This window comes from Microbacterium psychrotolerans (assembly GCF_031085295.1).
GTDB classification, from domain to species: Bacteria; Actinomycetota; Actinomycetes; order Actinomycetales; family Microbacteriaceae; genus Microbacterium; species Microbacterium psychrotolerans.
Genome location: NZ_JAVFWO010000007.1, coordinates 1 through 113,486 on the forward strand (window position 1 = coordinate 1; position 113,486 = coordinate 113,486).

The 113,486-nt window shown below is 70.8% G+C and carries 106 protein-coding genes and 1 pseudogene; 76 read left to right on the plus strand and 31 right to left on the minus strand.

Annotated features, from left to right (window positions below; translation table 11 throughout):
- Together infB and rbfA are read left to right on the plus strand one after the other, a co-directional pair.
- Window positions 1–2,432 (plus strand): translation initiation factor IF-2 (infB, locus tag Q9R08_RS18800; protein ID WP_308869716.1); only part of this gene is annotated, 2,432 nt, incomplete at its 5' end.
- 65 nt (window positions 2,433–2,497) lie between these two features.
- Window positions 2,498–2,932: a 30S ribosome-binding factor RbfA gene (gene rbfA, locus Q9R08_RS18805; protein ID WP_308869717.1), complete on the plus strand. Its 435-nt coding sequence runs from the start codon at window positions 2,498–2,500 to the stop codon at window positions 2,930–2,932.
- 67 nt (window positions 2,933–2,999) lie between these two features.
- Here the strand turns inward: rbfA and Q9R08_RS20860 are convergent.
- Window positions 3,000–3,089, minus strand: a pseudogene (locus tag Q9R08_RS20860) (A/G-specific adenine glycosylase); the annotation flags it as partial.
- Window positions 3,090–3,433: 344 nt separating this feature from the next.
- On the opposite strand from Q9R08_RS20860, the gene Q9R08_RS18810 reads away from it, so the two are divergent.
- The gene (locus Q9R08_RS18810; protein ID WP_308869718.1) at window positions 3,434–4,009 is read left to right on the plus strand and encodes a hypothetical protein; all 576 of its coding nucleotides are present in this window, start codon (window positions 3,434–3,436) and stop codon (window positions 4,007–4,009) included.
- A gap of 6 nt (window positions 4,010–4,015) precedes the next feature.
- On the opposite strand, the gene Q9R08_RS18815 is transcribed toward Q9R08_RS18810, so the two are convergent.
- The gene (locus tag Q9R08_RS18815) at window positions 4,016–4,936 is read right to left on the minus strand and encodes an HhH-GPD family protein (RefSeq protein WP_308869719.1); all 921 of its coding nucleotides are present in this window, start codon (window positions 4,934–4,936) and stop codon (window positions 4,016–4,018) included.
- A gap of 107 nt (window positions 4,937–5,043) precedes the next feature.
- On the opposite strand from Q9R08_RS18815, the gene Q9R08_RS18820 reads away from it, so the two are divergent.
- The 11 genes from Q9R08_RS18820 to Q9R08_RS18870 all read left to right on the plus strand — a co-directional run bounded on the left by Q9R08_RS18820 (window position 5,044) and on the right by Q9R08_RS18870 (window position 14,288).
- A complete protein-coding gene (locus tag Q9R08_RS18820) occupies window positions 5,044–5,724 on the plus strand; it encodes a nucleoside/nucleotide kinase family protein (protein WP_308869720.1) in 681 nt (226 codons plus the stop codon).
- Window positions 5,724–6,671: a tRNA pseudouridine(55) synthase TruB gene (gene truB / locus Q9R08_RS18825; protein WP_308869721.1), complete on the plus strand. Its 948-nt coding sequence runs from the start codon at window positions 5,724–5,726 to the stop codon at window positions 6,669–6,671. The genes Q9R08_RS18820 and truB overlap by 1 nt, the downstream gene beginning before the upstream one ends.
- Window positions 6,668–7,036, plus strand: a complete 369-nt coding sequence (locus Q9R08_RS18830) for a hypothetical protein (RefSeq protein ID WP_308869722.1) — start codon at window positions 6,668–6,670, stop codon at window positions 7,034–7,036. Before truB ends, Q9R08_RS18830 begins: the two co-directional genes overlap by 4 nt.
- Window positions 7,037–7,143: 107 nt before the next feature.
- Window positions 7,144–7,587, plus strand: coding sequence for a hypothetical protein (locus Q9R08_RS18835; RefSeq protein WP_308869723.1), 444 nt, complete (start codon window positions 7,144–7,146; stop codon window positions 7,585–7,587).
- Window positions 7,584–8,555: a bifunctional riboflavin kinase/FAD synthetase gene (locus Q9R08_RS18840; RefSeq protein WP_308869724.1), complete on the plus strand. Its 972-nt coding sequence runs from the start codon at window positions 7,584–7,586 to the stop codon at window positions 8,553–8,555. The genes Q9R08_RS18835 and Q9R08_RS18840 overlap by 4 nt, the downstream gene beginning before the upstream one ends.
- On the plus strand, window positions 8,552–9,382 hold the full coding sequence (locus tag Q9R08_RS18845; protein WP_308869725.1) for a hypothetical protein: 831 nt from the start codon (window positions 8,552–8,554) through the stop codon (window positions 9,380–9,382). The genes Q9R08_RS18840 and Q9R08_RS18845 overlap by 4 nt, the downstream gene beginning before the upstream one ends.
- A 32-nt stretch (window positions 9,383–9,414) precedes the next feature.
- Entirely contained in the window at window positions 9,415–9,795 is a 381-nt protein-coding gene (locus Q9R08_RS18850; RefSeq protein WP_308869726.1) for a hypothetical protein, read from the plus strand.
- Between the two features lie 119 nt (window positions 9,796–9,914).
- The gene (locus tag Q9R08_RS18855; protein WP_308869727.1) at window positions 9,915–10,856 is read left to right on the plus strand and encodes a sugar-binding transcriptional regulator; all 942 of its coding nucleotides are present in this window, start codon (window positions 9,915–9,917) and stop codon (window positions 10,854–10,856) included.
- A gap of 53 nt (window positions 10,857–10,909) precedes the next feature.
- Window positions 10,910–11,917, plus strand: coding sequence for a deoxyribose-phosphate aldolase (deoC, locus tag Q9R08_RS18860; protein WP_308869728.1), 1,008 nt, complete (start codon window positions 10,910–10,912; stop codon window positions 11,915–11,917).
- Between the two features lie 14 nt (window positions 11,918–11,931).
- Window positions 11,932–13,428 (plus strand): aldehyde dehydrogenase family protein, encoded by a 1,497-nt coding sequence (locus Q9R08_RS18865; protein WP_308869729.1) that lies wholly within the window; start codon window positions 11,932–11,934, stop codon window positions 13,426–13,428.
- Window positions 13,425–14,288, plus strand: coding sequence for an aldehyde dehydrogenase family protein (locus Q9R08_RS18870; protein ID WP_308869730.1), 864 nt, complete (start codon window positions 13,425–13,427; stop codon window positions 14,286–14,288). Before Q9R08_RS18865 ends, Q9R08_RS18870 begins: the two co-directional genes overlap by 4 nt.
- Before the next feature lie 77 nt (window positions 14,289–14,365).
- On the opposite strand, the gene Q9R08_RS18875 is transcribed toward Q9R08_RS18870, so the two are convergent.
- A complete protein-coding gene (locus Q9R08_RS18875) occupies window positions 14,366–15,082 on the minus strand; it encodes an NRDE family protein (protein ID WP_308869731.1) in 717 nt (238 codons plus the stop codon).
- 71 nt (window positions 15,083–15,153) lie between these two features.
- Here Q9R08_RS18875 and coaBC point away from each other — a divergent pair, with 71 nt between their 5' ends.
- From coaBC to Q9R08_RS18900, 5 genes are all read left to right on the plus strand, one after another.
- Window positions 15,154–16,389, plus strand: a complete 1,236-nt coding sequence (coaBC, locus tag Q9R08_RS18880) for a bifunctional phosphopantothenoylcysteine decarboxylase/phosphopantothenate--cysteine ligase CoaBC (RefSeq protein WP_308869732.1) — start codon at window positions 15,154–15,156, stop codon at window positions 16,387–16,389.
- Window positions 16,390–16,469: 80 nt separating this feature from the next.
- Window positions 16,470–17,366 (plus strand): glycerophosphodiester phosphodiesterase, encoded by an 897-nt coding sequence (locus Q9R08_RS18885; protein WP_308869733.1) that lies wholly within the window; start codon window positions 16,470–16,472, stop codon window positions 17,364–17,366.
- A gap of 107 nt (window positions 17,367–17,473) precedes the next feature.
- Window positions 17,474–18,118: a hypothetical protein gene (locus Q9R08_RS18890; RefSeq protein WP_308869734.1), complete on the plus strand. Its 645-nt coding sequence runs from the start codon at window positions 17,474–17,476 to the stop codon at window positions 18,116–18,118.
- A gap of 261 nt (window positions 18,119–18,379) precedes the next feature.
- Window positions 18,380–20,533, plus strand: a complete 2,154-nt coding sequence (locus Q9R08_RS18895) for a DEAD/DEAH box helicase (protein WP_308869735.1) — start codon at window positions 18,380–18,382, stop codon at window positions 20,531–20,533.
- Between the two features lie 154 nt (window positions 20,534–20,687).
- On the plus strand, window positions 20,688–21,716 hold the full coding sequence (locus Q9R08_RS18900; protein WP_308869736.1) for an ATP-dependent 6-phosphofructokinase: 1,029 nt from the start codon (window positions 20,688–20,690) through the stop codon (window positions 21,714–21,716).
- 176 nt (window positions 21,717–21,892) lie between these two features.
- On the opposite strand, the gene Q9R08_RS18905 is transcribed toward Q9R08_RS18900, so the two are convergent.
- Complete coding sequence (locus tag Q9R08_RS18905) at window positions 21,893–24,037, minus strand: S9 family peptidase (RefSeq protein ID WP_308869737.1); 2,145 nt, start codon at window positions 24,035–24,037, stop codon at window positions 21,893–21,895.
- Window positions 24,038–24,193: 156 nt separating this feature from the next.
- On the opposite strand from Q9R08_RS18905, the gene Q9R08_RS18910 reads away from it, so the two are divergent.
- The 5 genes from Q9R08_RS18910 to Q9R08_RS18930 all read left to right on the plus strand — a co-directional run bounded on the left by Q9R08_RS18910 (window position 24,194) and on the right by Q9R08_RS18930 (window position 29,148).
- Entirely contained in the window at window positions 24,194–25,510 is a 1,317-nt protein-coding gene (locus Q9R08_RS18910; protein ID WP_308869738.1) for an inorganic phosphate transporter, read from the plus strand.
- Entirely contained in the window at window positions 25,507–25,836 is a 330-nt protein-coding gene (locus tag Q9R08_RS18915) for a peptidase (RefSeq protein ID WP_308869739.1), read from the plus strand. The genes Q9R08_RS18910 and Q9R08_RS18915 overlap by 4 nt, the downstream gene beginning before the upstream one ends.
- Window positions 25,837–25,894: 58 nt before the next feature.
- Complete coding sequence (locus Q9R08_RS18920) at window positions 25,895–26,863, plus strand: phosphodiesterase (RefSeq protein ID WP_418001378.1); 969 nt, start codon at window positions 25,895–25,897, stop codon at window positions 26,861–26,863.
- A gap of 149 nt (window positions 26,864–27,012) precedes the next feature.
- Entirely contained in the window at window positions 27,013–28,494 is a 1,482-nt protein-coding gene (locus Q9R08_RS18925; RefSeq protein ID WP_308869740.1) for an aspartate ammonia-lyase, read from the plus strand.
- A 60-nt stretch (window positions 28,495–28,554) separates the two neighbouring features.
- On the plus strand, window positions 28,555–29,148 hold the full coding sequence (locus tag Q9R08_RS18930) for a DUF4190 domain-containing protein (RefSeq protein WP_308869741.1): 594 nt from the start codon (window positions 28,555–28,557) through the stop codon (window positions 29,146–29,148).
- A gap of 63 nt (window positions 29,149–29,211) precedes the next feature.
- Here the strand turns inward: Q9R08_RS18930 and Q9R08_RS18935 are convergent, their stop codons facing one another.
- Window positions 29,212–30,075 (minus strand): fumarylacetoacetate hydrolase family protein, encoded by an 864-nt coding sequence (locus tag Q9R08_RS18935; RefSeq protein WP_308869742.1) that lies wholly within the window; start codon window positions 30,073–30,075, stop codon window positions 29,212–29,214.
- A gap of 85 nt (window positions 30,076–30,160) precedes the next feature.
- Here Q9R08_RS18935 and Q9R08_RS18940 point away from each other — a divergent pair, with 85 nt between their 5' ends.
- The 3 genes from Q9R08_RS18940 (at window position 30,161) to Q9R08_RS18950 (ending at window position 32,780) form a co-directional block, all read left to right on the plus strand.
- Window positions 30,161–31,387: a PrsW family intramembrane metalloprotease gene (locus Q9R08_RS18940; protein WP_308869743.1), complete on the plus strand. Its 1,227-nt coding sequence runs from the start codon at window positions 30,161–30,163 to the stop codon at window positions 31,385–31,387.
- Between the two features lie 213 nt (window positions 31,388–31,600).
- A complete protein-coding gene (locus Q9R08_RS18945; RefSeq protein ID WP_308869744.1) occupies window positions 31,601–31,969 on the plus strand; it encodes an FKBP-type peptidyl-prolyl cis-trans isomerase in 369 nt (122 codons plus the stop codon).
- Between the two features lie 247 nt (window positions 31,970–32,216).
- Window positions 32,217–32,780, plus strand: a complete 564-nt coding sequence (locus tag Q9R08_RS18950) for a YceI family protein (protein ID WP_308869745.1) — start codon at window positions 32,217–32,219, stop codon at window positions 32,778–32,780.
- Between the two features lie 271 nt (window positions 32,781–33,051).
- On the opposite strand, the gene Q9R08_RS18955 is transcribed toward Q9R08_RS18950, so the two are convergent.
- Complete coding sequence (locus Q9R08_RS18955; protein ID WP_418001379.1) at window positions 33,052–33,993, minus strand: DMT family transporter; 942 nt, start codon at window positions 33,991–33,993, stop codon at window positions 33,052–33,054.
- A 100-nt stretch (window positions 33,994–34,093) separates the two neighbouring features.
- Entirely contained in the window at window positions 34,094–35,404 is a 1,311-nt protein-coding gene (locus tag Q9R08_RS18960) for an MFS transporter (RefSeq protein WP_308869746.1), read from the minus strand.
- Window positions 35,405–35,619: 215 nt separating this feature from the next.
- Between Q9R08_RS18960 and rpsO the strand changes: the two genes are divergently transcribed.
- A complete protein-coding gene (gene rpsO / locus Q9R08_RS18965; protein ID WP_005048780.1) occupies window positions 35,620–35,889 on the plus strand; it encodes a 30S ribosomal protein S15 in 270 nt (89 codons plus the stop codon).
- A 106-nt stretch (window positions 35,890–35,995) separates the two neighbouring features.
- Here rpsO and surE read toward each other — a convergent pair whose 3' ends face one another.
- The 4 genes from surE to Q9R08_RS18985 all read right to left on the minus strand — a co-directional run bounded on the left by surE (window position 35,996) and on the right by Q9R08_RS18985 (window position 40,273).
- Window positions 35,996–36,790 carry a 5'/3'-nucleotidase SurE gene (gene surE, locus Q9R08_RS18970; protein WP_308869747.1) on the minus strand — a complete coding sequence of 265 codons (795 nt, stop codon included), beginning with the start codon at window positions 36,788–36,790 and terminating at the stop codon, window positions 35,996–35,998.
- On the minus strand, window positions 36,787–37,893 hold the full coding sequence (locus Q9R08_RS18975; protein WP_308869748.1) for a 1-phosphofructokinase family hexose kinase: 1,107 nt from the start codon (window positions 37,891–37,893) through the stop codon (window positions 36,787–36,789). Before Q9R08_RS18975 ends, surE begins: the two co-directional genes overlap by 4 nt.
- Window positions 37,894–37,963: 70 nt before the next feature.
- The gene (locus Q9R08_RS18980; protein WP_308869749.1) at window positions 37,964–39,025 is read right to left on the minus strand and encodes an isopenicillin N synthase family dioxygenase; all 1,062 of its coding nucleotides are present in this window, start codon (window positions 39,023–39,025) and stop codon (window positions 37,964–37,966) included.
- A gap of 105 nt (window positions 39,026–39,130) precedes the next feature.
- On the minus strand, window positions 39,131–40,273 hold the full coding sequence (locus Q9R08_RS18985; protein WP_308869750.1) for an epoxide hydrolase family protein: 1,143 nt from the start codon (window positions 40,271–40,273) through the stop codon (window positions 39,131–39,133).
- A gap of 71 nt (window positions 40,274–40,344) precedes the next feature.
- Here Q9R08_RS18985 and Q9R08_RS18990 point away from each other — a divergent pair, with 71 nt between their 5' ends.
- From Q9R08_RS18990 to efeB, 4 genes are all read left to right on the plus strand, one after another.
- Window positions 40,345–41,295, plus strand: a complete 951-nt coding sequence (locus Q9R08_RS18990; protein ID WP_308869751.1) for a helix-turn-helix transcriptional regulator — start codon at window positions 40,345–40,347, stop codon at window positions 41,293–41,295.
- Between the two features lie 155 nt (window positions 41,296–41,450).
- Window positions 41,451–42,440: an iron uptake transporter permease EfeU gene (efeU, locus tag Q9R08_RS18995; RefSeq protein WP_308869752.1), complete on the plus strand. Its 990-nt coding sequence runs from the start codon at window positions 41,451–41,453 to the stop codon at window positions 42,438–42,440.
- Window positions 42,437–43,666 carry an iron uptake system protein EfeO gene (efeO, locus tag Q9R08_RS19000; protein WP_308869753.1) on the plus strand — a complete coding sequence of 410 codons (1,230 nt, stop codon included), beginning with the start codon at window positions 42,437–42,439 and terminating at the stop codon, window positions 43,664–43,666. Before efeU ends, efeO begins: the two co-directional genes overlap by 4 nt.
- Window position 43,667: 1 nt before the next feature.
- Window positions 43,668–44,993 (plus strand): iron uptake transporter deferrochelatase/peroxidase subunit, encoded by a 1,326-nt coding sequence (gene efeB / locus Q9R08_RS19005; protein ID WP_308869754.1) that lies wholly within the window; start codon window positions 43,668–43,670, stop codon window positions 44,991–44,993.
- Window positions 44,994–45,056: 63 nt separating this feature from the next.
- Here the strand turns inward: efeB and Q9R08_RS19010 are convergent, their stop codons facing one another.
- Window positions 45,057–46,232, minus strand: a complete 1,176-nt coding sequence (locus Q9R08_RS19010; RefSeq protein WP_308869755.1) for an acyltransferase family protein — start codon at window positions 46,230–46,232, stop codon at window positions 45,057–45,059.
- 131 nt (window positions 46,233–46,363) lie between these two features.
- On the opposite strand from Q9R08_RS19010, the gene Q9R08_RS19015 reads away from it, so the two are divergent.
- The 5 genes from Q9R08_RS19015 to Q9R08_RS19035 all read left to right on the plus strand — a co-directional run bounded on the left by Q9R08_RS19015 (window position 46,364) and on the right by Q9R08_RS19035 (window position 50,943).
- A complete protein-coding gene (locus tag Q9R08_RS19015) occupies window positions 46,364–46,909 on the plus strand; it encodes a carboxylesterase family protein (RefSeq protein ID WP_308869756.1) in 546 nt (181 codons plus the stop codon).
- Entirely contained in the window at window positions 46,857–47,945 is a 1,089-nt protein-coding gene (locus Q9R08_RS19020) for a carboxylesterase family protein (RefSeq protein ID WP_308869757.1), read from the plus strand. Before Q9R08_RS19015 ends, Q9R08_RS19020 begins: the two co-directional genes overlap by 53 nt.
- A gap of 13 nt (window positions 47,946–47,958) precedes the next feature.
- Window positions 47,959–48,843 carry an alpha/beta fold hydrolase gene (locus Q9R08_RS19025; protein ID WP_308869758.1) on the plus strand — a complete coding sequence of 295 codons (885 nt, stop codon included), beginning with the start codon at window positions 47,959–47,961 and terminating at the stop codon, window positions 48,841–48,843.
- Window positions 48,844–49,097: 254 nt separating this feature from the next.
- Window positions 49,098–50,297 (plus strand): LLM class flavin-dependent oxidoreductase, encoded by a 1,200-nt coding sequence (locus Q9R08_RS19030; RefSeq protein WP_308869839.1) that lies wholly within the window; start codon window positions 49,098–49,100, stop codon window positions 50,295–50,297.
- 1 nt (window position 50,298) lies between these two features.
- A complete protein-coding gene (locus Q9R08_RS19035) occupies window positions 50,299–50,943 on the plus strand; it encodes an FMN reductase (protein WP_308869759.1) in 645 nt (214 codons plus the stop codon).
- 12 nt (window positions 50,944–50,955) lie between these two features.
- On the opposite strand, the gene Q9R08_RS19040 is transcribed toward Q9R08_RS19035, so the two are convergent.
- Entirely contained in the window at window positions 50,956–51,795 is an 840-nt protein-coding gene (locus Q9R08_RS19040) for a DNA/RNA non-specific endonuclease (RefSeq protein WP_308869760.1), read from the minus strand.
- Window positions 51,776–52,441: a DedA family protein gene (locus Q9R08_RS19045; RefSeq protein ID WP_308869761.1), complete on the minus strand. Its 666-nt coding sequence runs from the start codon at window positions 52,439–52,441 to the stop codon at window positions 51,776–51,778. The genes Q9R08_RS19040 and Q9R08_RS19045 overlap by 20 nt, the downstream gene beginning before the upstream one ends.
- A gap of 139 nt (window positions 52,442–52,580) precedes the next feature.
- On the opposite strand from Q9R08_RS19045, the gene Q9R08_RS19050 reads away from it, so the two are divergent.
- A complete protein-coding gene (locus Q9R08_RS19050) occupies window positions 52,581–54,554 on the plus strand; it encodes a glycosyltransferase (protein WP_308869762.1) in 1,974 nt (657 codons plus the stop codon).
- Window positions 54,555–54,597: 43 nt separating this feature from the next.
- On the opposite strand, the gene Q9R08_RS19055 is transcribed toward Q9R08_RS19050, so the two are convergent.
- Window positions 54,598–55,281 (minus strand): response regulator, encoded by a 684-nt coding sequence (locus Q9R08_RS19055; RefSeq protein ID WP_308869763.1) that lies wholly within the window; start codon window positions 55,279–55,281, stop codon window positions 54,598–54,600.
- Complete coding sequence (locus tag Q9R08_RS19060) at window positions 55,278–56,537, minus strand: sensor histidine kinase (protein ID WP_308869764.1); 1,260 nt, start codon at window positions 56,535–56,537, stop codon at window positions 55,278–55,280. Before Q9R08_RS19060 ends, Q9R08_RS19055 begins: the two co-directional genes overlap by 4 nt.
- Before the next feature lie 184 nt (window positions 56,538–56,721).
- Here Q9R08_RS19060 and Q9R08_RS19065 point away from each other — a divergent pair, with 184 nt between their 5' ends.
- A complete protein-coding gene (locus Q9R08_RS19065) occupies window positions 56,722–58,173 on the plus strand; it encodes a cation:dicarboxylate symporter family transporter (RefSeq protein WP_308869765.1) in 1,452 nt (483 codons plus the stop codon).
- A gap of 90 nt (window positions 58,174–58,263) precedes the next feature.
- On the opposite strand, the gene Q9R08_RS19070 is transcribed toward Q9R08_RS19065, so the two are convergent.
- Genes Q9R08_RS19070 through Q9R08_RS19080 form a run of 3 tightly spaced genes read right to left on the minus strand, consistent with a single transcriptional unit; the run spans window position 58,264 to window position 59,372 of the window.
- Entirely contained in the window at window positions 58,264–58,992 is a 729-nt protein-coding gene (locus tag Q9R08_RS19070; RefSeq protein ID WP_308869766.1) for a YrhK family protein, read from the minus strand.
- Window positions 58,989–59,174: a hypothetical protein gene (locus Q9R08_RS19075; protein WP_308869767.1), complete on the minus strand. Its 186-nt coding sequence runs from the start codon at window positions 59,172–59,174 to the stop codon at window positions 58,989–58,991. Before Q9R08_RS19075 ends, Q9R08_RS19070 begins: the two co-directional genes overlap by 4 nt.
- Before the next feature lie 15 nt (window positions 59,175–59,189).
- Complete coding sequence (locus Q9R08_RS19080; RefSeq protein ID WP_308869768.1) at window positions 59,190–59,372, minus strand: DUF5302 domain-containing protein; 183 nt, start codon at window positions 59,370–59,372, stop codon at window positions 59,190–59,192.
- A gap of 335 nt (window positions 59,373–59,707) precedes the next feature.
- On the opposite strand from Q9R08_RS19080, the gene Q9R08_RS19085 reads away from it, so the two are divergent.
- From Q9R08_RS19085 to Q9R08_RS19095, 3 genes are all read left to right on the plus strand, one after another.
- The gene (locus Q9R08_RS19085) at window positions 59,708–61,999 is read left to right on the plus strand and encodes a polyribonucleotide nucleotidyltransferase (RefSeq protein ID WP_308869769.1); all 2,292 of its coding nucleotides are present in this window, start codon (window positions 59,708–59,710) and stop codon (window positions 61,997–61,999) included.
- 315 nt (window positions 62,000–62,314) lie between these two features.
- Entirely contained in the window at window positions 62,315–63,376 is a 1,062-nt protein-coding gene (locus Q9R08_RS19090) for an aldo/keto reductase (protein ID WP_308869770.1), read from the plus strand.
- A 126-nt stretch (window positions 63,377–63,502) separates the two neighbouring features.
- A complete protein-coding gene (locus Q9R08_RS19095) occupies window positions 63,503–64,105 on the plus strand; it encodes a histidine phosphatase family protein (protein WP_308869840.1) in 603 nt (200 codons plus the stop codon).
- Between the two features lie 13 nt (window positions 64,106–64,118).
- On the opposite strand, the gene Q9R08_RS19100 is transcribed toward Q9R08_RS19095, so the two are convergent.
- Window positions 64,119–64,592: a GNAT family N-acetyltransferase gene (locus tag Q9R08_RS19100; protein ID WP_308869771.1), complete on the minus strand. Its 474-nt coding sequence runs from the start codon at window positions 64,590–64,592 to the stop codon at window positions 64,119–64,121.
- A 72-nt stretch (window positions 64,593–64,664) separates the two neighbouring features.
- On the opposite strand from Q9R08_RS19100, the gene dapB reads away from it, so the two are divergent.
- Window positions 64,665–65,480, plus strand: a complete 816-nt coding sequence (gene dapB / locus Q9R08_RS19105) for a 4-hydroxy-tetrahydrodipicolinate reductase (protein ID WP_308869772.1) — start codon at window positions 64,665–64,667, stop codon at window positions 65,478–65,480.
- Window positions 65,477–65,926, plus strand: a complete 450-nt coding sequence (locus tag Q9R08_RS19110; RefSeq protein WP_308869773.1) for a tetratricopeptide repeat protein — start codon at window positions 65,477–65,479, stop codon at window positions 65,924–65,926. The genes dapB and Q9R08_RS19110 overlap by 4 nt, the downstream gene beginning before the upstream one ends.
- A gap of 36 nt (window positions 65,927–65,962) precedes the next feature.
- Here Q9R08_RS19110 and Q9R08_RS19115 read toward each other — a convergent pair whose 3' ends face one another.
- From Q9R08_RS19115 to Q9R08_RS19130, 4 genes are all read right to left on the minus strand, one after another.
- Window positions 65,963–66,892, minus strand: a complete 930-nt coding sequence (locus tag Q9R08_RS19115; RefSeq protein WP_308869774.1) for a TIGR01777 family oxidoreductase — start codon at window positions 66,890–66,892, stop codon at window positions 65,963–65,965.
- On the minus strand, window positions 66,885–67,310 hold the full coding sequence (locus Q9R08_RS19120) for an OsmC family protein (RefSeq protein WP_308869775.1): 426 nt from the start codon (window positions 67,308–67,310) through the stop codon (window positions 66,885–66,887). The genes Q9R08_RS19115 and Q9R08_RS19120 overlap by 8 nt, the downstream gene beginning before the upstream one ends.
- A 103-nt stretch (window positions 67,311–67,413) precedes the next feature.
- A complete protein-coding gene (locus Q9R08_RS19125) occupies window positions 67,414–68,025 on the minus strand; it encodes a DUF4395 domain-containing protein (protein WP_308869776.1) in 612 nt (203 codons plus the stop codon).
- The gene (locus tag Q9R08_RS19130; RefSeq protein WP_308869777.1) at window positions 68,018–68,455 is read right to left on the minus strand and encodes a TlpA family protein disulfide reductase; all 438 of its coding nucleotides are present in this window, start codon (window positions 68,453–68,455) and stop codon (window positions 68,018–68,020) included. The genes Q9R08_RS19125 and Q9R08_RS19130 overlap by 8 nt, the downstream gene beginning before the upstream one ends.
- A 139-nt stretch (window positions 68,456–68,594) precedes the next feature.
- Here Q9R08_RS19130 and Q9R08_RS19135 point away from each other — a divergent pair, with 139 nt between their 5' ends.
- Genes Q9R08_RS19135 through Q9R08_RS19145 form a run of 3 tightly spaced genes read left to right on the plus strand, consistent with a single transcriptional unit; the run spans window position 68,595 to window position 70,706 of the window.
- A complete protein-coding gene (locus tag Q9R08_RS19135) occupies window positions 68,595–69,404 on the plus strand; it encodes a thymidylate synthase (protein ID WP_308869778.1) in 810 nt (269 codons plus the stop codon).
- The gene (locus Q9R08_RS19140; RefSeq protein WP_308869779.1) at window positions 69,401–69,931 is read left to right on the plus strand and encodes a dihydrofolate reductase; all 531 of its coding nucleotides are present in this window, start codon (window positions 69,401–69,403) and stop codon (window positions 69,929–69,931) included. The genes Q9R08_RS19135 and Q9R08_RS19140 overlap by 4 nt, the downstream gene beginning before the upstream one ends.
- 10 nt (window positions 69,932–69,941) lie before the next feature.
- The gene (locus Q9R08_RS19145; protein WP_308869780.1) at window positions 69,942–70,706 is read left to right on the plus strand and encodes an SDR family NAD(P)-dependent oxidoreductase; all 765 of its coding nucleotides are present in this window, start codon (window positions 69,942–69,944) and stop codon (window positions 70,704–70,706) included.
- Window position 70,707: 1 nt separating this feature from the next.
- On the opposite strand, the gene Q9R08_RS19150 is transcribed toward Q9R08_RS19145, so the two are convergent.
- On the minus strand, window positions 70,708–71,334 hold the full coding sequence (locus Q9R08_RS19150; RefSeq protein WP_308869781.1) for a winged helix-turn-helix domain-containing protein: 627 nt from the start codon (window positions 71,332–71,334) through the stop codon (window positions 70,708–70,710).
- A 260-nt stretch (window positions 71,335–71,594) separates the two neighbouring features.
- Between Q9R08_RS19150 and Q9R08_RS19155 the strand changes: the two genes are divergently transcribed.
- The 17 genes from Q9R08_RS19155 (at window position 71,595) to Q9R08_RS19235 (ending at window position 92,853) form a co-directional block, all read left to right on the plus strand.
- Window positions 71,595–72,287, plus strand: coding sequence for a hypothetical protein (locus Q9R08_RS19155; RefSeq protein WP_308869782.1), 693 nt, complete (start codon window positions 71,595–71,597; stop codon window positions 72,285–72,287).
- Window positions 72,191–75,514 (plus strand): carboxypeptidase regulatory-like domain-containing protein, encoded by a 3,324-nt coding sequence (locus Q9R08_RS19160; RefSeq protein WP_308869783.1) that lies wholly within the window; start codon window positions 72,191–72,193, stop codon window positions 75,512–75,514. Before Q9R08_RS19155 ends, Q9R08_RS19160 begins: the two co-directional genes overlap by 97 nt.
- A gap of 47 nt (window positions 75,515–75,561) precedes the next feature.
- Window positions 75,562–78,324 (plus strand): M4 family metallopeptidase, encoded by a 2,763-nt coding sequence (locus Q9R08_RS19165; protein ID WP_308869784.1) that lies wholly within the window; start codon window positions 75,562–75,564, stop codon window positions 78,322–78,324.
- A 113-nt stretch (window positions 78,325–78,437) separates the two neighbouring features.
- Entirely contained in the window at window positions 78,438–79,415 is a 978-nt protein-coding gene (dapA, locus tag Q9R08_RS19170; protein ID WP_308869785.1) for a 4-hydroxy-tetrahydrodipicolinate synthase, read from the plus strand.
- A 72-nt stretch (window positions 79,416–79,487) separates the two neighbouring features.
- A complete protein-coding gene (locus tag Q9R08_RS19175) occupies window positions 79,488–81,164 on the plus strand; it encodes a ribonuclease J (protein WP_308869786.1) in 1,677 nt (558 codons plus the stop codon).
- Window positions 81,165–81,303: 139 nt separating this feature from the next.
- On the plus strand, window positions 81,304–81,798 hold the full coding sequence (locus Q9R08_RS19180) for a GNAT family N-acetyltransferase (protein ID WP_308869787.1): 495 nt from the start codon (window positions 81,304–81,306) through the stop codon (window positions 81,796–81,798).
- A gap of 109 nt (window positions 81,799–81,907) precedes the next feature.
- Entirely contained in the window at window positions 81,908–84,652 is a 2,745-nt protein-coding gene (locus tag Q9R08_RS19185) for an FtsK/SpoIIIE family DNA translocase (protein ID WP_308869788.1), read from the plus strand.
- 68 nt (window positions 84,653–84,720) lie between these two features.
- Window positions 84,721–85,293 (plus strand): CDP-diacylglycerol--glycerol-3-phosphate 3-phosphatidyltransferase, encoded by a 573-nt coding sequence (pgsA, locus tag Q9R08_RS19190; RefSeq protein ID WP_308869789.1) that lies wholly within the window; start codon window positions 84,721–84,723, stop codon window positions 85,291–85,293.
- Between the two features lie 23 nt (window positions 85,294–85,316).
- On the plus strand, window positions 85,317–85,817 hold the full coding sequence (locus tag Q9R08_RS19195; RefSeq protein ID WP_418001380.1) for a CinA family protein: 501 nt from the start codon (window positions 85,317–85,319) through the stop codon (window positions 85,815–85,817).
- A gap of 168 nt (window positions 85,818–85,985) precedes the next feature.
- Window positions 85,986–86,294, plus strand: coding sequence for a helix-turn-helix domain-containing protein (locus Q9R08_RS19200; RefSeq protein WP_308869790.1), 309 nt, complete (start codon window positions 85,986–85,988; stop codon window positions 86,292–86,294).
- A 45-nt stretch (window positions 86,295–86,339) separates the two neighbouring features.
- Window positions 86,340–86,564 carry a DUF3046 domain-containing protein gene (locus tag Q9R08_RS19205; protein WP_308869791.1) on the plus strand — a complete coding sequence of 75 codons (225 nt, stop codon included), beginning with the start codon at window positions 86,340–86,342 and terminating at the stop codon, window positions 86,562–86,564.
- Between the two features lie 329 nt (window positions 86,565–86,893).
- Window positions 86,894–87,949, plus strand: a complete 1,056-nt coding sequence (gene recA / locus Q9R08_RS19210) for a recombinase RecA (RefSeq protein ID WP_308869792.1) — start codon at window positions 86,894–86,896, stop codon at window positions 87,947–87,949.
- Window positions 87,949–88,800 carry a regulatory protein RecX gene (locus Q9R08_RS19215; protein ID WP_308869793.1) on the plus strand — a complete coding sequence of 284 codons (852 nt, stop codon included), beginning with the start codon at window positions 87,949–87,951 and terminating at the stop codon, window positions 88,798–88,800. The genes recA and Q9R08_RS19215 overlap by 1 nt, the downstream gene beginning before the upstream one ends.
- A 67-nt stretch (window positions 88,801–88,867) precedes the next feature.
- Window positions 88,868–89,860: a phosphotransferase family protein gene (locus Q9R08_RS19220; protein ID WP_308869794.1), complete on the plus strand. Its 993-nt coding sequence runs from the start codon at window positions 88,868–88,870 to the stop codon at window positions 89,858–89,860.
- A 65-nt stretch (window positions 89,861–89,925) separates the two neighbouring features.
- Window positions 89,926–91,476 (plus strand): tRNA (N6-isopentenyl adenosine(37)-C2)-methylthiotransferase MiaB, encoded by a 1,551-nt coding sequence (miaB, locus tag Q9R08_RS19225; RefSeq protein ID WP_308869795.1) that lies wholly within the window; start codon window positions 89,926–89,928, stop codon window positions 91,474–91,476.
- A 7-nt stretch (window positions 91,477–91,483) separates the two neighbouring features.
- Complete coding sequence (miaA, locus tag Q9R08_RS19230; RefSeq protein WP_308869796.1) at window positions 91,484–92,434, plus strand: tRNA (adenosine(37)-N6)-dimethylallyltransferase MiaA; 951 nt, start codon at window positions 91,484–91,486, stop codon at window positions 92,432–92,434.
- Window positions 92,431–92,853: a GNAT family acetyltransferase gene (locus tag Q9R08_RS19235; RefSeq protein WP_308869797.1), complete on the plus strand. Its 423-nt coding sequence runs from the start codon at window positions 92,431–92,433 to the stop codon at window positions 92,851–92,853. Before miaA ends, Q9R08_RS19235 begins: the two co-directional genes overlap by 4 nt.
- Here the strand turns inward: Q9R08_RS19235 and qcrB are convergent.
- Complete coding sequence (qcrB, locus tag Q9R08_RS19240; RefSeq protein WP_308869798.1) at window positions 92,840–94,396, minus strand: cytochrome bc1 complex cytochrome b subunit; 1,557 nt, start codon at window positions 94,394–94,396, stop codon at window positions 92,840–92,842. The two genes, Q9R08_RS19235 and qcrB, sit on opposite strands and share 14 nt — an antisense overlap.
- 213 nt (window positions 94,397–94,609) lie before the next feature.
- Here qcrB and dapF point away from each other — a divergent pair, with 213 nt between their 5' ends.
- Entirely contained in the window at window positions 94,610–95,482 is an 873-nt protein-coding gene (dapF, locus tag Q9R08_RS19245) for a diaminopimelate epimerase (protein WP_308869799.1), read from the plus strand.
- Between the two features lie 6 nt (window positions 95,483–95,488).
- Here the strand turns inward: dapF and Q9R08_RS19250 are convergent, their stop codons facing one another.
- Complete coding sequence (locus tag Q9R08_RS19250; RefSeq protein ID WP_308869800.1) at window positions 95,489–96,136, minus strand: class I SAM-dependent methyltransferase; 648 nt, start codon at window positions 96,134–96,136, stop codon at window positions 95,489–95,491.
- Window positions 96,137–96,240: 104 nt separating this feature from the next.
- Between Q9R08_RS19250 and hflX the strand changes: the two genes are divergently transcribed.
- Window positions 96,241–97,758, plus strand: a complete 1,518-nt coding sequence (hflX, locus tag Q9R08_RS19255; protein WP_308869801.1) for a GTPase HflX — start codon at window positions 96,241–96,243, stop codon at window positions 97,756–97,758.
- A gap of 51 nt (window positions 97,759–97,809) precedes the next feature.
- Here hflX and Q9R08_RS19260 read toward each other — a convergent pair whose 3' ends face one another.
- The gene (locus Q9R08_RS19260; RefSeq protein ID WP_308869802.1) at window positions 97,810–99,801 is read right to left on the minus strand and encodes a S9 family peptidase; all 1,992 of its coding nucleotides are present in this window, start codon (window positions 99,799–99,801) and stop codon (window positions 97,810–97,812) included.
- Between the two features lie 246 nt (window positions 99,802–100,047).
- On the opposite strand from Q9R08_RS19260, the gene Q9R08_RS19265 reads away from it, so the two are divergent.
- Both Q9R08_RS19265 and metE read left to right on the plus strand, forming a co-directional pair.
- On the plus strand, window positions 100,048–101,013 hold the full coding sequence (locus tag Q9R08_RS19265) for a methylenetetrahydrofolate reductase (protein WP_308869803.1): 966 nt from the start codon (window positions 100,048–100,050) through the stop codon (window positions 101,011–101,013).
- Complete coding sequence (metE, locus tag Q9R08_RS19270; protein ID WP_308869804.1) at window positions 101,010–103,340, plus strand: 5-methyltetrahydropteroyltriglutamate--homocysteine S-methyltransferase; 2,331 nt, start codon at window positions 101,010–101,012, stop codon at window positions 103,338–103,340. The genes Q9R08_RS19265 and metE overlap by 4 nt, the downstream gene beginning before the upstream one ends.
- Here the strand turns inward: metE and Q9R08_RS19275 are convergent.
- The gene (locus Q9R08_RS19275; protein ID WP_308869805.1) at window positions 103,337–104,857 is read right to left on the minus strand and encodes a hypothetical protein; all 1,521 of its coding nucleotides are present in this window, start codon (window positions 104,855–104,857) and stop codon (window positions 103,337–103,339) included. The two genes, metE and Q9R08_RS19275, sit on opposite strands and share 4 nt — an antisense overlap.
- Before the next feature lie 105 nt (window positions 104,858–104,962).
- Entirely contained in the window at window positions 104,963–105,643 is a 681-nt protein-coding gene (lexA, locus tag Q9R08_RS19280) for a transcriptional repressor LexA (protein WP_163620398.1), read from the minus strand.
- Between the two features lie 263 nt (window positions 105,644–105,906).
- Between lexA and Q9R08_RS19285 the strand changes: the two genes are divergently transcribed.
- From Q9R08_RS19285 to Q9R08_RS19315, 7 genes are all read left to right on the plus strand, one after another.
- The gene (locus tag Q9R08_RS19285; RefSeq protein WP_308869806.1) at window positions 105,907–106,371 is read left to right on the plus strand and encodes a LysM peptidoglycan-binding domain-containing protein; all 465 of its coding nucleotides are present in this window, start codon (window positions 105,907–105,909) and stop codon (window positions 106,369–106,371) included.
- A gap of 70 nt (window positions 106,372–106,441) precedes the next feature.
- The gene (locus tag Q9R08_RS19290; protein WP_308869807.1) at window positions 106,442–107,536 is read left to right on the plus strand and encodes a histidinol-phosphate transaminase; all 1,095 of its coding nucleotides are present in this window, start codon (window positions 106,442–106,444) and stop codon (window positions 107,534–107,536) included.
- Window positions 107,533–108,141, plus strand: coding sequence for an imidazoleglycerol-phosphate dehydratase HisB (gene hisB, locus Q9R08_RS19295; RefSeq protein ID WP_308869808.1), 609 nt, complete (start codon window positions 107,533–107,535; stop codon window positions 108,139–108,141). The genes Q9R08_RS19290 and hisB overlap by 4 nt, the downstream gene beginning before the upstream one ends.
- Window positions 108,138–108,809, plus strand: coding sequence for an imidazole glycerol phosphate synthase subunit HisH (gene hisH / locus Q9R08_RS19300; protein WP_308869809.1), 672 nt, complete (start codon window positions 108,138–108,140; stop codon window positions 108,807–108,809). The genes hisB and hisH overlap by 4 nt, the downstream gene beginning before the upstream one ends.
- Window positions 108,810–108,881: 72 nt before the next feature.
- Window positions 108,882–109,628 (plus strand): bifunctional 1-(5-phosphoribosyl)-5-((5-phosphoribosylamino)methylideneamino)imidazole-4-carboxamide isomerase/phosphoribosylanthranilate isomerase PriA, encoded by a 747-nt coding sequence (priA, locus tag Q9R08_RS19305; protein WP_308869810.1) that lies wholly within the window; start codon window positions 108,882–108,884, stop codon window positions 109,626–109,628.
- On the plus strand, window positions 109,612–110,403 hold the full coding sequence (locus Q9R08_RS19310; protein WP_308869811.1) for an SseB family protein: 792 nt from the start codon (window positions 109,612–109,614) through the stop codon (window positions 110,401–110,403). The genes priA and Q9R08_RS19310 overlap by 17 nt, the downstream gene beginning before the upstream one ends.
- A gap of 120 nt (window positions 110,404–110,523) precedes the next feature.
- Window positions 110,524–111,915: a pyridoxal phosphate-dependent decarboxylase family protein gene (locus Q9R08_RS19315; RefSeq protein WP_308869812.1), complete on the plus strand. Its 1,392-nt coding sequence runs from the start codon at window positions 110,524–110,526 to the stop codon at window positions 111,913–111,915.
- 141 nt (window positions 111,916–112,056) lie between these two features.
- On the opposite strand, the gene Q9R08_RS19320 is transcribed toward Q9R08_RS19315, so the two are convergent.
- Window positions 112,057–112,425, minus strand: coding sequence for a DUF1844 domain-containing protein (locus Q9R08_RS19320; protein WP_163620451.1), 369 nt, complete (start codon window positions 112,423–112,425; stop codon window positions 112,057–112,059).
- A 301-nt stretch (window positions 112,426–112,726) separates the two neighbouring features.
- Here Q9R08_RS19320 and infC point away from each other — a divergent pair, with 301 nt between their 5' ends.
- Window positions 112,727–113,446 (plus strand): translation initiation factor IF-3, encoded by a 720-nt coding sequence (gene infC / locus Q9R08_RS19325; RefSeq protein WP_308869813.1) that lies wholly within the window; start codon window positions 112,727–112,729, stop codon window positions 113,444–113,446.
- The last annotated feature ends 40 nt before the right edge of the window (window positions 113,447–113,486 follow it).

Below are 113,486 nucleotides of genomic sequence, written 5' to 3' on the forward strand. Positions count from 1 at the left end.
CGGCTGCGGACACCCCCGCGGCTCCGGCTGCGCCGGCTGCCCCGGGTGCCCCCAAGCCCGGCCCCGCTGCAGCGACGCCGCAGCCGCCCCGCCCGGGTGGCACGCCGCGTCCCGGCAACAACCCCTTCGCATCGTCGCAGGGTATGGGCCAGCGTCCCGCCGGCCCGCGTCCGGGCAACAACCCCTTCGCGTCGGCGCAGGGCATGGGCCAGCGCCCGAGCCCCGGCAACATCCCGCGTCCCCAGGCCCCGCGCCCGGGTGCTCCTCGCCCCGGCGCTCCGCGTCCGGGGGGCGCAGGTCGCCCCGGTGGCGGCGGTCGTCCCGGTGCGCCGTTCCAGCAGCGTCCCGGCGGCCCCGGTCGTCCCGGTGGCGCCGGTGGCGGTGGCTTCCAGCGTCCTGGCGGTGCTCCCGGTGGAGCGCCCGCGGGCGGCTTCGCGGGTCGTCCCGGCGGTGGTGGCGGTCGTGGCCGTGGCCCCGGCGGCGGCACCGCGGGCGCCTTCGGCAAGGGCGGCGGCAAGTCGAAGCAGCGCAAGTCGCGTCGGGCGAAGCGTCAAGAGTTCGAGATGCGGTCGGCGCCGGTCGTCGGCGGCGTCAACGTCTCGAAGGGCAACGGCGAGATCATCCGCCTGCGTCGCGGCGCATCGATCGCCGATTTCGCGGACAAGCTCGAGGCGCTGCGCGGCTACACCGTGCAGCCCGGCACGCTCGTCACCATCCTGTTCAACCTGGGTGAGATGGCGACCGCGACCGAATCGCTCGACGAGGCCACCTTCGAGGTGCTCGGCGCCGAGCTCGGCTACAAGATCCAGATGGTCTCGCCCGAGGACGAGGACAAGGAGCTCCTCGAGGGCTTCGGTCTCGACCTCGAGGCCGAGCTGGAGGCGGAGAACGAGGAAGACCTCGAGATCCGGCCTCCCGTCGTGACCGTCATGGGTCACGTCGACCACGGTAAGACGCGACTGCTCGACGCCATCCGCCAGACCAACGTGGTCGCGGGCGAGGCCGGCGGCATCACGCAGCACATCGGTGCATACCAGGTCTGGACCGAGCACGAGGGCATCGAGCGCGCGATCACCTTCATCGACACCCCGGGTCACGAGGCGTTCACCGCCATGCGTGCCCGCGGTGCGCAGGTGACCGACCTCGCGATCCTCGTGGTCGCCGCCGACGACGGCATCATGCCGCAGACGGTGGAGGCGCTCAACCACGCCCAGGCGGCCAACGTGCCGATCGTGGTCGCGGTGAACAAGGTCGACAAGCCCGACGCCAACCCGGCCAAGGTGCGCCAGCAGCTCACCGAGTACGGCCTGGTCGCCGAGGAGTACGGCGGCGACGTCATGTTCGTCGACGTCTCGGCTCGCCAGGGCACCGGCATCCAGCAGCTCCTCGACGCGGTGCTGCTCACCGCGGACGCGGGTCTGGACCTCACGGCAAACCCGAACAAGGACGCGCGCGGTGTCGCGATCGAAGCGAAGCTCGACAAGGGTCGCGGTTCGGTCGCCACGGTGCTCATCCAGTCCGGAACGCTGCGCGTCGGCGATGCGATCGTCGCCGGCACGGCGTACGGCCGCGTCCGCGCGATGGCCGACGAGAACGGCGACCCGGTCGAGGAGGCCTTCCCGTCGCGTCCCGTGCAGGTGCAGGGTCTGAACTCGGTGCCGCGCGCCGGCGACACGTTCATCGTGACCGAGGAGGACCGCACGGCCCGCCAGATCGCCGAGAAGCGTGAAGCGGCCGAGCGCAACGCCCAGCTGGCCAAGGCCCGCAAGCGCATCTCGCTCGAGGACTTCACCCGCGCTCTCGAAGAGGGCAAGGTCGAGTCGCTCAACCTCATCATCAAGGGTGACGTGTCGGGTGCCGTGGAGGCGCTCGAGGAATCGCTGCTCAAGATCGAGGTCGACGACTCCGTCCAGCTGCGGATCATCCACCGCGGTGTGGGTGCGATCACCGAGTCCGACATCAACCTCGCGACGATCGACAACGCGATCGTCATCGGCTTCAACGTCCGTCCCGACACGAAGGCGCGCGAGCGCGCCGCTCGTGAGGGTGTGGATGTCCGGTTCTACTCGGTCATCTACAACGCGATCGACGATGTCGAGCAGTCGCTCAAGGGCCTGCTCAAGCCGGAGTACGAAGAGGTCCAGTCGGGCGTCGCCGAGATCCGCGAGGTGTTCCGCTCCTCGAAGTTCGGCAACATCGCCGGTGTCATCGTCCGCTCGGGCACGATCACGCGCAACGCCAAGGCGCGCGTCATCCGCGACGGCGTGGTCCTGGCCGACGGCCTGGCCATCGAGTCGCTGCGCCGGTTCAAGGACGACGTCACCGAGGTCCGTACGGACTTCGAAGCCGGTATCGGCCTCGGCAAGTACAACGACATCCAGGTGGGCGACGAGATCGAGACCACCGAGATGGTCGAGAAGCCCCGCGCGTAAGTCGCGCGCGTGAGGGGCGTCCTGCATCGTCAGGGCGTCCCTCACGCTTCGAAAGGAGCAGCATCATGTCTTCGGAACGTCAGGCCCGGCTGGGCGACCGCATCCGCGTCATCCTGGCCGAGAGGCTCGAGAAGGGCCTGCGCGACCCGCGGCTCGGATTCGTGACCATCACCGATGTGAAGGTGACCGGCGACCTCCAGCACGCCTCCGTGTTCTACACGGTGCTGGGCTCGCCCGAGGAGCGCGAAGGATCCGCCGCGGCGCTGAAGTCCGCGACCGGGATGCTGCGCTCGGAGGTGGGCAAGCACCTCAACGTGCGCCTCACCCCCTCGCTCGAGTTCATCCCCGACGCGATCCCCGAGAACGCCGGCCACATCGCCGACCTCCTGCGCGAAGCACAGGAGCGCGACGCCGCGGTGGCAGGCCTGGCCTCGTCCGCGACGTACGCCGGCGACGCCGACCCGTACGTCAAGCCGCGCGAGCTCGACGGCGAGGACTGAGTCCTCGTCGCCATCGACACGCCGCGACCGGTCCTCCGGTCGCGGCGTCGTCGTTTCGGCGCTGTCTTCAGCGCGGCAGGCGCAGCAGCCCGTCGGATGCCTCGGCCAGCCCGTCCGCGATGAGCGAGTCGATGGCCCGGTCCCGCTGGAGCGGGTCGTGCATGGAGGAATGCCAGGGTGTGGAGTAGCGCCGCATCAAGCGCGCGGAACATGCTTACGGCATGCGAGCCGGAGCAGGTTCACGCCATTCGCGGCGCCATTCACGGAAACTTCGTCGTCTGCCGCGTTAGCCGCGCCGGGACGCGCGGTCGGGTGCATGCCGCGCGCGGTGTATCGACTCGATAACGTCGTCTGGGCAAGAATCAGCGCCGTGCAAGAATCGTCTCGCCCGTCATGCCGGACGGCCCCGAGTGAGGTTGTTCGATGGTGATTTTGCGCGCGCGTGGCCTGTGCGTTCCAGCTCTCGCGGTCGCGGTCGCGCTGACGGGATGCACCGCGCCGGTGAGCGACGTCGCAGCACCGGCGCCGGCGTCTACGTCGCCGTCACCGGTCATGAGTCCGCCGACGCCATCTCCCTCGTCGAAGTCCGACCCGGCGTTGATCAGCGCACGAGGGATCGGCCCTTACATCCTCGGCGGGTCGTTCGCCGAAGCCCTCGAACTGCTGGGCGTCGCCGAAGAGCGATCGTTGCCCGCGGAAGGCTTCGAGGACAGATGCCCCTGGTTCGCGTCCGCTACCGGCCTCGACTCGCTCATGACGTACGTGATCGCCGACGTCGTCCAAGAGAGTGGAGTGTCCGCGGCAACCGACGTCATCCACAGCGTCTCGGTACAGGACGGCGGAGCGGCGGGAATGCTGCTCCCGCTCACCGACGCCGGGGTCGGCCTGCGCTCGTCCGAGGAAGATGTGCGAGCCGTCTATCCGGACGCCGCCACTGAAGACGCCTTGAACGCGGACTCCGCTTTGAGAGTCACGGAGGGCCGGGGCGCCATCGTCTTTGAGTTTCGCGACGGGGTCGCCTACTTCATCACTGTGCTCCCCGCTAGCGAACCCCTACCTGCCGAGTACTGCGGCTGACCCTCGTCAGCGCGCAAGGTGCGCGAACCCGTCATCCAGCTCGACGAGGCCGTCGTCAGCGAGAGAGGTGATCGCACGATCGCGCTGGTGCGCGTCCGGCCAGTCCGGGAGCAACGCATCGATCCGGATCCCGGTCGCCGCGGCATCCCGCAGCCTCTTCAGCACCGCACCGCGCGCCTGGCGGTCGCTGCCCTCGTAGCGCGCCTGCTTGCGGCGGACGTCGCCGGTGTCGGGGTACCCCGCGGCCCGCCAGGCACAGCGGTCCCGCAGCGGGCATGCGTCGCAGCGCGGTGCCCGCGCGACGCAGACGGTGGCGCCGAGCTCCATGGCGGCTGCGTTCACGACGGCCGACATGTCGCGGTCGTGGGGGAGGATCGCCGCCATCGCCTCGAGGTCGCGCCGCGACGGCGGGCCGGGTTGAGACCTGCCGTCGATCGCGCGGGCCAGCACGCGCCGCGTGTTCGTGTCGACCACGGGATGCCGGTCGCCGTAGGCGAACACGGCCACCGCGCGTGCGGTGTAGTCGCCGATGCCGGTGAGGGCGAGGAGCGCGTCGACGTCACGGGGAACGACTCCGCCGTGGCGATCACGGATCTCCACCGCAGCGCGATGCAGCCACAGCGCGCGCCGCGGATAGCCCAGGTTCGCCCACTGCCGCACCGCGTCGGCGGGCGGAGCGGCAGCGAGGTCCGCCGGTGTGGGCCATCGCTCGAGCCATGCCTCCAGATGCGGGATGACCCGCGTGACGGGCGTCTGCTGCAGCATGAACTCGCTCACCAGCACGCCCCACGCCCCGAATCCCGGCCGTCGCCACGGCAGGTCGCGAGCGTGCGTCGAATACCACTCCACGAGTGCTCCGCCGAGATCTGGGGGGCTCGCCAGCACGGGCGGCTCCGCGAGATCGGAGGGCGTCGCAGGCTCGGGCATGCGCTCCAGCGTACGTGCGGAGATCCACCCTTTCGCGCTTCCGGGAAGCGCGAAAGGGTAGATGTCCGCCGCACGGGGCGGCCGTTCGCGGCCCGTAGGCTGGAACCATGCGTCTTCCCGTCACGCCGACCACGACGTTGTGGCGCGAACTGCGCGACCGCGTCCGGCGACACAACGCCGGCGGCCGCGTCATCGTGGCGGTCGACGGGCTGGACGGCGCCGGCAAGACGGTGTTCGCCGACGGGCTCGCCGAAGTGTTCGCCGAAACCGGCGATGCGGTGTTCCGAGCCAGCACCGACGGCTTTCACCGGCCCCGAAGCGAGCGTTATCTCCGCGGCCGCCACAGCCCTGAGGGCTTCTACCGCGACTCCTTCGACTATGCGACCTTCCGGCGCGTGCTGATCGATCCGTTCCGCGACGGCGCGCAGACCGCCGGCACCACCGGCTTCCAGCTGGCGGCCTTCGACGTCGTCCGCGACGCCCCCGTCGAGTCGCAGTGGGTCACCGCGCCGCTGGATGCCGTGCTCGTGGTGGACGGCGTCTTCCTGCACAGGCCCGAGCTGCGAGACCTGTGGGACTGGTCGATCTGGCTCGACGTGCCCTTCGAGGTCTCCTACGCGCGCATGGCGTTGCGAGACGGATCTGACCCCGACCCGGACGCGTACTCGAACGCCCGGTACCGGCAGGGGCAGGAGATCTACCTCCGCGAGGCGCGACCGCAGGAGGCGGCATCCGTCATCGTCGACAACGTCGATCTCGCGCACCCACGGATCGTCGGGCGCAGCTGATGGCGGCACCCGGGATCCTGCTCGTCGACAAGCCCGGCGGCATCACGTCGCACGACGTCGTCGCACGAGCGCGCCGCGCACTGGGCACGCGCAAGATCGGCCACGCCGGGACGCTCGACCCGATGGCCACCGGCCTGCTCGTCCTCGGCGTCGAAGGCGCGACGCGGCTGCTGACGTTCATCGTCGGGCTCGACAAGACATACGAGGCGACGATCAGGCTGGGCGTCGCCACCGACACCGACGACGCGGAGGGGCAGGTCGTCTCGGTGACGGATGCCGCATCGCTCGACTCCCCGGCGATCAAGGCGGGCATCGACGCTCTCACCGGCCCCATCTCGCAGGTCCCCAGCACGTATTCGGCGATCAAGGTCGACGGGCGTCGCGCCTACGACCTCGCCCGCGCGGGGGAGGACGTGCAGCTCAAGGCGCGCGAGGTCGTGGTGTCGCGGTTCGAGGTCCTCGCCGAGCGGCGCCTCTCGACCGGCTCGGGGATCTCAGGGGCGGACGCAGGCGCCGTGGGCGCGGGCGCGGCGGCGCCGGGCGTCATCGATGTCGATGTCGTCGTCGACTGTTCGAGCGGCACGTACATCCGCTCGCTCGCCCGTGACCTCGGCGCCGCGCTCGGCGTGGGCGGGCACCTCACGGCGCTGCGACGCACCCGCATCGGTCCTTTCGACGTGGCCGGGGCGCCCGGCATCGAGGACCTCGCCGACGCGACGATGGCCGACCCCGCCACGGCAGCGGGTGCGGTGCTCGGCCGGTTCGAGGTGACGGCCGACGAGGCGCGCGACCTCCGCCACGGCAAGCGGCTGTCCGGGGCCGCCGGCCGCCTTCCCGCAGAACCGGCCGCGGCGATCGATCCCGACGGCCGACTCGTCGGCGTCGTCGAGCGCCGAGGCGACGACGTCAAGAGCGCGATGAACATGCCCGAGGAGGCCGCCCGATGATCCTGTGGTTCACGATCGCCCAGGTCGTCGTCGCGGTCGCCGCAGGTCTCTTCTGCGTCATCGCCGGGCTCGCCGGCCGGCGGCCGAGCGACTGGACGGTCGGCGCTCTGGCCCTCGTCGAGCTCCTGCTGCTGGCGCAGGTCGTCATCGCGATCGTCGCTCCGTTCGCGGGCAATCCGCCGTCGGGGAGCCTCCTGGAGTTCTGGGTCTACCTCGTCTCCGCCGTGCTGCTGCCCGTCGCCGCCGTCGCGTGGGCGCTGCTCGAGCGCAGCCGCTGGAGCACGGTGATCATGGGCATCGCGGCGCTGTCCATCGCCGTCATGGTCTGGCGGATGCAGGTGATCTGGACAGTCCAGCTCGCCTGACGGTCGCCGCTTGGTGGCGGCGGCCGCCGGCACCGAAGCTCCGGAATGCCGTCGCGAGTCATGGTGGCGGAACCGGCGCCGGCGGCACGAACTAAACTCGTCTGGTTATGTCGTCTTCCGCCCGCCCCCGCATGACCGGCATCGGCCGCGTGCTCGTGATCGTCTACGCGATCATGGCCCTCGGTGCCACCGGTCGGTCCTTCGTGCAGATCGTCGAGCGTTTCGACGAGGCGCCGCTCGCCTACACTCTCTCGGCGCTCTCGGCGGTCGTGTACATCGTCGCCACGCTGGCACTGGTCTTCGCCGGCCGGCGCGGGTGGTACGTGGTCGCGTGGGTGGCGATCGTGTTCGAGCTCGTCGGCGTGCTGATCGTCGGCACGCTGAGCTTCGTGATGCCGGAGCTGTTCGCCCACCCGACGGTCTGGTCCTGGTACGGGATGGGCTACTTGTTCGTGCCCCTCGTGCTGCCGTTCCTCGGTCTCTGGTGGCTGGCGACGCATCGTCCCGTCGCGCAGCCCACCGGGGCGACGACTGCGGCGGTGGCATCGTGATCGTCTTCCGGGACCCCCGCGAGGTGCCCGCCGGCTTCGGGCCCTCCGTCGTCGCCATCGGCAAGTTCGACGGCGTGCACTCGGGGCACCGTGCCGTCATCGACCGGGCACGGGTGGATGCCGAAGCCTCCGGCGCGCGCGTCGTCGCCGTCACGTTCGACCGCAACCCGCTCGCGCTCCTGCGCCCGGAGCTGTGTCCTGACAGCCTGGTCGGGGTCGACCAGAAGCTGCGCCTCCTGGCCGACGCAGGCGTCGACGCGACGCTGATGCTCACCTTCGATCGGGAGCTCGCCGACCTGGGCGCCCGGGAGTTCGTCGAGCATGTGCTCGTCGGCGCGCTGGGCGTGCGGATCGTGATGGTCGGCGCCGACTTCCGCTTCGGCCGCGGCGGCGCGGGCAACCCCGAGCTGCTGCGCGAGCTGGGTGCCGAGTTCGGCTTCGACGTGGACGTCGTCGACGACGTGCGTGCGATCGACGCCGGGCGGCGCGTGTCGTCGACGTGGGTGCGAGAGCTCCTGGACGCCGGAGACGTCGCGGGCGCGACCCGCCTGCTCGGCCGCCCGCACGCCGTGCGGGGCGAGGTCGTGCACGGGCTCAAGCGCGGGCGCCAGCTCGGCTTCCCGACGGCGAACCTGGCGTCCGACCTCGAGGGGTTCGTCCCCGCCGAGGGCGTGTACGCCGGCTGGTTGGTCGACGAGGGGATGCCGCAGGACGGCGCATCCGCACCACGCAGCAGCGTGCGCTATCCGGCTGCGATCAGCATCGGCACGAACCCGACGTTCGACGACATCGACGTGCGTCAGGTCGAGGCATACGTGCTCGACGAGACGGACCTCGACCTCTACGGACACGTCGTCGAGATCGAGTTCGTATCGAGGATCCGCGGTATGGTCGCGTTCGAGGGGGTCGAGCTTCTCATCGAGACGATGACAGCCGACGTCGCAAAGGTGCGTGAGGAGCTGACATGACCGATCCGGCGGGCCGGACGCGCACTCCCGTGTCGCTCGCTCGCCGTGTCATCGTCGCCGTCATCGTCGTCTCTTTCAGCGCCGCCGCGATCAGCGGCATCGTGGTGCTGCTCGGCGCCGAGCTCGGGCCCACGGCGTGGCGGGTGCTCAGCACCACGTCCGTCGTGGGGGCCTTCAGCGTCGCCGTGCTGTGCTGCGTCTCCCTCGTGGGGCGGCGGCTGCAGACCTTCGGGTACATCGGCGCAGGCGTGTCGGTCGTCGCGGCGGGGCTGGTGCTCATCGCGCTCTGGGCCCAGCCCACCTGGGAGGCGGAGGGGTTCTGGGACTCCCTGTGGACCGCGGTGGCGGCATCCGTCGCGTTCTCCTTCGCCTCGCTGCTCCTGCTGCTGGCCGACCGGCGTCGGACGGCGGTCCGCGTCGGACTGATCGTGACGCTCGCGCTCTTCGCGATCGTCTTCGTGATGGTCATCTACCCCGTGTGGAGCGACGAGTACGGCGGCGAGCTCTATTCCCGTGTGCTCGGCATCGTCTCGATCCTCGCGGCGCTCGGCGCGATCGTGCTGCCTGTGATGTCGCTGCTGCTGCGCGAACGCCCAGGCCCCGGGGGTGGGGCGGCAGGCGACGCATCGCTGTCGCCGGCGTCGCTGGCGCTGCTGCGAGCGGCGGCCGCGGAGCGCGGCGTCACGCCGGATGAGCTGGTGGACTCACTGCTCGGACCAGGATCCGTCGACCGCCCTCCCGCGTATCAGCCGCCGCCCACGTACGTGGCCCCTCCGGCGTATGAGCCTCCGCCGGCGTACGAGCCGCCGCCCGCGCATCGCCCGTAGACCGGCGTACGTGGGCGCCCTACGATCGAGGCGTGCACGCGCTGGTCCTCATGGCCGCCGACGCAGCGGCCTCCGACTCCCCGAACCTGTGGGGCGCCCTCGGGTGCGCGGTCGCATTCTCGGCCTCGCTGCTGGCGACGCTCGACGCGTTCGCGGACCTGATCCTCGCGCGCGGCGGCTCACCTGCCGGCCGGCTCACCCCAGGTATCGGGATGAAGTTCGCCTCGAAGCTGATCGCCGCGGCGATCGCGGTCGTATCGGCGGCGATCGTCCTCGCGCTCGACAACAACTGGTTCGCGTTCACGACCCTCTCCATCGCCTTCGTGGTCGTCGTCGGCATCGGGGTGATCGTGCTGCTGCGCCAGGCGAAGGCGGCCACCCCGGCCGCGCCACCTGCCCAACGGGGTGGCTGAGGGCATCCGGTGCGCGAGCAGTGCCAGACCGGTTGCTGCTCATGTGAGCAAGATTCGTTCAGATGTTGGCGGCGCCCGCGTGCGTGTGTCAGCCTGGAGTGGACGACGAAGGGAGGATCGTGGACGCCGTCGACGAACTTCTCTCCATCCGGGCCGCGGAGCTCTACTACGAGGAGAACCTCACGCAGGAGGAGATCGGTCGGAGCCTCCAGATCACCCGGTGGAAGGTGGGGCGCCTCCTGACACAGGCAAAGGAGGAGGGCTTCGTCCGCATCGAGATCCTGCACTCGCGCGCGCGGCGTCCGCAGCTCGAGCGGCGACTCCTCGATGAGCGTGGCGTCGGGGCGATCGTCGTCTCCCGCGCCGGCGTGCGCAACGAGGACGAGCTCCAGCAGCGTGTGGCGCAGGCCGCGGCCGACTATCTGACGGCTCTGCGGCCCAGCCCCCGTGTGCTCGGCGTCAGCTGGGGGCGCACTCTGTCCGACATCGCGCACCACCTCCGCGACGGCTGGTCCTCCGGCACCGACGTCGTGCAGATCAACGGGGGCGTCAGCATGAGCCAGCGGCCGGGCACGGCGGCGGCCACCGCGGTCAGCATTGCACAGAAGGGCGGCGGTGCTGCCGCCCTGCTGCCCAGCCCCGCGATCCTCGAGCACCGCGCGACCAAGGAGGCCATCGAGGCGGACCGCATGGTGGCCCGGGTTCTCGAGACGGCGCGCGCCGCCTCCGCGTACCTCTTCAGCGCCGGTGCCGCCGATCACCGCTCCGTCCACGTCGACAGCGGGTATCTCACTCCGGCCGACATCGACCGCCTCGTCGCCGCCGGCGCCGTCGGTGATGTCGTCGGGCGCTACATCGGCGGGGACGGCCGCATCGTCGACCACGATCTGGACGCACGCACGGTGGGCATCTCCCTCGACGAACTCCGCGGCGCCGACGTCGCGATCGCCGTGATCGCCGGCGAAGCCAAACGAGAGGTCGCCGCTGCGGTCGTCGCCTCCGGCCTGTGCTCGGTGCTCGTCACCGACGAATCCACCGCACGTCACCTGCTCGACGGATGAGCAGTGCAACGACACCTCCACTCCCATCCCACAGACGAAAGCCAGGTCAGGACATGTCAGGCACCTCCATCGTGACGCTTCCCGAGCGGGCCGTCGAGCTGCTCGGCGGGCAGCCCGACGACACGACGCTGCGGCGATATCTGCACGGCCTTGCCGGTGTCGACGCCGTCGGTCTGGAGCAGCGAGCAGCCGGTCTGGGCACGCGGTCGATCAAGACCACGTCGAAGGCCTGGGCACTCGACAAGATCATCGAGCTGATCGACCTCACGACCCTCGAAGGCGCCGACACCCCCGGCAAGGTGCGCTCGCTCGTCGCGAAAGCGCTGAATCCGGATGCCTCCGACCCGTCGTGTCCGCGCGTGGCGGCGGTGTGCGTCTACGGCGACATGGTGCCCTCTGCGGTCGAGGCGCTCGGCTCTGCGCACGGCGACCCCGACGAGGGCGGAGTGAGCGTCGCCGCCGTCGCCACCGCGTTCCCCAGCGGCCGGGCCTCTCTCGACATCAAGCTCGCCGACACCGCCGAGGCGGTGGCGCACGGCGCCGACGAGATCGACATGGTGATCGACCGGGGTGCCTTCCTCGGCGGGCGCTACGGCCTCGTGTTCGACCAGATCGCGCGGGTGAAGCAGGCGTGCCGCCGTGAGGACGGCAGCTACGCGTCGCTCAAGGTGATCCTCGAGACGGGTGAGCTCAACACCTACGACAACATCAAGCGCGCCTCGTGGCTCGCGATCCTCGCGGGCGGCGACTTCATCAAGACGTCGACGGGCAAGGTGCAGCCCGCGGCGACGCTGCCGGTGACGCTGCTCATGCTGGAGGTCGTCCGCGACTGGCACCGGGCCACCGGTGAGAAGGTCGGCGTGAAGCCGGCCGGCGGCATCCGCACGTCGAAGGACGCGATCAAGTACCTCGTCACCGTCGCCGAGACCGTGGGGGAGGAGTGGCTGCAGCCGCATCTGTTCCGCTATGGGGCGTCCAGCCTCCTCAACGACGTGCTGCTGCAGCGCCAGAAGTTGAAGACCGGTCACTACTCCGGTGCCGACTACGTGACCATCGACTGAGCCGGGAAGAAGACATGAGTTTCCTCGAATACGCGCCTGCCCCCGAGTCGCGCGCCATCCTGTCCCTCAAGCCCGAATACGGGCTGTTCATCGACGGCGACTTCCGTCCCGGGTCCGGCGAGCCGTTCGCCACGATCTCACCCGCCGACGAGAAGCACATCGCCACGATCGCCTCGGCGAGCGACGCGGATGTCGACGCCGCCGTCGCGGCGGCGCGCCGCGCCTACGACCGGACATGGTCGAAGATGAGCGGGCGCGACCGCGGCAAGTACCTGTTCCGGATCGCGCGGCTCGTGCAGGAGCGCGCGCGGGAGCTCGCCGTCGCCGAGAGTCTCGACAACGGCAAGCCGATCAAGGAGAGCCGCGACGTCGACGTGCCGCTCGTCGCGGCGTGGTTCTTCTACTACGCCGGATGGGCCGACAAGCTCGACTACGCCGGCCTCGGCGCCGACCCGCGATCCCTCGGCGTCGCCGGTCAGATCATCCCGTGGAACTTCCCGCTGCTCATGCTGGCGTGGAAGATCGCCCCGGCGCTCGCCGCCGGCAACACCGTGGTCCTGAAGCCCGCCGAGACCACTCCACTGTCGGCGCTCATCTTCGCGGAGATCCTGCAGCAGGCCGACCTGCCTCCCGGCGTCGTGAACATCGTGACGGGTGCGGGGGCGACCGGCGCCGCGCTGGTGCGGCATCCCGATGTGAACAAGGTCGCCTTCACGGGTTCGACGGCCGTCGGACGCGAGATCGCCAAGGCGGTCGCCGGTACCGACAAGAAGCTCACCCTCGAGCTGGGCGGCAAGGCCGCGAACATCGTGTTCGAGGACGCCCCCATCGACCAGGCGATCGAGGGCATCGTCAACGGCATCTTCTTCAACCAGGGGCACGTCTGCTGCGCCGGCAGCCGCCTGCTGGTGCAGGAGTCGATCCATGACGAGGTCGTCGACCGCCTGAAGTCCCGCCTGTCGACGCTCCGCCTCGGCGATCCGCTCGACAAGAACACCGACATCGGCGCGATCAACTCCCGCGAGCAGCTCGACCGCATCCGCGAGCTGAGCCGCATCGGCGAGGACGAGGGCGCCGAGCGCTGGAGCGCCCCGTGCATCATCCCCGAGAACGGGTTCTGGTTCGCGCCGACGATCTTCACGAACGTGCAGGCCAGCCATCGCATCGCCCGCGACGAGATCTTCGGACCGGTGCTGTCGGTGCTGACGTTCCGCACGCCCGCCGAGGCGATCGAGAAGGCGAACAACACGCCGTACGGCCTCTCGGCGGGCATCTGGACCGACAAGGGCTCGCGCATCCTCGCCGTCGCCGACCGCCTGCGGGCCGGGGTGGTGTGGGCGAACACCTTCAACCGGTTCGACCCGTCGTCGCCGTTCGGCGGCTACAAGGAGTCGGGCTACGGTCGCGAGGGCGGTCGCCACGGCCTCGCCGCCTACCTGAAGAGCGCGGCGAGCGTCAGCAGCACCCCCCGCGTCGAACCCGCCCGCTCCAAGAAGGAGGTCTCCGCATGAGCAAGCGACTGACCGTGCCGAAGACGTACAAGCTCTACATCGGCGGTGCTTTCCCCCGCAGCGAGTCCGGCCGCACCTACGAGGTCGCGACGCCGAAGGGCGAGTTCCTGGCGAACGCCGCGCTCGCGTCGCGCAAGGACGCACGGGATGCCGTCGTCTCGGCGCGCGGCGCCATCAAGGGGTGGTCGGGGGCGACCGCGTACAACCGCGGACAGGTGCTCTACCGGGTCGCCGAGATCCTGGAAGGCCGGCGCGCGCAGTTCGTGGACGAGATCGTGCAGCAGACGGGGGCCTCGGCATCCGCAGCTGCCGCCGAGGTCGACGAGTCGATCGACCGCTGGGTCTGGTACGCCGGCTGGTGCGACAAGTTCGCGCAGGTCGCCGGCAACGGCAACCCCGTGGCCGGACCGTACTTCAACATCTCGGTGCCCGAGCCGACAGGCGTCGTGGGCGTCATCGCCCCGCAGGACACGGCGCTCGTGGGCCTCGTCTCGGCGATCGCGCCCGCGCTCGTGACGGGCAACGCGGTGGTCGTCGTCGCGTCGCAGCGGTATCCGCTGTCGGCGGTCTCGCTGGCCGAGGTGCTGGCCACGAGCGACGTGCCCGGGGGAGTGGTCAACGTCCTGACCGGCTCACCCGCCGAGATCGCACCGTGGCTGGCATCCCACCCCGACGTGCACGCGCTCGATCTCGTGGGCGCCGGCGGCCTGGACTGGGTCGACCTGCAGATCGCGGCCGCCGACACGCTCACCCGGGTGCTCCCTCCCGAGAACGGGACGGATGCCGCGGCACCGAGCCTCGCGCGCATCTCCGCGTTCACCGAGACGAAGACGGTGTGGCACACCAAGAGCCTGGTCTGAACCTCGCCCTCCGGGCGTGAAACCCCGAAGGCCCCTCCTCCCAGGCGGGAGGAGGGGCCTTCGGGGCATGTCCAGCCCTATTCGAGCTCGAGCCCGCCCCAGTGGCCGGGTTCGCGGAGCTCGCCGTAGTGGACGTCCACGTCGTCAGCCGAGACCGATGCGACGCAGGCCAGGAGCGACAGCGTGGGGTAGCCGTAGGGGCGGTTGTCGCGGATGATGGCGCCGTCGTCGGTGGGATCGAGCGCGGCGGACCGCTCCAGCACATCGACCCACGGCATCCACCATCGTCCTTCGCCCGAGGGCTCCGCCGACCGGAACTCGCCCAGCCATCGGGCGATGCGCGGCGTTGCGCTGTCGTCGACGTCGTCGTGGGCGACCATGTGCGTGCCGGGTGCGAGTTCGATTGTCCGCAGCGCCACGCCGTCCCATGTCAGTACCCGCGCGTGCGGACCCTCCACCTCGACGAGGTTGAAGCCGTGGGTCGGCGGTTCGCCCACCGGCGAGCGGCCCGCGACGGAGTCCAGCACGATGCCGCCGCGTGAGACGAGCTCGGATTCCGGACGCGAGGACTCGTCGGCGCGATTGAGGAGCACGGCGAGTCGGCCGGCGTCGGGGTCGGCCGCCAGCCATGCACCGCCGGCGCGGACGTCGCGCACCCCCACGACGCCGTCGTGCGGTTCGGGCCACCATCGGCCGAGCGGATTCCACGGCCGCTCCGGATCCTCGTCGCGGATGGCGAGCACGCGTGTGGGCTCATCGGCCGACGCCGGAACGCGGATCACAACGGTGCACATGCAGAGGGCTCCTCGGGGGTGTCGTCCGGCCGTGGGGCCGGGGAGTCGGGCGGGCGTGCCAAGATCGGAGGGTGTTCGTCGTAGTCGGGGTCACCGGTGGCATCGCCGCCTACAAGACCGTGCAGCTCGTGCGCCTGCTGGTCAAGGCGGGGCACGAGGTGCATGTCGTCCCCACGGACGACGCCCTCCGGTTCGTCGGGCTGCCGACGTGGGAGGCGATCAGCCGTCACCCCGTGACGACCTCCGTCCATGATGACGTCGCGCGAGTCCGTCACGTCTCGCTCGGCCAGGCGGCCGACCTCGTGATCGTGGCGCCCGCGACGGCGAACACCCTGGCGAAGATGACCGCGGGACTCGCGGACGACCTCCTGGGGACGACCCTACTCGCCACCACCGCACCGGTCGTCGTGGCGCCGGCGATGCACACCGAGATGTGGCGTCACCCGTCGACCGTCCACAACATGGCGACGCTGCGCGAGCGCGGGGTCATCGTGGTCGGCCCCGAGAGCGGCGAGCTGACGGGCGGCGACAGCGGACCCGGCCGGATGTCGGAACCCGAGGCGATCCTCGACACCGCGCTCGCCGCGGTCGGGGGGCGGGCCGCCGACCTCGACGGGCTCCGCGTCGTCGTGAGCGCCGGCGGCACACGCGAGCCCATCGATCCGGTGCGCTACATCGGCAATCGCTCGAGCGGCCGTCAGGGTGTGGCGGTCGCGCTGGCCGCCGCCGACCGCGGCGCCGACGTGGTGCTCGTCGCCGCGCATGTCGACGACGGTGTGCTGGCCACGGCATCCGCTCTCCCTCGCGTGCGCGTGGTGCGCGCCGGGACCGCGGCAGAGCTCGGTGCCGCCGTCGAGGCCGAGGCCGGTGCTGCGGACGTCATCGTGATGGCGGCCGCCGTCGCCGACTACCGTGTCGCCGAGGTGTCGCCGCTCAAGCGATCCAAGGACGCCGCGCCGGCGGGCGGGATCACGCTCGACCTGATCGAGAACGACGACATCCTCGCGGGGCTGGTCCGTCGCCGTCGCGGCGGCCAGACGATCGTCGGGTTCGCCGCTGAGACGCCGGGCGATGGCGAGACCCTGCTCGACCGCGGCCGCCGCAAGGCCGCTCGCAAGGGCACGGACCTGCTGGCCGTGAACGAAGTCGGCTGGGCGAAGGGATTCGAAGCCGCCGACAACGCGGTCACCGTGATCGACGCCGAGGGCGAGGTCGTCGCAGCGCGCCGGGGGAGCAAGGGCGACGTCGCCGAGGCGCTCTGGGACGCCGTCATCGCCGTGAGGCGAACCAGCGCGAATCCTAAGTAACGAAACAGTAACGGCGCATGTAGAGTGTTCCGCACCACGTCGACGGTGACGTGGTGCACGAACCTCGGAGGACATGCCCGATGCCCGACCCCGCGGCGTCCGAACGCGCACGCGACCGGATCCACGCCCTGTCCGTCATGTGCGTGCTCGCCATCGCGAGCGTCGTCATCGCCGTCCTGGGCGCCACGCCCGCGCGCGTCAGCTCGCGTGAGCTGATGGGTGACGAGAGGACGCCCGGCGAGGCCGCGTTCATCGCCAGCCATCGCGGCGGCGCCGCCACCGCGCCCGAGAACACGCTGCCCGCCATCACCGCCGCGCTCGCTGCCGGATTCGACTACGTCGAGGTCGACGTCGCGCTCACCGCCGACCGCCAGCCGGTTCTCATGCACGACAAGACCGTCGACCGCACGACGGACGGCCACGGCCGGCTGTCGTCGCTCGCACTGGCCGACGTGCGCGAGCTCGATGCCGGCTCGTGGTTCGATCCCGCCTACGCCGGAACGCCGGTGCCGACCCTCGCCGAGTTCCTCGACGCGCTCGTCGCCGCCGACGGCCGCGCGATCCTCGAGCTGAAGGGCGGATGGGATGCCGCAGCGGTCGACGCGGCCGTGGCCGAAGTCGCCGCGCGCGCCCTCGAACGGCGCGTGGTCTTCGCCAGCTTCGACGCCCGCACCCTGGCGCTCGCCGCAACGGAGTCGGAGGTGCTGTCGCGGCTGCTGATCCTCAAGCATCTGCCGTCCGACGTCGTGAGCGCCGTGGCCGAGTCCGGTGCTCGCGGCGTGGTCGTCAGCCGCAAGGCGGTGCTGGCGCGTCCCGGCATCGTCGACGAGCTGCACGCAGCGGGCGCGCGCGTCGTCGTGTACACACTGAACAACGACACGCAGTGGGATGCCGTCACCGCGCTCGGGGTCGACGGCATCGTGACCGACGATCCCCACACGCTCTCGGAATGGCAGAGCGCATACGCCGGACCCTGAGTCCGAAGGTCGTCAGGCCCCAGGCGGCGTGGCCGGCGGCATCCGCCTCTCCTCGTCGTTAGGGTCGATATCGCGGCGCCCTCCGGTGGCGCGAGAGGACGGGTTGCGTGGGAACGGTCGAGCAGAGCCGGTGGAAGCAGGTCGCGGTCGGGTGCGTGGCGCTCGGCGCGCTCGCCGTGATGGTCGCAGGCTGCCGCCCCGAGCCGGCTGCCACGCCGTCGAGCAGCCCCTCGATCACCGTGAAGCAGCCGACGCCGGCGCCGTCGGTCTCTCCGATCGAGACCGAGAAGCCGCAGGCGGGCTTCGAGCTTCCGGCCTCGTGCGAGCAGATCTACTCCGCCGCCATGCTCGCCGCCCTGCAGTCGGCCAACCCGCCGCTCAACGACCCCGGCGTCACGATGCTGTCGACCGAGAACGCCGATCTGCTCGAGATCATCCACGGCGGCGCTCCGACCCTCCGGTGCTCGTGGGGCCAGCCGAGCGAATTCGGTCTGGCGACGAACGTCACGGTGATCGACGGCGACCAGGCCGAAGCGGTCCTCGCGGCGCTGCCCGCGGCCGGCTTCGGCTGCGAGGCGCTCGGCGACGGCACCGTGTGCCGCATCGAGCAGAAGGGCGTCACGCTCGACGACAACGAGTACACACGTGGCGAGACGCACTACGTCGGCGACGGCGGCCTCGTGACGACAGCGTGGATCAACTTCGCGCCCGAGGGCTACACCGAAGACGTGGTCGCGACGCTCTGGGGCTGAACCCCGGCAGCCCGCATCTCGAATCTGCATCCGTTCGGCGGGCCTACTTCCCTCGGCAGGGCGCTCGTCCCGTAGAATGACATCAGGGGAAGAACCGCTGACGATGTCGCAGCTCGCAGAAGCGAGTGCCCGCGACCGCCGACGCAACGTCCCCGATCCCGCGTTCGCGACGGCGTTCGCGCCGCCCGCGGGAGCACGCAGAACCATCGGTGTCATCCGATCCTCGCCGGTCCCGAGCCGGCACTCACGCTCAGGAGGAGCATGCCGACCACGGCACCCGCCCAGACGGCGCAGCGTCGCCGCAAGACCTCGTCCGCACGTCGTGACGACGAGGCCCCCATCATCCCGATCCTCGCCCGCAAGGTGCGAGAGGTCGAGGCCAAGGCCCAGCGCGGAAAGCTGGGTCCGACCAACCGTGTCAAGTTCCAGGTCATCGCGTTCCTGGTGCGCGAGGAGCGCGCCCGGGTGAAGGGCGACACCGAGCTGACGGATGCCGCGCGGGCCGAGCTGCTGAAGCGGCTCGACGGCGTGGCGACCATCCTCGCGAAGACCGCCGCGCGCGACACCTCGCTCATCCAGCTGCTCGAGGTCGACCAGGCCACCTCGCCGGTGGCCCGCCGCATGCGCCGGGACTGGCTGCTCGAGTCGGGCGCCGAGCTCGCACCGGACGAGCTCATCATCACCGACGTCGCGCCGGTGGCGACCCCGGTCGTGCCGGCCGCGCTCGTCGAGCGCCAGGTCGTGCCCCAGCAGGTCGTGGCGCGCCGCGAGGCGAACCCCTTCCTCGCGCCCGACCTGACGGCGCGCGCCCCCAAACAGACGCCGCGCCGACGCCTGGACAGCTGGGAGCTCATGGGCCCGCTGTACAAGGCGTTCGAGACCGGTGCCGGTGGCGGCAGCGCGACGATGGAGCTTCCGCCCGTGCCGGAGTTCGACCGCCTGTCGCCCAGGGGCCTCGAGGTCATGCCGCACCAGTCGCGATTCCTCGAGTCGGTGCGCGCGGGGCACCGCACGTTCCTCCTCGCCGATGAGCCGGGCCTCGGCAAGACGGCGGAGTCGGTGCTCGCGGCATCCGTCGCCAACGCGTACCCGCTCCTGGCCGTCGTCCCCAACGTCGTGAAGATGAACTGGGCGCGCGAGGTCGAGCGGTGGACGCCGCACCGTCGCGCGACGGTGATCCAGGGCGACGGCGAAGACATCGACGCGTTCGCGGACGTCTTCATCGTCAACTACGAGATCCTCGACCGGCATCTGTCGTGGCTCAGCTCGATCGGGCTGAAGGGCATGGTCGTCGACGAGGCGCACTTCATCAAGAACCTGACGTCGCAGCGGTCGCAGAACGTGCTGGCCCTGGCGACCCGCATCCGTGAGCAGGTGCGCGATCCGCTCCTGCTGGCCCTCACCGGCACGCCGCTCATCAACGACGTCGAGGACTTCGACGCGATCTGGCGCTTCCTGGGCTGGACCACCGGCGAGAAGCCCGGTCCGGAGCTCATGGAGAAGCTCGACGAGACCGGTCTGACGCCGGCCGACAAGGCGTTCTACCCCGAGGCGCGCGACGCCGTCATCTCGATGGGGATCGTCCGGCGCAAGAAGAAGGATGTCGCCGCCGATCTGCCCGACAAGCTCATCGCCGACCTGCCCGTGCAGCTCGACGACGAGTTCGGGCGCTCGATCCGTCAGGCCGAGCGCGAGCTCGGCGAGCGGCTCGCCGCGCGCTACCGCCGCATCATCGACGCCCGAGGGGACCGCGGCCACGGCCCCGGTCACATCGACGAAGACATCGTGCGCCTGGTCTCGCAGAACGAGCTCGAGGAGTCGAAGGCCGCCGGTACGGGCTCGGAGAACGTCTTCACGATGGTGCGCAAGATCGGTCAGGCCAAGGCCGTCCTCGCGGCGGACTACGCGGTGCAGCTGCAGCGATCGGTCGGCAAGGTCGTGTTCTTCGCCAAGCACATCGACGTCATGGACGCCGCCGAGGCGCACTTCGCCGCCGCCGGTCTCAAGACGGTGTCGCTGCGGGGCGATCAGGCGACCGCCGCGCGCCAGCAGGCGATCGACGCGTTCAACACCGATCCCGATGTCGGCATCGCCGTCTGCTCGCTGACCGCGGCGGGCGTCGGCGTGAACATGCAGGCATCGTCGAACGTCGTGCTCGCCGAGCTGTCGTGGACGGCCGCCGAGCAGACGCAGGCCATCGACCGCGTGCACCGCATCGGACAGGACGAGCCGGTCACGGCGTGGCGCATCATCGCAGCGCACACCATCGACACCAAGATCGCCGAGCTGATCGACTCCAAGCAGGGGCTCGCGGCGCGGGCGCTCGACGGCGAGGCCGTCGACCCGCAGTCGAGCGATTCGGTGCAGCTGTCGGCGCTCATGCACGTGCTGCGGCAGGCGCTCGGCGCGGCGTAGTCCGCTTACCGGGGAAGGGCGGCGCGGATTCGCGCCGCCCTTCGTCGTCGACGCGGGCCCCGGGCGGTCCGTGTGGCAGGGCGGCGCGTCCGGCACTAATGTCGGGGGAGGCAGCGTCGCCGACTCTCTTCACCCGACAGCGAGGAACACAGCTATGAAGATCGGCATCCTGACGAGCGGCGGCGATTGCCCCGGGCTCAACGCGGTCATCCGCGGCGTCGTGCTCAAGGGGACGACGACCTACGACCTCGAGTTCGTCGGCATCCGCGACGGCTGGCGTGGTGTCGTCGACGGCGACTTCTTCCCGCTGACCCGGCACGAGGTGAAGGGCCTGTCGAAGGTCGGCGGCACGATCCTCGGCACGAGCCGCACCAACCCGTACGAGGGCCCGCGTGGCGGCGCCGAGAACATCGCGAAGACGATGTACGGCCACCGCCTGGACGGCATCATCGCGATCGGCGGCGAGGGCACGCTCGCCGCCGCCAACCGCCTCGCCAACGACGGCATCAACGTGCTGGGCGTCCCCAAGACGATCGACAACGACCTGCGTGCGACCGACTACTCCTTCGGCTTCGACACCGCCGTCAACATCGCGACCGACGCGATGGACCGCCTGCGGACCACCGGCGACTCGCACCAGCGCTGCATGGTGGCCGAGGTCATGGGTCGCCACGTCGGCTGGATCGCCCTGCACGCGGGCATGGCCGCCGGCGCCCACGCCATCTGCATCCCCGAGGTGCCGATGTCGATCGACGAGATCTGCGCCCAGGTGACCAAGGCCCACGACCGCGGACGCGCACCGCTCGTCGTCGTCTCGGAGGGCTTCACGCTCACCGGCATGGACGAGGCGTTCAGCGACAAGGGCCTCGACGCGTTCAACCGGCCGCGCCTCGGCGGCATCAGCGAGGTCCTCGCACCCGAGATCGAGCGCATCACCGGCATCGAGACACGCTCGACCGTGCTCGGCCACATCCAGCGCGGCGGCTCGCCGTCGGGCTTCGACCGCGTGCTCGCCACCCGCCTGGGCCTGCACGCCGCCGACGCCGTCATGGACGGCGCCTGGGGCCAGATGGTCGCCATGCGCGGCACCGACATCGTGCGGGTCCCCTTCGCCGAGGCCCTCGGCGAGCTCAACACCGTCCCCCTCTACCGCTACGAGGAAGCCGCCGCCCTCTTCGGCTGACGCCGAGCGCGCCGGAGCTGACGCGCACGCGGCGGCGTGTGCGGGGGAGTGCGCGCGCGAGGCGACGTCAGCTCGTCGGCCGACCGCGTGAGTGAACGGATGCCTCTGCCCGAGGCATCCGTTCACTCAGCGCATCGCCCGCCGCCGTCCGGGGCGCGACGCCGCTGCCGGGTCGATCAGGCGTCGGCGACGCCGAGGACGTCGAGGAGCCAGGCCAGCTCGAACGCACGCTCACGCCAGGCGTTGTAGCGACCGCTCACACCGCCGTGGCCCGCGACCATCTCGCACTTCAGCAGCGCGTCCGCACCGACCTCGCGCAGGCGCGCCACCCACTTCGCCGGCTCGACGTACAGCACGCGCGTGTCGTTGAGGGAGGTGACGGCGAGGATGCGCGGGTAGGCGACATCCGTCCGCACGTTCTCGTAGGGCGAGTACGACTTCATGTAGGAGTAGACGTCGGCGTTGTGCAGCGGGTCGCCCCACTCGTCCCACTCGATGACGGTCAGAGGCAGTGACGGGTCGAGGATCGTGGTGAGCGCGTCGACGAACGGCACATCGGCGAGGACGCCCGCGAACAGCTCGGGCGCCAGGTTCGCCACGGCACCCATCAGGAGTCCTCCGGCCGAACCGCCCTCGGCGACCAGCTGGGAAGGGGTCGTGTAGCCGTGGTCGATGAGATGCAGGGCGCTGTCGACGAAGTCCGTGAACGTGTTGCGCTTGTTGAGCAGCTTGCCGTCCTCGTACCACTGGCGGCCCATCTCGCCGCCGCCGCGCACATGGGCGACCGCGAACACGACTCCGCGGTCGAGCTCCGACAAGCGGGGTACCGAGAATCCGGGCTCGATCGAGTGCTCATAGGAGCCGTAGCCATACAGGTGCACGGGGCGCGGCGCGGCGCCCGCGTCGCCGAACGACCGCTTGTAGACCAGCGAGATGGGGATCTGGGTGCCGTCCTGGGCGGTCGCCCACACGCGCGCCTGCGCGTAGTCGTCGGGCTCGTAGCCGCCGAGCACCGGCTGGCGCTTGCGCAGGTGCAGCTCGCCCGTCGCGACGTCGAGGTCGTACACGGTGCCCGGCGTCACGAACGAGCCGTAGCCGAGGCGCAGGAGCGGGGGAGCCCACTCCGGATTGCCGCCGGTGCCCACCGAGTACAGCGGCTCGTCGAACGCGATCTCGCTCACCTCGCTGGTCGCGTAGTCGAGCATGCCGAGCCGGGCGAGCCCGCCACGGCGATAGCCGACGACACCCCAGTCGCGGAAGGTCGACACACCCAGCAGGCGCTCGCCGGGGCGATGGGGGATCACGACCGAGCGCTCACCGGTCGGGTCGGATGCCGCCACCCGCACCAGCTCGAAGTCGAGGGCGTCGTCGTTGTGGAGGATGAACAGCACGTCCTCGCCGTCGACGACGGCGTGCTCCGAGTCGTACTCGACGCCCTCGGTGCGCGGCCACACGACGCGCGGCTCGCCCCGCAGGTCATCGGCATCCAGCAGCCATTCCTCGGACGTGATCGACGAGCCCAGGCCGATCACGAGGAAGCGGTCGCTGCGCGTGAATCCGGCGCCGACCCAGAACTTCTCGTCGGGCTCGTGGAACAGCTTCGCGTCGTCCTCGACGGCCGTGCCGAGCTCGTGGAGCCACACGGTGTCGGGCCGCCACGCGTCGTCCACGGTCGTGTAGACGATGAAGCGGCCGTCGGGGGAGAAGGTCGCTCCGGCGAAGGTGTCGGGGATCTCGTCGGGCAGCTGCTCGCCGGTGACGAGGTTGCGCACGCGCACCGTGTAGCGCTCATCGCCGGCGACATCGACGCCGAAGAGCATCAGGGCGCCGTCGTTCGAGACCTCGAAGCTGCCGAGTGAGAAGAACTCATGCCCGTCGGCCTCGACATTGCCGTCGAGCAGGATCTGCTCACCCGGCACCTCGACGTCGGGGGAGAGCTCGGGCGGCGTCCAGTCATCGGGAGAGGCGAGCGGCGCACGGCACTGGATGCCGTACTGCTTCCCCTCGACGGTGCGGCCGTAGTACCACCACTCGCCGCGGCGGGTGGGCACGGACAGATCGGTCTCGAGCGTGCGGCCCTTGATCTCGCCGAAGATGCGCTCGCGCAGCCCTTCGAGGTGGGCGGTGCGCTGCTGCGTGTAGGCGTTCTCGGCCTCGAGGTGGGCGATGACGGCGGCGTCCTCCTTCTCGCGGAACCACTCGTAGCGGTCCTCGACGTCGTCGCCGTGGTGGGAGCGGACGGTGATCCTGCTGTCGGCGACGGGCGGACGGATGCCGGCGGCAGGGGCGGACGGTGCGGGTACGGGGTCGCTGAGAGTCACCGTTCCACGCTAGTCGCCTCCGAGTTGACCGTCAGGGTCGCCGATGTAGGATTCTTCCTGGCCGGTTGCCGGTACCTGAATTCTTGGTGAACTGTTCGTTCGTCGCGCCGATCTCGTCGGCACCATCTCTCCACTCCTCCTCACCGAAAGCGAACGGTGGAAACCGCAACCCTCATCATCGTTCTGGTGATCGCGCTGGCGCTGTTCTTCGATTTCACGAACGGCTTCCACGACACGGCGAACGCGATGGCCACGCCCATCGCCACCGGTGCGCTCAAGCCCAAGACCGCGGTGCTCCTCGCGGCGGTCCTCAACCTGGTCGGCGCGTTCCTGTCGACGGAGGTGGCTCAGACCATCTCGGGCGGGATCATCAACGAGGAGCAGATCTCCCACGACATCTTCCCGGAGATCATCCTCGCCGGCCTCATCGGCGCCATCACCTGGAACATGCTCACGTGGCTGCTGGGTCTTCCTTCGTCGTCCTCGCATGCGCTGTTCGGCGGGCTCATCGGCGCCACGATCGTCGGCGTCGGGTTCACCGCAGTGAACTTCGGCGTGGTGATGTCGAAGGTCATCCTCCCGGCGTTCATAGCCCCGGTCACCGCCGGGCTCATCGCCTTCACCGCGACCAAGCTCGCCTACGCGCTCACCCGCCGCTACGACAGCAAGCCCGACGGGCGCGACGGCTTCCGCTTCGGGCAGATCTTCACGTCGTCGCTCGTCGCCCTGGCGCACGGCACCAACGACGCGCAGAAGACGATGGGCATCATCACGCTGCTGCTCATCACGGCCGGCCTGCAGTCCGCCTCGAACCCCGAGCCGCAGACCTGGGTGGTGTTCGCCTGCGCGATCACGATCGCCCTCGGCACCTACATGGGCGGCTGGCGCATCATCCGCACGCTCGGCAAGGGGCTGACGGAGGTCAAGCCGGCTCAGGGCTTCGCAGCCGAGGCGTCGACGGCGTCGACGATCCTCGCCTCGAGCGCCCTCGGCTTCGCGTTGTCGACCACCCAGGTCGCGTCGGGCTCGGTCATCGGATCCGGCCTCGGTCGCCGCGGCTCCCAGGTGCGGTGGCGCACGGCGGGCCGCATCATGGTGGGCTGGGTCCTGACCCTTCCCGCCGCTGGCGCGGTCGGCGCCGCAGCGGCCCTGATCGTCGTCTGGCTGCCGGTGTGGGGCGTCATCATCGACGCGGTGCTCGCCGTCCTGATCATCCTTTTCCTCTTCCTGCGCTCGCGCCGCGACGAGGTGACGGCGTCGAACGCGATGAGCGAGGTCGCCGACTCGGGGCGCGCCGTCAAGGTCAAGCGCAACCCGCCGCCCACGCGCAGACAGCGCGCGATCGCCCGTGAAGAGGCGCGGCGTGTGGCCGCGGCTCAGACCGCAGCGCAGACCGCCGCGAAGAAGGCGGCCAAGGCCGCGAAGGCCGCCGAGCGATCCGCGAACGGACCGAAGAACGGGGGCCCGCGATGATCATCCACTGGGAAGCGTTCGTACAGGTCTTCATCGCGGCGTTCACCTCGGCTGTGCTGGTCGTCGGGTTCTACGCGCTCGGCCTGCGTCTGCTCGTGCGCGCCGGCCGGGCCCCGGTCGTCGCACCCGCCGAGTTCACCGACGCCATCACCGTGATCACCGAGAAGGAAGCGCGCCGCGCCGAGAAGGCCGCTGCGAAAGCCGCCAAGCGCAGCCCGCTGACCGAGGGCCAGAAGCGAGTGGCCCTGGTGGCGGCCTACCTCTGCTTCGGTGTCTGCGCCGCCGCCGTCCTCGGCGGACTCCTGCTCATCCTGTTCAACCACTGAGCCGCAACGACCGTGCGTCGGGCGAGCGGTGTCGGGACGACCGCCTAGGCTGAGGCGCATGGTTCCCACGCCCGCTTCCGGCGCCGCCGGTGCATCGCCCGAATCCGCCGGGCGTGTGGGGCCTGCCGGGTCCGTCGAGTTCGGTCAGCACCCGCCCGCCCGGCGCACGCTGCTGCACGTGAGCGACACGCACCTGCTGGCGGGCAACCCGCCGCTCGGCGGACGCTTTGACACCGCAGCCAACCTCGCCCGTACGCTCGTCGCGGTCGAGGCCACCGGCGTCCGTCCCGATGCGATCGTTTTCACGGGCGACCTGACGGATCTCGGCGAGCCCGAGGCTTATCGCGCCCTGCGCGCCGCGGTCGAGCCGGTCGCCGAGCGCCTCGGGGCGCCCGTCGTGTGGGTAGCCGGCAACCACGACGAGCGGCCGGCGCTGCGCCGCGACCTGCTCGGACTCGAGCCGACGCAGGAGCCCGTCACCGGAGTGTGGGATCTCGGCGGTCTGCGGCTCATCGGGCTGGACTCGACGGTGCCCGGCTGGCATCACGGCGATCTCGACACGGCCCAGCTGGAGTGGCTGCGCGCCGTGCTCGCGACGCCCGCCCCGCTCGGCACCATCCTCGCGCTGCACCACCCGCCGCTGCCGTCGCACGTGCCCTTGTTCGACATCCTCGAGCTGCGAGACCAGGGACGCCTCGCCGAGGTGATCGCAGGCACCGACGTGCGCGCGATCCTCGCGGGTCACCTGCACTACTCGACGAGCGGCACGTTCGCGGGCGTCCCGGTGAGCGTCGCCGCCGCCACCTGCTACACGATGAACCTGGCGCGGGCCGCGGTCGACGTGAACGGCATGGACGCCGGCCAGTCGTTCCACCTCGTGCACGTGTACGACGACACGATCACGCACGCCGTCGTCCCCGTCGTCGATGCGCCTACCGCCGACGTCTTCTCGGCGGAATGGGTGGAGCGGATGTCGCGCCTCACGCCCGAGCAGCGGCTCGAGGCGTTCTCGCGCAAGCCCCACTGACATCGCTGCTCACCGTTGACGGGGGCGCCCCGGTGTACGCGGCGACCCGCTCCGCTGTACGCCGCGTATAGGCCGGCGCGAAGGCGTCACGAGTAGTCTCGAAGCATCCCGGCACACCGCTGTGAACGACCCACGAGGACAACACACACATGTCACTGGACGCAATGACGCGAACCCGCATCGAGACCGACTCCCTGGGATCCATGGAGATCCCCGCCGACGCGTACTGGGGCATCCACACCGCCCGCGCGCTCGAGAACTTCCCGATCTCGAAGAGGCCGATCTCGGTCTATCCCGACCTGGTGCGCGCGCTCGCCATGGTGAAGCAGGCGTCGGCCCGCGCGAACCGTGAGATCGGGGTCCTCGACCCGGCCAAGGCCGATCTCATCGACCGGGCCGCGCAGCTCGTCATCGAGGGACAGTTCCACGACCAGTTCGTCGTCGGCGTCATCCAGGGCGGTGCCGGCACATCGACCAACATGAACGCCAACGAGGTCATCACGAATGTCGCCCTCGAGCTCGCGGGGCGACCGAAGGGCGACTACGCGTTCCTCTCGCCGATCGACGACACCAACCGCAGCCAGTCGACGAACGACGTGTATCCGACCGCGATCAAGGTGGGTCTCGGTCTCGACCTGAAGACCCTGCTCGAGGAGCTCGACCTGCTGCGCCGGGCGTTCCTCGCCAAGGCCGTGGAGTTCCACGACGTCCTGAAGGTCGGCCGGACGCAGCTGCAGGACGCCGTGCCGATGACCCTCGGCCAGGAGTTCCACGGCTTCGCCACCACGCTGGGCTACGACCACCAGCGGCTCACCGAGAACGCGTACCTGCTCTACGAGATCAACATGGGCGCGACGGCCATCGGAACGGGCATCACGACCAACCCGTCCTACGCTCCGGCCGTGCTGCAGCACCTGCGAGAGATCTCCGGCCTCGACCTCGCCACCGCGAGCGACCTGGTCGAGGCGACGAGCGACACCGGTTCGTTCATGTCGTTCTCGGCTTCGCTGAAGCGCAATGCGATCAAGCTGTCGAAGATCTGCAACGACCTCCGGCTGCTCTCGTCCGGCCCGCAGGCGGGCTTCGGCGAGATCAACCTGCCCGCTCGCCAGGCAGGCTCGAGCATCATGCCGGGCAAGGTGAACCCGGTCATCCCCGAGGTCGTGAATCAGGTGGCGTTCGCCGTCGCCGGCGCCGATCTGACGGTGACGATGGCGGTCGAGGGCGGGCAGCTGCAGCTGAACGCGTTCGAGCCGGTGATCGCGCACTCGATCTTCCAGTCGATCACCTGGTTGCGCCAGGCCATCCTCACGCTGCGCGTCAACTGCGTCGAGGGCATCACCGCCAACCGCGAGCGTCTCGGCGCCATGGTGGGCTCGTCCGTCGGCGTCATCACGGCGCTCACCCCGTTCATCGGCTACGCGGCTGCCGCGGCGCTGGCGAAGACGGCCCTGCTCACCGGCCACAGCGTCGCCGACCTCGTCGTCGAGGCGGGTCTCATGTCACGCGAGGAGGTCGCCAAGCAGCTGTCGCCGGCGAGACTCTCGGGACTCGAGACGGTGACCGCCGCGATCCCTGTCCAGCAGGCACCGGAGGACATGGTCGTGGAACGCGCCGCCGACTCTCGCTGACTTGTTGCCGCGAGAGGCTCCGGATCGATAACGTCAGGGGACTCGAACGAAAGGCGAGAAATGACCGATCCGCAGAACCCGGCCGCACCCGAGCCGCCTCAGCAGCCCGCGTCGGAGCCGACTGCGCCTCAGCCGCCCGCCGATGCGCCTCCCGCGCCGGAGTACACGGCTCCGGCTGAGCCGGAGGCCGCCCCCGCCGCTCCCGAGTACACCGCGCCCGCAACGCCCGAGTATGCCGCCGCACCGGCTGGGCCCGCACAGCACGACTACCCGGCGGCACCGCCCGCGTACCCCGCGGCGTCCCCGGCCTACCCCGCTGCCCCGCCGGCCGCATACGGCGCGCCTGCGGACGCTCCGGTGCCGGGCAAGACGCTCGGCATCGTCGCTCTCGTCGTCGTGTTCTTCGCGTCCGTGGTCGGCCTGATCCTCGGCTACGTCGCGCGCTCGCAGAGCAAGAAGGCGGGCGTGAAGAACACGCCCGCGAAGGTGGCGATCATCCTGGGCTGGATCTTCCTGGTCCTCAGCATCATCGCGACGATCATCATCGTGATCGCGATCGTGAACGGCGCCGGCGCTGCCCTGCAGGAGCTGTGCGAAGGAATGGAACCCGGGGAGTATCCGCTTTCCACCGGGGGCACGATCACCTGCCCGTGACCCGCGGAACCAGCTGCACACGACGCCCCCGCTCCGCCTCGGAGCGGGGGCGTCGTCGTGAGATCAGTCGAGGATGCGGCAGTGCGTCGTCAGGGCGCCGATGCCGTCGATCCCCACGGTGACGGTCGAACGGTCGCGCAGGAACACCTGCGGATCGCGCGAGTAGCCGGCGCCTCCGGGGCTGCCGGTGGAGATGAGCGTCCCGGGCAGCAGTGTCGCCGACTTCGACAGGTGCGAGATGAGCGTCGCGACCGGCCGCACCATCTGGCCGGTCGTCGCGTCCTGCAGCGTCGTGCCGTCAAGGACTGTCCAGATGTGGAGGTCCTGCGGGTCGGGGATCTCGTCGGCCGTGACGACGAACGGGCCCGTCGGTGTGAAGCCGTCGAACGACTTGCAGCGCGACCACTGGGCCTCGGAGTACTGGATGTCGCGCGCCGTGATGTCGTTGACCACCGTGTAGCCCCAGACATGGTCCAGCGCGTCGTCGGCCGAGACGTCCTTCGCCGCGGTGCCGATGATGACCCCGAGCTCCGCCTCGTAGTCGACGGACTCGCTCAGCGAACGCGGCCAGATCGTCGTGCCGTCGTGGCCGGCCAGCGAGTTCGGCCAGAGCACGAAGACGGTCGGCGTGGAATCCGTCTTCAGCCCCAGCTCGCTGGAGTGCGCCGCGTAATTCAGGCCGATCGCGAGGATCACCGGCGGAGTGAGGAGCGCCGACGCGAAGCGCATGGTGTCGAGCGGATGCCGCGCGCCCCGGCCCGCGGCATCCTTCACACGCGCGAGCAGGGCGTCGCCGCCCGCGATCAGCTCCTCGAGCACGCGAGGGGCTCCGTCGAACAGCCCCTCCACGAGGATCGCCTCGTCGCCCTCGATGAGTGCAAGCCTCGGTTCGGCCGACTGCGGCGGCACGACATGGGCGAAGCGCATTCCCCCAACCTAGCCGGACGCCCGCGCCGACGGGCGACCCGCCCGCGCGCGGCGGTGGAGCGTTCTGCAGCCATAGGCTGAGCGCATGACGCACGACCCCGGTGCCGCCCGGCCGCGGCCATCGCTCACTCCGCCCGAGTTCGCCTCCGCCCTCGCGCAGCCGCGCAATGCGACTCCCGCGACGATCGCACCGCCGGCGACGTCGCCGGCCCCGGTGCAGATCCCCACGGCTGCGGCTCCGCGCCGCGGGCGCACGGCATCGATCTGGATCGTCGGCGTCCTGGTCCTCGTCCTGATCGCCCTGGTCGGATACTTCCTGAACGCACTGGGGCCGGGCGCTTCGCTGATCGGGATGCTGCTGGCGCTGGTGCCCCTGATCGGCGTGCTGTTCGCGGTCCGCATCGTCGACCGATGGGAGCCCGAGCCGCGCTCGCTGCTGGTCCTGGCGGTCGCCTGGGGTGCCATCGCCGCCGTCGGCATCGCACTCGGCATAGACCTGCTGCTGTCGACGGTGTTCGGCCCTGCCACCGGCGCGCGCGAGGTGCTGCAGACGGTGGTGCAGGCGCCGGTCGTCGAGGAGTTCGCGAAGGGCCTCGGGGTCTTCCTGATCTTCGCGACCGCGCGACGTGCCTTCGACGGCCCGGTCGACGGCATCGTGTACGGCGCGTTGATCGGCGCGGGCTTCGCGTTCACCGAGAACATCCAGTACTTCGCGGTGAGCTTCATCGAAGGGGGAGCCGCCGAGACGTCGGTGACGTTCTTCCTGCGCGGCATCCTGTCGCCGTTCGCGCACGTGATGTTCACCAGCGTCACGGGCTTCGCCCTCGGCCTCGCCGCGCGCCGGGGCCTCTCGACCGGGCAGGCCGTCGGTCCCTGGCTCGTCGGCCTCGCCGGCGCCATCGCGCTGCACGCCTTCTGGAACGGCTCCGCCATGTTCGGCGACTTCTTCGTGCTCTACCTCACGCTGCAGGTGCCCCTCTTCATCGGCTTCCTCCTCGGCATCATCGCGCTGCGGCGCGAGGAATCCCGGCTCACCAGGCGCCGGCTCGGCGACTACGCGGCCGCCGGGTGGTTCACGCCCCAGGAGGTCGACATGCTCGCGACCTCGACCGGGCGCAAGGCGGCGCTGGCGTGGGCGCAGACGCTGCGTGGCGACCGCACCGTGCTCATGAGGACCTTCATCGCCGACGCCACCGCCCTCGCCGCCACCCGCCAGCGCGCCATCACCGGCCGCGACCCGCACGCGGCCGCCGAGGAGCGCGACCTGCTGGCGAAGACGGCCGCGACACGCGCGGCGATGTTCGCGCCGTAGAGGCGAAGACTCGACGTATCGAAGGGTGCTGGACCCGGGTCGTATCAAGACTCAGCGCTCGGTGCCGCGGCGATGCCTGCGTGTCTACCGAGCGCTGAGTTGGTCTGCGACCAGGATGCCGGGGGGCCGCGCGAGTGTCAAGAGAACCATCGGCGGTTCCCCTGACGGCGAACTCACCCGGCGCCCGAGATCACGGGATGGTTGGATGGTGTCATGACTGACGACCGCACCAAGCCCGAGATCGACGCACCCGCCGGACCGGCGCCTGCCGACCTGGTCATCCGCGACATCGTCGTGGGCGATGGCGCTGAGGCGAAGCCCGGCGACACCGTGACCGTCCACTACCTGGGCGTCGAGTACGAGAGCGGCGAGGAGTTCGACTCGTCGTGGAACCGCGGCGAGAGCATCCAGTTCCCGCTGCGCGGCCTGATCCAGGGCTGGCAGGACGGCATCCCCGGTATGAAGGAAGGCGGGCGCCGCGAGCTCGTCATCCCGCCGCACCTCGCGTACGGACCCGCCGGAGGCCACTTCCTCGGCGGCAAGACCCTGATCTTCGTCATCGACCTCATCAAGGTCGGCTGAGCCCGTCGAAGCCTGAGCCCGTCGAAGCCCGAGTGCTTCGAAGTGGCTCGACCCAGGCGTACACAGGGGCGGATGCTGCGGCATCCGCCCCTTCGTCGTGTCCGGCGCAGCGAGCGACTGTGCCGTCAGGAGGCGACCGGCATGAGAAATCTTTCATTCATCGGAATAGATCTCCCCATCATTCGCGTTGACGTGCATTGAGCCCATCGCCGCACCTGCGGTGATCCACCCCACACGAAGGACGACCATGACCGACACCACCACGATCGACGTTCCCGGCTACAAGGCAGGCACCTGGGTGCTCGACCCCGCGCACAGCGAGGTCACCTTCAGCGTGCGCCACATGATGATCTCGAAGGTGCGCGGCACCTTCGGCATGAAGAGCGCGACGCTCGTCGCCCCCGAGAACCCCCTCGACGCGCAGGTCGAGGCGAGCGTCGACGTGACCTCGGTCGACACCAAGGACGAGGGCCGCGACAACCACCTCCGCTCCGGTGACTTCTTCGACGCCGAGAACCACCCGACCATGGAGTTCCGCTCGACCGGCGCCCGCATCGCCGACGGCGACTTCCTGGTCGACGGCGACCTCACCATCCGCGGCGTCACCAAGCCGGTGACCTTCGAGTTCGAGTTCGGTGGCTTCGGGACCGACCCGTGGGGCAACTACAAGGCCGGCGCCACCGCGAAGACCGTCGTGAACCGCGAGGACTTCGGGCTCACCTGGAACGCCGCACTCGAGACCGGCGGCGTGCTCGTCGGCAAGGACGTCACCATCACGCTCGAGCTGCAGGGCGCGCTCCAGCAGGACTGACCCTCAGCGTCGCACAAGAGCGGATGCCTCGAGCCGAGGCATCTGCTCTTCTGCGTGTGGGTGGATCGGCCCGAGACAGACACCGTCTCGCGCACCCGGTCGGCGCCCACCTCGAGGTCGAAGGCGCCGATGTCGTGCCGCTCCACGCCGGAATGGTCGCCCTCGTGCCGCGGGGATCGGGCATCGCATCTCGACCAGTCCCGGTGCGCCCGCGGTGAGACGCCCGGGCGCGTCCGCCGGACCGCGGCCTGAGGGGGGTCGATCGGGCGCGTCAGGAACGCGGTCGCCGGCGCAGGCGGTCTTGAGCGAGCAGGATGCCGAGGAAGACGACGAGTGCGCCGAGGGGCTCGTTCCAGGAGATCGTCTCGCCCAGGATGACGATGCCCAGGACGACACCGACCACCGGCGTGATGTAGGTGACGGTGGATGCGCGCGTAGGACCCCACGCGCGGACGGTGTTCTGGTTCCACACGTACGCGATCCCGGTGCCGAGGCAGCCGAGCAGGACGAGGCTCACGACGATGGGCGCGTCGAGGCGCACGGGCGTCAGGACGAGGAACGGCGTGAGCACCACCATCACCGCCCCCGCCATCGCGATGTAGCCGAACGTGAACGCCAGCGCCGACATCCCCGTGTTCGAGACGAAGCGACGCATGTACGCGAAGCTGAAGCCGTAGCTCGCGGTCGCGCCCAGGATCGCCAGCTCGGCGACGAGGCTTCCGTCCAGCGCGACCCCCTGCCACGGCGCGATGATCACGATCACGCCCAGGATGCCGATGCCGATGCCGATGACCTGCATGGCCTTCAGCCGCTCCACGCGGAATACCAGCCACGCCATGATCGCCGTCATGATCGGCGTGGTCGCGTTGAAGATGCTCGCCACGCCCGAGCTCACGTGCTGCTGCGCCCACGAGAACAGCAGGAACGGGATGACGCAGAAGGTCAGCCCGAGCACCAGCAGGTGGCCCCAGACGCGGAGGCTGCGCGAGAGCCGCTCACGACGCAGGAGCACGAGGGCGCCGAGCGTGAGGGCGCCCAGCAGGATGCGGGTCCAGGCGACCTGCGCCGGCGAGATGCCGGTGAGCGACACCTTCATGAAGAGGAAGCTCGAGCCCCACACGATGCCGGCGAGCACGAACTGCACCGTGATCCAGCGCGCCGAGGGCAGTCGCTCTGCGCGTGTCACGGGGGTCGTGTCGGTCGTCGAAGCCACGTGGCCACCCTACGGTTGCCCTGCGACGTCGCGGCGCGCCCTCGGATGCGACGGCCGAAATCCGCCGGTCTGCGACGGTTCGGCTACGCTCTGGCGCCGGTCAGGGGACGGGGTTCTCGGCGTCGTACGCGCGGAAGCGCGGGCTGGCGCGCACCAGCATCGCCACGAGCGCGATGATCACGAAGCCGCCCAGCAGCGGCGGGAACCACAGCGCCGTGAGCGTCGCGAGCGTGCCGGCGTAGAGCGCGCCGAGGCGGGGGCCGCCCGCGACCACGACGATGAAGATGCCCTGCAGCCGGCCACGGATCGCGTCGGGTACCGCCGCCTGCACCATGGTGTTGCGAAAGATCGAGCTGATGTTGTCGGCGGCGCCCGATACGGCGAGCACGACGCAGGCGAGTGCGATCAGAGCGACGTTCGGGGTGTCGGCGTCGACTCCGACGGGTGCCAGCCAGCCGAGTGCCGCCGCCCCCAGCACCAGGCCGAGCGCGGCGATCGAGATCCCGTAGACGAGGATCGCGCGCTCGATGCCGAGGCCCTGGCGGCGGATCGCGCCGACGCGGCCCGAGAACAGACTGGACGCGAAGGCACCGGCGGCGACCGACGCGGTGAGGAGACCCGTGGTGATCGGGCCGCCGCCGAGCAGCACCGCCCCGATGGCGGGGAACAGCGACAGCGGCTGGCCGAACGTCATCGCGATGATGTCCAGGATGAACTGCAGGCGGATGTTGGACGCGCGCCGCAGGAACCGCCAGCCGTCCCGGAGCGATTCGAGTCCCGGCCGGACGACCTCGCCCTCGGGGCGCAGAGCCGGCAGCGTCCAGAGGCCGAGGAACAGCGAGGTCATCAGGATCACGTCGAGCGTGTACGTCCAGGCGTAGCCGGTCAGCGCCACCAGCACGCCGGCCAGCGCGGGACCGGCCATCACCATGATCCCGACGGTGATGCCGCCGAGGGCCGAGGCGGCCGGCAGCAGCTCGCGGGGGAGCAGGCGCGGCACGATCGCCTGGCGGGTCGCCAGCACGATCGAGTTGGCGGCGGAGTTGACGATGCTCAGCGCGTACAGCCACCACACCGTCTCGAGGTTCGCCCAGGTGAGGACGGCGAGCAGCGCCGTCGACCCGAACGTCACTGTGGCTGCGATCAGCGCCACCGCCCGGCGGTCGAACGCGTCGGCGAGCATGCCGCCGTAGATGCCCGCGACGATCATGGGCAGAAGTCCGGCGACGGCGATCATCGAGACGGCGAACGTCGACTCGGTGAGGTCGTACATCTGCAGCATGATCGCGACGATCGTGAGCTGGCCACCCAGGCCCGCCAGCGTCGATCCGATCCACATCCGCGTGAACGCGGGACTGGTGCGGAAAGGCCGCAGGTCGATGAAGTGGCTGCGGTGCTGCTCGGCGCTCACTCCCCGACCTCGGCCGCTGCTCCACGCCGGCCCTGCGGCTCGACGCGGAGGGGGTGTGGCACGGGTTCGAGCGTACCCGGGCTGAGCAGGAGCGCGTTCGCCGCGGCATCCGTTCGCTGGTAGACTCTTCAGGTTGCCGTTGGATCGGCCGCGGAGAAAGAGAGCTCGCACATCGGGTGACGGGCACCGCGCAACAAGCAGAGAGGGGATCACCTATGGCACTGGAAGCAGACGTCAAGAAGGCGATCATCGAAGAGTACGCGACGCACCCCGGTGACACCGGATCCCCCGAGGTGCAGGTCGCGATGCTGACGCAGCGCATCAAGGACCTGACCGAGCACCTCAAGGAGCACAAGCACGACCACCACTCGCGTCGTGGGCTGTTCCTGCTCGTCGGTCAGCGCCGCCGTCTCCTGGGCTACCTCCAGGACATCGACATCAACCGTTACCGCTCGCTCATCGAGCGCCTCGGTCTCCGTCGATAAGGCATCGACCAGCGTTCAATCGCGCAAAACATTCTTGAGAAGGCCTCCCCACGGTGTGGGGAGGCCTTCGTTCTTTCCGTCGATCGCTGCGGCCTGCGGGCTTGCCTCACCTCTCGCGCTGCGAGGCTGCGGACCCTGACGGGCGGGCGGTCGCCTGTGACGCCTCGAAGCCGAGCGGCAGTTGCGACACCGGATCGAGGCCGGTGAGGGTCACCCATCCCTCAGCCAGGAGTGCGGCGTCGCTGCCGGGCTCGGGGGTGTTGGGCAGGTCCTCGACAGCCAGGCGGATGTGACCGGCGTCCCGCTCGCTCAGTGTCGTCTGCACGATGCCGAAGGGGGCCAGGGCGGCCTCGACGGTCCCGAGGTTGTCCGGCGCGTTCGGGACGTTGACGTTGACCACGGTTCCGCGTGGCCGCTCGAGCAGGAACGGCAGCACGCCGATCGCTGCGGCGGAGGCGGCATCCCAGTGGAACCGCGTCGGGTTCATGCCGACATCCAGCGACACCGCGGCGGCCCACGCCCCGTTGAGGCCGCCGGTCAGTGCGGCACCGACGGTTCCGGAGTGCAGGATGGCGCGGCCGACGTTCGCGCCGTGATTGACCCCCGAGAGCACGAGCTCGGCCGGTTCGCCGAAGGCGCCGTGCGCCGCGATGAGCGCGATGAGACCGGGACCGCCGCGCACCGCGAAGGCCGCGATGCCGTCGAGACCGGGAAGCTCGCGGCGCTCGATCGCGATGCGGCCATCCTCCTCGGCGGCCACGATGGACGCGCTGGAGCCGCTGGACTGCCGGACGGGCGCCGCGATGGTCACGTCGAGACCGGAGTCCCGGGCGGCGCGGGCGAGGGAGTGAAGACCCGGCGCATCGATGCCGTCGTCATTGGTGATGAGCGCGCGGGTCATCGCGGGTTCCCCGATTCCGCCGTCTCCGAGCGTCCGGACTCCGGGGAGTCACCGGACGACGCCTCGCCCGGCGGCCGCTCCATCGACGCCTCGCCCGGCGGCCGTTCCGTCGGCTCTGCCAGGGCCGCGAGCCCGTCGGGGCTGACGTGACCCGTCACCGGCTGATCCATCCCCGCCTCGGCCCCATCGAGGAGCTGTCGCACCGTGACGGCCGACCGCAGCGCCGCGATCGCGTCGGGGTCGCCGGTTCCCAGTCCATGGCGCGTGACATTCAGCGCGGCGGCGGCCGCGCCGGTCACGATCGCATCGCGCACGCTCTCGCCCCGCGCGATGCCCGCCGCCACGCCCGCGGTGAGCGAGTCACCGGCGCCGCGCGTATCGGCGACCTCGAGGCGCGGTGCGGTGATCTCGAGGAACCCGTCCGGATCGAGCAGGAGCATGGGCTCCGGCGAGCGCGAGACGATCACGGCCTCCGCCCCGTCCTTCCGCAGGCGCCGCATCGCGGCCATGATCCCCGCTGCGGAGTCGTCGTCGACGCGCCCGTCGCTCGCCAGCTCCTCGTCGCTGACCTTGAGCACGTCGACGCCGCCCTTGATGGCAGCGTCGAGCCGGGCGCCCGAGAGGTCGACGACGACCTTGGCGCCTCCGGCGTGCAGGTCGGAGGCCAGCCGGCGGTAGGTGTCGGCGGGGAGCGTCTCGTCGCCGGCGGGTCCGCTGAGGATCGCCAGGCCGGAGGCGAGCCCTTCGCGCAGGGTCACGCCGTAGAGCTCGTCGAGATCGTGCCGGGCGAGGGGATCGCCCCCCGTCTCAGCGATGATGCGACGCTCGCCGCCGCGGCGATCGTGCACGTAGGCGGAGCCCTTCCCCGGCCGCTCGACGCCTGCGACGGTCATGCCCTCGTCCTCCAGCAGATGCCGCAGCATCCGTCCGACCTCGCCCGTCAGGCTGCAGCAGATCGTCACCGGGACGCCCAGCCGCAGCAGCATGCGCGCCTGCCAGACGCCCTGGCCGCCGGCGTGCACATGGATGTCCGGTTCGTCGTCGTGCTCCTCGACGGTGACGGTGAGCGTCGGGGAGGGTGCGAAGATCGTCACGTCGCTCATACCGTCACGCTACGCGCGCGTCCCGGCGCCGAGGACCCCCTTGCAGGGCACGGGGCGACCTGCAACAACGTCAGGCGGATGAGCCCGAGGCCACCGCTTCCCGGCCACTCGGCTCCGCCGCCGCCGCGCGAGCCGCCACGAGATCCGCATGGTGGATGCCGGCGACATCGGGGTGGGCGCGCAGGCGCGACTTCAGCGCGTTCTCGCCGTACAGCGCGTGGATCGGATTCGACGGGTCCTGCGTGACCCCGCGCGCCTGCGCGGCGAGCTCGTCGGGCAGCTCGATCAGCGGGAGGCGCTTGTCGAGCGCGGGGTTGAAGAAGAACGGGACCGAGATGCGGTCGTCGGGGTACTTCGGCGAGATGACCCGGTGCTTGGTCGCGATCAGGTAGCCCTGGGTCGCGTACTCGAGCAGCTCGCCGATGTTGACGACGAAGGCGCCCGGCACCGGGGGAGCGTCCACCCACTGTCCGTCGCGCTCCACCTGGAGTCCGCCCTTGCCGGGCTCGACCCACAGCAGCGTGAGCACGCCGGAGTCCTTGTGGGCGCCGACGCCCTGCTGGGGTGTCGGGTCCTCCTTGCCGGGGTAGCGGACGATCTTGATGAGGGTGGACGGCTCGCCGAAGTGCTCGTCGAAGTAACTCTCCTCCGCCCCGAGCGAGAGCGCCCAGGCGCGCAGCAGCTTGCGCGCGACACCCGACAGGTGATCGTGCCACTCCGTGACGACGTCGCGCAGCTCGGGCTGCGCTTCGGGCCAGAGGTTCGGCCCGATGAGGCGCGCGAAGTCCGGGGCATCGGCGTCCGCCACCGCCTCGCGCTCGGGACCGATGTCGATCTGCTCGCGCCAGTCGACCTTGCCCTGCGTGCGCTCGCCGCCGATGCGCGTGTACCCGCGGAAGTGCGGGCTGTTGACGTTCTCGATCGCGAGCTTGTCGGCTTCGGGGAGGGCGAAGAACTCGCGGGCGGCGCGGTGCAGACGTGATTCCAGCTCAGGCGAGACGCCGGTGCCGGTGAGGTAGAAGAACCCGACGTCATGGGTCGCCGCGCGCAGGTCGTCGCGGAACTGCGCAGCCGCCTCAGCGCCCGCGTCGAGCCGGGAGAGGTCCAGGATCGGCAGATTCAGCTCGGTCATGAGGCGAGGCTAGGCGGATGCCGCGGCATCCGCTCGGTTTGTTGCGCCGGGTTAAGCGCGGTCACGGCGGGCCGCGCGGACGGATCCGCGCGGCCCGCCTGCTGTTCACGAGCGGTCGAAGAAGGTTCGGATGTCGCCGACGACCAGCTCCGGCACCTCGAGCGCGGCGTAGTGCCCGCCCGTCTCGAAGCGGCTCCAGTGCACGATGTTCGTGTTGTCGCGCTCGGCGAACACCTTGATCGTCTGGAAGTCGTCCTTGAACACGGCGACACCCGTGCGAGCGCCGCTCACGCGGGGCTCGGCATCCGCCAGCGCGTTGTCGCGGTAGGCGCGGCTCATGCCGGCCGACGCGTTGGCGAACCACGCGACGCTCACCTCGGTGAGGATGGCGTCGATGGGGACGAGGCTGGTGCCGTTGCCGAACGAGTTGAACAGCTCGGCGTAGGCCAGGTGCCCGACGGGGGAGTCGGACAGTGCAGCGGCGATCGTCTGCGGGCGGGCGGCGTTCATCGTGTTGTACGCGCCGACGGACTGGAACCACTGCATGTGCTCGAGCCCGGCATAGTCCTGCGGCTCGAGCTGCTCGAACTCGGCCGGGTCGCCCGAGGGGAACGAGAACAGCTGCAACACGTGCAGGCCCAGGAAGCCCTCGGGATCGAGCAGGCCCAGCTCACGCGCGACCATCGCCCCATTGTCGCTGCCGTGGATGCCGTACGAGTCGTAGCCGAGACGGCGCATCAGCGTGTCGTAGGCGGCGGCGACGCGCGCGGTGGTCCAGCCCGGCTGCGTGACCGGCTGGCTGAAGCCGAATCCGGGCGCATCCGGGACGACGACGTCGAAGGCGTCCTCGGCGCGGCCGCCGTGTGCGACCGGGTCGACGAGCGGGCCGATCATGTCCAGGTAGTCGACGAACGAGCCCGGGTACGTGTGCGCGAGGATCAGCGGCGTGGCACCCCCGTGCGGCGAGCGCACGTGCACGAAGTGGATCGGCTGCCCGTCGATCTCCGTGATGAAGTGCGGGAACTCGTTCATACGCGCCTCGGCAGCGCGCCAGTCGAACCCGTCGCGCCAGCGTGCGACGGCATCCGCGAGGTACTGGTGGGGCGTTCCCGACTCCCAGTCGTCGGAGGGTGCCGGCTGGGGGAGCCGGGTGCGCGCCAGGCGGTCGTTGAGGTCGTCGAGGTCCGCCTGCGGGATGTCGACGCGGAAGGGGCGGATGTCGGTGGTGGCGGCGGTTGCGGTGTTCATGTCTTCGACGTTACGGTCGAAACAGGCAGGTTATCTTCCTGATATCTGCGCACTTCGACGAATCGAGCGAGATGGCAGGCACCTCTGCGCGGATGCTCGCACTCCTCGCGCTGCTGCAGAGCCGCCCGCGGTGGCCGGGGCCGGAGCTGGCGACGCGACTCGGCGTCTCGGTGCGGACCATCCGCACCGACATCGAGCGCCTGCGCGCGCTCGGCTACCCCGTCGAGGCCGAACGCGGCCGAGCCGGCTCGTATCGGCTGGCGGCGGGCGGCAAGCTGCCGCCGCTGCTGCTGGACGACGAGGAGGCGGTCGCCGTCGCCATCGGGCTGCGCGTGGCGCGCGGTGTCGCGGGTGTCGATGAGGCAGGCGCCCGTGCGCTCGCGAAACTGCTCCAGGTGCTGCCCGAGCGGCTGCGGCCCACGGTCGACGCGGTGGCAGCGACCATCGACAGCGGCCCCGAGAACGTCGGCACCGACGCACCCGATCCCGAGGTCGACCCGCGCGTGCTGAGCGCGGTCGCGCAGGCGGTGCACGCGGGGGAGTGGCTGCGGTTCGATGACCGCGGTACGGCTCGACGCGTCGAGCCGTACCGGCTGCTCAGCTGGCAGCGCCGGTGGTACCTCGTGGCGCGAGATCCCGACACGGACGAGTGGGAGACGTTCCGGTTGGACTGGATCGAGCCCCGCATGCCGACGCGGCGTCAATTCGCCCCCGTCCCGGTGCCCGGGGGCGACTTCACGGCCTTCGCGCTGCGCTCGATCGCTGCCGGCGGGTGGAACGTGCACGCGCGTCTGCGGATCGCCGCGCCTGCGGAGCGGGTGATCGCGCGCATCAACCCGACCGTGGGCGTCGTCGAGGACGTGGGGCCGACGACATCCGTGCTGGTGACGGGCGCCGACAGTCTGGAGACCATCGCCGCCTACATCGGCATGCTGGGCATGGATTTCACCGTCGACTCTCCCGCGGAGCTCGTGCCGCATCTGCAGCGCCTCGCGGAGCGGTACGCGCGCGCTGCCGGCTGACCGCGAGGGCGCCGTCACGGAATGGACATGCGCCGAGGTGTCCGGTAGCGTCGAAGGTAAGGCTCACCTTACGTTGAACCGCCGCGCGCATGAGACCGCAGGAGTGCCGAGGCGTAACGGGGCGCCGCCTCATCCGCACCATCTTGGGAATCCCGTTGCTCGCCACCTTCCTCATCGGCCTGCGTGAAGGCCTCGAAGCCGCGCTCGTCGTCGGCATCCTCGTCGCTTACCTCTCCAAGCTCGGCCGGCGCGACGTGCTGCCGCGCCTGTGGGCGGGTGTGGGGCTCGCCATCGTGCTGGCCCTCGTCATCGGCGCGGTCCTGACGTTCGGCGCGTATTCCCTCACGTTCGAGGCGCAGGAGCTCCTGGGCGGCACCTTGTCGCTGCTCGCGGTGGCGATGGTCACGTGGATGATCTTCTGGATGCAGCGGACAGCCCGCACCCTCAAGCGCACGCTCGAGGGCGAGGTCGACCGCGCGCTCGCCACCGGCGGGCTCTGGGCGCTCGTCGCCATCGGATTCGTCTCGGTGGCACGTGAGGGCGTCGAGACCACCCTGCTGCTGTGGTCGATGGTCCAGTCCTTCGGCGAGGCCCCCGCCGCACTGGCGGGCGCACTGCTGGGTCTGGTGGCGGCCGTGATCCTCGGCTGGGCCCTCGCGCGCGGCATGCTGCGACTCGACCTTCGCGTCTTCTTCGGCTGGACGGGAGCCTTCCTGGTGATCGTGGCCGCCGGGGTGCTGGCGTACGCGATCCACGATCTGCAGGAGGCCGGCGCGCTTCCCGGTCCCTTCACCGCCGCCGCGCCCATCGACCCCGCCACCGGCGACGTCGCCGTCGGCTGGGCGGCGTTCCCGTTCGGCTGGGCATTCGACCTCACCGGCTCGATCCCCCCGGGAAGCGCGCTGGCTGCGATCCTGCAGGCGACCGTGGGCTTCATGCCGCGGATGTCGTGGCTGCAGGTCGTCGCCTGGGTGCTCTACGTCGGGATCGTGGGCGGCATCTGGCTCCGCGGCCAGCTGCGCTCGCGTCCGGCGGCGCGTCCGGCACCTGCCGCGGACGCCGCATCCGTCCCCACGTCACCTGCCTCACCAGTGGCAGTTCCTCCCGGCCCGCCTTCCGTCCCATCCCCGCAAGGAGAAGCATGACCGCCCGTCGTCTCATCCCGGCACTCGCCGTCGCCGCCCTCGGCGCCCTCGTCCTGTCCGGTTGCGTCGCCAAGAGCGACGCCGCCTCATCCGACGCACTGACCGTGTCGTCGACGGCCTCGGGCTGCGAGGTGTCGGGTGATGCGGCGACCAGTGGCACGCTCACGTTCGATGTGAGCAACGACGGCGACGAGGTGACCGAGTTCTACCTGCTCGCCGACGACGGCCTGCGCATCGTGGGCGAGGTCGAGAACATCGCGCCCGGCGCGTCGCGCACGCTCACGGTCGTCGCGCAGCCGGGTGACTACTTCACGCTCTGCAAGCCGGGAATGATCGGCGACGGCGTCGGGCGCGCGGCGTTCGCCGTCTCGGGCGACGCCGTCGAGCTGTCGGGCGAGGACGCGGAGCAGAAGCAGCAGGCGGTCGACCTCTACGCCGCCTTCGTCAAGGACCAGGTCGGGCAGCTCGCCCCCGCCGTGTCGGAGTTCGTCGCGGCGTACGAGTCGGGCGACGATGAGACCGCGCGTGCGCAGTTCGCCCTCGTGCGCGCCTACTACGAGCGCATCGAGCCGGTCGCCGAGGCGCTCGGCGACCTCGACCCGCGCATCGACTACCGCGAGGTCGACGCGATCGCCGAAGGACTGGACTGGACCGGGTTCCACCGGATCGAGAAGGACCTGTGGGTGCCGGCCGCCGATGCACTGAACGCCGACGGCGAGACGCCGGCGTGGCAGGACTGGGCGCCCTCGACCGAGGCGGAGCGCGCCGCCTTCGGCGATCAGTTGATCGCCGACGTGCAGGAGCTGTATGACTACGTGCACTCCGACGACTTCCAGGAGTCCCTCGACGCGCAGGGCATCGCCGGCATCTCCAACGGCGCCATCGCACTCCTCGACGAGGTCGCCACGGGCAAGATCCAGGGCGAAGAGGACTGGTGGTCGGGCACGGATCTCTCCGACTTCGCCGCCAACGTCGAAGGCTCGAAGATGGCGTTCTCGCTCGTGCGCGACTTCGCCGTGGCACAGGGCGACGAGGGTGCGGCCCTCGCCGACGAGATCGACGCCGGCTACGCCGACCTCGAGACCGCCCTCGCGCAGTACGGCTCGCTCGAGAGCGGCTTCGTGGTGTACACCGAGCTCACCGACGACGACAAGCGCGAGCTCACCGACCTGATCAACGCCCTCGCCGAGCCGCTCGCGCAGCTCACGAACACGGTGCTGGCGTAACGTGACCGACCCGTCGAACGGCTCCGCGGACGCTCCCGCTCCGGCGGGGGCGGCGCCGGGCGCGGGTGCCGGTCTCTCGCGGCGCGGCGTCCTCGGCCTCGCGCTCGGGGCCGGCGCCGCCGGCCTCGCGCTCGGGGCGGGAGCCGGCGCGACGACGGGCGTCGCCGTCGGGCGTGCGCGGGAGCAGGATGCCGCGGCATCCGTCTACGACTACTACGGCGCGCATCAGGCCGGCATCACGACGCCCGTGCAGGATCATCTGCACTTCGCGTCGTTCGACATGATGGCGCGCACCGATCGCGACGATCTGGTGACGCTCCTGCAGGACTGGTCGTACGCGGCGGCCCGCATGACCCAGGGCCTCGACGTCAGCGCCACCGGCGCAGTGGGCGGGTCGCCGGAGGCCCCGCCGGACGACACCGGCGAGGCGCTGGGGCTCGCGGCGAGCGGCCTGACGATCACCTTCGGCTTCGGCCCGTCGCTGTTCGAGAACGACGAGGGCGACCGCTACGGGCTCGCGACGCGGCGGCCGGCGCAGCTCGAGAAGCTGCCGGCGTTCCTCGGCGACGACCTCGACCCGGCGCTCTCGGGCGGCGACCTGTGCATCCAGGCCTGCGCCGACGATCCGCAGGTCGCTGTGCACGCGATCCGCAACCTCAGCCGCATCGCCTTCGGGCGCGCGCGGCTGCGGTGGTCTCAGCTCGGCTTCGGACGCACGTCGCGCACGACGGCGGCGCAGGCGACGCCGCGCAACCTCTTCGGCTTCAAGGACGGCACCGCGAACATCCTCGCGACCGATGATGCGGCGCTCGCCGACCACGTGTGGGTCGGCGCCGCGGACGAGCCGGCATGGATGGCGGGCGGTTCGTACCTCGTCGCGCGCAAGATCGCGATGCTCATCGAGACCTGGGACCGTGTGCGCCTCTCGGAGCAGGAGTCGATCATCGGCCGCACCAAGGGCGTGGGGGCGCCGCTGTCGGGCGGCGACGAGTTCACCGAGCCCGACTTCGACGCCACCGGTGCGGGCGGTCAGCCGGCGATCGCGACGACCAGCCACGTGCGGCTCGCGCATCCGGAGCTGAACGACGGCATCCGGATCCTGCGGCGCGGCTACAACTTCGTCGACGGCAACAACGAACTGGGCCGTCTCGACGCCGGGCTGTTCTTCCTGTCGTACCAGCGATCGCCCGAGCAGTTCGTGCGCCTGCAGCGCTCGCTGTCGACCGACACGATGAACGAGTACATCCGCCACGTGGGCTCGGGACTCTGGGCGGTTCCCGCGGGCGCGCAGCCCGGCTCCTTCGTCGGAGCCGCTCTCTTCGCCTGAGCGCCGCGCTTCTCGTTGGAGCCCCTGCCGGGGCTGACCGCCGTCGGCGCCGCGAACCTCTGCTCAGCCGTTCTGGCGGGGATCGGGCCGGGGAACCCGGGGCTGCTCGCGCGGTCGGCGCGAACCGGTCGGGTCGCTGCGGCGGCCCTCGCGCCGCGCGAGCGTGCGGTCGGCGAACAGCCACGCCGGACGCGGCTCGACCAGCGGGCGGAAGACGCGGCGCACCGGACGCGTCGCCAGCCCCAGCGCGATGAGCACCGAACCGACGATGACCAGCGGCAGCCAGAGCCAGGTGGGCTCGGCGTTGCGCAGCAGGCCGTTCTCGCGGAACGGGTACAGCACGAAGGAGTGCAGCAGGTAGACGTACATCGTGTACTGGCCGAAATGCGTCCACCAGTGGGTGTCGCGCGGAAGCAGCGCGAAGAACGCCGTCGACAGCAGCACCGCCACGATCATGAGCGCGAGGCGCACGCCGCCTGCCCACCACTGGGTGCCGCCGATGGAGGCGTAGTTCTCGTCGTAGAAGAGCCACTCCCGCAGGTTCATGGCGCGCCAGTCGTCGACGAAGAACCACGCCGCCCAGGCGGCGAGTGCGAAAAGGCCGATGCCTCCGGCGAACACCCACCACGGGCGGCGGTCCAGCAGCCGCAGCCGTGCGACCACGTCGTGCTCGCGCAGCCACCAGCCGAGCGTGAAGAAGGGCAGCAGGCCGAGGGTGCGCGACAGCGAGAACGTCGAGTCGATGTTGGGCAGGTATCCGGCGCCGATCGAGATCGCGACCGTCCACAGCAGCGGCCAACGCAGCAGCGCGAGGTAGGGGAGCACGACGCGGAAGATGCCCAGCGCCAGCAGGAACCACAGCGTCCACGACGGCTCGGTGAGGTTGGGGTTCGCCTGGCCCTCGACGAGCCACTTCGTCAGCGTCCACAGCCCCTCGAACACGATGTACGGCACCAGGATGTCGGTGATGACGCGCGCCATCTGCGTCCTCGTGGGGGCATCCGACTTCGAGAAGTAGCCGGAGATCACCGCGAAGGCCGGCATGTGGAACGCATACACGACGAGGTAGAGACTCAGCGCGATGTCGGAGTCGTACGTCAGCCGCTGTACGGCGTGACCGAGCACGACCAGGACGATGCACGCGAACCGGGCGTTGTCCCAGAAGGGTGTGCGCCGTCGCGGGCGGGCGATCGACCCCGACGGGGTGGTCGCCGTGGGGGGAACGCTGCTGCCGGTCATCGTCACCTCTCGCCGGGGCGCAGACCAGACTAGCCGGGGATGATCCGCTTCGCCTTCGCTTGACACCGAGTCCCACGCGGGCTGAGTCTGAGTTCGGCAGCGCCGCCGACGTGCGCCAGGAGGAGACCACGATGACGGTGCCCATGCCCTCAGCCCACGGTGCCGGGGCGGTCCCGGACGCCTCTGCCCTCACGAGCACCTCGGCGACCGCTACCTCGTTCGGCGCAGTTGACCTGCGTCCCGTCGTGCAGGTCGCCGGCGGTCGCGTTCGCGGTACTCGCGAGGGCGCGCTCGATCGATTCCTCGGCATCCCGTACGCCGCCGCGCCGGTCGGGGAGCTGCGCTTCCGTGAGCCACAGCCGGCACCGGCATGGGAGGGGGAGCGGGATGCCGCGGCCTTCGGCCCGACGGCTCCGCAGGCGCCCTATGGCGGCGGCCTCGAGAAGTACCTGCCGACCGTCGAGATCGCCGGCGACGACATCCTGACGGTGAACGTGTGGACGCCGGCCGACCGGCCGGCCGATGCGGCGCTGCCGGTGCTCGTGTTCGTGCACGGAGGCACTGACCCGTGGCGCGGCGGCCCTGCCGGCCTACGGCGGGCGGACGTTCGCACGGCACGGCATCGTGTACGTCTCGGTCCAGTACCGGCTCGGGCAGGAGGGCTTCGCGGTGCTTGACGACGTGCCGCAGAACCTCGGTGTGCTCGACCAGCAGGCCGCGCTGCGCTGGGTGCGCCGCGAGATCGCGGCCTTCGGTGGCGACCCGGCGAACGTCACGGTCATGGGCCACTCAGCGGGCGCGAACACCCTCACCGCCCTGCTCGCCCTGCCGCACGCGAAAGAGCTGTTCGACCGCGCGATCCTCCAGTCCGGGCCGCTCGCCGCGCAGCCTCCGAAGAAGGCCGGACGCATGACGCGCGAGATCGCCAAGCGGCTGAAGATCTCCGCCACGCGCGCCGGATTCTCCGCTGTGACCGCCCACCAGCTGGTGGAGCAGCAGCGGGCGATCGCCGCGGGCGGCTCGCCTCTCGGCCGCGGCCCCAGCGTGGCGCTCGCCATCGGCGGCGAGGCCGTGCCGCGCAATCCGCTCGACGCCCTGCTCGCCGGCGCCGGCCGCGGCATCCCCGTGCTCATCGGCTCCACGAGCGAGGAGTACCGGCTCTGGTTCGTGCCCAGCGGCGTCCTCGACAGGATCACGGCCCGCACGCTCGCCCTCGCCCGCCTCGCGTCGCGGGTGCCCTCGCGCATCGTGACGGCGCACCGTGCCCGTCGGCCCGATGCGACGGCGGGAGAGGTGCTCGGCGAAGTGGTGACCGACGTTCTCCTGCGCGGGCCGATCGCGCGGTTCGCCGACAGCCGGACCGACGAGCCGGCCGCGTCTCTCCGGGTTGAAGCGGCACCCGCGGCTCCTACATGGGTCTACGAGTTCCGGTGGCGGAGCCCCGTCGACCGCCTGGGCGCCGCCCACGGGATGGAGCTCGGCTTCGTGTTCGACCGCGTCGACACGCCCGACGCCGTGGCCCTGGGCGGCCACGACGGTCCGCAGGCCCTCGCCGACGCCATGCACCGCGCCTGGGTGTCGTTCGTCCTCGAGGGCGATCCGGGATGGGAGGCGTGGTCGAGCCGCCGGCCGGTGCAGGCGTTCGACGCCGACGGGGGCCATATCGACTACGCGCCGCGTCAGGACGAGCTCGACGGTCTTCCCAAGCGGTAGTGTCACAGTCGCGATGACGACGATCGACGACGCGCTCGCGCGCGACCAGGCCCTTCCCGACCTCGACTGGCACGTGTTCCCCGCCGGCACCGAGCGCGATGTGTTCCGTGCTCCCAGTGGCGGCCTGGCACGTGTTCGTCTCGGCGACCCCGACGCGCCGCGCGTCGTGCTCGTGCCCGGCGTCGCCGGGTCGAAGGAGGACTTCGTCCTGCTGTTCCCTCTCCTTGCGGCAGCGGGTTACCGCGTCGAGGCGTACGACATCGCCGGCCACTACGAGTCGGTCGACGCGGGGCCGCAGCATCTCGACCCGCCGCGCGAGTCCTACGACTATCCGCTGTTCGTCGACGATCTCGTCGCGATCCTCGAAGAGGGTGGTGGACCCGCGCACGTGCTCGGCTACAGCTTCGCGGGTCTGGTGACCGAGCTCGCCCTGGTCGCGCGCCCCGAGCTGTTCCGCAGCCTCACGCTCATGGCGGCGCCGCCGGCGACCGGCCAGGTGTTCCGTGGCGTGAAGCACATCGGCCCCATCTCGGACATGTCGCCGCACCGGGCGGCCGGGCTCATCCTCTGGGGCATCCGCTACAACCTCAACCGCACGCCCCCGGGGCGCATCGCATTCGTGCGCGAGCGTCTCGGCATCACCGGCCGCGCCTGCATCGACGACGTCGTCGGCCTGATGATGGCCACGCCCGACGTCGCGGACGACGTCGCCGCGATCGACGTTCCGAAGCTCATCGCCGTCGGTGAGCAGGACCTGTGGCCTCAGGCCCAGCACGACGCCTACGCGCTGCGCATCGGCGCGCGCGTGGCGACGTACCCGACGGGTCACGCGCCCTGCGAGACGGCGCCGCACCAGCTCGTGCGCGACATGCTGCAGCTGTTCGCCGCCGCGCAGTGACGAGAGCGGATGCCGCCGCGTGCGGCATCCGCGCTCGACGTCACTTGATCGAGCGGCGCGTGACGACCAGCAGTGAATCGAGCGGACGCCGGGGTCGCAGCATCCGATTCGGGAATAACCTTTGTGGGCATGCGTTACACGAGATACATTCATTTGCATAGATTCGTCCGCGACGGAGATCCCGCACGGCGAACGGAGCCCTGAGTCAGGGGAGCGGAGAAGCGATCGTGAGCGAGAGCACCACGTGGTCGGGAATGCAGTTCGGCATCTTCACGGTGAGCGACATCACCCAGGACCCGACCGACGGCACCACGCCCAGTGAGGCGGAGAGGATCCGGGCGACGATCGAGATCGCCAAGCACGCCGAGGAGGTGGGCCTGGACGTCTTCGCCCTCGGTGAGCACCACAACCCGCCGTTCTGGTCGTCGTCGCCCACCACGACGCTCGCGTACATCGCCGCGCAGACCGAACGCCTCATCCTGTCGACCGCGACGACCCTCATCACCACGAACGACCCGGTGAAGATCGCCGAGGACTACGCGATGCTGCAGCACGTGTCTGGCGGGCGCACCGACCTCATGATCGGCCGCGGCAACACCGGCCCGGTGTACCCGTGGTTCGGCAAGGACATCCGCCAGGGCCTGCCGCTCGCGATCGAGAACTACAACCTGCTGCACCGCCTGTGGCGTGAGGATGTCGTCGACTGGGAGGGCCAGTTCCGCACGCCCCTGCAGGGCTTCACGTCGACCCCGCGCCCGCTCGACGGTGTGGCGCCGTTCGTGTGGCACGGCTCGATCCGCACTCCCGAGATCGCGGAGCAGGCGGCCTACTACGGCGACGGCTTCTTCGCGAACAACATCTTCTGGCCCAAGGAGCACTACCAGCGCTTGATCGCGCTGTACCGCCAGCGCTACGCGCACTACGGTCACGGCACGCCCGAGCAGGCGATCGTGGGCCTCGGCGGTCAGGTCTTCATGGCCGCGAAGTCTCAGGATGCGGTGGCGCAGTTCCGCCCTTACTTCGACAACGCCCCCGTGTACGGCCACGGTCCGTCGCTCGAGGACTTCAGCGAGATGACGCCCCTCACCGTCGGCTCGCCCCAGCAGGTGATCGACCGCTACGCCGCCATGCGCGAGACGTACGGCGACTACCAGCGCCAGCTGTTCCTCATGGACCACGCCGGCCTGCCGCTGAAGACGGTGCTCGAGCAGCTCGACATCCTGGGCGGCGAGGTCGTCCCGGTGCTGCGCAAGGAGCTGCAGAAGAACCGGGCGCCGGAGGTCCCGGACGCCCCGACCCACGCGAACCTCGTGGCCGCAGCCTACGGCGACCAGGCACCGCGGCAGGCGGTGCCCGGGGCGAACCGCGGCGACAACCTCGTGGGAACCAGCCCGTACCAGGACAGCCCGGCGCCCGCAGGTGCCGCATTCGGCCTCGGCCGGAAGGAGGCGTGACATGACCGCTCGCCGTATCGCCGTCATCTCGGCGGGTCTGTCGAACCCGTCCTCGACGCGCATGCTCGCCGATCGGCTCGCCGCCGCGACGGCGAAGCAGCTGTCGGAGCGCGGCATCGAGATCGAGGTCGACGTGTTCGAGCTGCGCGACTACGCCCACGACATCACGAACAACCTCCTGACGGGGTTCGCTCCGCCCGCCCTGGAGTCCGTGATCAACGCGGTCGTCTCGGCCGACGCGGTCATCGCGGTGACGCCGATCTTCTCCACGAGCTACTCGGGCCTGTTCAAGTCGTTCATCGACGTGCTCGACCCCGACGCGCTCACCGGCAAGCCAGTGCTGATCGGCGCGAACGCAGGCACCGCTCGCCACTCGCTCGCGATCGACTACGCCATCCGGCCGCTGTTCACGTACCTGCACGCCGAGCCGGTCTCGACGGGTGTGTTCGCCGCGTCGAGCGACTGGGGCTCGTCGGCCGACAACATCGCACCGCTCGGTGAGCGGATCGACCGCGGCGCGCGCGAGCTCGCCGACGCGATCGCGCGGCGGGAGCCGGCGACGGACTCCGATCCGTTCGACCCCGCCAACTACCTCGGCGAGGGGCGCTCGTTCGGCCACCTGCTGGGCGGCCTCGCGGGCGAGTGATCCCGCGAACCCTCAGCCGAGATACACGTCCTCCGGTGCGCGGAGGGGGCGCCACGCGTCCTCTCCGCGCACCGCGGCGTCTGCGGCACCGACCCGGGGCATCACGTCGGCGTCGACGAGTCCGCCGAGGTCGACGCCGGTCAGGGCCTCGATGTCGGCGATCGGCACCTGGAACGTGCGGAAGGCGCCCAGCGAAGGCACCGCGAGGGCTCCCTGGGTCACGTCGATCAGCTCGGACTGGTCGAGCAGGAAGCCCGCCGCGGCGAGGCCGGGCGACGACCCTCCGTCCTGCGTCGCCCATGCGGCGACCTTGAAGAAGCGCCGCGGGATGCGGATGCCGCGATAGGGCGGGTCGTCGTCAGCGAGGACCGGGGCGGTGAAGACGCTCAGCCGTTCGTCGGTCGTGTCGGCGAACTCCAGCACATGGTCCTCGAGCCCGAGCCACAGCTCCTTCGACTGGTTGAACCCGCTCGCCTGCGGAGCGGCGTTGGGATAGACGAACGTCGCCTCTGTCGCCTCCCGAGCCTGTGCGGCCGTGCCCCAGCCAGGATCCCGCCGGCGCACCAGATGCCCGCGGTCCAGGTCGTTCGATGCGTAGACGGCGGGTCCCGCCTGCTCGGTGGCGGGAATCCGGGGGTCCAGCTCCCACTCGCCCGTGCGCGGCAGATCCTGGAGCGTGGCGCCGTCGATGTTCACCGCCGTCACCACCGCGAGGCGCCGCTGCGGCTCGAGCAGGATCGTGAAGCGCGGGTAGGTGAGAAGGCGCACCTCCCGCGCAGCCGAAGGCCGCGGGAGGGGGAGGGGGATGCCGAGGAAGCGCTCGTCGTATGCGTCAAAGGTCTCGTCTGCCACGGATCCATCCTGGCCGGTCGCGCCGACAGTCGCCGCGCGGGAGCTCGCCCACGGTGCGCGTGCCGCGGAGGCGGCGCGCGAGCACCGCATCGATGCCGACGCCGATGCCGACGGCCACGACGACCGACACGACGACGGCGACCACCGGACCGCCGGGCAGCAGCGCCGCCACGGCCGCACCGATGAGCGCCTGATACAGCGCCCACAGGGATGCCGCCAGCGCATCGACGGCGAGATACCGCACCGCGCCGATCCGGGTCGCCCCCGCGGCGAGGTTGACCGCGAGGCGGGCGAACGGGATGAATCGCGCCGTGAACAGCACGAGCGCCGTCCGCTGCTCGAGGCGCGCCTGCGCCCACGTCAGCGCGGCACGTGCGCGCGGTGCCCGCATCCAGCGCCACCGGTCGAGTCCGATCGTGCGCCCGACGAGATAGCAGGCCGCATCCCCGGCGATGGCGGCGACGGTGGCGACGGCGATGACGGCGCCCAGCGGCGGCTCGCCGCCCGACACCGAGAGGGCGCCGAACGCCGTCACCGCCGCCTCGCCCGGTATCACCACGAGGAATGCGTCGCCCAGCACCAGCGCGAACAGCACGAAGAGCGCCCACGGACTTCGCGCGACCTCGGTCAGCAGCTCCTCGACCACGTCTCCTTGGTAGTCCGCCGCGGTGAACGGCGACGGAACGGGGCCCGTCCGGTGGCCTGCCGAGGTGCATCGGGTGAACACTTCCGTGCAAGCGCCGGTTCGGGGCATCCGTCGCTTCCCGCCCCGTCAGCCTGGAGGCGTGAGAGTCGCACTGCTCGCCGAATCGTTCCTGCCCCACATGAACGGGGTGACGGGGTCGGTACTCCACGTCCTCCGTCATCTCGCCGCCGAAGGTCACGAGACCCTCGTCATCGCGCCGCGCGCCGGTGAGATCACCACCGACCTCCACGGCGCCCGCACCGAGCTGCTGCGGTCGACGCCGCTGCCGTCGTATCCCGAGGTGCGCATCGTGTTCGCCCGGGCCGCGCGCCTGACGGCGATCCTCCGCGAGTTCCGGCCCGATGTCGTGCACCTGGCGTCGCCGTTCGTGCTGGGCTGGCAGGGGCTCGCGGCCGCAGACGCGCTGCGCGTGCCTGCTGTCGCCGTGTATCAGACCGACGTCGTCGCGTACGCGCAGAAGTACGGGATGCCGCAGGCCGCCGTCCTCGTCGGCCGCCACGTCGCCCGCCTGCACCGGCGCGCCACCCTCACCCTGGCCCCGTCGACGGCCTCCCTGCAGCAGCTCGAGGATCTCGGCGTCGACAGGCTGCGTCGATGGGGGCGCGGCGTCGACACCGCCCGCTTCGGTCCGGAGCGGCGGAGTGACACGTGGCGCACGCGCGTCGCCCCGGGCAGCACGATCGTCGGCTACGTCGGCCGCCTCGCACCCGAGAAGCAGGTCGAAGACCTCGCTGCGCTCGCAGGCATCGACGGCACGCGTCTGGTGATCGTCGGGGACGGGCCTGCGCGTCCGGCGCTGGAGCGGGCGCTGCCCGATGCGGTGTTCACCGGTCACCTCACCGGTGGCGCGCTCGCCGAGGCGCTCGCGAGCTTCGACGTGTTCGTGCACCCGGGCGAGAGCGAGACCTTCGGCCAGACGATCCAGGAGGCGCTGGCCAGCGGTGTTCCGGTCGTGGCGACCGGGGTCGGCGGGCCCGTGGACCTGGTGCGATCGAGCGTCGACGGGTGGCTCTACCGTCCCGGCGATCTGCACGACCTCCGCGCCCGCGTCGCCGACCTCGCCGGCGATGAGGGAAAGCGCCGTGCGTTCGCCGTGGCGGCCCGCGATTCGGTGCGCGACCGTTCGTGGGATGCCGTGTGCCGTCAGCTCGTCTGCCACTACGAGGACGCCCGGATGCTGCGCCCCCTCGACGACGCGCAGCGCCGGCGTGCCGGCATCCGACCGTCGTCGCCCTCCGCCGTGTCCGCGCTGCGGCCGCGCTGGTCACGGTACGTCGCCCTGGGCGACTCGCTCACCGAAGGGCTCTGCGACACGTCGCGGATGCCCGCCGGGCAGTACCGCGGCTGGGCAGATCGCCTGGCGCAGCTGCTCGCGCACGAGGCGACCGGCCCGGCGCCGTTCCGGTATGCGAACCTCGCCGTGCGCAGTCGCCGGGTGCGTCACCTCACGGCGGAGCAGCTCCCGCTGGCACTGGCGATGCGCCCGGATCTCGTGTCGATCCTGATGGGCGCCAATGATCTCGTCGGCCGGCGTGTCGACATCGCCGGGCTCGCGACCGAGCTCGAGGCATCCGTCCGCGCCCTGCGGGACGCCGGGATCGACGTCCTCCTCGTCACGCCGTTCCTTCCACACCGGCGTGCGGCGGTGCTGTTCGAGCGCAGGTTCGCCGTATTCGCCTCGGAGCTCCGGCGGATCGCCGCGGGTACCGGCGCGATGCTGCTCGATCTCGACGCGATCCCCGCGATCGGGGATCTCGACCTGTGGGCGTCCGATCGGGTGCACCTGCGCTCGCGAGGACACCGGTTCCTGGCCTATCGCGCGGCGGAGCGCCTCGGCGTCCGCGACGCCGAGGCGCTCGGCGGACTCGACGCCGCCCTCCACGCCGACGACGATCCCGTCGCGCACGGGACGTGGCTCAGCCGCGACGTCCTGCCCTGGGCGTGGCGCCGCCTCCGGGGACGCACCGCGGGCGACGGCGTCGCGCCGAAGCACAGCGGGTACGTGGTCATCGGCGGGGGCGGCGAGGTGCGCTCCCGCAGCCGCACCACGTGAGGGGGCTCGGGGGGCCACCCGGAGCGGCGCCGCCACTCCGGCGTCAGCCGGCGTCCCGCCAGGCGTACTCCGACTCCGGCCGCCCGGGGGTGCCGTAGCGCGGGGAACGGCTCACGCGCCCGGCCTCGACGAGGTGCTCGAGGTAGCGGCGCGCGGCGACGCGCGACATCCCCAGCCGCGCGGCGGACTCGCCGGCCGACACGGGTCCGTGCTCCCGCACGTCGGCCGTCACCTTCGCGAGGGTGTCGCCCGCCAGTCCCTTGGGGAGGGCCACGGGCAGCGCGGGACGGAACGCACCGAGCAGTGCGTCGATCTCCGACTGCGTCGGCGAGCCGGCCGCTTCCGCGGCCCGCCGGCGATATTCGCGGTACTGCTCGAGGCGCTCGCGGAAGACTCCGAAGGTGAACGGCTTGACCAGGTACTGCGAGACCCCCAGGCTGACCATCTGTCGCACCACCTCGGCGTCGCGGACGCCGGTGACCGCGACGACGTCGACATCGGACGCCCGGGAACGGATCTGTCGCAGGACGTCCAGTCCCGTGCCGTCTGGCATCGTGACGTCGAGCAGCACGAGGTCGATGTCTGCCGGGCGGCCGAGGATGGCGGCGACGGCTGCCCGTGCGCCTGTGCACTCCGCCGCCACGCGGAACCCGTCGAGCCGCTCGACATAGGTTCGATGCAGCTCGAGTGTCAGGGCGTCGTCGTCGACGAGCAGCACCCCGATCACGGCTGCCTCGCGGGCAGCACGGCGGTGAACGTCGTCGGAGCCGAGGCGATCGAGATGCTCCCGCCCGCGTCCTCGACGATCGACCGGACGAGCGCCAGGCCGACGCCCCGCCCGTCCGCGCCCGCCGGCTTGGTCGAGAACCCGTGCTCGAACACCCGATCGCGCAGATCGTCCGGGATGCCGGAGCCGCTGTCGGCCACGACGATCCGGAGCGCACCGGGCGCGGCGTTCTCGAAGGCGATGCGCACCCAGCGCGGCGGCTCGCCCGAGGCCGCGGCATCCAGCGCGTTGTCGATGAGGTTGCCGACCACCGAGACGGCGTCAACGGGCGAGAGCACACTGCGCGGCGCCGCGGGGTCGATCTCGGCACTCCACTCGACGCCGTGCTCGCGCGCCTGCGCCGCCTTGCCCAGGAGCAGGGCGCCCACCGTGGGGTCGCCGTCGCGGCGCGCGGCGACCTGGTCGACCAGCGCCTGACTCTGGCGGGACGTCTCGGTGAGGATCTCGATCGCCTCCCGTGTGCGACCGAGCTCGAGCAGCGACACGGCGGTGTGCATGCGGTTGCCGTGCTCGTGCGTCTGCGCCCGCAGCGCCTCGCCCAGGGTGCGCATCGACTCGTACGAGGCGACGGCGTCCCGGATGCTGCCGGCCGGCAGATCTCCCGCCAGCCGGCGTGTCGTGCGCCGGGCGAGGAGAGCGCCCGCGAGCCCGGCCACGAGCACCGCGAGCACGATGACGACGACGAACGGAAGCCGGGGGAGGAGGTCGGATGCGATGCTGCCGACCGTCCTGCCCACCGACACCCAGCCGACGACGCCGCCGCCGGCTTCGATCGGCACGATCGTCCGCACCGATGGACCGAGCGTGCCCGCGAACTCCTCGGTCAGCGCCACGGGCTCGCTCGGGATCGTTCCGAGATACGCACGCCCGATCTCGGCGGGATCGCGGTGGGTGACACGGATGCCGTCGGGCGTCATGATCGTGACGAAGTCCACGCCGGCACCCGCCATGATGCCCTCGGCGAACGGCTGCAGCACGGCGGTGGCATCGTCACCGCCGAGAGCGTCCGCCACGGACGGGGCGACCGCGATCGACGTCGCGACCCCGCGCGTCACCTCTTCGGCCTCCGCCCGCGCCGAGCGCTGCGCATCGAGGACGAGGAGCAGCGCGAGCAGCGCGACCAAGACGACGACGGCGGCCGCCACGGCGATGAAGACCAGCGACGCCGCGCTGACACGGCGAGCGTCTGCGTGCATGCGACCTCCTCGTGGCTGTGCTTGCTCCATCCTCTCCCGTCGGCGTCGATCGCGGGCCCGGGATCCCACGACCAATACGACCACAACTCACCGCTCTCACCGGTGGCGCGCACGCTAGGCAACACGTCGGACCCGCACCCGGTTCCGACGTCTCGGACAACGACTGTTCACACAGGAGGCGATGATGGCTCTTTCGACCCGGACGACTTCGTTCACCCTTCCCGGCTTCAACTGGCGCCGCGGCAAGCAGGCATGGGACAAGCACACGTGGCTCTACGTGGCGGTGATCGCCGCGGTGGTGCTGGGAGCGGCGGTCGGCCTTCTCTGGCCCGAGGTGGGCCAGGCGATGCGCCCCCTGGGCGTCGCCTTCGTCAGCCTCATCAAGATGATGATCGCCCCCATCATCTTCTGCACGATCGTCGTGGGCGTCGGCTCGATCGCGAAGGCCGCGACCGTGGGCAAGATCGGCGGACTCGCCCTCCTGTACTTCATGGTGATGTCCACGTTCGCGCTCGCGATCGGCCTCGTCGTCGGCAATGTCCTCCACCCGGGCGAGGGCCTCAACATGGCGAACGCGACGTACGAGGCCACCGCCGAGGCCAAGACGACGGAGCAGTTCCTCCTCGGCATCATCCCCCTGACATTCTTCTCCGCGTTCACGGGCGAGAGCGTGCTCCAGGTGCTGTTCATCGCACTGCTGGTCGGCTTCGCGCTGCAGCAGATGGGCGCCAAGGGACAGCCGATCATGAACGCCGTGAAGCATCTGCAGGCACTGGTGTTCCGCATCCTGGGCATGATCCTGTGGCTGGCGCCGATCGGCGCGTTCGGCGCGATCGCCGCGGTCGTCGGCGACACCGGCGTCGCGGCGATCTGGAGCCTGGGCCTCCTGATGGTCGCGTTCTACATCACGTGCATCGTGTTCATCGTCGGGATCCTCGGCACGCTGCTGTACGCGGTGACCCGGGTGAGCATCTTCAGCCTCATCAAGTACCTGGCGCGCGAGTACCTCCTCATCGTGGGGACGTCGTCCTCGGAGTCGGCGCTGCCGCGCCTGATCGCGAAGATGGAGCACCTGGGGGTGTCCAAGCCCGTCGTCGGCATCACCGTGCCCACCGGATACTCGTTCAACCTCGACGGCACGGCGATCTACCTCACGATGGCGTCGCTGTTCATCGCCAGCGGCATGGGCGCGCCGATGTCGATCGGCGAGCAGATCGGCCTGCTGGTGTTCATGATCATCGCGTCGAAGGGTGCCGCCGGCGTCACCGGCGCGGGTCTCGCGACGCTGGCCGGGGGACTCCAGGCCTACCGCCCCGACCTCGTCAACGGCGTCGGCGTCATCGTCGGCATCGACCGGTTCATGTCGGAGGGCCGGGCGCTCACGAACTTCACCGGCAACGCGGTCGCGACCGTGCTGATCGGCTCGTGGACGAAGGAGTTCGACGCCCCGCGGGCCCGGCGGGTGCTCGCCGGCGAGCTGCCGTTCGACGAGACCACACTGGCGGGCAGCGACCACGACGGGATGTCGGAGTCGCCGGACGCCGTGGGCGTCCAGGGCCTCGAGGAGGCCGCCGTCGTAGAGGCGGGGGCCAAGGAGCAGCGCGCGCGGGACCGTGCCGCCCAGCTCACCCGCTGACCCGCACGGCGCCGCGCCCCCGTGCCACGGCACCGGGGCGCGGAGCTCTGCGTCGGCGGTGTCGCAGCCCCTGCGGCGGATGAGACCGGTTCACGCCGCCGGGTGACGGCGCAGGCGCCTCAGGATGTCGCCGTGGTGGATGGTGCGGCGTGACAGCACCGCTGCGGCGAAGAAGCAGAGGGCGCCGATCGCCGTGCCGAGGTTCGTCCAGGTCAGGCTGACGAGATCGCCCGTCGACGGCACGACGTAGGCGGCGACCGCCGAGACGGCGAACGCGATCGACCCGACCATGTTGAGCCCGGTGCCGTGCCACGTGCGGGCATCGCGATCCCACAGACGCTCGCGACCGCGCGTGGCTTCGATCGCCAGGAAGCTGGACACCAGGAACGCGAGAGATCCCCAGGCATCCGGACGCCACCCGACGCCGACGGCATCGGGGCGCGCGATGGCCGCGACCAGCGCGACGAGCGTCGAGGCGTTGAACAGGAGCGTGCCGGCGAACTGGATCGCGGCGGACCACCAGTCCGCCCGGTCGGGTCGGTTCGTGTGCTCCCTCGGCGGACGCCGTCCGCTGAGCATCAGCTGGATCAGCGCTGCGACGGTGAAGAACACGGAGCCGACGAAGAACGTGACGTTCGTCCAGACCGGGCCCGCCCAGTCCGCATATAGCGGCAACGCTCCCGCGAAGAAGCACAGAGAGCCGATCGCGAAGCCCCACGCCTCCCGGCGCAGCCGCCGCACCCTGTCGGGCGCGCCACCCGCAGCATCATCGGCCACGGCTGCGGCGTCCTCCCGCTGCGGGGACCCGGCGTCGCTCACGCGTCGGGATCGATCTCGCCGGACTCGACGGCCGACTCCCGCTCCTCCAGATCGAGGTCGTCGACCTGCTTCTCGACGGATTCCATCGGGTCGAGGGTCGCCGGTGGCAGCTCGAACTCGGCGTCGTCGTCGAGCGGCACATCGCGCTCGTCGTCGGGGATCCGCTCACGGAAGTCGCTCATGCCGGCCTTCGATCGTCAGCCGCTCTTGCGGCGGAACTCGCGCTTGGTCACAGCCCCGTGGGTTCCGTGGACGGCAGAGTCGCCGTCGAGGTGGGACTCTCCTTCGCGGTGCTGCGCGTTCTTCTTGTCAAGTGCTTCCTTGAACTTGCGCTTCATCTCATCGGATGCCGCGCCCGCCGGCTTCTCGTCGGTGCTCATGACCCCCACCCTACGCACGCCCGGCGACGATGTCATTCGGTGTTTCCGGGTGGACCCGCGACGGTGAGGCCCGGGCGGGCACCACTGATAGGATCGGACAGGCTGCCCTCGGGCATCCGCTCAATTCAATATGAGCTCACGGAGCAGGCCGGCAGCTAGCTGGTCCCCTGTGGTGGTCTCCTCGTCGCGCCGGCGCCGGGTGGATTTCTACTGGTGGCCAGTGCTGGCGCGAATCGCGGCGATCGCCGCGCGCCGAGATCTGCCTGTTCCTGCTCCTTCGCACAAGCTCGTGCGCGAAACGCGCGTGCGAGCCTAAACAAAGAAGGAGAGACCTCTTGGAAGGTCCTGAAATCACCGCCGCGGAAGCCGTTCTCGACAACGGCCGCTTCGGCACCCGTACCGTCCGGTTCGAGACCGGACGACTCGCGCAGCAGGCGCAGGGCGCGGTCGCCGCGTACCTCGACGAGGAGACGATGCTCCTCTCGGCCACCAGCGCGAGCAAGCAGCCCCGCGAGGGCTTCGACTTCTTCCCGCTGACCGTCGACGTCGAAGAGCGCTCGTACGCGGCAGGCAAGATCCCCGGCTCGTTCTTCCGTCGCGAGGGTCGCCCCTCGACGGAGGCGATCCTGGTGTGCCGCCTCATCGACCGCCCGCTGCGTCCGTCGTTCGTCGACGGCCTCCGCAACGAGGTGCAGATCGTCGTGACCGTGCTCTCGATCGCGCCGGGCGAGTTCTACGACGCGCTCGCGATCAACGCGGCCTCGCTGTCGACCCAGATCTCGGGTCTGCCGTTCTCCGGCCCGATCGCCGGTGTGCGCCTCGCGCTCGTCCCCGGCCACGGCGAGAACGCCGACCAGTGGATCGCGTTCCCGACCGTGACGCAGCTCGAGGACGCCGTCTTCGACCTGATCGTCGCCGGCCGCGTCATCACCGATGCCGATGGCAACGAAGACGTCGCGATCATGATGGTCGAGGCCGAGGCCACCGAGGGTTCGTGGAACCTCATCAAGGGTGGTGCCACCAAGCCGAACGAGCAGGTCGTGGCCGAGGGTCTCGAGGCCTCGAAGCCGTTCATCAAGCAGCTCGTCGCCGCGCAGAACGTCGTCGCGAACACGGCTGCCAAGGAGATCAAGGAATTCCCGGTCTTCCTGCCCTACAGCCAGGAGACGTACGACTTCGTCGCGGGTCGCGCCTACGACCGTCTCGTGCCGATCTACCAGATCGCCGAGAAGCAGGAGCGTCAGAACGCGGACGACGCGCTCAAGGACGAAGTCAAGGCTCAGCTGCTCGCCGCCGTCGAGGCCGGGGAGCTCCCCGCTGTCGCGACGCTCGAGTTCTCGGCCGCCTACAAGTCCGTGACGAAGAAGATCGTCCGCGGTCGCATCCTCGCCGAGGGCGTCCGCATGGACGGTCGCGGCCTGGCCGACATCCGTCCGCTCGACGCCGAGGTGCAGGTCATCCCGCGCGTCCACGGCTCGGCGATCTTCCAGCGCGGCGAGACCCAGATCCTGGGTGTCACCACGCTGAACATGCTCAAGATGGAGCAGCAGATCGACTCGCTGTCGCCCGTCACGCACAAGCGCTACATGCACCACTACAACTTCCCGCCCTACTCGACCGGTGAGACCGGCCGTGTCGGTTCGCCGAAGCGTCGCGAGATCGGGCACGGCTTCCTCGCCGAGCGCGCGCTCGTGCCGGTGCTGCCCAGCCGCGAGGAGTTCCCGTACGCGATCCGCCAGGTGTCCGAGGCTCTCGGCTCCAACGGCTCGACGTCGATGGGCTCGGTGTGCGCGTCCACGCTGTCGCTGCTGAACGCGGGTGTGCCGCTGCGCGCCCCCGTCGCCGGCATCGCCATGGGTCTCGTGTCGGACGAGGTCGACGGACAGACGCGCTACGCCGCGCTGACCGACATCCTCGGCGCCGAGGACGCCCTCGGCGACATGGACTTCAAGGTCGCCGGCACCAGCGAGTTCGTCACGGCGATCCAGCTCGACACGAAGCTCGACGGAATCCCGTCGTCGGTGCTGACCGCCGCGCTGCAGCAGGCCCGCGACGCCCGCCTGACGATCCTCGGTGTGCTCAACGCCGCGATCGACGGTCCGGACGAGATGGCGCCCACCGCGCCGCGTGTCATCAGCGTGCAGATCCCGGTCGACAAGATCGGCGAGCTGATCGGCCCGAAGGGCAAGACGATCAACGCGATCCAGGACGAGACCGGCGCGCAGATCTCCATCGAGGAGGACGGCACCGTCTACATCGGCGCTACCGACGGCCCGTCGGCCGAGGCCGCCCGCGCTCAGGTGAACGCGATCGCCAACCCCACCAACCCGGAGGTCGGCGAGCAGTTCCTCGGAACGGTCGTGAAGATCGCGACGTTCGGCGCGTTCATCTCGCTCCTGCCCGGCAAGGACGGACTGCTGCACGTCAGCGAGGTCCGCAAGCTCGCCGGTGGCAAGCGCGTGGAGAACGTCGAGGACGTGCTCAACGTCGGTCAGAAGCTCCTCGTGAAGATCACGAAGATCGATGACCGCGGCAAGCTCTCGCTCGAGCCGGTGCTCGAAGAGGCGGCCGACCAGGAGGGTCGCGCTGCGGCCAGCGAGGGCCCGGAGGGTCCCGCCGAAGGCTGAATGACAGACCTGCAGGGCTCGCCCGCTCGCTGAACGCGTTCAGCGGACGTAAGAGCCGCAGATTCACGGATGCCCGTCCCTCGTCCGAGGGGCGGGCATCCGTCGTCCGGTCGGCAGATCGCTCAATCTGTCCCCCGAAAGGGGGACAAATCGGCAAGGATCCGCGGGTCGTGATGAAAGCGTTATGTAATGTTTATCGACAGTTCGCCTCAGTGACCGGTGCACTGTCCGGACTGTCCTAGCCTGTGAGTACGCGCCGGGGGGCGCGCGCACAGTGATCACGGAGCTCCGAGGGGCGCCGTGAGGGGGTGGGACATGGCTTACTTCGGCGTTGACTCGACGCTCCCACCGGCGAGCCCGGATCCGGCCACCACCGCTGTGGCGGCGGAGAGCGGCAGTGCACGTGGTCCGCACCCGTCCGCGCCGATCCCCGTCCAGGGTCCCGCGGTGGGCAGCAACGTCCGCGTCGCGCTCGGTGAGAGCGGCGCCGATGTCTTCCCGCTGATCCTCGGTGCCGCCGAATTCGGGTGGAACGTCGACCTCGAGTCGAGCCACGCGATCCTCGATGCCTACGTCGAGCTGGGTGGCAATGCCGTGCACACCGCCGACAGCTACTCCAGCGGCCGCAGCGAGCACATCATCGGCCAGTGGCTGCAGTCGCGCGGCCTGCGCGACGACGTGGTGCTCGCGGTCCGCGTCGGCGGTCACGCCGACAACCCCGGTCTCGGGCCGGTCAACCTGGTCCGCGCCGTGGAGGCGTCGCTGACGAGGCTGCGCACCGACCGGATCGACGTGCTCTACCTCGACGCGACGACCGACCCCGGATCCTCTCTCGAGGACACGCTCGCGACGGCGGAATGGCTGGTCGAGGCCGGCAAGGTCCGGGCGCTCGGCGCCATCGGCTACAGCGCCGCACAGCTCGTCGAGGCGCGCATCTTCGCGTCGGCCGGGTACCCGCGCATCACGGTGCTGGACGTCCCCTTCAACGTGCTGCGTCGCCACGAGTTCGATGCGGACCTGCGCCTCGTCGCGGGCGCGCAGGGCATGGCCGTGACCCCGTCCCACGCCCTCGAGCACGGGTTCCTGGCGGGCAGGCAGCGGTCGAAGCTGCGCGGCGCCCTGTCCGTACGCGGAGCGCAGCTGGCAGCGAACCTCAATCGTCGCGGCAGCCGCACGCTCCGGGCGCTCGACGCCGTCGGCGCCGAGCTCGGCGTGCCCGACGCCGCGGTCGCCATGGCGTGGCTGCTCGCCCAGAAGCTCGTCGTCGCGCCGATCGTGAACGCCTACGCACCGCAGCACGTCGAAGAGCTCGTACAGGGCGTCGGCGTCCGGCTCAGCCGGGCCCAGCTGTCCGACATCGCACGGGCCTCGGAGTAGCGAAGAACGCTCGCGGTGCCGCGGGCGACGCGCCCCTCCACAGCCTCGTGGGCCGCGTCGACGGGGTGTCGTAGTGTGGAGGAAGTGCCTTTCCCCAGGCACGTGACCCCCGACGGAGTGAGCTGCGTGACGCACTACATCTACCTCGTGCGGCACGGTGAACACCAGGATGCCGAGCACGGACTGCACGACGGGCCACTGTCCCCTCGTGGGCGTCGGCAGGCGGCATTGCTCGCGGATCGACTCTCGGGCGTTCCGTTCGACGCCGTGTGGCACTCGCCGCTCGAGCGGGCGAGCCAGACCGCACGGGCTGTCGCCGAGCGCATGCCGTCGCTGTCGCCCGAGCCGTCGGCGCTGCTGTTCGACTGCGTGCCCACCGGCATGACCGAGGAGACGCCGGCGGCCTTCGAGCCGTTCTTCGGCTCGGTGACCGAGGCCGAGGTCGAGGCCGGGCGCGCCCAGATGTCCGACGCGACGAGCGAGTTCCTCGCCCGCAAGCGCGGCGAGGTGCACGAGCTGCTCATCACGCACAACTTCGTTATCGCGTGGTTCGTGCGCGAGGTGTTGCAGGCGCCCGACTGGCGCTGGATGACGCTCAACCAGGCCCACTGCGGACTGACCGTCATCGCGCAGAAGCAGGGCCGCCCGTGGACGCTGCTGTCGCACAACGACATGGCGCACCTGCCCGTCGAGCTGCGCACCGGCCTTCCGGAGGTCTACCCGGTCTGACGCGGCTTGCGGCTCAGAGCGCCTTGCCGTACCAGCGGGAGGCGTTCGGGTTCTCGTTGTAGGGCTCGATGGCCTCGAAGCCGGTGCGCGCGTACAGGGCGCCGGCCGCCTCGAGCGAGTGGTGCGTGTCGAGCACGAGCTCGGCCGCGCCGAACTCGCGGGCTCGCCGTTCCAGCTCCTCGACCAGCAGACGGCCCCAGCCCCGGCCGCGCGTGGACGGGCGGAGGTAGAGGTGCTTGAGCTCGTAGCGGGTGCCGAGCGGCCCCTCCGGGATGAGACGGATGCCGCCGCAGCCCTGCGCGACGCCCTCGTCGTCGTCGAGCACGACGAAGACGCCTGCGGGCGGCACGAACGCGGCCGGGTCGGGGAAGGTCGTGCGATACGAGACGCCCTGGACCGCGAATCCTTCGGTGCGGATCTGGAAGTACTCGGCCAGCAGTGCGTGAGCATCGGGTGCGTCGACGGGGGAGGAGCGCAGTTTCACCACTCCTCCAGGGTAGGCGTCCGCGCGGGCGCGACCGGCCGGGAGTGCTCTGCGGCCGCCGCCTAGGATGGATCCATGACGACACGCGTGGCCATCGTGGGCGGCACCGGAAAGCTCGGTGCGATCATCCGCGATGCGGTCGAGGCCGAGCCGGCGTTCGAAGTCGCCGGCGTCCTCTCGTCGCGGTCGGAGCTGTCCGAGCTCGACGGCGCCGATCTGGTGGTCGACGCGTCGACGCCGGCCGTGTCGATCGACGTCGTGCGCGCGGCGATCGAGCGAGGCATCAACGTGCTCGTGGGCACCTCCGGCTGGTCCGCGGAGCGCATCGCCCTCGTGCGCCCACTGGTCGAAGCGGCGGGCACCGGCGCCGTCTTCATCCCCAACTTCTCGATCGGCTCGGTGCTGGGCTCCGCCCTGGCGGCGGCTGCGGCGCCTTTCTTCCCCTCGATCGAGATCGTCGAGGCGCACCGCGAGACCAAGATCGACTCGCCGAGCGGCACCGCGGTGCGCACCGCGGAGCTGATCGCGGCGGCCCGTGAGACGGTGGGCCCCGTCGAGTCGCCCCACGTCGACCAGCGTGCCCGCGGACAGCAGGTCGCGAGCGTGCCGATCCACTCGCTGCGCCGCCCCGGAGTCGTCGCGCGCCAGGAGACGATCCTCTCGGGAGCCGGCGAGTCGCTCACGATCGTCCACGACACCGTGGAGCCTGCACAGGCGTACGGTCCCGGCATCCGTCTCGCCCTCGCGGCAGCACGCGATGCCAGCGGAGTCATCGTCGGCCTCGACAGCCTGATCGACATCGGCATCGGGGGCCGCGCGGCGCCCGCCGACGTGCGGCCCGTCGACGAGGGTGGAGTGCCCGGCCAGGTCGCGCGCGCGACCGGCGTATGAGCGCTCGTATCGGCGTCGTCGTCATGGCGGCGCTGCTCGCGCTGTACATCGTGCTCGTCGGGCAGCGTGCGTGGCTGCTGGTCGCCAGCGGCGATCCGATCGGCATCGCGATGGGTGTCGCCCTCGTCGCCCTCCCGGTCATCGCCGCGTGGGCTCTCGGCCGCGAGCTGTGGTTCGGCGTCCGGGCGCAGCAGCTCGGACGACGGCTGGAGGCCGAGGGCGGGCTGCCGGCTGACGAGGTGACGGTGCGTCCGAGCGGCCGCGTCCTGCGCGAGGACGGGGATGCCGTGTTCCCCGCGTACCGCGCGGAGGCCGAGGCCCATCCCGACGACTGGCGCGCCTGGTACCGGCTCGGCCTCGCCTATGATGCCGCCGGCGACCGGCGACGTGCGCGCGAGGCGGTGCGCACCGCGATCCGCCTGGAGACCGCCGACCGCGCCCACTGATCCGGCCGCGGGCCGGTGCACCGAGCCGGCACGGGGTCAGGGTGCGGCGGGCACGGCGGCCGCGACAGCGTCCTCGACGGTCGGGTGCGAGAACTCGAAGCCCGACTGCAGGAGTGCCGTGGGCACGACGTTCGCGTCCGAGGTGAGCAGCGCCTCGGTGGCGTCGGGGCCGAGCACGAGTCTCATGCCCCAGACCGGCGCGCGCAGCAGGAACGGGCGGTTCATCCTCACGGCGAGGGCGAATCCGAGATCGTTGGCCGTGGCGCGCGTCGGGCCGGAGAGGTTCACCGGGCCCGTGAGGCGGGCGTCGATGACGTGGCGGATGGCGCGCACCTCGTCCTCGAGCGAGATCCACGGCCATGCCTGCGTGCCGCGGCCGATGGGCCCGGCGACGCCGAGCCGCGTGAGGAGCAGCAGCGGCTTCAGCACACCGCGCGGGTGCACGATCGGCGCCGTGCGGACGATCGTCACTGCGGCGTCGTCGCCGGCGCCGAGCGCCGCGGACTCCCACTCGCCGCAGAGGTCGGCGAGGAACGAGTCGCCGCGGGGCGCGTCTTCGGAGAGCCGCGCGCCCGGCCGGGAACCGTAATAGCCGACGGCCGATGCCGACACGAAATGAGGGGCATCCGGCCCGAGTTCGCGCATCGCGCGGGCGAGAGCGCGGGTCGGCTCGATGCGCGACCACAGCAGCGTGTTCTTGTACGCGCCCGTCCAGGGGAACCGGCCGATGCTCGCGCCGTTCAGCCCCACGACGGCCGCGGCGCCGGCGAGCACCTCAGGGTCGAGCGGCTCCGCCGTCGTCAGCCATTCGACTTCGCCGGCGGCCTCGGCCGGCCGGCGCACGAGCGTCGTCACCGTGAAGCCGTCGGCGCGGAGGCTCTCGACGAGCGCCCCGCCGATGAGCCCCGACGCACCGGCGACGACGATCCGCCGACCGCCGCCGGCCGGCGGACGGTCTTCAGGCAAGCGTCGCCTCGAGGGTGATCTCGATCCCAGCGAGGGCCTGCGACACCGGGCATCCGGTCTTCGCGCTCTGCGCGATGCGCTCGAAGTCCTCGGGCTCGAGTCCCGGCACGACGGCGTTGACGTTGAGGTGGCTGCCGGTGATTCCGGTGCCCGGCTTGAAGGTCACCGACGCGGTGGTGTCGATGGACTCCGGGGGAGTGCCGTTCTCGGCGAGCGCGAGCGAGAGTGCCATGCTGAAGCACGACGAGTGCGCCGCGGCGATGAGCTCCTCGGGGGTCGTGACCGACGTCGAGCCCTCGCTGCGCGCCTTCCAGTTGACGGGGTACGTGCCCAGGCCCGACGACACGAGGCTGACCTCGCCGGACCCGTCGAACAGTGCGCCCTTCCAGGCGGTGGTGGCTTCGCTGGTGACAGTCATGTGGGGCCTCCTCGCTCGCTCGGCGCCCGTGCAGTGGGCGTCTCGCGTCAGCCTAACCGCGACGGATGCCGCGCCGCGACGGTTCGGGCGCGACGGCGTCCCGTCAGGCGGAGGCCGGTCGGCCGCGACCGACGAATCCGGAGCGCTGCAGCAGCAGATACAGCTGGCAGCCCAGGCACAGTCCGAAGACGGCGTTGAGGAAAGCGGCGACGAACGCGGCCGCGGCTGCGATGGTGAGCCCCCACGGCACGCCGAGCAGGTGCAGCGCGAGTCCGATGACCGAGACGAACAGGCCGACGCCCTGCGCGAAGCGCGGCGGGCGCGGGTCCTCGAGCTCTTTCGGAGGCGCGAGGCGCGGGGCGACGACGGTGCGGTACAGCGCGCTCCACGGCGAGGTGCGGGGCGAGAGGACGCCCCAGAGGAACAGCAGGGCGATCACGAGCAGGAGGAGGAAAGCCGGGTCCAGGAATCGCTGCGCCGGCGATGCGAACGTGATGAGCCACGCGGGCTTTCCCGCGACGAAGGCGAAGTCGACGGATCCGACGAAGCCGAAGGGGAACGCGTCGCCGAGCTGCGCCGTCGAGAGCCCGGTCAGTCCGAGGAAGACGTCGATCAGCAGCAGCACCGCGGTGATGCCGGCGACGAACCGCGGGCCGCGGGGGTCGATGCCGCGCTGCGGTCGCCCTCCCGCGGGGTTCTCCGCTCGCTCAGACATTCGCGTCCTCGGCGATCAGCCGGTTGAGCTCCAGCTCGAGCACGTCGCGGCTCGGGGCGCCGCCGAAGCGCGTCTGCACGACGCCGTCGCGGTCGAGCACGAGCGTCGTCGGCGTCTGCAGCACGTGGAAGTGCTTGGCGATGTCGGGGCGGTGCGTCAGATCGACGTCGAGGTGGCGAACGCCCGCGTGGCCATCCGCGATGTCGGCAAGGGTGCGATGCACACCGGGGCAGCGCGCGCACATCTCGGTGCTGAACTGCAGGAGGGTCGCGACTTCGCCGAGCCCGTCGGCGCCGAGACGGGCGGGCTCGATGACCTCGTGCTCGATGTTGTGACGTGCGCGGGGCTGGCGCCAGTTCACGAAGACGCCGATCGCCACGGTCGCCACGAGCAGCGCGGCGAGGGTGATGAGAGCTCCGACCAGGGTCACAGCAGATCAGGCTAACCCTTTTCGCCTGCGCAGGGGCCGAAAACGCCAATGTGTCGCGTTCGCCGTAACACGGACGGTCGCGTGGCACGCAGCGGCGCGCCCGACCCGGACGTCGCCTGCCGCGGGTATCGTGGCAGCCGTGACGACGCCGATCCCGACCCCGTACGAGGACCTGCTGCGAGACGTGCTCCACAACGGCACGCACAAGGACGACCGGACGGGCACCGGCACGACCAGTGCCTTCGGGCGCCAGATCCGCTTCGACCTCTCGCAGGGCTTCCCCCTCATCACCACCAAGCGCGTGCACTTCAAGTCCATCGCGTACGAGCTGCTGTGGTTCTTGCGCGGCGAGTCCAACGTGGCCTGGCTGCAGGAGAACGGCGTCACCATCTGGGACGAATGGGCGGATGCCGCGGGCGAGCTCGGCCCCGTCTACGGCGTGCAGTGGCGGTCGTGGCCGACGCCGTCCGGCGAGCAGATCGATCAGATCGCGCTGGTGCTCGACCAGATCCGCGCGAATCCGGATTCGCGGCGCCTGATCGTCTCGGCCTGGAATCCCGCCGACATCCCCGACATGGCGCTCGCACCCTGCCACGCGCTGTTCCAGTTCTACGTGGCCGACGGAAAGCTGTCGTGCCAGCTCTATCAGCGCAGTGCCGACCTGTTCCTGGGCGTTCCCTTCAACATCGCCTCCTACGCGCTGCTGACCCTCATGGTTGCTCAGCAGGCGGGCCTCGAGCCCGGGGACTTCGTCTGGACCGGCGGCGACTGCCACATCTACGACAACCACCTCGAGCAGGTGCGCGAGCAGCTGACCCGCGAGCCGTACCCCTATCCGACGCTGCGCATCGCGCGCACGCCCGACTCGATCTTCGACTACCGCTACGACGACTTCGTACTCGAGGACTATCAGCACCACCCCGCGATCCGCGGCGCCGTCGCGGTATGACGTCTCCGATCGGCCTCATCTGGGCCGAGGCGCACCACGGCGTCATCGGCGCGCAGGGCGGCATGCCGTGGCACGTCCCCGAAGACCTGGCGCACTTCAAAGCCCTCACGCTCGGTGCGCCGGTCGTCATGGGACGCCGCACGTGGGAGTCGTTCCCGGCGCGATTCCGCCCGCTGCCGGGCCGACGAAACATCGTCATCACCCGCCAGGAGGACTGGGCTGACGCCGGCGCCGACCGTGCCGGGTCGCTCGAGGCCGCCCTCGCGATGGCCGCCGAAGGCGAGCCGGAGCGGATCTGGGTGATCGGCGGCGGGCAGCTCTTCCGAGATGCGATCGACCTCGCCGATCTCCTGGAGGTCACCGAGCTCGATCTCGAGGTGCCCGGCGACACCGAGGCACCGGACAGGATCGGCTGGCGCACGACGTCGGTCGACCCCGCGGAAGGCTGGCATACGTCGCGCTCCGGCATCCGCTACCGCTTCCTCCGGCTGGTGCCGGCGCATGAGCCCGCGGCTCCGCGCCAATAGGCTGGCGCGCATGGCGAAGACGGCGCTCATCACCGGCGCGAGCTCGGGGCTCGGCGCGGAGTACGCGAGGCAGCTGGCGGCGAAGGGCGCCGACCTCGTGCTGGTCGCCCGCGACCGGCAGGCCCTCGAGCGGCTCGCAGTGGGCCTGCGCTCGACGTACGGCGTGGAGGTCGAGATCCTCGCCGCCGACCTGCTCAAGGGCAGCCAGCGCGAGAAGGTAGTGGCGCGCGTCGCCGACGAGACGCGGCCCATCGAGATCCTCGTGAACAATGCCGGTTTCGGATTGCCGCTGGCATTCGAGGCGAACGACATCGACGACGAGGTCCGCCACCTGCAGCTGCACGTCGAAGTGCCGATGCGGCTGACCCATGCGGCGCTGGGCGGGATGCTCGCCCGCGGGCACGGACGGATCGTGAACGTCGCGTCGGTCGCGGCGTTCATCCCGCGCTCGACGTACGGCGCCTGCAAGGGGTGGCTCGTGAGCTTCAGCCGCTGGGCGAACGGGCGCTACGGGCCGCGCGGCGTGACCGTCACCGCGGTGTGCCCGGGCTACACGCACACGAACTTCCACGAGCGCCTCGGCCTCGCTCGGGGTGAGGAGGGGGTGTCCGACCTGATGTGGCTCGACGCTCGGGATGTGGTGGCGGAGTCGTTGCGCGACGCCGCCCGCGGCCGCGCCGTATCGATCCCGTCCCGCCGCTACAGGGTGCTCGTCGCCCTCGCGCGCTTCGCGCCGCCGTCGCTGGCGGCCCGCATCGGCGAACGCGGCCGGTAGGTCACGCGGCGTCCTCTGCCGCGTCGTCGGGGCGCGGCCGCCGCTGCGAGCGACGCAGGGCATCGGTGAGGGCGGTCGGCACCGACGACGCGCCTCCCACCACCAAGCGATAGCCCACACCGCGCACCGACACGATCCGGATGCCCGGACGGCCGGAGAGACGGCGGCGGAGTCTCTTGATCGCGGAGTTGACGTGCTCGCGGTCGCCGAGGTACTCCGTTCGCCACACCTGTGCCGTGAGGTCTTCGAACGACCAGACGCGGTGGGTGTCGGAGGCGAGGGCGGCGAGCAGGTCGAATTCCTGCGCCGACAGGTGCACCCGGATGCCGGCCACCGAGACCTCGCGGGAGGCCGACGCGATGCGCAGCGTCCCGATGATCAGCGGTGCGGCGGGCCCGGCCGCTCGCGTCTCGTGCGCCGAAGGAAGCGCCGCGTAGGGCGGATGACCCGCGTCCTCCTGATGCGCGTGGACCTCACGCAGCAGCGTGAGCGCGCCCTCGACATCCGGCGCGGCGACGACCACCGCCAGGTCGCGGAGGAGCTTCGCGAGCTCACCCACATGCCGCAGCGGCATTCCCACGCAGAGCACCAGCACCTCGTCCGTCTCCGGCACCACTCCGCTCGACACGCCACGTCCTTTCGTCGCCGATGAAGACCCGACCTGTCTATCAGTCGAGTGTTTCATCTGCCTCATGCCACGTTCCCGCCGGTTAACGATTGCGTGAGAGCGCTCTCATACCTTGCGTGCGTCGGAAAGTTTTCGCCCATGATCTGCCCCCGAAGCGCCCTTGTCGCCCGGTTCGCGGCTGCCCGAGCATGAGCGTCATCCCCTCAACCGGACTCGCCGTCGGCGCCGCGCATCGTCGGCGCCCCGACCGAAGGACCCTCGTGCGTCACTCCCTCCAGCGCAGACCCCGCGCGGCTGCTGCCGTCCTCGCCGCCGCGACGCTCGTCGCCACCCTCCTCGGTTCCCCGCCGGCCGCGGCGACCGAACTGCCCCCACCCGGATTGCCGGAGGGCGAGGCGGGAGCAGCCGCGTGGCGGCACGGCATCCTGCCCGACGCCGGCACGCCGACGGACGACGCGGCGCGCGCGAAGCTGACCGACGAGGCCGAGTCGCAGCTCACCGAGACGGAGGCCGCGTCGTTCTGGGTGCGCTTCGCCGATCGGGCCGACCTCGCGGCGGCCTCGGCCATCGCCGACTGGGACAAGCGGGGTGCCGCGGTGCGGGACGCGCTGCGCGCGCACGCCGAGGTCTCTCAGGCCTCGGTGATCGCCGACTTGGATGCGGCGGGCGCCGCGTACACGTCGTTCTGGGTGTCGAATGCGGTGCTGGTCACGGGCGGCGATCTCGCGCTCGCGACGACGCTCGCGGCGCACAGCGAGGTGTCGCAGATCCGCGAGGTCACGACCTATACCAGCGCTGAGCCGGTCGAGTCGGTCCCCGCCGCGGCAGGCGAGGGTGCGAACATCGACGGCGTCGCATGGGGCGTCGACGAGATCGGCGCGCCCGCCGTCTGGGCGCAGGGGATCACCGCGAAGGGATCGTCGTCGCCAACATCGACAGCGGGGTCGATGTGACGCATCCGTCGCTGCACGACCGCTTCCGCGGGCTGCAGGCCGATGGATCGATGGAGCTCGACTACAACTGGCTGGACATCGACCGCTGGTGCGGCTGGGCCGACGGGCCGTGCGATGTCGACGGCCACGGAACGCACACGATGGGGACGATCACCGGCGACGGCGGCGACGGCGAACGCATCGGCGTCGCACCGGGCGCCACCTGGATCGCGGCGAACGGCTGCGTCAAGTGCACGCAGACGGGTCTCATGCTCTCGGCGCAGTGGATGCTCGCTCCGACGGACACCTCCGAGGACTGGGCGAACGGCGACCCGTCGAAGCGCCCGCACATCGTGAACAACTCCTGGGGCGACCCCGCCTCGAAGGACCCGTTCTTCGACGACATCATCGCGGCGTGGAACGCGTCCGGCATCTTCAGTGCGTGGTCGGTCGGCAACTCCGGCCCGGCGTGCGACACCGCCGGCAACCCCGGCTCCCAGCAGGTCACCTACTCGGTGGGCGCGTACGGCGAAGACGGCGACATCGGCTACTTCTCTTCCCGTGGCCCGGGGCAGGACGGCGACGTGAAGCCGAACATCGCCGCGCCCGGCGTGCGGATCCGCTCTGCCTCGGCGGGAGGCGGCTACCGCCTGGACACCGGCACGTCGATGGCCGCACCTCACCTGGCGGGCGCCGTCGCGCTGCTCTGGAGCGCGGCTCCGGCGCTCGTGGGCGACATCCCGGCCACTCGCGCACTGCTCGATCGCACCGCGCGTGACGTCGACGACACCCGCTGCGGCGGCGATGCCGACGACAACGCGGTGTGGGGCGAGGGCAAGCTGGATGTCGCGGCGCTCATCGCCGCCGCTCCGACCGGCGCCGGCACACTCGCCGGCACGGTGACGGATGCCGACGGCGCGCCGCTGGTGGGCGTCGACGTGGTGGCCGACGGCGAGTTCGGCCGCTCCACCAAGACGGAGTCCGACGGCACCTTCGCGCTGCCGCTGGTGCCGGGCGCGTACCACGTCACCCTGGCGTCGTTCGGGTTCGCCGCCCGGACCGTCGAGGTCACCATCGCCGACGGCGAGACCTCGGACGCCTCGGCGAGCCTCGCCGCCGCCACCCGGCACGCCGTGTCGGGCACGCTGACGGATGCCGCGGGTGACCCGCTGCCGGGGCTTGCGGTCGCCCTGAACGGGCCGCTCCCGGCCGCCACCACCGACGCGGCCGGCCGGTACCGGATCGACGACGTGCCGGCGGGTTCGTTCACGCTCACCACGACGGGAGATCGCTGCGTCGCGCCGCTGGAGCGGACTCTCGTGGTCGACGGCGAAGAGACGGTGGATGCCACCCTGGAGCGCGTCGCCTTCCCTGGCGGGTATTCGTGCACGACGACAGACGCCCCGCTCCCGATGGGAAGCCGGGTGCTGGACATCCGGGCGAACGGGGGCGCCGCGGCGATCGAGCTGCCGTTCGCCTTCCCTTCGTTCGACGACCGCTACTCGACGGCCTACGTGTCCGCGAACGGATTCGTCTCGTTCGCCTCCTTCGAGGGGGAGTGGCCGGGGCAGCGACCGATCCCGTACCCGGGCGGCGTCATCTCCGGCGGTGTCATCGCGCCGTTCTGGATGCTCCTCGATCTCGACGGCGCCTCCGCGATCCTCTCGGCCGAGACGACCGTCGACGGAATGCCCGCGGTGACGATCGAGTGGCGCAACGTGTTCCTCATCTTCTCTCCCGACCAGCGGCTCACCTTCTCGACGACCTTGGTCGCGAACGGCGACGTCCTGTTCACGTACGGGGACGGTGTGGGAGACGACGCCGACCGCGCCGGCAGGAACGCGTCGGTGGGGATCGAAGCCGAGGGGTCGGAGGTCGGCGCCCAGTACTCGCGGTACGAGCCCGTCCTGCAGGCGGGGCGGCAGATCCGCTTCACCCGAGACGAACGGGCGTGGCTCACCGGCACGGTGACCGACGTGAACGACGGCGCCGCCGTCGCGGGCGCCACCGTGGCCGCCGCGGGCGCGGACGGAACGACGCGAACCACATCGACCTCGGGCGACGGCACGTACGAACTCGCCGTGCCCGTCGGCACCGCGGAGGTGACCGTGACGGCGCCGAACTACACGGCTGCCTCGCAGACCGTCGAACTCGCCTCGTGGACGGATGCCGCAGCCTTCTCGCCCGCGCTGAAGACGGGCGTCGTGACGCTGTCGACGTCGCAGCTGTCGCTCACGTCCGACGGGCGCGGGAACGACTGGGTCGAGATCACCGTGACGAACTCCGGCTCCGCGCCGCTGCACCTGTCGTTCGACGAGATGCCGCGCAACCCGCAGCTCTCGGCGCCCGAGGCGGGGATGCCGGTCGAAGGCGTCTGGAGCACCATGCCGGTCTCGAGCGCGTTCGGCGTCGGGTACGACGGACGGCTCTGGGTCTCGGACTGGATGGAGCAGCGCAACGGGCTCTACTCCGTGACGGGGGAGCGTCTCGGAGACGCCCCGCACGTCGCCGAGATGGACGGCGCCGACCGGCTCGAGCTCGCGTTCGACAGTCGGTCCGGCGACATGTGCCAGATAGTGAACGGCGGCGATTGGAGCATCCACTGCTTCGATCGTGCGTCCGGAGCCCAGACACGGGTCATCACGGGGTACTGGGCCGACCAGCAGGCCTACAACGCCCTCGCCTACAACCCGGTCGACGACGTGTTCTACCTCGGCAGCGCCCACGTCGGCGCCGTGCTCACGGTGGCCGGGTCCACCCACGCCGAGCCGGGCAAGGTGGTGAACGCGTGCGCCGTGCCGGAGGCGGCGCTCGGATTCGCCTACAACATCGGCTCCGACACGCTCTGGTACTCCACCTTCGGAGGAGAGGCCCCGCAGCTGGTGCAGATCGACCCGGACTCGCCGGCGACGTGCACGCGATACCGCACCGTCGGCACCTCCCTCTCTCCGGAGGGTGCCGCCGGCATGGAGTTCGACGAGGCGGGCAACCTCTGGGTCGTCGACATGAATGACGGCCGCATGTGGCGTCTCAACGTGGAGGATCCCACGTTCGCGGACATCCCCTGGCTGGATCCGAACCAGGACGCCGCTACCCTCAAGCCGGGCGGCAGCAAGACGTTCAAGGTCAAGGTCAAGGCGTCTCTCGCGACGACGGGCGCCAACGCGGCGACCCTGCTCGTCGACTCGGACGCCGGCCGCGCGAGCCGCACCTATCTGCCGGTCGACCTCACCCGGTCGGCTCGGTGACCGCCGGCGAACCCGCCGGCAGCTTCCACCCCACAACTGGAGGAAACATGCACCGCCCCGCGAAACTCGCTGCGTGCTCGGCACTGGTGGGCACGGCTCTCGTGCTCGCCAGCGTCGTCCCCGCCGCAGCGTCAGCCGATCCCGCCCCGTCCACCGTCGCCGCCCCGGCGTCCGCCGATCCGGACTCGGATACGCCGACGCTCGTCGACGGCATCGCCGAGCCCACCGACGCGAAGGGACCCGCCGACAAGGCCGCCCTCGCACACCTCAAGGCGAAGAAGGACCGGTACCACATCCCCTCGGCCGAGACGAATCTCGTCGTGAGCGACGTGACAGAGGCGGGCAGCGACGAGACCGTGCGCTTCACGCAGCGGCACGGAGGCGTCGAGGTGCTCGGCGGCCAGTACATCGTGCGGATGAAGAAGAAGGAGGCCGAGCGGATCGTCACGGGAACCTCGGGGCAGTACTTCACCGACCTCACGGTCGGCGTCGAGCCGAAGATCTCCTCGGAGCTCGCCGTGGCGCGTGCGGTTCAGGCTGTGCAGTACGGCGGGAAGTCGGCGGGCACGGTCGGCGGCGAGACGACGGCCGCGCTCACCGGCGCGGACCAGGGGCTTGTCGTGCTGCCGCAGGGTGCGGGCATCCTGACGCGACACGTCACTGTGCGCGGCACGGATGCGGCGGGCGCCCCGGTCGTGCAGGAGGTGTACATCGAGGCGACCACCGGCCTCCCGACGCTGCAGTACAGCGGCATCCAGACGTTCGGCATCGCGGGCGTGGCGACGCCGGCCGCCGGCGCCACCGCGACGGCGGCTGCTGAAGGCGACGCCGCCGACGGCACAGGCACGCTGCTCACGGGCGTCGACGTCCCGGTCAACCTCACGCACGACGCGGCGAGCGGCGCATTCCTGCTGCGCGACACGACCCGGCCGGGCACCGCCATCGAGACGTACGACGCCGCCGGCGTCGTGGGCTACTCGTACCCGACCGGAACGATCCCCGCCGGCGTCGAGCTCGCCTCGTCGCCGACCGCGGCGCTCGGGGCCGAGCTCACCACCACCGGGGCTGTGGATGCCCACTGGGGTGCGGGACAGGTCTACGACTACTACAAGAACCGGCTCGGGCGCGACAGCATCGACGGCGAAGGCCAGGAGATCCGCTCGCTCGTCGGGCTCGTCGCGTGGGAAGGCGGGACGACCTGGAACCAGGCCTACTGGGACGGCTACCAGATGGCGTACGGCGCCGGCGACGGCTGGAACTTCAAGCCGTTCACGGCCGACCTCGATGTGCAGGGCCACGAGCTCACCCACGGCGTCGTGCAGCACACGGCCGGACTCGTGTACGTCGGTCAGTCCGGCGCGCTGAACGAGGCGTTCGCCGACTACTTCGGGAACGCGATCGACGTCGATGCCACGGGCACTCCCCTCAGCGACCCGAACGCGAGCCTCCTCGGCGAAGACCTCTGCTACGCCGCGGCGCCGACGGCGTGTGCGCTGCGCGACCTCGACGACGGCACCACCATCGACCACTTCGCCGGCTACCCGTACTTCTACGACGCGGGCGGCGTTCACCTCAACTCGACCATCTTCGGCGGCGCGCTGTGGGACATCCGCGAGGCGCTCGGCGGCGAGACGGCCGACCCGATCGTGTACCGCGCCCTCACCGACTACCTGACCCCGCTCGACGGGTTCACGCAGGCCCGCGACGCCGTCCTCGCGGCGGCGAAGGCTCAGGGACTGAAGGGCAAGCAGCTGAAGTCGGTGCAGGCCGCGTTCGACACCCGGGGCATCAAGCCCGGGTGGGAGAAGCAACTGGGCGGCGACGGGACCGTCCTCTTCGAGAACCTCACCGACTTCAACGGCGTCTCGTGGGCGGGGGCCGGTGGGGGCTGGTGGACGATCGCCGACGTGCCGAGCATCGACGGCTCGGGGTACTTCGGCATCTACGCGGGCACGATCGACCGCAAGGTCAAGCCGACCCTCGTGAGCACGCCGGGGGAGTGGACAGACGTCTACCCCGACACCGACGGCAAGACGGTCGTGTGGATCAGGTTCTCCGCGACCGGATCCCAGGTGATGGCGAAATCGCTTGCGGGGGGCCCCGAGCAGGTGGTGTACACGACCCCGACCACCCTGTTCAACGCGCGCGTATCCGACGGTGTCGTGGCGTGGGACGGCCTGGACGTCGAAGGATCACGCCGGGTGGGCTTCGCGAAGCTCGGTGGCACCGCCACGCTTCTGCCCGGCACGGCCACCGGAGTGCCCGACATCACGGGCGGCAAGCTCGCGTACGTCCGCGAGTTCCCGACCGAGGTGTCGCTGCCCGACGGCACCTACACCCGGACCTTCTCGGCGGTCGAGGTGCTCGACACCGCCACCGGCGCGGTGACGGAGGTCGGCCCGCGGACGCAGGGGTCGATCACCCGTCCAACGATCGCGGGCGGCTCGGTCGTCTGGGCCGCCGACGACCGCAACGACCCCTACAGCGCCATCCGCAAGGCTCCGGTCGCGGGCGGCGCGTGGAGCGACGTCGTGCCGGAGAGCAACGTCGGGGGACTCCACATCCACGATCTCGTCGCGTCGTCGACGACGATCACGGTCACGTCCGAGGGTGACAGCGAGCGCCTGGGCAGCGGGGTTCCGCTCCTGCTGCAGTACACGCTCGACGGCAAGTCGCTCGGCCGCGTGACGTGCAGCACCGGCTTCACGGACCGCGCCGCCGCCGACACCGGCTCGACGCTCGTCTGGGTCGACACGGCCGCGTCGTACGACACTCTCGTCACGCGCGCCACGCCCGTGGGCACCTGCTGACCGGACGACCCAGGAAAGGGACGGATGCCGCGGCCCGCGGCATCCGTCCCCTTCTCGTCGTTCGCGCCACACGCGAGAGGAGGTGCGAGCCTCCGAGCCGATAACCTGAAGGCATGACGCATACGGGCAACCCTTTCGGACAGGTGCTCGTCGCGCTCGTCACCCCTATGACGGCCGACGGCGAAGTCGACTGGCCCGCTGTCGAGAAGCACATCGACGACGTCATCACCGCGGGAGCCGACGGCATCGTCGTCACGGGCACCACCGGTGAGACGTCGACCCTCACCGACGCGGAGAAGATCCGCCTCGTGGAGGTCGGAAAGGATGTCGCGGCCGGCCGGGCGAAGATCATCACGGGCGGGGGGTCGAACGAGACCGCGCACGCGATCGAGCTCTACAAGGCCAGCGAGAAGGTCGGCGCCGACGGCATCATGATCGTCACGCCGTACTACAACAAGCCCACGCAAGCCGGCATCCTCACGCACTTCCGGCTCGTCGCCGACGCCACCGATCTGCCGGTGATCCTGTACGACATCCCGGGCCGCACCGGCGTGCCGATCCGGTACGAGACGATCCTGCGCCTCGCCAAGCACCCGAACATCCTCGCCATCAAGGACGCCAAGGGCGACTTCAGCGAGGTGAGCCGCGTGCTCAACCAGACCGACCTGATGTACTTCTCCGGCGACGACGCCAACGTGCTGCCGCATCTCTCGATCGGCGCCACGGGCCTCATCGGCGTGACGGCGAACATCGCGCCCGCGCCGTACCGTGCCATCGTCGACGCCGTGAACGCCGGCGACCTGAAGACTGCGACCGCCGCGCACATGCAGCTCGAGCCGCTCGTGCGCGCGGTGATGACGCACGTTCCCGGCACCGTCTCGGCGAAGTACATCCTGCACGGCCTCGGCCGCATCGGCAGCCCGCGCGTGCGCCTGCCGCTCGTGGGGCCGGAGGAGTGGGAGGCCGCCAAGATCGAGGACGAGCTCGCCCTCGTGACGGACGTGCCCGGCGCAGACTTCTCGAACTTCCGCCCCGACCGCAACGCCGCCGCCGGCGGTGCCCTGCCGAAGGTCTCAGGCACCACGAGATGACGACCGTGCCGTCGCCGATCGGGCGATGGCACGCTGATGAACGGATGCCGCGCATCCGGAGGAGGCCTCACAATGCCCACCACCCCCTACGACCCGCCCGAGCTCGAAGCGGGAACCCTCCGGATCGTCCCCCTCGGCGGCCTCGGCGAGGTCGGCCGCAACATGACCGTCTTCGAATACGGCGGCAAGCTGCTGGTCGTCGACTGCGGCGTCCTGTTCCCCGAGGAGCACCAGCCCGGCGTCGACCTGATCCTGCCGGACTTCGAACCCATCAAGGGGCGCCTCGACGACATCGTCGGCGTCGTGCTCACCCACGGCCACGAGGACCACATCGGTGCGGTGCCGTACCTGCTGAAGCTCAAGAGCGACATCCCGATCGTCGGCTCCGGCCTGACCCTCGCGCTCACCGAGGCGAAGCTCAAGGAGCACCGCATCCGGCCGTACAGCCTGACGGTGACGGAGGGTCAGCGTGAGAATCTCGGCCCGTTCGAGCTCGAGTTCATCGCCGTGAACCACTCCATCCCCGACGCGTTGGCCGTCGCCATCCGCACGCCCGCGGGCACCGTGCTAGCGACCGGCGACTTCAAGATGGACCAGCTTCCGCTCGACGGACGCCTCACCGACCTGCGCGCGTTCGCGCGACTGGGGGAGGAGGGCGTGGATCTGTTCCTCGTCGACTCCACCAACGCGGACGTGCCGGGCTTCACCCCGCTCGAGCGCTCGATCGGGCCTGTTCTCGACCAGGTCATCGGCAAGGCGCCGCGGCGGGTGATCGTGGCGAGCTTCTCGAGCCACGTCCACCGCGTGCAGCAGGTGCTCGACGCGGCGGCCGCCCACGGCCGCCGCGTGGCGCTCCTCGGCCGCAGCATGCTGCGCAACATGACGATCGCCGAAGACCTCGGCTACCTCCATGTCCCCGAGGGCGTGCTGATCGATTACAAGAAGGCGCGCGACCTCCCCGAGGACCAGATCGTCTACATGTCGACCGGCTCGCAGGGGGAGCCGATGGCCGTGCTCAGTCGCATGGCGAACCTCGACCACGCGATCGAGCCCGGCCCCGGCGACACCGTGATCCTGGCGTCGAGCCTCATTCCGGGCAACGAGAACGCCGTGTACCGTGTCATCGACGGGCTCACCAAGCTCGGAGCGAACGTCGTCCACAAGGGCAACGCCAAGGTGCACGTCTCGGGCCACGCCGCCGCCGGCGAGCTGCTGTACTGCTACAACATCCTGAAGCCGAAGAACGTGCTGCCGGTGCACGGCGAGTACCGCCACCTCATGGCGAACGCGCGCCTCGCCCAGGACACCGGGATCGCGCCCGAGCGCACGCTGCTCGCGGAGAACGGCACCGTCATCGACCTCAAGGACGGCGACGCGCACATGGTCGGCCAGCTCGACCTCGGCTTCGTCTACGTGGACGGATCGACCGTGGGCGAGATCACGGATGCCGACCTCAAGGACCGCCGCATCCTCGGCGAAGAGGGCTTCATCTCGGTGATCGTGGTCGTCGACGCGTCGACCGGCAACGTGATCTCGGGGCCGGAGGTGCACGCCCGCGGCTTCGCCGAGGACGACGCCGTCTTCGAGGACGTCAAGCCCAAGATCGCCGCCGCGCTGGCCGAGGCGGCCAAGTCGGGCGTACGCGATCCGCACGCGCTGTCGCAGATCGTCCGCCGCACGATCGGCCGCTGGGTGAACCAGTCGCTGCGCCGCCGGCCGATGATCGTGCCGCTCGTGATCGAAGCGTAGCGAGCGCCTCGGTCTCGACGGCGCGGCGGCGTCACGTCGCGTCGTCGTCCCGGTCGCTGAGCGGGTGACGGCGAGGGCGGGGCCCGATCGGTCGCCGCCCGTTATCGCGTCGTAACGTGCGCGCCGTAGCATCGGGCCCGTGGCCTCCTCATTCCGCGTCCGCCCTGCCGTGCCGGCCGACGGCGCGTTCCTGGGCGACATGGTCGTCGAGGCGGCGAACTGGCGCCAGGGCGGCGCACGGCCGCGCCACGAGGTCATGGGCGGTGCGGATCACCGGCGCTATGTGTCGGGGTGGATGCGGCCCGGCGACGCCGGCTTCGTGGCGGAGGACCTGAACGGCGAACCGGTCGGCGCCGCCTGGTATCGGATGCTTCCCCGCAGCGATCCGGGTTTCGGGTACGTCGGAACGGGCGTCCCGGAGCTGATCATCGGCGTGCGCCCGATCTGGCGGGCCCACGGCGTCGGGCGCGCGCTCCTGCAGCGGCTGTGCGAGCACGCGGGTGCCCAGGGCTTCGCGCGCATCAGCCTGAGCGTCGAGCGCGGCAATTTCGCCTCGACCCTGTACCGCAGCGAGGGCTTCGCAGTCACGCAGAGCGGCTCTGGCCGCGACACGATGGTGAAGCGGCTGCGCTGACCTCGCGGCGCCTGCGGCTCGAACCGGCAGCCGTCCACGACGCCGCGCGTCGTGTTCCCGGGCGGCGTGGTTGCGCCCGAATGTCGGGCCGCCGCCGTACCGTGGAGGGATGGCCAGGAGCTCAAGCCCGACCAAGGGTTCGCGCGCGTCTTCGAGCGCGTCGACGAGCGCGCGTTCGAACGCGTCGTCGACGGCGCGCAAGCCCGCAGCCGCCAAGCCGGCCCCCGCACCCAAACGCTACGTCGATCAGCCCGAGCGGCCGCCCGTCATCGCCCGCGCCTGGCTGGGTCTCGCCCACGCGACCGGCGCCCTGTTCCGCGCCTTCGGCCCCGAGACCCTCGAGAAGGACCAGCGCCGCGACGGCTTCCCGTTCCTGCTGGTGCTGCTGGCGATCGCCGGCGCCGTCAACGAATGGTTCTTCATCGGCAGCGAGGTCGCGAAGACGATCAGCGCCTACTCGGTGGGCGCGCTCATCGGGCGCGAGGCCTTCGTGCTGCCGGTGCTCCTGCTGATGCTCGCGGGCTGGATGTTCCGGCATCCGTCGTCCGTGCACGACAACGGCCGCGTCGGCATCGGCTTCGGACTCCTGCTGGTCACGATCGCCGGGTTCTGCCACGTCGCCGGGGGTCGCCCTCAGCCGAGCGAGGGCCTTCCTGCGCTGAGCGAGGCAGGCGGCCTCTTCGGCTGGATGCTGGGCGAGCCGCTCGCGATCGTGCTGACCGACGTGGGCGCGTACATCGTGCTGTCGCTCTTGGCCGTGCTCAGCGTCCTGATCATCACCAAGACGCCGCCGAACCGCATCGGCCGCCGTCTCGGTGAGCTGTACGCGTGGATGTTCGGCGCCGAGCCGCGAGAGGAGAAGGCGACGGATGCCGCCGCCGACGCAGCCGCGGAGGACGATGGCGATCCCTCGGTCCCGTTCTGGCGTCGCAACAAGACCGGCCGTGAGAAGGACCCCGAGGGCGGACTCGGATCCCAGGACCTCACCGAGCTGCTGACCGCGGGCTCGACCCAGGGCGGATTCGAGCAGGCCATCGTGCCGCCCGTCACGCCTCCGCCCGCGCCGGCGACGGACGCGCTCACCGAGGTCATCGACCCCGCCGTGCTGTCCGCAGCCAAGGCGGCCACCTCGTCGCGCACGTCGCTGCGCGACGACGCCCAGGTCATCGAGGACGACGGCACGCTTCCCGGCCTCGACGGCATCGGCTCGAGCACCGCGGTCGACTCCCCGTCGGCGCCCTACCGACTGCCATCCGTCAACGCGCTGGCGGCTGGCTCACCCCACGTGGCGCGCTCGCAGGCGAACGACGACACGGTGCGCGCGATCACCAGCGTGCTCGACCAGTTCTCGGTCGATGCGCGTGTGACGGGGTTCTCGCGCGGTCCGACAGTCACCCAGTACGAGATCGCGCTCGGCCCGGGCGTCAAGGTCGAGCGCATCACCGCCCTCACCAACAACATCGCGTACGCGGTCGCGTCGAACGAGGTGCGCATCCTCGCCCCGATCCCGGGCAAGAGCGCGATCGGTGTCGAGATCCCGAACATCGACCGCGAGATCGTGACGCTCGGCGACGTGCTCCGTTCGACCACCGCCACCAACCAGACGCACCCGATGACCATCGGGGTGGGCAAGGACGTCGGCGGCGGCTACGTGGTCGCCAACCTCGCCAAGATGCCCCACCTCCTGGTGGCAGGTTCGACCGGATCCGGTAAGTCGAGCTTCGTCAACTCGATGATCACGAGCCTCCTGATGCGCGCCAAGCCCGCCGACGTGCGCATGGTGCTCATCGACCCGAAGCGGGTCGAGCTCACGTCGTACGCCGGCGTGCCGCACCTCATCACGCCCATCATCACGAACCCCAAGAAGGCCGCCGAGGCGCTGCAGTGGGTCGTGAAGGAGATGGACATGAGGTACGACGACCTCGCATCCTTCGGCTTCCGCCACATCGACGACTTCAACAAGGCCGTGGTCGCCGGCGAGATCACGCTTCCGCCCGGCAGCGAGCGCGTGCTGAAGCCCTACCCGTACCTCCTCGTGGTGGTCGACGAGCTCGCCGATCTGATGATGGTGGCCCCGCGCGACGTCGAGGACTCGATCGTCCGCATCACCCAGCTGGCCCGGGCCAGCGGCATCCATCTCGTCCTCGCGACGCAGCGCCCGTCGGTCGACGTGGTCACGGGTCTGATCAAGGCCAACGTGCCCTCACGGCTCGCGTTCGCGGTGACGAGCGTCACCGACTCCCGCGTCATCCTCGACCAGCCCGGCGCCGACCGCCTGATCGGCCAGGGCGACGGCCTGTTCCTGCCGATGGGTGCCTCGAAGGCGATCCGCGTGCAGGGCGCGTGGGTGAGCGAGAAGGAGATCGAGTCGGTCGTCAAGCACGTGACGAACCAGGCGCGTCCCGAGTACCGGGCCGACGTGGCCGCGGTGACAGAGAAGAAGGAGATCGACGCCGACATCGGCGACGATCTCGAGCTTCTGCTGGCCGCCGCCGAGCTGGTGGTCTCGAGCCAGTTCGGGTCGACGTCGATGCTCCAGCGCAAGCTGCGTGTCGGCTTCGCCAAGGCCGGGCGCCTCATGGACCTCCTGGAATCGCGCGAGGTCGTCGGCCCCTCCGAGGGATCGAAGGCCCGCGACGTGCTCGTGACCGTCGAGCAGCTGCCGTCGGTGCTCGCGCGCATGCGCGGCGAAGATGTGCCCGCCGCGGCTCCTGCCGCGCCTGCGGCTCCGCCCGCTCTGCCTGCGGACGATCGCTACGGAACGGATGCCGTGGGCTCGCAGTACGACGGCTACCCCGTGGTCGAGGGCGAGGACGGCTCCGAGGACGCGTGGGGGCTCACCGGCCGCGACTGACCGGCCCCGTCCCTTCGGGCGCGCTCGGGCGGGCTCGCCGGTGCGGTGTGCGCCGATAGGCTCGGGCCATGGCGATCCCCCGGCAGCTGCCCAACGCGATCACGATCGTGCGCATCCTGTGCGCGCCGGTCTTCCTGTGGATGCTCCTCGCCGACGGGGGAGCGGACGGGGCGCTGCGCTGGTGGGCCGCTGCGCTGTTCATCGTGGCGATCGCGACCGACGGGATCGACGGCTACCTCGCGCGCAAGCACGACATCGTCACCGATCTCGGCAAGCTCCTCGACCCCATCGCCGACAAGGTGCTCACCGGCTTCGCGTTCATCGGCCTGTCGATCCTCGGCGAGCTGCCGTGGTGGATCACGATCGTCGTCCTGATCCGCGAGCTCGGCATCACGGTGTACCGTCTCATGGTCGTGAGCGACCACGTGCTCGCGGCGGCCTGGATGGGCAAGCTCAAGACGCTCGCGCAGGGCGTCGCACTGTCGCTCGCGCTCCTTCCGCTGTGGACGCTCGTCGGCGACTGGATCTTCTGGGTCAACGGCGTGCTCATGACGATCGCGGTGATCCTGACCATCGCCAGCGGCATCGACTACATCGTCACCGAGCTGCGCGCCGCGCGCGCGAAGCGGAGGAGCTCGTGACGGATGCCGCGGCGCGCCCGCCGGTGGGCGACCGGCGGCGCGGGGGACCATCGCCATCGCCCAGTCCGGACGCCGTTGCCGTGCTGGGGCGGCTGGAGGTCCGCGGCTGGTCGATCGCCGCCGCCGAGTCGCTGACAGGCGGACGCGTGACGGCGACGCTCGTCGATGTGCCCGGCGCCTCCGCGCACGTGCGGGGAGGAATCGTCGCGTATGCCACGGAGGTCAAGGCGAGTCTGCTCGGCGTCGATGCCGCATTGCTGGCCGATCGCGGCCCGGTGGATCCCGACATCGCACTGCAGATGGCCGAGGGGGTGCGACGCGTCCTGCGCGCCGACGTCGGGCTCGCGACCACCGGCGTCGCCGGTCCAGACCCGCAGGGCGGAAAGCCGGTCGGCACCGTCCACGTCGCCGTCGCGACGCCCGAGGAGGTCGTCGTCTCCACCCTTTCGCTGACCGGATCACGAGACGAGATCCGCACGCAGGCCGTGCACGGCGTGCTGGAACTCGCGCTCACCGTGGTCTGAGGCATCCGAGATCCGTCGTTCCTGCTCCGGGAACAGACGGTGTTTCGTCTCGGTTACATTCGGTGATTCCCACCCATTGCCCAGTTGTCGGGATTAGATTGGCATCATCCGGTGCTGTACTGTTGGGCACCCGGAAGACGGTGGAATCAGAAGTGAGGAGGGGCCCTGATGATCCTGGTACGTCAAGAAATCGGTGAAGTGCTTCGTGATTTCCGCCAGCAGAAGGGGCGCACCCTCCGCCAGGTCGCCAGTCGCGCGAGTGTCGCGCTGGGCTATCTGAGCGAGGTCGAGCGCGGCCAGAAGGAGGCCTCGAGCGAGATCCTCGCCTCGGTGGCCGAGGCTCTCGACGTCCCCATCTCGACGATCATGCGCGAAGTCGGCGATCGCATCTCGGTGCTCGAGGGAATCCAGACGTTCCCCGACGTCGTCCCCGACGACCTCGTCGCCTCGGTCGACGCCGAGCTGTCGCTGCGCTGATCCGGCTTCTTCGCCTGCAACCGAACTCAGGAACCGACGATCGCCATGCGCCGCAGTGAGTTCGACCGCGCGGTCGCGGACGAGTTCGGCGCGCGCGCCAGCGCCGTGGTGACCGATCTCGTTCTGTCGAGGGTCGGCGGACGTACCGCGGCGGAGGCGATCGCGGCGGGCGTCGACCCGCGCGAGGTCTGGCTCGCGCTGTGCGACGAGCTCGACGTTCCCGCCGAACGACGCTACGGCGTAGGCCGGCTCGAGCCGCGTCGTCGCTGACGCGCTGCGTGCCCTCTCCGACGCCCCTCGGGTCGTGTCGTCGCTGTGATCTACCCCGCACCGGGTTCTGACCGGCTGCGGCGGCATGCCGTCACCCTTCCCATGCGGCGTGTCATCGAATAAGTGTTCGAGAACGGCGTAGGCTCCTGCACAGCAGGTGTCGAGAGCTTGTTGTCCACGGACCGGGAAGAAGCGAAGACGGATGTCGGAGCCCCTCCCTAACGTGAACAGCGTCGAACGACACCTCACGCCTTGTCGCAGCATCCGTCCCACCGGGTCGGAGCGCGACAGCCTACAGGCGACGGAACGCGAGCATAGAGGAGCACGTCATGCCATCACCCGTTGACCGCGAGAAGGCCCTGGAATCGGCCCTCGCCCAGATCGACCGGCAGTTCGGGAAGGGCTCGGTGATGCGCCTCGGCAGCGATGAGCGCGCTCCCGTCGAGGTCGTGCCCACCGGCTCGATCGCCCTCGATGTCGCTCTCGGCATCGGCGGGCTCCCGCGCGGCCGCATCATCGAGATCTACGGTCCGGAGTCGTCGGGTAAGACGACTCTCACCCTGCACGCCATCGCCAATGCGCAGCGCGCCGGCGGCATCGCCGCGTTCATCGACGCGGAGCATGCCCTCGACCCCGACTACGCGCAGAAGCTGGGTGTCGACATCGACGCACTGCTCGTGTCGCAGCCCGACACCGGTGAGCAGGCGCTCGAGATCGCCGACATGCTGGTGCGTTCCGGCGCCATCGACCTCATCGTGATCGACTCGGTCGCCGCGCTCGTGCCCAAGGCCGAGATCGAGGGCGAGATGGGCGACTCGCACGTGGGTCTGCAGGCGCGCCTCATGTCGCAGGCGCTCCGCAAGCTCACCGGTGGTCTCAACCAGACCAACACCACGATGATCTTCATCAACCAGCTGCGCGAGAAGATCGGCGTGTTCTTCGGCTCGCCCGAGACCACCGCGGGCGGCAAGGCGCTGAAGTTCTACGCCTCGGTGCGTCTCGACATCCGTCGCATCGAGACGCTCAAGGACGGCACCGAGGCGGTCGGAAACCGCACGCGCGTCAAGGTGGTCAAGAACAAGATGGCGCCGCCGTTCAAGCAGGCCGAGTTCGACATCCTCTACGGCGTCGGCATCTCGCGCGAGGGCAGCCTCATCGACTTCGGTGTGGAGCACGGCATCGTCAAGAAGTCGGGCGCCTGGTACACCTACGAGGGCGAGCAGCTCGGTCAGGGCAAAGAGAACGCACGCAACTTCCTCATCAAGAACGAGGACGTCGCGGCCGAGATCGAGTCGAAGATCAAGACGAAGCTCGGCATCGGCGTCCCCAAGGGTGCCGTCGAGGGCTCGGTCGAGGACGAGCTCGCCGCGCGCCGCCCGGCCTGATGGTCCGATTCGTCGACAGCGGGGACGAGTCCGACGTCGAGACCGACGACGGACTCGCCCCCGTGACGCAGCTCTTCGGCGGCGGGGGAGCACGGGCATTCCCGACGACCGCCGCCGAGGTGCAGCGGGCACTCGAGCGTCGCCTTCACACCACCGTCGACGATTCGCCCGTCCCTGGCTCGGCAGCTGCGGCGAGGAGTGGTCCGAGTTCCGGGGATGACCAGGAGCCATCCGAGCCCTGGGATCTCCCGTCGACTCCGGAGGATGCCCCGCCCATCGACCTGGCCGCGAAGCGCGCGGACAGGACGCGCTCGCGCAGAGTCAGTGGATCCGGTGAGGCCGCGCATGGCCACGCCGACGCGCCTGCGGCCGCCGAGCGCGGTCTCGTGAAGAAGCTTCGCGGGAGGCAGCTCTCGGTGTCGGAGGCGCGGACGTACCTCGGCCAATACGATCTCGACGGCGACGCCGTCGGAGCGATCCTCGACGCCTTCCTCGAGCGCGGCTACCTCGACGACGCACGTCTGGCCGAGCAGGTCGTTCACGCGGGCGTGGACCGCAAGGGACAGGGGCGTCAGGTCATCGCACAGAGCCTCGCCAAACGGGGCGTGCCCCGTGACGTGGCAGACGCCGCCCTTGCGGAGCTCCCTGACGACGACGCCGAGCGCGCACTCGAATTCGCTCGAACGAAGGCCGGATCCCTGAGAGGGCTCGAACGCGACGTCGCGCTCCGTCGCCTCGCGGGGCAGCTGGCGCGGCGCGGATACGGCGGCTCGCTGGCGTTGAACGCCGCGCGTACGGCGCTGGAAGAGGCAACGCGTCCCGGCGGCCGCGTGAGGTTCGAAGAGAGCTGAGCGCGCGCCGATCCCGGCTCTCACGTCACCTTCGCGAACGCCGCCGCGCCGTCGCTAGGGTGGTTCGATGCTCACGAAGTTCGTCGTGGACGAGGCGCAGCTCGCGGACCTCGTCGCACCCGTCGGGCGCCTCGCTGGCGTCGAGCCGTTGACGGGCGGGATGTTCGCGACAGCGTTCCGGCTCCACTTCGACGATGGGCGCCGCGCCGTCGCGAAGATCGTCGGAGCAGACACCTCGCGACTCGCCACCTACGAGCGCGGCCTCCTCGGCACGGAGGCATTGACCTACCGGATGCTCGCGGGGAGCGGTGTGCCTGTTCCTCGCGTGCTCCACACGGACTTCACCCGTGTCCGCCTCGACGCCGACGTCATCGTCGCCGAGCATCTTCCCGGTGTGCCCTGGCTCGGACTCGAGCTCGATGCCGCGCAGGCCGCCACCGTACGCCGCAACCTGGGGGCCGTCATGGCGGACCTGCACCGGGTGACGGCTCCGTCGTTCGGCTATCCAGCAGCGGACGCGGATCTTGCCGCAGGCTCATGGCGCGAGGCGTTCCAGCTCATGGTCGAAGCCATCCTCGCCGACGCCGCGCGGTGGGGAGTCACGCTGCCCGTCGCCCGCGTGCGCGCCGCCGTCGTTGCGCATGCCGGTGCGCTCGACGCGGTCACCCGGGCGTCGGTCGTGCACACCGATCTCTGGGAGGGCAACGTCTTCGTCGACCCGGACACGCTCGACATCGTCGGGATCATCGACACCGAGCGGACGCTGTGGGGCGACCCGATCCACGAGCTCGTGGGCGCCGATCAGTTCGGCACCGACCGTCCGAGTCCCGACCTGCTCGCGGGCGACGCCGCGGCCGGTGGCGTGCTCGCGCGCGAGCTCGCCACCCCGACGGGAGAGACCCGGCTGCAGCTGTCGCGGCTGTACTTCTCCCTCATCCTCGCGACCGAGCCCACGATGCGCGGCTACGAGGGCGGGTGGGGCGCCGGCTACGAGCGCGGCGCGCGTGCCAACATCGACCGCGCGCTGGAGCTGCTCGAGACGATGCCCGCCGCACGCTGACCCGGAGGGCGCGGCATCCGTCCACAGACTCCCTGCCTGCGCACGGCTCGTAGAATGGCGGGATCATGTCTTCGCCTTCCGCTTCCCCGACTCTCATCGCGCCGTCGCCGGCCGCGAACGACGTCGATGGCCGTGCCCGCACGTACGAGGTGCGCACCTTCGGCTGCCAGATGAACGTGCACGACTCCGAGCGCCTCTCCGGCTCGCTCGAGAGCGCCGGTTACGTCCGTGCGGAGGCCGGCGAAGAGGCCGACGTCGTCGTCATCAACACCTGCGCCGTGCGCGACAACGCCGCAGGCAAGCTCTACGGCACGCTGGGTCACCTCAAGTCGCGCAAGGACAAGCACGACGGCATGCAGATCGCCGTCGGCGGATGCCTGGCCCAGATGGACAAGGACGTCGTCCAGCAGAAGGCGCCCTGGGTCGATGTCGTCTTCGGCACGCACAACATGGGGTCGCTCCCGAGCCTGCTCGAGCGGGCGCGGCACAACGGCGAGGCCGAGCTCGAGATCCTCGAGTCGCTCGAGATCTTCCCGTCGACCCTGCCCACCAAGCGCGACAGCATCTACAGCGGGTGGGTGTCGATCTCGGTCGGCTGCAACAACACCTGCACGTTCTGCATCGTGCCGAGCCTGCGCGGCAAGGAGAAGGACCGTCGCCCTGGCGACATCCTGAACGAGATCCGCCTTCTGGTCGACGACGGCGCGATGGAGGTCACCCTCCTCGGCCAGAACGTCAACTCGTACGGCGTCGAATTCGGCGACCGCCAGGCCTTCGGCAAGCTGCTGCGCGCGGCGGGCGAGATCGACGGCCTCGAGCGCATCCGGTTCACGAGTCCGCACCCGGCGGCCTTCACTGACGACGTCATCGACGCGATGGCAGAGACCGCCGCCGTGATGCCGCAGCTGCACATGCCGCTGCAGTCAGGCAGCGACCGCATCCTCAAGGCTATGCGCCGCTCGTACCGCAGCGAGCGGTTCCTGGGCATCCTCGACCGCGTGCGGGCCAAGATGCCCGACGCGGCGATCTCGACCGACATCATCGTCGGCTTCCCCGGGGAGACCGATGAGGACTTCGAAGACACGATGCGGGTCGTCGAACAGGCGCGCTTCGCGAGCGCGTTCACGTTCCAGTACTCGATCCGCGAGGGCACGCCTGCGGCCACGATGCCCGGCCAGGTGCCGAAGGAGGTCGTGCAGGAGCGCTACGAGCGCCTGATCGCTCTTCAGGAGCGCATCTCCCTCGAAGAGAACCAGAAGCAGCTCGGTCGCGAGGTGCAGGTGCTGGTATCGATGGGCGAGGGCAAGAAGGATGCCGAGACGCACCGGCTCACCGGTCGCGCCGAAGACAACCGCCTCGTGCACTTCGAGGTGCCCGCGGGCTCCGACATCCCGCGCCCCGGTGACGTCGTCTCTGTGGTCGTGACCCACGCCGCGCCCTTCCACCTCCTCGCCGACGCACCGGACGGAGCCCCGCTGCGCATCCGCCGCACCCGCTCCGGCGACGCGTGGGACCGTTCGCAGGCGGAGTCCTGCGGCGTGCCGGCACCGGCAGGAGAGTCCGGCGCCCCGCGCGCGGTGTCCCTCGGGCTGCCGACGCTTCGCATCGGCGTCTGACCCGACCGTGAGCAACGGCCCTTCCGCAGGCGACGCTGCGGCCTCGCAGCCGCGTGTGTGGGCCGTGGTCGGCGCGACGGGGACCGGCAAGACCGCGCTGTCGCTCGATCTCGCCGAGGCCCTCGCCTCACGCGGCCGAGCTGCGGAGATCGTCAACGCCGATGCGATGCAGCTCTACCGCGGCATGGACATCGGCACGGCCAAGCTTCCCGAGGCCGAGCGCCGGGGCATCCCGCACCACCTCTTCGACGTGCTCGAGGTCACCGACGACGCGGCCGTCGCCTGGTATCAGGATGCCGCGCGCACCGCGATCCGAGACATCCACAGCCGCGGCGCCGATGCGATCCTCGTGGGCGGCTCGGGGCTGTACGTGTCGAGCGTGCTCTTCGACTTCCGATTCCCGCCCCGCGACGAGCAGCTGCGGGCGCGACTCGAGGGCGAGCTGGACGCTCACGGCCCCGGCGCGCTCTACGCCCGCCTCCGCGCGCTCGACCCCGCCACGGCGGCCAGGGTCGATCCCCGTAACGGACGCCGCATCGTGCGCGCGCTCGAAGTGCTGGAGCTCGGCGAGCGGACCCACGGCGCGGCGCTTCCCGACGAGCCGGTGCTGTGGCACGCGGCGACTCGCATCGTCGGCGTCGCGGTGCCCCGCGAAGAGCTGGTCGTCCGCCTCGATGCCCGCGTCGAGGCGATGTGGCGCGACGGGATCCTCGACGAGGTCCGGGTGCTGCGTGACCGGGGACTCGAGCACGGCGTCACCGCGCGCCGCGCGATCGGCTACGCGCAGGCGCTCGCACAGCTGACGGGTGAGATGACGGAAGCCGAGGCGATCGCCGAGACCCAGGCGCTCACCCGTCGATACGCCCGCCGGCAGGTCTCATGGTTCCGCCGCTTCGACGCGCTGCGCTGGGTGGAATCCGGAGCGGATGCCGCTGTCCTGGCAGACTCGTCGGCATGAGCATCGCGATCCGGCCCTTCGAACTGGCCGACACCGAGGCTGTGGTGTCACTGTGGCAGGCCACCGGCCTCACCCGGCCGTGGAACAACCCCTACCAGGACATCAACCGCAAGCTCTCGGTCCAGCCGGAGCTCTTCATCGTCGCCGTCGCCGACGGCGCGATCGTCGGCTCCGTCATGGCGGGATACGACGGCCACCGCGGATGGCTGTACTACCTGGCGAGCGATCCCGCCCGGCGGGGCGAGGGCATCGGACGTCGCCTCGTCGAGGTCGCCGAGGAGCGACTCCTGGAACTCGGGTGCCCCAAGGTGCAGCTGATGGTCCGGCCCGAGAACAACTCTGCGCACGGCTTCTACGGGGCGCTCGGCTACGAGACGTTCGAGACGTGGGCCACCGGAAAGCGTCTCATCGCCGACTGAGAGGCGGGACGAGGGCCGGAGTGCCGCCACGCGACTCGTGCTCGGCGGGCTCGGCGTCGATGCGGCCTCCCTTGTAGTACCTGCGCATACTCTCGCGCAGCCGATGCGTGAGCGGACCGGCCTCGCCCGCGATCGGCTCGAGAACACCTCGGGTCGGCTCGTCCGGCATCCCGAGGCGAGCCTGCTCCGCCTCGTCGAGCGGCTGGTGGATCTCGACGTACTCGCCGCCCGGAAGACGGACGATCCGCCCGGTCTCGTAGCCGTGCCGGAGCAGGGAGGCATCCTTCCTCTGCAGGCCGAAGCAGATCCGACGAGCGATCGTGAACGCCACGAAGGGGCCGACCACGAGCGCCACCTGCAGCGTGGTGATCACGTGTTCGATGCTCACCGAGAACGACGTGGCGATGATGTCGGCACCACCCGCGGCCCAGAGCACCCCCACGAACACCAGACCGGCGACGCCGAGGCCGGTTCGCGTCGGCGCGAGGCGTGGCCGGTCGAGGAGGTGCCGGTCACGACGGTCGCCCGTGACCCACTCCTCGAGGAACGGGTACGCGGCCACGACCGCGAAGAAGGCGCCGACGACGGCGAGCGGGGCCAGGATCGCCACCGTCCACGTGCGGCCGAGCCACACGACCTCCCAGCCCGGCGGCACCAGGCGCAGGGCGCCGTCGAGGAACCCGGTGTACCAGTCCGGCTGGCTTCCCGCGCCGGCGTTGCCGGGATCGGCGGGACCGTAGAGCCAGATCGGGCTCACCGTGACGGTCGCGGAGACGAGCAGCAGCACCCCTGTCACGACGAGGAACAGCCCGCCCGCCCGAATGGCCGCTGTCGGGACCAGAGCCACGCCGACCACGTTCTCGGGCGTACGACCCCGGCCGGGGAACTGCGGCGGGCCGTGCCGCCATGCGGCGACGGCGCGAAGCGCGACGAGCACGAGGAGCGCCCCCGGAAAGACCAGGATGTGGAGCGGGTACAGATTCTCGATGATCCGGCCCGGAAACGGCCCGCCGAAGAGCACGGACGCGAGCCCCGTGCCGATGACCGGGATGCCGAGGAGGATGCCCTCGACGATCCGCAGGCCGGTGCCCGACAGCATGTCGTCGGGCAGCGCGTAGCCGCTCCATCCGCTCGCGAGGGCGGCGATCAGGGCAAGGACCAGCAGCACCCACATGGCACGCCGTGGCCGTCGGAAGGCGCCGGTGAAGAAGGTCGTCACCAGCTGCACCGTGATCGCGGCGGGCAGGAGCAGCGCCGACCAGTGATGCGCCTGCCGCAGGATCACGCCGCCGGGCACATCGAACGTGACGTGCATCGTCGAGGCGAACGCCTTCGACACCGTGGCGCCGTGGAGCGGAGCGTACGACCCGGCGTATACCGTGCCCTCGGTCGACGGCGTGTAGAAGAACATGAGCAGGATGCCCGTCACCGTCACGACGACGAGGGACGCCAGGGGGACGACGCCGAACAGGTTCGTCCAGTGGGTCGGGACCCGGCGACGCCGGAGTTCCGCCCAGCTGTCGTCGACACGGTGACCGAACACGCGCGGATGCTCCCGAGACGATCGGCGACCCGGTCGGTCACCGATCGGCGGCGCCCCTCTTCGCCGCGCGCCCGGCCGGTCTCGATGGCAACCCCGCGCATGCTGTCTCCTCCTGATGGTCCTACCCACAAGACACCGCGGGGCGCCGGGATGTGACAGCGATAGCAATCGCACCCGCGGAGGAGGGCGCGCCGGCGACCGTAGACTGTGACGATGCCGCAGACGATCGCGTTCACCAAGGGCCACGGCACCGGCAACGACTTCGTGATCGTCCCCGACCCCGACGGCGCGCTCGATCTCACCGACGATCAGGTCGCCGTGCTGTGCGACCGGCGCTTCGGCATCGGCGGCGACGGCATCCTCCGCGTGGTGCGGGCGAGTGCGATCGCCGAGGGAGCCGACGCTGCGGCCTCCGGAGCCGAGTGGTTCATGGATTACCGCAACGCCGACGGCTCGAAGGCCGAGATGTGCGGCAACGGCATCCGGGTGTTCGTGCGCTACCTTGCGGATGTCGGCTGGGCCGATGTCGACGCGGCACCGCTCACCATCGGCACCAGGGCGGGGGTCAAGACCGTCACCCGCAGCGACCGCGGCTTCGAGGTGGACCTCGGCCGGTTCGCGGTCGACGACTCGGGCGTGCTCGTCCGCACCCGCGGCGGAGGTGCACCGCGTCCGGGCATCGGGATCGACGTCGGCAATCCGCATGTGGTCGTGGCGCTGCCCGACGACACGGAGCTGGAGGGCCTCGACCTCGCGGCGCAGCCGCAGCTGCATCCGGAGCCCCCGCACGGCGCGAACATCGAGTTCGTCGTTCCCAGCGACCCGCTCGTGCGCGACGGCGTCGGGGCGATCCGCATGCGCGTGTTCGAGCGCGGAGTCGGCGAGACGCTGAGCTGCGGCACGGGGGTCGCGGCGGCGGCGCTGGCCGTGCGGCACTGGGCGGGTCCCGCGGCCCCCGACCACTGGGTCGTGGACGTTCCCGGCGGCACGCTGGGCGTGCGGATGCCGGAGCTCGACGGCGACCGGCACGTGCTCCTGTCAGGCCCGGCGACCCTGGTGTACACCGGCGAGGTCACCCTCGCCTAGCGCCTCTCAGAGCTCGGGCAGCACGATCGGCTCGCTCTGGGGCGAGCCGTGGCGCCGCACCTTGAGCACCCGGAATCCGCGCGCCGTCGCGGCACGGTACACGCTGAAGCGGCGATCGAGCGTGGACGCGAGCCATCGCTGCAGGGAGTCCGACCCCAGATTGCGCTGGACCACCAGCCAGGCATCCGCGCGCTCGTCGAGACGGGGGATCCACCGCTCGAGCAGGCCGTGCAGCTCGTTCTTGCCGACGCGGATGGGGGGATTCGAGCGGATTGTGCGGAAGACGACGTCGTCGGGAACATCGTCGGGCAGTGCGGCGTTGACGTTCTTGAGCCCAAGATCCGCCGCATTGCGCCGCACGAGGTCCAGTGCTCGTTCGTTCACGTCGACGGCCCACACGGTCGCGTGCGGGGCGTCGAGTGCGAGGCTGAGCGCGATCGGTCCCCACCCGCAGCCGAGGTCGAGGAAGTTCCCTCCAGCCGGCGGCGGGGGAGTGTTCGACAGCAGCACCGCGGTTCCCGAGTCCACATGGTCGGGGCTGAAGACACCCCCGGCAGTGGTGACCTCGAGATCGCGTCCGGCGAGCGAGACGCGGATGCGGCGCAGATTCTCGGGGCTGGCGGGCGTCGCACTGAAATAGTGGTCGCTCCCCATGGCTGACGAGCCTAGCGGAGGTGCTCCCCGGGAGGGGAGCGTAGAATTCACGGATGCCGCGAACCGGCCGATGAACGGCGGAAAAGGCATCCCGAAAGGAACACATGACGGATACGACGACACCCCAGAGCACGGACGAGACACCGGTCGACCCGGTGGATCGCGTGCTGGCGCGCGCTGAAGCGCGCTCGGGGGTGCACGTCTTCGGAGCCGCCCAGGCGCTCCAGGACGAGACCACGATCGGGCGCGCTGACACCGACGGCGAGCAGTGGGACCGCGAGGAGCGCGCCGCGTTGCGCCGCGTCCCGGGCCTGTCCACCGAGCTCGAGGACGTCACCGAGGTCGAGTACCGCCAGCTGCGACTCGAGAACGTCGTGCTGGTCGGCGTGCACGCGCAGGGGGAGACGGAGGATGCCGAGAACTCGCTGCGCGAGCTGTCGGCCCTGGCCGAGACCGCCGGCGCCGTCGTGCTCGACGGCGTGCTGCAGCGGCGCCCGCACCCGGATCCGGCGACCTATGTGGGACGCGGCAAGGCCGAGGAGCTGCGCGACATCGTGGCCGCCGTGGGCGCGGACACCGTGATCGCCGACACCGAGCTCGCACCCAGCCAGCGACGCGCGCTCGAGGACGTGGTGAAGGTCAAGGTGATCGACCGCACCACCGTGATCCTCGACATCTTCAGCCAGCACGCGAAGAGCCGCGAGGGCAAGGCTCAGGTCGAGCTCGCACAGCTCGAGTACCTTCTCCCGCGTCTGCGAGGCTGGGGTGACTCGATGAGCCGTCAGGCCGGTGGCCAGGTGGGCGCGGGCGGCGCGGGCATGGGCTCGCGCGGACCCGGTGAGACGAAGATCGAACTCGATCGTCGTCGCATCCGCACGCGCATGGCCATGCTGCGTCGGCAGATCCGCGAGTTCGCCCCGGCGCGCGACGCGAAGCGCGCCGAGCGCAAGCGGAACACGATCCCGTCGGTCGCGATCGCCGGGTACACCAACGCCGGCAAGTCGTCGCTGTTGAACCGGCTGACGAGCGCAGGCGTGCTGGTCGAGAACGCCCTGTTCGCGACGCTGGACGCCACCGTCCGGCGCAGCGAGACGAGCGACGGCCGCGTGTACACGCTCACCGACACCGTCGGGTTCGTGCGAAACCTGCCTCACCAGCTGGTGGAGGCGTTCCGTTCGACCCTCGAGGAGGTCGGCGACGCCGACGTCATCGTGCACGTGGTCGACGGGTCGCACCCGGATCCCGCCGCGCAGCTCGCGACGGTACGCGACGTGATCGGCGACGTCGGGGCGCGCGACATCCCCGAGCTGATCGTGTTCAACAAGGCCGATCTCGTCGACGACGACACCCGTCTGCTGCTGCGCGGTCTCGAGCCGAAGGCGATCTTCGCGTCGTCGCGCACCGGCGAAGGCATCGACGAGCTGCGGATCGCGATCGAGGAGGCCTTGCCGCTTCCCGCCGTGGAAGTGCACGCACTCGTGCCCTACGACCGCGGCGATCTTGTGTCGGCCATTCACGAGCAGGGCATGATCCTGTCGCAGGAGCACGAGGAGGGCGGCACGGCCGTCCACGCTCGCGTGGGCGAGCATCTCGCCGCGCGTCTCGCGCCGTTCGAGGTCTGACCCCGCGTCGTCCCGCTTCTGCCGTGCGCAGGAGCGGGACGCCGAGCGCGTTCAGTCGAGATCGAGCCGCGGCACGTCGGGCGTCTCGAACCCGAGCACCTGGCCGAGGAACGACAGCTCCGCCTCCAGCGTGCGCACGAGCGTGTCGGCGCTGCGGAACCCGTGCCCTTCACCCTCGAACGCCAGGTAGGCGTGCGGGACGCCGTTCGCCGCGAGGGCATCGCGAACCGCCTCCGACTGCGACGGCGGCACGACCCGATCCTCGAGCCCCTGCTCGATCAGCAGCGGCGTCCGCATCCGGTCGAGATGCGTCAGCGGCGACCGCTCGACGTAGAGCTCCTCGGCCTCGGGGAGCGGGCCGACCATGCCGTCGAGATAGCGGGTCTCGAAGTCGTGGGTGTCTTCGGCGAGCCGGCGCAGATCCGCGACGCCGTAGCGGCTGATGCCCGCGGCGAACGCGTCCGAGTTCGCGAGCGCGCACAGCACGGTCCACCCGCCGGCGGAGCCGCCTGCGATCGCGAGACGACTCCCGTCGGCCGCGCCGGACGCGGCCAGGCCGCGCGCCGCGGCCACCACGTCGTCGACATCGACGACGCCCCACTGCCCGAGCAGGCGCTCCCGGTAGGCGCGTCCGTAACCGCTCGAGCCGCCGTAGTTGACGTCGAGCACGCCGATGCCGCGGCTGGTCAGGTAGGCGATCTTGCCGGATGCCGCGCCGCCGACGTGATCGGTCGGCCCGCCGTGGACGAAGACCACGTACGGCGGCTTCTCGTCGTCGGCCCCGACGACGCGCGGGTTGGTCGGCGGGTAGTCGAAAGCGTGCACGGGTCCGTGCGGCCCGGGCACAGTGGCGGCGCGGGGCCGCGGCATCCATTCCGCGCCCCACGGCGAGGCGCCGCCGACGATCAGCCGGCCCGCACCGGGTGCGTCGACGTCGACCTCCCAGAGCCCGGCACCGCCGGAGCCGGCGCCGGAAACGAGGACACATCCGCCGCGGGCATCCTCGATCGAGAGGCGCGTGACGGCGTCGAGCGGCAGCGTGCGCTCCGTCTCGTCGGGGTCGATCAGCACGAGCACGTCGGACCCGTCCGTCCGCACCGCGACGACGCGGCCGTCGTCCAGGGCCGCGAACCAGCGGCTGCCGAGCACCCACAGCGGTCCGCCGGTGTCGGCATCGGCCGGCGCGACCTGCTCGTGGTCCAGGTCGGCGGTGAGCCGAAGGCGCCACAGGTTCCACCTGCCGGTCGGATCGTCGGCGTACAGCAGATCGTCGTCGCCGGTCCACACCGGCTGCAGGGGTGAGTGCGCCTCGCCGGGCGAGGATTCGCCGCCCGCCACGGTCGTCCACTCCACGACCCCGCCGTCATCCAGTCGCCCGACGCGCAGCTCGGCGCGGTCCCAGGCCATGTTCGGGTGGTTCCAGGCGATCCACGCGAGATGCGTGCCGTCCGGCGAGAGCGCGGGGTGCGCGACGAAGTCGCTGCCGCCGGCGAGCGAGACGAGCTGTGCAGGATGCCGCACCGCGGAGCCGTCGAGGGGGACCCCGACGATGTCGCGCATCGGCGCGGCACCCGCCGTGTGGTCCTCCCGCACGGCCAGCAGCCGGCCGTGCTGCAGCGTCAGCCCGCCGTAGCGGACGTCGCCGACATCGGGGGTGAGCGGGTGCGGCTCGTCGTCGCCGGGGGCGAGGCGCCAGATGCGCTGGTCGGCCTTCTCCACGAAGTACAGCACGCCGTCGTCGTCGGCGGTCCACGATCCTCCGCCGTACTCGTGCACGCGCGACCGGGCGCTCCACGGAGCCGGGAGCACATCGACGGCAGCACCGGATGCCGCCCGCCGGCGCACGGCGGAACGGCCGCCCTCCTCGGCGACGGACTCGCCCCACCAGACCTCCGGCTGTCCGCTGCCGCCGACGAAACGGGCGCCCTCGAGGCGAGGCGATGCTGCCGACACCTCCGCCGCCGCGATCGGAGAAGGCCAGCTGCCGTACGGGAGAACGTGGGGTGTCGTCACGCAGACCACGGTACGGCCAACGACGCGCATCGTGCGATCGAAACAGAAGGTCACAGGAGGCCGGCCGCGGGACTGCTCCGCTACCGTGGACGCATCGACGCCCGGTCGTCCGCGAGGACGCCCCCCGAACCTGGGGGTTCCGGGCAGGAGCGACAGCCGAGCCCGGCACCCGCCCGCGATGACACCCCTTCCGCCGCACGGCGGAGGCGAGGTGCCGCGGCCGCCCGGGTCTTCCCGTTCGGCTGAGCCCGAGTCCGATCCCTGAGAAGCAGGCCCATGTCCATCGACCTGAGCACTCCTCCCGTGCCGATCTCGTTCGAGGTGTACCCGCCCCGATCCGATGCCGGCGTCGCCGCCCTCCACGAGACCATCCGCCATCTGGCGTCCGTCGACCCCCGGTTCATCTCGGTGACCTACGGCGCGGGCGGTTCCACCGGCGGCCGCTCCCTCGAGCTGCTGACCCACATCCTCCGTGAGACCCACGTCGAGCCCCTCGCGCATCTGACGTGCGTGGGCAACACCTACGCAGGCGCCAACACGCTCATCCGGGAGTTCCTGGATGCCGGCATCACGAGCTTCCTCGCCCTGCGCGGCGACCCGCCGGCCGGCGCATCCGAGGACGACGCGTTCCTGGGCGACCTCGGGAGCGCCGCGGAGCTGGTGCAGCTGATCGACCGGGTGCAGGCCGAGCGCGAACCGTACACCGAGGCGCTCATCCCCGGCGTGCCTGGAGCCGTGCGCGTCGAGAAGAGGGCTCGCGTCGACATCGCCGTCGCCGCGTTCCCGAACGGCCACCCCCGCTCGCGCCACGCGTTCGAGGACATCGACGCGCTCCTCGCCAAGCAGGCGGCGGGCGCCACACTCGCGATCACCCAGCTGTTCTTCCACGCCGACGACTACCTCGCATTCGTGGCGCGTTCCCGTGAGGCGGGCGTCACGATCCCGATCCTCCCGGGCATCATGCCGATCACCTCGGGTGCTCGGCTGCGTCGCGTGCTGGAACTCACCGGAGAGGCGTTGCCCGCCGATCTCGCGATCGCGCTCGACGTCGAGCCCACTGTCGAAGGGCAGCGCGACATCGGCATCGCGCACGCCGCCCGGCTGGCCGGCGAGGTCGTCGACGGCGGCGCGCCCGGCATCCATCTCTACGCCTTCAACAACCACGACACGGTCCTCGCGGTGCTCCGCGAGGCCGGCGTGCTGACCACCACCACCCACCTCGAGAAGGAGGCCGTCAGATGACCGACCCCCGCCCGCAGTTCCCGACCGGCACGATCCTGGGCTATCCGCGGATCGGCCGACGCCGTGAGCTCAAGCGCGCCGTCGAGGCGCACTGGTCCGGCGCAATCGACGCCGAGAGCCTGGAAGAGACCGCGGTGTCGCTTCGCCGTTCCGCGCGAGAGCGCCTCGCCGCGCTCGGCCTCGGCCGTGACGACTCGTCGATCCCGGAGTCCTTCTCGTTCTACGACCAGGTGCACGACGCCGCGGTCACCGTCGGCGTGCTGCCTGAGCGGTTCGCGCCGCTCCGTGCCGCGGACGGGTCGATCGGCCTCGACGCCTACTTCATCGCTGCGCGCGGTGCGGGAGAGGCGGCTCCCCTCGAGATGACGAAGTGGTTCGACACCAACTACCACTACCTTGTCCCCGAGATCGGCCCGGAGACGACCTTCGCGCTCTCGACCGACCGGTTCGCGCGGCAGGTCGCCGAGGCGAAGGCCGACGGCTTCACCGTGCGTCCGGTCGTCGTCGGCCCGGTCACGCTCCTCGCCCTCGCCAAGGCGACGGATGCCGCGCCGTCGGGGTTCGACCCGCTCGACCGCCTCGGCGACCTGCTGCCGGTGTACGCCGAGCTGCTCGCGAGCCTTCGTGCGGCCGGTGCCGAGTGGGTGCAGCTCGACGAGCCCGCCCTCGTGAGCGAGAGCCTGCCGGCGAGTGCGGCTGCGCTGGCTGATGCCGCTGCTCGCGCCTACGCGGTGCTCGGGGGCGCGGCCGACCGGCCGGCGATCCTCGTCGCCGCCGGCTATGCGCAGCTGTCGGACGAGGCGTGGGCGGCGCTCGCCGCAGCCCCCATCGAGGCGATCGCCGTCGACCTCACGCGGGGCGCCGTCCCCGCCCCGGTCGATGGGCTGGCCGACAAGACCCTCGTCGGAGGTGTCGTCGACGGCCGGAACGTCTGGCGCGGCGACCTGGAGGCGGCGTGGGCGAAGCTCGAGGCCCTGCGCGCCGTGGGTCCCGCCGCCGTCACCGCGGGCACCTCGACCTCGCTGCAGCATGTGCCGCACGATGTCGAGGATGAGACGAACCTCGACCCGCGCCTGGCGACCTGGCTGGCGTTCGCCGACCAGAAGGTCGCGCAGGTGGCGACCCTCGCGCGCGGACTGGTCGATGGCCGTCCGGCCATCGCGGACGCGCTGGCCGAGGCATCAGCCGCGCTCGCCGATCGGCGCAGCGCGCCCGGCGTGCGCGACGGCGCGGTGCGCGAGCGCGCGTCGGCGCTCGGTGCGGACGACTTCGCCCGCGGCGACTACGACGACCGCGTCGCCGCGCAGGAGGTGGAACTCGCCCTTCCGGTCCTGCCGACGACCACGATCGGGTCGTTCCCGCAGACCGGCGACATCCGGCGCGCGCGTGCGCGTCACGGCCGCGGTGAGCTCACCGCCGACGAGTACGAGAGCTTCCTGCGTGCCGAGATCGCTCAGGTGGTGACGCTGCAGGAGAACATCGGGCTGGACGTGCTCGTGCACGGTGAGGCCGAGCGCAACGACATGGTGCAGTACTTCGCCGAGAACCTCGATGGCTTCGCGGTCACCGAGAACGGCTGGGTGCAGTCGTACGGCTCGCGGGCGACCCGGCCGTCGATCCTGTGGGGCGACGTGGCGCGTCCCGAGGCGATCACCGTCGCGTGGTCCGCCTTCGCGCAGTCGCTGACCGACAAGCCGATGAAGGGGATGCTGACCGGTCCGGTCACGATCCTGGCCTGGTCGTTCGTCCGCGACGACCAGCCGCTGGGGGAGACCGCGAACCAGGTGGCGCTCGCCCTTCGCGACGAGATCGCCGACCTCGAGGGCGCCGGCATCCGCGTCATCCAGGTGGACGAGCCGGCGCTGCGCGAGCTGCTGCCGCTCAAGCGCGCCGACCAGCCGGCCTACCTGGAGTGGTCGGTCGGCTCGTTCCGCCTTGCGACCGCGGGCGCGGCGCCGGCCACGCAGGTGCACACGCACCTCTGCTACTCCGAGTTCGACGCGGTGATCGACGCGATCGCGGCGCTGGATGCGGACGTGACCTCGATCGAGGCCGCGCGCAGCCGCGGCGAGGTGATCGGAGACATCGCCACGTCGGGGTTCGCCGCCGGCATCGGACCGGGCGTCTACGACATCCACTCTCCGCGCGTGCCGTCGGTGGACGAGATCACGGAGCTCCTCGACCGCACGGTCGCCGAGCTGCCGCTGCGGCGCGTCTGGGTCAACCCCGACTGCGGGCTTAAGACCCGGGGGTATGACGAGACCGTGGCGTCGCTGAAGAACCTCGTGGCGGCGACGCAGGCGGTGCGGGCGACCGTGCCGGCCTAGGAGCGCTTCTTCGATCCGGATGCCGCGGCCGCGTCGGTCGCGGCATCCGTCTCGATCACGAGGGTGTCGGCGTCGGGGTCGGCCGGGTCGTCGACGATCACGACGGTGTCCGCCTCGGTGTCGACGACCGGCGTGGACTCGGCGGCTGCCGCAGCCGCGGCTTCATCCGCGAGCAGGGCGGCTGCGGCCTCTTCCGGGCGCCGCTGCAGCAGTTCGAACACCCACCAGACGACGAGCCACACGACGAGCACGAGGAACACCTCGCCGACCGAGAGCGGGCGCAGCAGCATCAGCCACACGATGGCCAGCGCGCCGAGAACGATCCGCACGAGGATGCGCTGCGCGTAGAGCCACCCGCCGAAGCGCCCCGTGTCGACGCCGCGCTTGAGCAGGGCGACCCGCACGCCCGCGTTGACGGAGGCGACGCCGCCGCGCGCGGCGCGCGCGCCTCGCCAGCGTCCCGACATCCAGGCGATGACGGCGATCACGATGCCGAGCAGGGTGAGGACCACCGCGGTGTCACGCATCGCCGCGGTGATCTGCTCGTACATGGACGCCAGCGCCCCCGCCGGTACCCCCAGGCTCGGGGCGCTGAGAGCCAGGATCGACCCGCCGATGCCCAGTCCGATCGCGAGGACGCCGGCACCGAGCGCGATGCCGACGCCCGTGCCCAGCACGGCGGTGGACCGGCGCCGCGCGATGAGGATGCCGGCCAGGAACAGCACCAGCGCGATGATCGGTGTCCACCAGCCGGCGGCGACCGCGAGGTTGTAGACGGTCCCGACGACGGTGAGCGCGTCGCTCTGCGCGACCACGATGGTCTTGTCGATGACCGGGATCGACTCCGCGAACCCGATGCCGCGGTCCACGAGCCGCTTCTTGACCTCCTCGATGATCGGCGCGAGCTGGATGCCGACCTCGCCGTTCGCTTCGATCACCACCGCACCCGACGACGTGCCGCCGGCGGCGACGGCCTGGAGCGACCGGTGGCTCGCGCGCAGTGCCGTGTCCCAGACGTCGGCGAACGCCTCGGACTGCACCAGTCGCGTGACCGTGGTGTCGACGAGGTTCTGGAGTCCCTGGGCCGCGGGCGCGCGGAGCAGGTCGAGTGCGGCGAGAGCGCGCGGCGGCAGGTCGAGCTGCTGGATGCCGTCGAACAGGTCGTTCGTCAGGCCCTCGAGATCGAGGGAGTCCTCGATGGCGACCGTCACCTGGTCGGCGACCATCGCCTGCACCTGCGGGTCGTCGGCCAGCGGCGCGAACGTCTCGACGAACCGCGTCTCGTCGACGAGCTCGACGCGCGCCCAGGCGGCGACGATGGAGACCGGCACGAGGATCGTCGCCACGACGATGCACAGTGCGGAAAGGAACGCCCGCCAGCGGTTGCCGAGCGCCTTCTCCGTGGACGCCGGCGGTGGCGGCGGCGTCTCGGCGCGCAGGCGGGCGTTCTCGGCTTCGAGGGCGTCGAGGCGTGCGCGGAGCTCGGCGGTCTCGTCCGCAGCGGTGAGGTCGGTCATTCCCCCCTTATAGCGCGTGCCGATGACGCGCCGCCACCCACCTCGCGGCTCGGCGACGAACTCCGGCTCTCACGAGTGGGACACCGGGCTCCATCGCCGCGAGGTTCACACCGCGCGCAGCACCGCCACGACCTTGCCGAGCACCGTGGCCTCGTCGCCCAGAATCGGCTCGAATGCAGAGTTGCGGGGCAGCAGCCACGTGTGGCCGTCGCGCTGTCGGAACGTCTTGACCGTCGCCTCGCCGTCGAGCATGGCGGCGACGATCTCGCCGTTGTCGGCGGTGGCCTGCGACCGCACGACGACCCAGTCGCCGTCGCAGATGGCCGCGTCGATCATCGACTCGCCCGACACCTTCAGCATGAACAGATCGCCCTTGCCGACGAGCTGGCGGGGGAGCGGGAAGATCTCCTCGACCTGCTGCTCGGCCGTGATGGGCACGCCGGCGGCGATGCGGCCGACGAGGGGGACCAGCGCCGCGTCGCCCACCGACGGGGAGGCGTCGGCGGGGCTCTCGGTCGCGGTGCCCGGCAGATCGATCAGCACCTCCATCGCGCGGGTCTTGCCCGCGTCGCGGCGCAGGTAGCCGCTCAGCTCGAGCTGGTTGAGCTGGTGGGTGACGCTGGAGAGCGACTTCAGGCCCACGGCGTCGCCGATCTCGCGCATGCTCGGCGGGTAGCCGTGCCGCGCGATCGACCGCTGGATCACCTCGAGGATCGCCAGCTGCTTGTCGCTGAGGCTCTTGCGCCGACGAGTCTGGGGCTTCTCTCGCCCGGCCGCGTCGCTCATCTTCCGGCTCCGTCCTGCGCTCGGCGATGGAGCGCTGTTTCTTCGAATGTCGGAGGCCCGTGGTGGGGTTCTCGTATCGAAACCGTATCCGGATCGCGGGCTTCTGGGGAACAACCCGGCCGCGTGTCGCGTTCGAGAGATCGCCGCCCGGATCCGGTATTGACATCCTACAGACTCGAAGATAGCTTCGGAAGAGAGGTTCGCATTCTCCACTCCCGGCCGAGTGGAGAATGCGAATCTCTCCCCATCAGGAGGAGCCCAGCATGACCGCGATCGACTTCACGACATCCGTCCCGTCGCCGGCGCGCGCCGCGCGTGTCGCGGCGCAGCGCGTGCAGGGGACGGCGCGTCAGTTCGCCGCGGGCGCATCGCCGCAGGTCGCCACGCGACCGGCCGCCGGCGCGTCCACGCGTCTGCGCCTCACGCTTCGTGGCCGGAGGGTTCTCGCCGTGCTCGCCGCACTGCCCGCCGTGATCGCGCTGAGCGCCGCCGTGATCGGTGGCGGCGCGGCCCTCGCGTCGCGCGACGCCGGCGCGCCCGCGGGTTCGTTCACCACCGTCACCGTCGCCGTCGGCGACTCGCTGTGGAGCATCGCTGAAGACATCGCCCCCGACCGCGACCCGCGCGACGTCGTCGATGAGCTCGTGCGACTGAACGCTCTGGACAGCGTCGTCGTGCAGGCCGGCCAGAGCATCGCGATCCCGGCGTCCTACGACAGCGGTCGCTGAGCCGTCGCTCCAGCCTGCTCGCCGTCTCCCGACGTCACGCGGCAGTCGACCGGCACCACGCGCGCCTACCATGGGAGAGGTGAGTGCACGTCTCGAAGACCTTCCTTTACGCGCCGATCTCCGCGGGCAGAAGCCGTACGGCGCCCCACAGGCGCCGCTGCCGGTAGCCCTGAACGTCAACGAGAACACGCATCCCGTTCCGCCCGATGTGGCCGACGACATCCTTGACTCGATCGCGCGGGCTCTCAGTGATGTCAACCGGTATCCCGACCGTGAGTTCACCGCCCTCCGCGAGGGATTCGCCGACTATCTCGGCCACGGTCTCACCCGCGACGAGATCTGGGCGGCCAACGGCTCGAACGAGGTGCTGCAGCACATCCTGCAGGCATTCGCCGGACCCGGCCGCACGGCGTTCGGCTTCGCACCGACCTACTCGATGTATCCGCTGCTGACCCGTGGCACCGGAGCCGAGTGGATCTCCGGCACCCGTGCGGCCGACTATGGGATCGCGGCGGACGATGCCGCGGCCCAGGTGTCGGATGCCTCGCCGGACGTGGTGTTCCTGTGCTCGCCGAACAACCCCACCGGCACCCCGCTCGGGCTCGACGTGGTGGAGGCCGTGTACGAGGCGACGGACGGCGTCGTGATCGTCGACGAGGCCTACTTCGAGTTCGCACCGCATGACGAGCGGTCCGCCCTCACCCTGCTTCCCGGTCGCGAGCGGCTCGTCGTGTCGCGCACCATGAGCAAGGCGTTCGCGTTCGCGGGCGCGCGTGTGGGCTACATGGCGGCCGACCCGGCGCTGATCGACGCGCTGCGGCTGGTGCGCTTGCCGTACCACCTCAGCGCGCTCACGCAGGCGGCGGCGACCGCAGCGCTGCGGCACGCCCCCACGATGCTGAGCATGGTCGACGAGATCGTCGCACAGCGCGACCGCATCTCGGCGACGGTCGAGGCGCTCGGCTACACGCCGCACGAGTCGTGGACGAACTTCGTGCTGTTCGGGGGAGTGGCCGACCCGGCGGCCACGTGGCGCGCGCTCTACGACGAGGGGGTGCTCATCCGCGACGTCGGCATCCCCGCCCACCTGCGGGTCACGGCGGGCACCGCGGAGGAGACCACCGCCTTCCTCGACGCCCTCGCCTCGGTAGGATCGGCGGCATGAGCGCCGCACCACGAACCGCCTCGCTGCGACGGGCGACGAGCGAGTCGACCGTCGAGCTCGAGCTCGATCTCGACGGCACCGGCCGCAGCCGCATCGACACGACGGTGCCGTTCTTCGACCACCTGCTCACGGCGTTCGCGAAGCACTCGCTCAGCGACCTGACGGTGCGCGCGTCGGGTGACACCGACATCGACGCCCACCACACGGTGGAGGACATCTCGATCGTGCTGGGCCAGGCGATCCGCGAGGCCCTCGGCGACAAGTCCGGCATCTCGCGGTACGGCGACGCCCTCGTGCCCCTCGACGAGGCGCTCGCGCAGGCCGTCGTCGACATCAGCGGCCGTCCCTATCTCGTGCACACGGGCGAGCCCGCGGGCTTCGAGCACCACCTCATCGGCGGCCACTTCACGGGCTCGCTCGTGCGCCACACGTTCGAGGCGATCTCGTACAACGCCGCGCTCACGGTCCACGTGCGGGTGCTGTCGGGCCGCGACCCGCACCACATCGCCGAGGCCGAGTACAAGGCCTTCGCCCGCGCGTTCCGCCAGGCGAAAGCGCTCGACCCGCTGGTGGACGGCATCCCGAGCACGAAGGGCGCCCTGTGAGCGAAGGCACGCCCTCCGGCGGCGAGCGGCCGCTCGTCGCCGTGCTCGATTATGGGTCGGGCAACGTGCACTCGGCTGTCAAGGCGCTGGTGGCGGCGGGTGCGGATGCGCGGCTGACGGCTGATCGTGGCCTGGTCCGCGACGCCGACGGTCTGTTCGTCCCGGGCGTCGGTGCATTCCGTGCGGTGGCGGAGGCGCTGCGCGCCAGCCGCGGCGACGAGCTCATCGAACGCCGCCTCGCCGGCGGACGCCCGGTCCTCGGGGTCTGCGTCGGCATGCAGATCTTCTTCGAGCGCGGCGTCGAGCGTGGCGTCGACACCGAGGGGCTCGGCGAATGGCCCGGTGTCGTGACAGAGCTCGACGCGCCCGTCCTGCCGCACATGGGCTGGAACACCGTCGAGCCCGGCGAGGGAACACGCCTCTTCCGCGGCATCGAGCACGAGCGGTTCTATTTCGTCCACTCCTTCGGTGCCCAGAAGTGGCTGCTCGACGTCCAGCCGCCGTTCCCCCAGCCGGTCCTGACGTGGTGCGACTACGGCGCACCGTTCCTCGCAGCGGTCGAGAACGGTCCGCTGTCGGCCACGCAGTTCCACCCCGAGAAGTCGGGGGAGGCGGGCATCCGTCTGCTGGCGAATTGGATCGACGGGCTCCGCAGGGCTACCCTCTGAGACCGTGCCGTCTGCGGGAGCGCCTGCTTCCCGGATCCGCCCCCACAGCTTTCGATGCCTGAACCAGGAGCCATGAACGATTTCGCGTCCACACCCAAGCTCGTCCTCCTGCCCGCCGTCGACGTTGCTGACGGCAAGGCCGTCCGCCTGACGCAGGGCGAGGCAGGCACCGAGACGAATTACGGCGATCCCGTCGACGCCGCGCTCGACTTCGCACGCCAGGGCGCCGAGTGGATCCACCTCGTCGACCTGGATGCCGCCTTCGGCCGCGGAAGCAACGTCGGCGTGCTCCGCAAGGTGATCAAGCAGGTCAAGGGCGTGCAGGTCGAGCTGTCGGGCGGCATCCGCGACGATCGCACCCTCGAGGCGGCGCTCGAGAGCGGTGCGTCGCGCATCAACCTCGGCACGGCCGCGCTGGAGAACCCCGAGTGGGCCGCCGACGTCATCGGCCGCTACGGCGACGCGATCGCGGTCGGCCTCGACGTGCGCGGCACGACCCTCGCCGCCCGCGGGTGGACCCGAGAGGGCGGTGACCTGTGGACGGTCCTCGACCGCCTCGAGTCGGCCGGCTGCAGCCGGTACGTCGTCACCGACGTCACCAAGGACGGCACTCTCAAGGGTCCGAACCTGGAGCTCTTGCGTGAGCTCACCTCGCGCACGCCGAAGCCGGTCGTCGCCTCGGGCGGCGTGTCGAGCCTCGACGACATCGCGGCACTGCGCGACCTCGTCCCGCTCGGCGTCGAGGGCGCGATCGTGGGCAAGGCGCTGTACGCCGGCGCGTTCACGCTCGCCGAGGCGCTGGATGTCGCCGGATACTGATCCTCCTGCCGCCCCGGGTCACGGACCCGGCGGCGACTCCGCCGGCGTGCCCTGGGAGGGACGCAGCTTCCAGGCGAACCCTCACGCCTCCGACGACGGCTCCGCCGATCCGGCGCTGCTGGCCGCACTCACCGCGTTCCGCGCCGGCTCGGGCGGGCAGCGTGAGGTCATCGACGCCTACCGGGCGGCGCGCCTCTTGATCCCGCTCGTCGCGGAGAAGGGCGACCACGGCATCGGCGCGCACGGTCTCGAGGTCGACAAGACCCAGGAGCTGTCGATCGTCACCGTGGCAGCACCCGACGGTCGTCGGGTGCTGCCGGTGTTCTCGTCGGTCGATGCCATGAAGCGATGGGATGCCGCAGCCCGGCCGGTCCCCGCCGACGGCATCCGCACCGCCCTGTCGGCCGCCGCCGATGACACCGATCTGATCGTGCTCGACCCGGGATCCGACACCGAGTTCGTCATCCGTCGCCCGGCGGTGTGGGCGATCGGCCAAGGGCGGCCGTGGGAGCCGAGCTATCTGTCCCCGGAGGTCTTCGCCGGACTGCACGACAGCATCGGCGGCGAGCTCTCGGTCATCGATCTGTCCGTGGAGCCCGGCGATCCCGACGCGCGCCTGCGCGGGCCGGAGCTCGTGGTGCGCCTGCATCTGATGGACGGCCTCGAGAAGGCCGAGCTCGACGCCGTGCTGGCGCGGCTCGCCTCGCGATGGGCGGCCGACGACCGCATCGCGGTGCTCGTCGACTCGCTCACGGTCAAGCTCGTCCGCGCCTGAGCGGGCGCAGCCGGCCGGCCGTCAGCAGTCGCGCGATCGTGCGCCGCGCGGCAGACTCGCGGGTCCTCTTGCGGTCGGTCCCTCCGGCGGCGGAGGATCGGCTCGGCGAAGGGGGCTCGCATGGACGGTGTCACGAAGAAGCAGTACCGGGAGGCGCTCGAGGTCGCGCATCGGCACGCGCTGAGCTGGCTGGACTCGCTCCCCGACCGCCCGATCCGCCCCGATCTCGATGTCGATGGCGTGCTCGCGCGTCTGGAGCGCGGACTGCCGGAGGACGGGAGCGAGCCTCGAGACGTGGTCGAGGAGCTGGTCGCGGCATCCGAGCCTGGTCTCATGGCGATGGGGTCGCCGCGCTTCTACGGCTTCGTGATCGGCGGCGCTTACCCGGCTGCGGTAGCCGCGGACTGGCTGGTGGCCGCCTGGGACCAGAACACCGGCTCGCGGCAGCCCACGCCCGCGACCGCCGCCGTCGAGGAGGTCGCCGGCGGTTGGCTGCTCGACCTGCTCGGGCTTCCGGCGGAGAGCGGGGTGGGGTTCGTGACGGGGGGGACCACCGCGAACCTCGCGTGCCTCGTCGCCGCCCGCGACGCCGTGCTCCGCCGAGCGGGTGCCGACCCGGCAGCCGGACTCCAGCAGGCTCCGTCGATCCGGTTCCTGGCCGGGGACGCGGTCCACACCTCGATGCAGCTGGCGGGCCGCATCGCGGGTCTCGGCCTGCCGAGAACGGTCGGCGCCGATGATCAGGGCCGCATCGACGTGGCCGGCCTCGAGCGCGCGCTCGCCGAGGGGACCGGGCCGACGATCGTCGCGCTGCAGGCCGGCGATGTCCATTCCGGAGCGTTCGACGACTTCGCGGCCGCCGTCGAGGTCTCTCATCGTGCAGGTGCGTGGGTGCACGTCGACGGTGCCTTCGGTCTCTGGGCGGCTGCCAGCCCGCGTCTGAAGCATCTCGTCGCCGGCCTCGCCGACGCCGACTCGTGGGCGACGGACGCGCACAAGACGCTCAACGTCCCTTACGACTGCGGCGTGGCGATCGTGCGCGACGAGGCGGCGATGACCGCGTCGCTGGGTGCTCACGCCGCCTACCTCCCCGCGGTGGCGAGCGTCCCCGATCCCTATGACCGGGTACCGGAACTGTCGCGTCGCGCGCGCGGTGTGCCCGTGTGGGCGGCGCTGCGGTCGCTCGGCAGGCAGGGCGTCGTGCGGCTGGTCGACGGACTGGCGGATGCCGCGGCCGCCCTCGCCGCGGGGTTCCAGGCCGTCCCGGGGCTCGAGGTCCTCAACGACGTGCCGTTCACACAGGTCTGCCTCGCGACGCGGGACGATGCGACGACCGCGGCGCTGGGGGAGTGGCTCCGCGACGAAGGGACCGTCTGGGCGTCGTCCTCCACCTGGCGCGGCCGCACCGTGGTGCGCTTCGCCGTCAGCAACCACGGCACCGATTCCGAGGCGGTCCGCCGCACGATCGATGCGGTGACCAGGGGAGCGGCCGCACTCGGCATCGGGGGGTGAGCCGGCACCGCCCGTCCTTCCGGCTAGCCGGCGCTGATCATGTGGTCCGTGTCCCGACATCCGCCGCATGGAGGTCTGGTATCGACCAGACGCGGGGCATGAACGTCGGCAGGGCCGGACGCAGTGGGGTGGCGGGCCGCGTCAGGTGACCGGGCCGGTCCACTTCTCGCCGGGACCCTTGCCGATCGGGTCGGGGATCACGGATGCCTCGCGAAACGCGAGCTGGACCGAGCGCAGGCCGTCGCGCAGCGAGCGCGCGTGCATGTCGCTGATCTCCGGAGCGCCTGCGGTGATGAGGCCGGCCAGGGCGTTGATGAGCTTGCGCGCCTCGTCGAGGTCCGTCTGGGTCGCGGGGTCGTCGGCGAGGCCGACCTTCACCGCGGCGGCGCTCAGCAGGTGAACGGCGGCGGTGGTGATGACTTCGACAGCCGGCACCTCGGCGATGTCGCGCGAGGCGGAGGCTGCCGCACGCTCCTGCTCTTCCCAGCGGGCTTGACGCTCGGCATCCACCGCCGTCGTGCTCGTCGTATCGCCGTCCTGGTCTCGAATCGTGTCCACGCCGTTCTCTCTGATAGACTGCTGCGGTCTCCGGTGCGTTCTGTACCGGATCGGAAAGTGGATCACATCCCACCCGCGCTTGCCGTTCCAGGCTACCGGGTCATGCACTCCGCCCCGACCGTCCTGCGGCCACGCAGAAACGGGAGGGGTAGCCGCCAGGGCAACCGGGCGGGAGCTCCGTCACAGGAGAGGGTGCAGGAAGTCGGCGCTCGAAGCGTCTGACGGGTGGAGTGGATCTTCCTCCGCCCGCGACATGAACATGTGTCGCGGTGGTCCAGCCCATAAACCCAAGGAGTTCCGCATCAGCGATCCCCGCACCAACGACCGCATCCGCGTCCCCGAGGTCCGCCTCGTCGGACCCGCGGGTGAGCAGGTCGGCGTCGTCCGCATCGAGGTGGCGCTGCGCCTGGCCCAGGAGGCCGACCTCGATCTCGTCGAGGTGGCCCCGAACTCGAAGCCGCCCGTGGTCAAGATCATGGACTACGGCAAGTTCAAGTACGAGGCTGCGCAGAAGGCCAAGGAAGCGCGTCGCAATCAGGCGAACACCGTCCTCAAGGAGGTCCGGTTCCGCCTGAAGATCGAGGCCCACGACTACATAACCAAGCTGAAGCGCGCCGAGGGCTTCCTGCAGGCGGGTGACAAGGTCAAGGCGATGATCCTGTTCCGTGGCCGCGAGCAGTCGCGCCCCGAGCAGGGTGTGCGTCTCCTCCGCAAGTTCGCGGAGGACGTCGCCGAGTTCGGCACTGTCGAGTCCAACCCGACGATCGACGGCCGCAACATGGTGATGGTGGTCGCGCCGCACAAGAACAAGTCCGAGGTGAAGACCGAGCAGAACGCGCAGCGCGCCGCCAACAAGGAGGCAGCGCGTTCCGCCCGCAACGGCGGCCCGCAGGGCGACGCCGACTTGGAGAGCTCCGACACCGCGGCCGAGACAGCTCCGGCCGCCGAGTCCGAGACCGCCACGGCCGAATAGGCCCCACAGACTCCCGCACCGCGGGATACCGACTCCCGCC

Bases quoted from the DNA above. Each gene is read 5' to 3' on its own strand.
- rbfA (WP_308869717.1), top strand. From the start codon at position 2,498: ATGTCTTCGGAACGTCAGGCCCGGCTGGGCGACCGCATCCGCGTCATC.
- Q9R08_RS18815 (WP_308869719.1), bottom strand. From the start codon at position 4,936: ATGCCCGAGCCTGCGACGCCCTCCGATCTCGCGGAGCCGCCCGTGCTG.
- Q9R08_RS18820 (WP_308869720.1), top strand. From the start codon at position 5,044: ATGCGTCTTCCCGTCACGCCGACCACGACGTTGTGGCGCGAACTGCGC.
- truB (WP_308869721.1), top strand. From the start codon at position 5,724: ATGGCGGCACCCGGGATCCTGCTCGTCGACAAGCCCGGCGGCATCACG.
- Q9R08_RS18830 (WP_308869722.1), top strand. From the start codon at position 6,668: ATGATCCTGTGGTTCACGATCGCCCAGGTCGTCGTCGCGGTCGCCGCA.
- Q9R08_RS18835 (WP_308869723.1), top strand. From the start codon at position 7,144: ATGTCGTCTTCCGCCCGCCCCCGCATGACCGGCATCGGCCGCGTGCTC.
- Q9R08_RS18845 (WP_308869725.1), top strand. From the start codon at position 8,552: ATGACCGATCCGGCGGGCCGGACGCGCACTCCCGTGTCGCTCGCTCGC.
- deoC (WP_308869728.1), top strand. From the start codon at position 10,910: ATGTCAGGCACCTCCATCGTGACGCTTCCCGAGCGGGCCGTCGAGCTG.
- Q9R08_RS18865 (WP_308869729.1), top strand. From the start codon at position 11,932: ATGAGTTTCCTCGAATACGCGCCTGCCCCCGAGTCGCGCGCCATCCTG.
- Q9R08_RS18870 (WP_308869730.1), top strand. From the start codon at position 13,425: ATGAGCAAGCGACTGACCGTGCCGAAGACGTACAAGCTCTACATCGGC.
- Q9R08_RS18875 (WP_308869731.1), bottom strand. From the start codon at position 15,082: ATGTGCACCGTTGTGATCCGCGTTCCGGCGTCGGCCGATGAGCCCACA.
- Q9R08_RS18885 (WP_308869733.1), top strand. From the start codon at position 16,470: ATGCCCGACCCCGCGGCGTCCGAACGCGCACGCGACCGGATCCACGCC.
- Q9R08_RS18895 (WP_308869735.1), top strand. From the start codon at position 18,380: ATGCCGACCACGGCACCCGCCCAGACGGCGCAGCGTCGCCGCAAGACC.
- Q9R08_RS18900 (WP_308869736.1), top strand. From the start codon at position 20,688: ATGAAGATCGGCATCCTGACGAGCGGCGGCGATTGCCCCGGGCTCAAC.
- Q9R08_RS18915 (WP_308869739.1), top strand. From the start codon at position 25,507: ATGATCATCCACTGGGAAGCGTTCGTACAGGTCTTCATCGCGGCGTTC.
- Q9R08_RS18920 (WP_418001378.1), top strand. From the start codon at position 25,895: ATGGTTCCCACGCCCGCTTCCGGCGCCGCCGGTGCATCGCCCGAATCC.
- Q9R08_RS18925 (WP_308869740.1), top strand. From the start codon at position 27,013: ATGTCACTGGACGCAATGACGCGAACCCGCATCGAGACCGACTCCCTG.
- Q9R08_RS18930 (WP_308869741.1), top strand. From the start codon at position 28,555: ATGACCGATCCGCAGAACCCGGCCGCACCCGAGCCGCCTCAGCAGCCC.
- Q9R08_RS18935 (WP_308869742.1), bottom strand. From the start codon at position 30,075: ATGCGCTTCGCCCATGTCGTGCCGCCGCAGTCGGCCGAACCGAGGCTT.
- Q9R08_RS18940 (WP_308869743.1), top strand. From the start codon at position 30,161: ATGACGCACGACCCCGGTGCCGCCCGGCCGCGGCCATCGCTCACTCCG.
- Q9R08_RS18945 (WP_308869744.1), top strand. From the start codon at position 31,601: ATGACTGACGACCGCACCAAGCCCGAGATCGACGCACCCGCCGGACCG.
- Q9R08_RS18950 (WP_308869745.1), top strand. From the start codon at position 32,217: ATGACCGACACCACCACGATCGACGTTCCCGGCTACAAGGCAGGCACC.
- rpsO (WP_005048780.1), top strand. From the start codon at position 35,620: ATGGCACTGGAAGCAGACGTCAAGAAGGCGATCATCGAAGAGTACGCG.
- surE (WP_308869747.1), bottom strand. From the start codon at position 36,790: ATGACCCGCGCGCTCATCACCAATGACGACGGCATCGATGCGCCGGGT.
- Q9R08_RS18975 (WP_308869748.1), bottom strand. From the start codon at position 37,893: ATGAGCGACGTGACGATCTTCGCACCCTCCCCGACGCTCACCGTCACC.
- Q9R08_RS18980 (WP_308869749.1), bottom strand. From the start codon at position 39,025: ATGACCGAGCTGAATCTGCCGATCCTGGACCTCTCCCGGCTCGACGCG.
- Q9R08_RS18985 (WP_308869750.1), bottom strand. From the start codon at position 40,273: ATGAACACCGCAACCGCCGCCACCACCGACATCCGCCCCTTCCGCGTC.
- Q9R08_RS18990 (WP_308869751.1), top strand. From the start codon at position 40,345: ATGGCAGGCACCTCTGCGCGGATGCTCGCACTCCTCGCGCTGCTGCAG.
- efeO (WP_308869753.1), top strand. From the start codon at position 42,437: ATGACCGCCCGTCGTCTCATCCCGGCACTCGCCGTCGCCGCCCTCGGC.
- Q9R08_RS19010 (WP_308869755.1), bottom strand. From the start codon at position 46,232: ATGACCGGCAGCAGCGTTCCCCCCACGGCGACCACCCCGTCGGGGTCG.
- Q9R08_RS19015 (WP_308869756.1), top strand. From the start codon at position 46,364: ATGACGGTGCCCATGCCCTCAGCCCACGGTGCCGGGGCGGTCCCGGAC.
- Q9R08_RS19025 (WP_308869758.1), top strand. From the start codon at position 47,959: ATGACGACGATCGACGACGCGCTCGCGCGCGACCAGGCCCTTCCCGAC.
- Q9R08_RS19030 (WP_308869839.1), top strand. From the start codon at position 49,098: ATGCAGTTCGGCATCTTCACGGTGAGCGACATCACCCAGGACCCGACC.
- Q9R08_RS19035 (WP_308869759.1), top strand. From the start codon at position 50,299: ATGACCGCTCGCCGTATCGCCGTCATCTCGGCGGGTCTGTCGAACCCG.
- Q9R08_RS19060 (WP_308869764.1), bottom strand. From the start codon at position 56,537: ATGCACGCAGACGCTCGCCGTGTCAGCGCGGCGTCGCTGGTCTTCATC.
- Q9R08_RS19065 (WP_308869765.1), top strand. From the start codon at position 56,722: ATGGCTCTTTCGACCCGGACGACTTCGTTCACCCTTCCCGGCTTCAAC.
- Q9R08_RS19075 (WP_308869767.1), bottom strand. From the start codon at position 59,174: ATGAGCGACTTCCGTGAGCGGATCCCCGACGACGAGCGCGATGTGCCG.
- Q9R08_RS19080 (WP_308869768.1), bottom strand. From the start codon at position 59,372: ATGAGCACCGACGAGAAGCCGGCGGGCGCGGCATCCGATGAGATGAAG.
- Q9R08_RS19090 (WP_308869770.1), top strand. From the start codon at position 62,315: ATGGCTTACTTCGGCGTTGACTCGACGCTCCCACCGGCGAGCCCGGAT.
- dapB (WP_308869772.1), top strand. From the start codon at position 64,665: ATGACGACACGCGTGGCCATCGTGGGCGGCACCGGAAAGCTCGGTGCG.
- Q9R08_RS19110 (WP_308869773.1), top strand. From the start codon at position 65,477: ATGAGCGCTCGTATCGGCGTCGTCGTCATGGCGGCGCTGCTCGCGCTG.
- Q9R08_RS19120 (WP_308869775.1), bottom strand. From the start codon at position 67,310: ATGACTGTCACCAGCGAAGCCACCACCGCCTGGAAGGGCGCACTGTTC.
- Q9R08_RS19125 (WP_308869776.1), bottom strand. From the start codon at position 68,025: ATGTCTGAGCGAGCGGAGAACCCCGCGGGAGGGCGACCGCAGCGCGGC.
- Q9R08_RS19140 (WP_308869779.1), top strand. From the start codon at position 69,401: ATGACGTCTCCGATCGGCCTCATCTGGGCCGAGGCGCACCACGGCGTC.
- Q9R08_RS19145 (WP_308869780.1), top strand. From the start codon at position 69,942: ATGGCGAAGACGGCGCTCATCACCGGCGCGAGCTCGGGGCTCGGCGCG.
- Q9R08_RS19160 (WP_308869783.1), top strand. From the start codon at position 72,191: ATGGGGCGTCGACGAGATCGGCGCGCCCGCCGTCTGGGCGCAGGGGAT.
- Q9R08_RS19165 (WP_308869784.1), top strand. From the start codon at position 75,562: ATGCACCGCCCCGCGAAACTCGCTGCGTGCTCGGCACTGGTGGGCACG.
- dapA (WP_308869785.1), top strand. From the start codon at position 78,438: ATGACGCATACGGGCAACCCTTTCGGACAGGTGCTCGTCGCGCTCGTC.
- Q9R08_RS19175 (WP_308869786.1), top strand. From the start codon at position 79,488: ATGCCCACCACCCCCTACGACCCGCCCGAGCTCGAAGCGGGAACCCTC.
- Q9R08_RS19185 (WP_308869788.1), top strand. From the start codon at position 81,908: ATGGCCAGGAGCTCAAGCCCGACCAAGGGTTCGCGCGCGTCTTCGAGC.
- pgsA (WP_308869789.1), top strand. From the start codon at position 84,721: ATGGCGATCCCCCGGCAGCTGCCCAACGCGATCACGATCGTGCGCATC.
- Q9R08_RS19200 (WP_308869790.1), top strand. From the start codon at position 85,986: ATGATCCTGGTACGTCAAGAAATCGGTGAAGTGCTTCGTGATTTCCGC.
- Q9R08_RS19205 (WP_308869791.1), top strand. From the start codon at position 86,340: ATGCGCCGCAGTGAGTTCGACCGCGCGGTCGCGGACGAGTTCGGCGCG.
- recA (WP_308869792.1), top strand. From the start codon at position 86,894: ATGCCATCACCCGTTGACCGCGAGAAGGCCCTGGAATCGGCCCTCGCC.
- Q9R08_RS19215 (WP_308869793.1), top strand. From the start codon at position 87,949: ATGGTCCGATTCGTCGACAGCGGGGACGAGTCCGACGTCGAGACCGAC.
- Q9R08_RS19220 (WP_308869794.1), top strand. From the start codon at position 88,868: ATGCTCACGAAGTTCGTCGTGGACGAGGCGCAGCTCGCGGACCTCGTC.
- miaB (WP_308869795.1), top strand. From the start codon at position 89,926: ATGTCTTCGCCTTCCGCTTCCCCGACTCTCATCGCGCCGTCGCCGGCC.
- Q9R08_RS19235 (WP_308869797.1), top strand. From the start codon at position 92,431: ATGAGCATCGCGATCCGGCCCTTCGAACTGGCCGACACCGAGGCTGTG.
- dapF (WP_308869799.1), top strand. From the start codon at position 94,610: ATGCCGCAGACGATCGCGTTCACCAAGGGCCACGGCACCGGCAACGAC.
- Q9R08_RS19250 (WP_308869800.1), bottom strand. From the start codon at position 96,136: ATGGGGAGCGACCACTATTTCAGTGCGACGCCCGCCAGCCCCGAGAAT.
- hflX (WP_308869801.1), top strand. From the start codon at position 96,241: ATGACGGATACGACGACACCCCAGAGCACGGACGAGACACCGGTCGAC.
- Q9R08_RS19260 (WP_308869802.1), bottom strand. From the start codon at position 99,801: ATGCGCGTCGTTGGCCGTACCGTGGTCTGCGTGACGACACCCCACGTT.
- Q9R08_RS19265 (WP_308869803.1), top strand. From the start codon at position 100,048: ATGTCCATCGACCTGAGCACTCCTCCCGTGCCGATCTCGTTCGAGGTG.
- metE (WP_308869804.1), top strand. From the start codon at position 101,010: ATGACCGACCCCCGCCCGCAGTTCCCGACCGGCACGATCCTGGGCTAT.
- Q9R08_RS19275 (WP_308869805.1), bottom strand. From the start codon at position 104,857: ATGACCGACCTCACCGCTGCGGACGAGACCGCCGAGCTCCGCGCACGC.
- lexA (WP_163620398.1), bottom strand. From the start codon at position 105,643: ATGAGCGACGCGGCCGGGCGAGAGAAGCCCCAGACTCGTCGGCGCAAG.
- Q9R08_RS19285 (WP_308869806.1), top strand. From the start codon at position 105,907: ATGACCGCGATCGACTTCACGACATCCGTCCCGTCGCCGGCGCGCGCC.
- Q9R08_RS19290 (WP_308869807.1), top strand. From the start codon at position 106,442: ATGGGAGAGGTGAGTGCACGTCTCGAAGACCTTCCTTTACGCGCCGAT.
- hisB (WP_308869808.1), top strand. From the start codon at position 107,533: ATGAGCGCCGCACCACGAACCGCCTCGCTGCGACGGGCGACGAGCGAG.
- priA (WP_308869810.1), top strand. From the start codon at position 108,882: ATGAACGATTTCGCGTCCACACCCAAGCTCGTCCTCCTGCCCGCCGTC.
- Q9R08_RS19310 (WP_308869811.1), top strand. From the start codon at position 109,612: ATGTCGCCGGATACTGATCCTCCTGCCGCCCCGGGTCACGGACCCGGC.
- Q9R08_RS19315 (WP_308869812.1), top strand. From the start codon at position 110,524: ATGGACGGTGTCACGAAGAAGCAGTACCGGGAGGCGCTCGAGGTCGCG.
- infC (WP_308869813.1), top strand. From the start codon at position 112,727: ATGAACATGTGTCGCGGTGGTCCAGCCCATAAACCCAAGGAGTTCCGC.